The organism is Streptomyces sp. NPDC087215, assembly GCF_044744885.1.
Lineage (GTDB): Bacteria > Actinomycetota > Actinomycetes > Streptomycetales > Streptomycetaceae > Streptomyces.
In genome coordinates, this window is record NZ_JBIUZD010000001.1 from 1 (window position 1) to 115,343 (window position 115,343).

Consider the following 115,343-nt stretch of genomic DNA (forward strand, 5'->3'; position numbering starts at 1 on the left):
CACCTCAACCCCACACCCCCCGGCACCACCGGCGAGCTCTACCTCACCGGACACGGCCTCGCCCACGGCTACCACCACCAACCCACCACCACCGCAACCCACTTCACCCCCAACCCCTACGGACCCCCCGGCACCCGCCTCTACCGCACCGGAGACCTGGTCAGACGCAGGCCCGACGGAGCACTCGACTACCTCGGGCGCGCCGACGAACAGGTCAAGATCCGTGGCTTCCGGGTCGAACCCGCCGAGGTCGAGGCGGCCCTGCTGAGCGACGACTCGGTCGCCCAGGCGACGGTCCTGGTCCGCACGGACGGTGACCCCGGCCGGCCCGAGGAGGGCGGCGAGAAGATCCTCGTCGGATACGTCGTGGCCGACCCGGCGGGCCCCGCCGCCGACCCGGCCGCGCTGCGGGACCGTCTGCGCGGTCTGCTCCCCGAGCATCTGGTGCCCGCCAGGATCGCCGTCCTGGACCGGCTGCCGCTGACCGCCAACGGGAAGATCGACAAGCGGGCCCTGCCCCGGGTCGACGCGCCCACCCGTACCACCGGCGGCGGACGTCCGCCGCGCACCCCCGTCGAGCGGACCCTGTGCGCGCTGTTCGCCGACGTGCTCGGCGCGAGCGGACCCGTGGGCGTCGACGACGACTTCTTCGACCTCGGCGGCCACTCCCTGCTCGCCGCCCGCCTCACCGGACGCGTCGCCACCGCGCTCGGCTCCGCCCTCCCCGCCCGGCTCACCACCCGCGACGTCTTCCTGCATCCCACCCCGGCCGCCCTCGCCGCCCATGTGGCGGCCCAGGAGACGGCCCCGGCCAAGCGGGCCAGGCCCGCGCTGCGCCGCCGTACCGCCGACGACACCCACACCGATCGGAGAAGTTCATGACCCACGACCCGCGCCCCGCGCCCGAGGACGTCGTCTGGGACCTGCCCGGCAGCGGGCCGCACCGGCTCTCGCTCCTGGTCCTCCCGCACGCGGGCGGCAACGCCCACGCCTACGCCGAGTGGCGGGAGCACCTGCCGTCGGACGTACGGCTGCTGATCGGCCAGTACCCGGGCCGGGGGGCACGCTTCTCGGAGGACCTTCCGGAGTCCGTGGACGATCTGTCCGGGCCTGTCGTGGAGGCGCTCCCGGCCGACGCGGGCGAACTGGTGGTCCTCGGGCACAGCATGGGCTCCCTGGTCGCCTTCGAGGTCGTCCGTGCCCTCCAGACGGCCGGGCGCACCCCGCGCGCCCTGATCGCCTCGGCCTGCCGGGCGCCGTTCCTCGCCAACCCGTGCGCCGTACACCCCGAACTCCTCGACGACGACGCCCTGGTGGCGGCGATCAAGGAGCGGGGCGGCACCGACGACTCGATCCTGGACGAGCCGGAGCTGCGGGAGATCGTCCTGCCGTCGATCCGTGCGGACTTCGCCATCGACGACGTCTACCAGTGCGCCGACCGGGACGCCCGGGTGGACTGCCCGGTCACCGTCATCGGCGGCGACGCCGACCCGGTGGCACCGGCGGAGAACCTGCGCCACTGGGCCGGGGTCACCGAGCACGCCTTCACCACCGAGGTGCTGCCCGGCGGTCACTTCTACTTCCAGCAGCGGCTCGACGCGTTCTTCGCGCTGGTCAACCCGGTGCTCGACGCCGCCGTGGCGCCCGCCCCGACCCCGAGCGCGGTCTGACCCCCACCCGTCTCCCCTCCTCACCGACGGGATCGGGATCACCGGCGGCCCGGCCCCCGGCCGCACCCCGAAGGCCGCCCCCTCGCCCCACCGCCTCCCCCGCTTCCTCTTCTTCCTCCGCTTCCTCTTCTTCTCCTTCCGCTGTCCCTTCCGCACCGACCGATCCGAGGACTTCCCATGACCACGTACGCCGAACCGACCACGGCGACCGCGCTCGACATCGTCCGCGAGCCCGGCAAGCCCGTCGTCGTCCGCACCCCGGCCTTCGACTCCATGGCCGAGGCCGCCGCCTGGCTGGACGGGCAGCGGGACGCCGTCCGGGCCGAGCTGCACCGCTCCGGCGCGGTCCTCCTGCGGGGCCTCCCGGTCACCGACGCGGCCGACTTCGCCCGCGCCCGGGACTCCCTCATCCGGGAGCGCGCCGGATACAAGGAGAAGGCCACCCCGCGCACCGACTTCGGCGAGGGCGTGTTCTCCTCCACCGACCTGCCGGCCGTGCAGCCGATCCGGCTGCACAACGAGAACAGCTACACCCTGGACTTCCCCGGCGTGCTGCTCTTCGGCTGCGTCACCGCGCCCGCCGTGGGCGGCGCCACCACCGTCGGCGACATGCGCGAGGCCCTGCGGCTGCTGCCGCCCGAGCTCGCCGAGCGCTTCGCGCGGGCCGGCTGGCTCCTGGTGCGCAACTACTCCGAGCTGGCGGGCCTGCCCTGGTACAAGACCTTCGCCACCGAGGACAAGTCCGTCGCCGAGGCCTACTGCCGGGAGAACACCGTCGGCTACGAGTGGCTCGACGACGACTCGATGCGGACCACCCAGCGCCGCTCGGCGATCGTCACCCACCCGGTGACCGGCGAGAAGGTCTGGTTCAACCACTTCGCGTTCTGGAACAGCCGCACCCTCGACGAGGACGTCCGCGAGGTCCTCCTGGAGACGTACGGCGAGGACGGCCTGCCGTTCTCCACCTATCTGGGCGACGGAACGGCCCTCACCGACGCCGAGGTGGACATCGTCAACGAGGTCTACGACCGGGTCACCGTCCGCGAGACCTGGCAGCGGGGCGACCTGATGCTCGTCGACAACGTCCTGTGCGCCCACGGCCGCGAGGCGTACGCGGGCGACCGGAAGATCCTCGTCGCCATGGGCGAGCCGGTCGCCCTGGCCGACTGCGCCCCCGAGACCGCCCCTTCGACCGCCCGCCACGGGGAGTGAACCCGAGATGACCGCCGTCCTGCCCGAGCGCGCCACCGCGCCCGCCCCCCGTACCACCGTCCCGTCCGCCGCGCCCGCCGACCTGATGGAGCGGCTCGCCCGGGTCCCCGGCGGCCGTACCGCCGTGGTCGCCGCCGACCGCACCCTCGACTTCGCGGAGCTGCGCGCCGAGGCGGCCCGGATCGCCGCCCGCCTCGCCGGTCTCGGGATCGGCCGCGAGAGCGTCGTCGCGCTCTGCCTGCCGCGCGGCGCGGACCTCGTCGCCGCCCTCGTCGGCACCCTCACCGCCGGTGCCGCCTATCTGCCCGTCGACCCGAACCTGCCCGCCGACCGGCGCCGCTATCTCGTGGAGGACGCCCGCGCCGACCTGGTCGTGACGTCCGGGGCCGGGGCGGAGCCGCTCACCGGGGGCGTGCCGCACCTGACCGCCGCCGAGCTGAGCGCGCCCGGTCCGGACGCGGGTGGGTTCCGGCCGCTGCCGGTGTCCGCCGACACGCTCGCCTACGTCATCTACACCTCCGGGTCCACCGGCCGCCCCAAGGGCGTGGAGATCGGCCGGGCGTCCGCCGCCGCGCTGCTCGACGAGCTGGAGGGGGCGGGCATCGCCGTCACCGACGGCGGACGGGTCGGCTGGAACGCCTCCCCCTCCTTCGACGCCTCCGTCCAGCAGTGGGTACGGCTCTGCCGGGGCGACACCCTGGTGATGGTCGACGAGGAGACCAGGCGGGACCCCGCGCTGCTCGCCGCCTTCGTGGACGCGCACGCCCTCACCGATCTCGATCTGACGCCCTCGCACGCCGATCCGCTGCTCGACCTGCTGTCGGCCGACGGCGGGCCGCGCCCGCTGACCCTCCTGGTGGGCGGTGAGGCGGTGTCGCCCGCGCTGTGGGAGCGGATCGCGGCCCGCGCCGCCGCCGGGACGGTCCGTGCGGTGAACCTGTACGGGCCCACCGAGTGCACGGTCGACTCCACCGCCGGGTGGATCGAGGGGCCGGACACGGAACCGCACATCGGCACCGCGCTCCCGGGACTGCGGACGCGGCTCCTGGACGAGAGGCTGCGGCCGGTCCCCGAGGGCGCGACCGGCGAGCTGTACCTCGCCGGGCCCCGGGTCGGACGCGGATACCGGCGTCGCCCCGCCCTGACGGCGGACCGGTTCGTACCGGACGTCGAGGACCCGGCGGGCGGCGGCCGGATGTACCGGACCGGTGACCTGTGCCGGATGCGCCCGGACGGCCGGCTGGTCTCCCTGGGCCGCACCGACGGACAGGTGAAGCTGCGCGGCCACCGCATCGAACTGCCGGAGATCGAGGCCGCGCTGACCCGCCTCCCGGGCGTCGCCGAAGCCGCGGTGCTCGTACGGGAGGACCAGGGCGGCACGCCGGGACTCGCCGCCTACTACCGGGTGGCGACCGGCGCCGGGGTGACGGCGGAGGAGCTGCGCACCCTGCTCGCGGCCGAGCTGCCCTCGTACATGGTGCCGTCCTCGTTCACCGCGCTGGAGCGCTTCCCCACCACCACGAACGGCAAGCTGGACCGGGCCGCGCTGCCCGCGCCCGCCGCGCGGGAGTCGGCGGGCGCCGTCGACACCGGTGAACTCTCCGGCGAGGTCGAGCGGTTGATCGGCGGTGTGTGGGCCACGGTGCTCGGCGCCTCCCGGATCGGCCCCGAGGACAACTTCTTCAAACTGGGCGGCCACTCGCTGCTCGCGATCAAGCTGGTCTCGCGGGTGCGGGCCGAGCTGAAGGTGGCGCTGCCGGTGAAGGCGGTCTACTCGCACCCGCGCCTGCGTGATCTGGCCCGGCACATCGAGGAGTTGCTCGCCGCCCCGAAGCCCTGACCTCCGCACTCCGCGCCCCCGCCCTTACGGCCCCGCTCCACTCGCCCCCGATCACCCCGAGGATGACCGTGATCCCCCTGTCCTTCGCCCAGCGCCGTCTGTGGTTCCTGAACCGGCTCGACGGCCCGTCCTCGACGTACAACGCGCCGGTCGTGCTGCGGCTCGACGGGGTCCCGGACCTTCCGGCCCTCCGGGCGGCGCTCGGGGACCTGGTCCGGCGGCACGAGGTGCTGCGCACGGTGTTCCCCGCCGGGCCGGACGGGGAGCCGTACCAGGACGTCGCCCCGGAAACCGGCATCACCCTGTCGGTACGGGAGTGCCCGGCGTCCGAGCTGGACGAGCGGGTCGCCCTCCTCGGCCGGGAGACCTTCGACATCGGCTCCCAACTGCCCTTCCGCGCGACCCTTCTCCTTCCCGTGAACGGCCCCGGCTCGGTGCTCGTCCTGCTGCTCCACCACGTGGCCACCGACGGCTGGTCGCTCGGCCCGCTGCTGCGTGACCTCACGGAGGCGTACGCGGCGAGGCTCGCCGGGAAGGCACCCGACCGGCCCGGACTCCCCGTCCGCTACACCGACTACACCCTGTGGCAGCACGAGCTGCTCGGCGATCCGGCCGACCCCGGCAGCCTGGCCCGCGAGCAGCTGGACCACTGGACGGAGGCCCTGGCGGGGCTGCCGCCGGTGACGGCGCTGCCCGCGGACCGGCCCCGGCCGGCCGAGCCCAGCCACCGGGGCGGTACGGTCACCGCGCGGATCGGCCCGGAGGCCCACCGGGGGCTGCTCACGCTGTCGCGGAAGGCGGGCGCGAGCCTGTTCATGGTGGTGCGGGCGGCGCTCGCGACGGCGCTCTCGGCCGCCGGGGCGGGCGAGGACCTGGCGATCGGGACGCCGGTCGCGGGTCGTCCCGAGGAGGACCTGTACGAGCTGGTCGGGTTCTTCGTGAACTCGCTCGCGCTGCGCACCGATCTGTCGGGCGACCCCACGGTCATGGAGCTGGTGGACCGGGTGCGGGCCGCCGACCTCGCCGCGTACGCCCACGAGGAGCTGCCGTTCGACCTCCTCGTGGAGCATCTCAACCCCGACCGTTCGCTCTCCCACCACCCCTTCTTCCAGGTGATGCTGAGCCTCCAGGACGCCGGGGCGCCCGAGCGGATCGCGTTCGGTCCGGTCGCCGCGACCCTGGAGACCTCGGACCTGGCGGCGGCGAAGTTCGACCTGACGGTGGTGTGCGCCGAACGGCAGGGCGCTTCGGGCGGACCCGACGGACTGGAGGTAGCCGTCCAGTACGCGACGGACCTGTTCGACGAGGGGACCGCGCGCCTCCTCCTCGACCTGTACGTCCGGTCGCTCCTGGCCTTCGCCGAGCGGCCCGGCGCCCGGCTCGGGAAACTCGCCCTGGTCGGGGAGGAGGAGCGCGCCGCGCTCGCGGACCGGCACGAGCGGCTGGCCGTCGCCGCGGCCGAGCGGCACGCGGCGGAGCGGGAGGCGGGCTCGGCGGAGGGGACGGACGCGGGGCCGCTCGCGGAGATCCTCTGCGGGCTCTTCGCCGAGGTGCTCGGCCTCGGACGGGTCGGCGCGGAGGACAACTTCTTCCGTTCGGGCGGGCATTCACTGCTCGCCGGGAAGCTGATGAACCGGGTGCGGACGGTGGTGGGCCGGGAGGCGGGCATCCGCGACCTGTTCCTCGCGCCGACCCCGGCCGGGCTCGCCCGGCGCATCGGGGAACGGGGCGGCGACGGCGGGACGCGCCCGGCGCTGCGTCCGGTGCCTCCGGCCGAGCGGCCCGAGCGGCTGCCGCTGTCGTACGCGCAGCGGAGCCTGTGGTTCGTGGGGCAGTTGGAGGGGCGCAGCGCCACGTACAACATTCCGCTGGTGCGGCGGCTCGACCGGCCGCTGCTCGCGGGGCCGTTCGCGCGGGCGCTCGCGGACGTGGCGGAGCGGCACGAGGTGCTGCGGACCGTGTACCCCTCGCTCGCGGGCGAGCCGTACCAGGAGATCCGGTCCGGTGTCCGGCCCGCGCTCGCGCTGGTGCGGGTCGCGGACGCGGCGGGGATCGCGGCGGCGGTGGACACGGCTGCGGGGTACGTCTTCGACCTGGCGACGGAGATCCCCTTCCGGGCCACCCTGATCGACTGCGCGGCGGACGGCGGTCAGGTGCTCGTCCTGCTGGTGCACCACATCGCCGGGGACGGCTGGTCCACCGAGCATCTGCTCGCCGACCTGGCCGAGGCGTACACGGCACGGCTCGCGGGGCGGGAACCGGGGCGGGAACCGCTGCCGGTCCAGTACGCCGACTACACCCTGTGGCAGCGGGAGCTGCTCGGGGACGCCGAACGGGCGGACAGCCTGATGAGTCGTCAGCTGGGTTACTGGAAGGAGAATCTGGCGGGTCTTCCGCCGCTGATCGGACTGCCCACCGACCGTCCGCGTCCGGCCGAGCCCTCCCACCGGGGCGCCCTGGCCCCCTTCTCCCTGGACGCGGAGACCCACCGGGCCCTGGTGCGTACCGCGCACGCCACCGGTACGACCCTGTTCATGGTGGTGCAGGCGGCGCTGCTCGCGCTGCTGAGCCGTCACGGGGCCGGGTCCGAGCCCGTGGTGGGCACCACGGTGGCGGGGCGCGGCGACGACGCCCTGCACCGGCTCGCCGGGTTCTTCGTGAACACCCTGGTCCTGCGGACGTCCACGGACGGCGACCCGCGCTTCACGGAGCTGCTCGGCCGGGTCAGGGAGACCGACCTCGGGGCCTTCGGGCACCAGGACGTGCCCTTCGACCGGCTCGTGGAGCACCTCAACCCGCGCCGGTCCTCGGCCCATCACCCGCTGGTGCAGGTGATGCTCCAGGTGCACACCTCCGCCGGCGGGGCGGCGCCCTCGGCCCTGTCGGGGACGCCGGTGCCGTTCGGGACGGACAGCGCCAAGACCGATCTGACCTTCGCCCTGACGGCGGGCCGGGACGCCGCCGGGGAGCCGGGCGGGCTGACGGGCGTACTGGAGTACGCGACGGACCTCTTCACCCCGGCGACCGCCGCGCTGCTCACGGCGCGTCTGGTGGCCACGCTGCGGGCGGTCGCCGCCGACCCGGAGCAGCGGGTGGAGGACCTGGTGTACGCGGATGTCACGGCCGGTGCGGCGGCGGACGGTGAGGAGGTCGTCCTGGACGGGCGGGGACGCCCGGTGCCGGTGGGCGTACCGGGTGAGGTGCACCGGCGCGGGGGCGCGGCGGGCGCGGCGCCGGTGCGGACCGGGCGGCGGGCGGTGCGGGGCGCCGACGGGGTGCTGCGGACGCTCGGGGACAGCGCTGTCGGCGGGTACGTGGTGGAGCCCGGCCGGGTGGAAGCGGCGCTCACCGCGCATCCGGCGGTCGCGGAGGCGGCCACGACGGTCCGCGCGGACCGGCTGCTCGCCTATGTGGTGCGGCGGCCCGGCGCGGCGGCGGCGGAGGTGGCGGAGCTGCGGTCCTGGGCGGCCGGGCGGCTGCCCGAGTATCTGGTGCCCGCGGTGGTGGTGGTCCTGTCCGGGCTGCCGAGGGACGCGGACGGCGCCGTCGACGCGGCGGCCCTGCCGGAGCCGGGGCAGGAGCCGCCGGTGGAGGCGGCCACGCCGTGGGAGGAGCGGGTCGGCGCCCTGTTCACGGAGCTGCTCGGCGGTCGTGCGGTCGGCCGGGACGACAACTTCTTCCGGGTGGGCGGGCATTCGCTGCTCGCGGTGCAGTTGGTGAACCGGGTGCGGGCGGACCTCGGCCGGGAGATCACCCTGCGGGAGGTGTTCCGCCATCCGACGGTCGCCACCCTCGCCGCGCGGCTCGCCGAGCCCGCCGCGCAGAGCCCGGCGAAGGCGCCCGCCCTGCGCCGCCGCACCCGGGCGGGGACGCGGGTGCCGACGAGCTGACGGCCGGGACGGGGCACCCGGGGCGTGCACGCCGCGCGTGGGCCCCACCGGGGCGGACGGCTCCGCCGGGGAGCGGCTTCACCGGGGAGCGGCTTCACCGGGGGACGACCGGTGCGGGGTGGTCCGGGGCGAGACGGTCCGATGCGAGACGGTCCGGTCGGCCGGGGCCTGACGGCTGCTCCCGCTCCTGCCCGCCCGCACGCCTGCGGGGACCGCCTCCCCTGCGGGACGGGCGCCCGCACGGCGTCCGTCTCCGGGGAGGCGGCTCCCGGCGGTGCGGCCCGCACCACGGCTCCCCCGGCGGTAGCCCCTGGCGGCAGTATCGCCGGGGATTCTGCCGGAGGGACTGCCCGCCGGGCCGGTGGGGCGCGCCTAGCGTGGGGGCACGGAGGCGAGCGGCACCGACGCCCCCGGCCCTCACCCCCGTTCCCGTTGGAGGACCCACGATGCCCGCACCCGAGCCGATGCTCCTCGACGGCGGCCCCGCGGTGCGGCCCGCGCCGCGCGTGCTGGACCGGATCGACGCCCGGGTCGCCGCGGGCCCCGGGCGGCTCGCGCTGGTCCACGGGGACGAGCGGATGACGTACGGCGAGCTGGCCGGGGCCGTCGCCGCGCGGGCCGCCGAACTGGCCGCGCTCGGGGCGGGCCCCGGGCGGCTGGTCGCGGTGCACCGGCCTCGTGGTGTGCGGGCGATCGTGGGGCTGCTGGCCGTGCTGCGGACCGGCGCCGCGTATCTGCCGCTGGACATCCAGGCGCCGGACGCCCGCAACGCGGCGATCCTCGCCGACGCCTGCGGGGACGCCGCGCCCGAGCCGGCCGAGGTCGCCGCGCGGGGCGAGCTGGTGCTCGGCGGCCCCGGGGCTCCCGAGGACGCCGCCTACGTCATCTACACGTCCGGTTCGACGGGAACGCCCAACGGCGTGGTCGTCGGGCACGGTTCGCTCGCCCACTTCGTGGCCGGGGCGACCCCGGCGTACGGCATCGGCGCCGGGGACCGGGTGCTGCAGTTCAGCCCGCTGCACTTCGACGCCAGTGTGCAGGAGATCTTCTGCACGCTCGGCGCGGGCGGTGTCCTGGTGCTCCGCACCGACGACATGCTGGACGTGCGGGACCTCCTCGCGGGCTGTGCGGCCCACGGGGTGAGCGTGCTCGATCTGCCCGCCGCGTACTGGCACGAGCTGGTCTACGCGCTGGCCGCCGGTCTCGTCGCGCTCCCGGACCGCCTGCGCACGGTCCTCATCTACGGCGAGGCCGCGCTGCCCGAGCGGGTGGCGCAGTGGTGCCGTCTGGTGGAGGGCCGGGTGCGGCTCCTCAACGTGTACGGTCCGACGGAGACGACCGTCGTCGCCACCGTCGCGGACCTGTCCGGCTACGGGGACGGTCCCGTGCCCATCGGTCGTCCGCTGCCGGGGGTGCGCGGTGCGCTCGTGGACGGTGAACTGTGGCTCCTGGGCGGCGGTCTGACGCTGGGTTACCTCGGACGTCCGGAGCTGAACGCGCGCCGGTTCACATCGCTGGGCGGCGAGCGCGCCTACCGGACCGGGGACGTGGCGAGCTTCCGGACCGACGGGCAGATCGACTACCACGGCCGGATCGACGACGAGGTGAAGATCGGCGGCCAGCGGATCGATCCGGCTTCCGTGGAGTCGGTGCTCTCCGGCCACCCCGGGGTCCGCGAGGTGGCCGTGGTCGCCCAGGAGGCGGAGGCCGGGGTCAAGCGGCTGGTCGCCTTCGCCGTGGTCGAGCCGGGTGTCGGGGCGGAGGAACTCCGGCACGCCGTACGGGAGTCGATGCCCGCCGCAGCCGTGCCGAGCGTGGTCGCGCTGGTCCCGGAGCTGCCCCGGACGAGTTCGGGGAAGATCGCCCGGAAGGTCCTGCGGACCACCGACCCGTGCCCGCCGCTGGTGCTCCTCGACGAGGCCGACCGGGTGCCGCTGTCGGCCGCGCAGCGCAGGCTGTGGCTCATCGGCCGGATGGAGGGGCCCTCGGCGACGTACAACATGCCCGTCGTGGTGGAGCTGGACGGGCTGCCCGACCGGGTCGCGCTGGCCGCCGCCCTGACGGACCTGGTGGAGCGCCACGAGGTGCTGCGGACGGTGTTCCCGGCCGCCGGGGGCGAGCCGTACCAGCACGTCCTGGACACGGCGGCGCCGCTCTTCACCGTCGAGAGGTGCGCCCCCGGGGAGCTGGCCGCGCGGGTCGCCGCGCGGACCGCCGAGCCCTTCGACCTCACCCGTGAGCGGCCCTTCCGGGCCCGTCTCATCGACACCGGGGACGGCGGGTCCACGCTCGTCCTGCTGCTGCACCACGTGGCCGGTGACGGCTGGTCGGTCGATCCGCTGCTCCGGGACCTGGCCACCGCCTACGAAGCCCGGCTCGCGGGCCGCGCGCCCGGCCGGGAGCCGCTGCCGGTGCAGTACGCCGACTACACCCTCTGGCAGCACGAGCTGCTCGGCGAGGTGACAGATCCCGAGAGCCTGGCGCACCGTCAGCTCACCTACTGGAAGGCCACGTTGGCGGGGATGCCGGGGGCGGCGCCGCTCCCGGTGGACCGGCCGCGGCCCGCCGATCCCTCGCACCGGGGCGCCACGGTCACCGCCCGGCTCGACGCGGACGTCCAGGGCCGGCTGGCCCGGCTCGCCGACGAGCGCGGCGCGAGCATGATGATGGTGCTCCAGGCGGCGCTCGCGGTCACCCTGGCCGCCACCGGTACCGGCACCGACGTCCCCCTGGGCACCCCGGTGGCGGGGCGCTCCGACGAGGCGCTGGGCGATCTGGTCGGCTTCTTCGTGAACACGCTGGTCCTGCGCACCGACACCTCGGGCGCGCCGACCTTCGGGGAGCTGGTGGAGCGCGTGCGGGACGCCGACCTCGCCGCCTACGCCCACCAGGAGCTGCCCTTCGACCTGCTCGTGGAGCAGCTCAACCCGGAGCGCGTCCTGGGCCGTCACCCGCTGTTCCAGGTGATGCTGACCGTGCAGGGCGAGGCGCCGGGCGGTGAGCGGACGACGGAACTCGGCGGGCTGCGGGGGCGTTTCGCGGACAGTGGGCTGCGGGTCGCCAAGTTCGACCTGATGGCGTCCTGCTTCGACGGCCGGGACGAGGCGGGGAACGCCACCGGGCTCGACATCTGGCTTCAGTACGCCACGGATCTCTTCGACGGGTCGACCGCGCGGCTGCTCCTGGACGTCTTCGAGCGGGTGCTGCGGGCGTGCGCCGCCGACCCGGAGCTGCGGCCCTCCTCGCTCGCCCTGGTGGCGCCGGAGGAGCGGGAAGGGCTCGCGGCGCGCCGTACGGCCGTCGCCGGGCTGGCCGCCCGAGCGGCGGAGGCGGAGCGGTCGGCCGGGAGCGGCGCCGGGCAGGGCGCGGCCCCGCACCAGGAGGCCCTCCAGGCCTTGTTCGCCGAGGTGCTGGGGGTCGAACGGGTCGGCGCCGACGAGGACTTCTTCTCCATCGGCGGGCACTCCATGTCGGGGGTGCGGCTCTGCAACCGGGTCCGCGCGCTCCTCGGCGTCGAGGTCCGCATCCGGGACCTCTTCCTGGCGCCGAGCCCCGCCCGGCTCGCCCGCCGGATCGCGGAGCGCCCGGCGGACGGGGACGCCCAGGGCGCGGACGGCCGGGCGACCGGGGACGGAGCGGCCGGGGAGGGACCGGCCGGGCGGGGGCGTTCGCGGCGGGAGCCGCTGGTCAGGGCCGCCCGGCGGCCGGAGCGGCTGCCGCTGTCGTACGCCCAGCGCAGGCTGTGGTTCGTGAACGAGCTGGAGGGCGCCGGTCCCTCGTACAACATTCCGATCGTGCTGCGGCCCGCGCGGGCCCTGGACGCTCCGGCGCTGACCGCCGCGCTCGCGGACGTCGCCGCCCGGCACGAGGTGCTGCGGACGGTGTACCCGGCGGTCGAGGGCGAGCCGTACCAGCGGATCCTGGACGGCGCGCGGCCGGTGCTCGAAGTGGCGGAGGTGCCCGCCGGGGAGCTGGACCGCGCCCTGGCCTCGGCCGCCGGGCATGTGTTCGACCTGGCGCGGGACGTGCCCCTGCGGGCCTGGCTGATCACCCCGGACGACGGCAGCGGTCAGGTGCTGGTGCTGCTCCTGCACCACATCGCGGGCGACGGCTGGTCCACGGGCCCGCTGCTCGCGGACCTCTCGGCCGCCTACGGTGCCCGGCTCGCGGGACGGGCCCCCGACCGGGAGCCGCTGCCGGTGCAGTACGCCGACTACACCCTGTGGCAGCTCGGCGCGGCCCATGACGGACGCGCGGACAGCGATCTCGCCTTCTGGGAGCGGGAGTTGGCGGACCTGCCGCCGGTCCTGGAGCTTCCGGTGGCCCGCACCAGGCCCGCCGAGGCCACCCACCGGGGCGCCCGGGTCCCGCTGGACGTGACCCCCTCGACGCACACGGCGCTGGCCCGGCTGGCCCGGGAGACCGGCACCACCCTGTTCATGGTGGTGCAGGCGGCCCTCGCCGCGACCCTGACCCGGCACGGCGCGGGCACGGACCTGCCGCTCGGCACGATGGCGGCGGGCCGCGACGACGACGCCCTCGGCGGGCTCGTCGGCTTCTTCGTCAACACGCTGGTGCTGCGGACGGACACCTCGGGCGACCCGTCGTTCCGGGAGCTGCTCGGCCGGGTCCGGGAGACCGCTCTGGCGGCCTACGCCCACCAGGAACTCCCCTTCGACCGGCTCGTCGAGCACCTCAACCCGCGCCGTTCCACCGCCCATCACCCGCTGGTGCAGGTGATCGTGCAGCTCCACCAGGACTACACGGCCGGACTCGGTGACGCGGCCCTCGCCGGGACTCCGGTGGCGGTGGAGAACGGCTCGACCAAGTTCGACATGACGCTCGCGCTGTGGGAGGCCCACGGCCCGGACGGCGTGCCCGCCGGGCTCTCCGGCGGTCTGGAGTACGCCACCGACCTGTACGACGCGGCCACCGCCGGGCTGCTGGCCGGCCGGATCGCCACGACCCTGGAGGCGGTGGCGGCCGATCCGGGCCTGCGGATAGGGGAGTTGGGGCGGCTGACGCCCGAGGAGCACGCGCTGCTCGTGCGGGAGCACGACGACACCGTCCACGACGCCGCCGCCGAGGGGCCGTTCGCCCCGGGCCCGGTGCACGTCCTGCTCGCGGAGCGGGCCCGCCGGACGCCCGACGCGCCCGCCGTGACCTTCGGCGCCGAGACCCTCTCGTACGCCGAACTCGACTCCCGGGCCAACGTCCTGGCGCACCGGCTGCTCGCCGCCGCGCCCGCCCCGCGCCCCGCTGTCGGCGTCCTCCTGGAGCGCGGTCCGCTGCTCGTGGTGGCGGCGCTCGCGGCCCTCAAGTGCGGCGCGGCCTATCTGCCGCTGGACCCGGCGCTGCCGGAGGCGCGCCTGGCGATGATGCTGGCGGACGCGGGGGCGGGCGCCCTGGTCACGGACGGCTCCCTGGCGGACGCGGCGGCCGTGACGGCGGCGCGGGAGGCCGGTCTTCCGGTGCTCGTCGCGGACGCGGCGGACGGCGACACGGGAGGCGGCGGCACGACGGACGGTGCGGCGCCGGACCCGGGCGATCCCGGGGTCCCGGTCGCCGCCGACGACCTCATGTACGTGATGTTCACCTCGGGCTCCACCGGCCGCCCCAAGGGCGTCGGGGTCACCCACGCCAACGTGGCGGCGCTGGCCGCGGACCGCGAGTGGGACGTCGCCCACCACGCCCGGATGCTGGTGCACTCGGCGATCGGCTTCGACGCCTCCACGTACGAGCTGTGGGTGCCGCTGCTGCACGGCGGGGAGCTGGTGATCGCCCCCGGGGACGGCGCCGACCTGGCGGAACTGGACCGGACGGTCCGGGCCCACGGGGTCACCGCCGCCTACTTCACGATGGGCCTCTTCCATGTGATGGCCGACGAGGGTCTCGACACGCTGCGGCTCCTCAAGGAGGTGTGGACGGGCGGCGACACGGCCTCCCCGAGCGCCCTGCGCCGGGTCCTCGCGCACTGCCCGGACACCGTGGTCGTCCACTCCTACGGTCCCACCGAGACCACCTTCGCCTCGCACAACCAGCGGTTCGCCGTCCACGAGCGGACGCTGCCCGGGGTGTTCCTGGGGCGGCCGATGGACAACACCCGGGGCTACGTCCTCGACGAGCGGCTGCGGCCCGTGCCGCCGGGGGTGCCGGGAGAGCTGTACGTGGCGGGCTCGCACGTCGCCCGGGGGTACGTGGGGCGGCCGGCGCTGACGTCGGAACGGTTCGTGCCGGACGCGTACGGCGACGGCGGGCGGATGTACCGCACCGGTGACCTGGTGTGCCGGACACCCGAGGGCGAACTGCGGTTCCTCGGCCGGGCCGACGGCCAGGTGAAGCTGCGCGGCTTCCGCATCGAGCCCGGCGAGGCCGAGGAGGCCCTGTCCCGGCACCCCGCCGTCGGACAGGCCGTGGTCGTCGTCCGGGAGGACCGGCCGGGCGAGAAGGAACTCGTCGGGTACGTGGTCCCCCGCGCGGGTACCTCGGTCACCGGGGCCGAGGTCCTGGCGACGGCCGCCGCCGAGCTGCCCGCGCATCTGGTGCCCGCCGCCGTGGTCGTCCTGGACGCCGTCCCGCTGACCGTCAACGGGAAGCCCGACCGCCGGGCCCTGCCCGCCCCCGAGCGGCCCGCCGCGACGGCTTCGGGCCGACGCCCCCGCAGCGCCCGCGAGGAGGTGCTGTGCGGCCTCTTCGCCGAGATCCTCAAGGTGCCGGAGGTCGGCATCGACGACAACTTCTTCACCCTGGGCGGCCATTCGCTCCTCGGCGTCCGGCTCGTGAGCCGGATGCGGACGGTCCTGGGCGTGGAGCGCGGGGTCCGTGACCTCTTCCGCACCCCGACCGTCGCCGGGCTGCTCCGGGCGCACGAGCAGGACGGCGCCGACGGCGGCGCCATGGGGGTGCTGCTGCCGCTGAGCACCCGGGGCCGCCGACGCCCGCTGTTCTGCGTGCACCCCGGGACGGGGGTCGGCTGGTCGTACGCCGGGCTCGCCCGGCACCTCGGCGAGGACCAGCCGCTGTACGCCCTCCAGGCCCGCGCCCTGAGCGAACCTGGGTACGCCCCGGGCAGCGTGGAGGAGATGGCCGAGGAGTATCTGGAGCGGGTCCGGCTCGTGCAGCCGTGGGGCCCCTACCGGCTGCTCGGCTGGTCCTTCGGCGGCACCGTGGCGCACGCCATGGCCGTACGGCTCGCGGAGCTCGGGGAGCGGGTGGAGCTGCTGGCCCTGATGGACGTGCACCGGACCGGTCCCGGCAGCCCCGCGCACGCCGGTGCCGCCGCGGCGGCGGCCGACGGCCCCGACTCCTCCGACCCGGCGGCGGTGGCCGCCGCGGTCGAGGCGGCGCGCCGGGACGATCCGGTGCTCGCCGGGTTCACCGACGCGGAACTGCGGGCCGTGGCGGGCGCCTCCCGCACCCACGCCGAACTGATGGCCCGGTACGTGCCCGGACGTGCCGCAGCGGACACGGTGTTCTTCACGGCCCGACGGCCGGGCGAGGAACCGGGGGCGCTCGCCGCCTCGTGGCGTCCCTTCCTCGACGGGAACCTGGAGAACCACACGGTCGACTCCACCCACCTGGGCATGACCGAACCCGCGCCCCTCCGGGAGATCGGCCGGATCGTCGCCGGGAAGCTCGACTCCTTCAGCAACACGCACACCCACTGAACAGAATTCCGCAGACGGACTCCACACCAGCCCCATGCATCGACTCCATACATCGACTCCATAAACAAACCCCCGTACATCAAGTCCGCGCATCGATCCGCACCTCCATTCCGCACACGAATGCACCGAACGAATTCGGTGCATCAATTCCGCACCCCGAGGAGACAGTGATGACGAACCCCTTCGACGACGCCGACGGCACCTTCCACGTCGTGGTGAACGACGAGGGCCAGCACGCCCTGTGGCCGACCTTCGCGGACGTCCCCGCAGGCTGGGAGGTCGTCCTGGAGGCGGCCGGCCGCTCCGACGCCCTCGCCTACGTGGAGCTGAACTGGACGGACATCCGCCCGAAGAGCCTGCTCGCGCAGTACGCCTGACACACCTCCGCCCCGCACCACCCCGAGGGCCGGGCCCCGCAGACCACTGCGGGGCCCGGCCCTTTTCCCCCTTCCCCCGGAAGGCGCGCACTGCCGTCCGATCTGCCGCTCCAACTTCCCCCGGACGCCTTTTCCGAATTCTAGGGTGAAGCCATGAAGATTCTGCTGACCGGCACCGCATCCGATTCCCACACATGGAATCTGGTCTATCTGCAGCTCCTCCTCGAGGAGCTGGGACACCGGGTCGTCAACATCGGCCCGTGTGTGACGGACGACCTCCTGGCCGCCGCGTGCCACACGCACACGCCCGGTCTGGTGGTCATCAGCAGTGTCAACGGGCACGGCTACCGCGACGGCCTCTCGGCCGTGCGGCGGCTGCGTGCCGAGCCCGGTCTCGGCACGACGCCCGTCGTCATCGGCGGCAAGCTCGGGGTCGCCGGGGCCCGGGACCACGAGCGGGCCGCCCAGCTCCTCGCGGCGGGCTGCGACGCGGTGTTCGACGACGGTGACGTCGCCGGGCTCCGTACCCTCGTCGCCGGGCTCGACCGCGCCGGGTCCCTCCGGGTCACGGCATGACCGGCGGCACCCTGGCCCCGGCCCCCCGCCGGGGGACGACGGCCACCGCCGAGGCGCCGGGCGCCCCGATCGCCCCTTCGTTCGGGGCGTTCGTAGCCGCCGCCGCGGCCGACGGCCGGCTGGTGGTCCAGCCCCGGATGGGCTTCAGCGACCCGGCGGCCATGCGGACCGGCCTCGAACGCACCCGGGCCGCGGCGGCCACGACCGTGGGCACCCTCACCATCGACAGCTACACCCGCGTCGGCGACGCGTCGGCCGCCCGCGCCTCCCTCGCCGAGGGGATCCAGCTCAACGGCTACCCGATCGCCACCCACTCGGCGGCCCTCACCCGTGAGCTGCTCTCCGGTCTGTCGGGTCCGTCCTTCCCCGTGCAGGTCCGGCACGGTTCGTCCCGCCCCGAGGCCATCATCCGGGCGCTGGCGGCGGCGGGCCTGGACGCCACCGAGGGCGGCCCCGTCTCGTACTGCCTGCCCTACGGCCGCACCCCGCTCGCCGAGTCCGTCGAGAACTGGGCACGGGGCTGCGAACTCCTCGCCTCCCTGGTCCCGGAGCCCCGGACACCGCACGTCGAGACCTTCGGCGGCTGTATGCTCGGCCAGCTCTGCCCGCCGGGCCTGCTGGTGGCGCTCAGCCTCCTGGAGGGCCTGTTCTTCGTCCGGCACGGCATCCGCAGCGTCTCGCTGAGCTACGCCCAGCAGACCGACCCGGTCCAGGACGAGGAGGCGGTACGGGCGCTGCGCAGGCTCGCCGCCGAGTTCCTGCCGCCCGAGGTGGACCGGCACGTGGTGCTGTACACGTACATGGGGGTCTTCCCCCGGACCGCGCACGGCGCGACCCGGCTCCTGGAGGCGTCCGCCCGGATCGCCGTGCGCGCCGGGGCGCACCGGCTGATCGTGAAGACGGCCGCCGAGGCGCACCGCATCCCGACGGTCGACGAGAACGTGCGCGCCCTGGAGACGGCCGCCTCGACGGCGGTCCTGACGGAACGTCCGCCCGGCGGCGCCGGACCTGACAGGCCCGAGGGCCTTCACGGGTCCGACAGCGAGGTGTACGCGGAGGCCCGCGCCCTCGTGGAGGCCGTCCTCGACCTGGACGGCGACCCGGGCCGGGCGCTGCGGACCGCGTTCGCCCGCGGCCATCTCGACGTCCCCTTCTGTCTGCACCCCGACAACGCGGGCCGGTCCCGCAGCTTCGTCGACGACCGGGGGCGGCTGCGCTGGTCGGACGCGGGGCGGATGCCGGTGGCTCCGTCCCTGGTCGCCGGTGCCCGCTCGGCGCTCACCTCGGACGGGCTGCTCTCGGCCCTCCACGGTGTCGCCGGCCGCTTCGACGACGGTCTCGACGGCCCGGACACCCCATGAGCCCGGCCCCTCCCCCGCACTCCGTTCCTCCCCCGCACTGCGCTCCTCCCCCGTGCTCCGCCCCTCATTCGGGCTCCGCCCCGACCGCCTCCCCCCGCCCGTGTCCCCATCCGTATCCGTATCCGTCCGAACGGAGTCGTCCCATGGTCCAGTCCGTGCCCACCCCGCAGTTGCCGCCGCCCCTCGGTGAACACCTGCGCTCCGCCCAGCTGCGCGCCGCGATGCTGGTGCAGCAGGAAGCCCTGTACGCGGCACGTGAGTTCCTTCGCGGTGAGGGCTTCACCGAACTCCTGCCGCCGCTCGTCGGCCCGGTCACCGACCCGGGCGGGCGCGGCGCGAAGGCCCTCGACGTGGACTACTACGGGCACCCGTACAAGCTGATGACCAGCGCGATCCTCTACAAGCAGGCCTCGTTGCGGGGCTTCCCCCGGCTCTTCTACATCGCCCCCAACGTGCGGGTGGAGCCGGAGGAGACCGCCTCGACCGGACGGCACCTCGTCGAGTTCCACCAGATCGACGTGGAGATCGCCGGGGCGAGCCGCCAGGACGCCCAGGACGTGGCGGCGGGGATGCTGACCCACATCGTGGAGCACGTGTGGACCGCCGTCCCCGACGTCCTCGCCGAACTGGGACGGGAGGAGCGGGACTTCGCCGAACTGCGCACCGGGAAGTTCGACACCCGTACCCACGAGGAAGCGGTCGCCCGGCTGATCTCCGGCGGGCACCCGCAGAGCCCGGACGCCGAGATCGACTGGACGGGCGAGCGCATCCTCTCCCTGGAGGCCGACCGGCCGTTCTTCGTCGACGACTATCCGAAGGGCTCGCGCGGCTTCTACGACCGCGAGGACCCCGAGAGGCCGGGCGTGCTGCGGAACTTCGACCTGCTGGCGCACGGCGGCTACGGCGAGCTGGTCAGCGGCAGCGAGCGCGAGTCCGACTACGCCACGATCGTCACCCGGATGCGGGAGAGCGGCGAGAACCCCGCCAAGTACGCCTGGTACCTGGACCTGGCGCGGGAGGGCATCCCGGCCAGCGCCGGATTCGGCATGGGCCTCCAGCGGCTGGTCCGCTTCCTCACCGGGCTGGACTCGCTCTGGCAGGTCAGCGCCTACCCGAAGCTCCCCGGGGTGGTGGCTCCGTGAGCGGGCTGCGGGCGGCGGGCTTCCCCGAGGACGCGGTACGCGCCCGAGCCCGCCGGGGCACGGCCGAGGTGTTCCCCCCGGCGGACGGCTACGGCACGGAACTGTACGGTCAGAGCGGCGGCGCCTCCCCGGACGCCCGGGAGGCCCCGGCCCCGGCCCTGTCGCCGTACCCGTCCCCGGACGAGCTGGACCGGGCCCGGATCGCCCCGCCGGTGTTCATGCCCCGGCGTCTGGAGAAGCTGATCGAACTGGGCCGGGAACCGGGCCACGACGATGTGGATCTCCGCACGCGGGTGGGCGGCTTCACCAGTGAACTCCCTTTGTTCCTCTCGGCGTTCGGGTCCACCCGGGTGGGCAGCGGCGATCTGGGCGTGGCCGCGGGCGAACAGGCGGCGCGGCTCGGCATCCCGATGGTCGTCGGGGAGAACATGGTGCCGGTGCACGGCTACCGGCGCGGCGCCGGGGACGGGATGCGTTCGGCGCTGCTCGCGCGGATCGCGGCGTACACCGAGAACGTCGCCGACGGGGTCGGCGGGGTGGTCGTCCAGCAGTCCACCGAGGACGCCGACTCCGAGGTGTGGAACCTGGTCTACAGCGACCCGGGGACCCGTCCGCTGCTCGAATCGGGGCGTCTGGCCTTCGAGTTGAAGACCGGGCAGGGCGCCAAGCCGGGCCTGGGCGGGATGACGGTGGTGGGCCGGGCCGACGCCGAGCGGCTCGCGGGCCGGTTCACCGTACGGGACGTGCTCGGCGGCGACGGGGCGGGCGGGGCCGAGGACGAGGGGCACCGGCTGCGGTGCGCCACGCCCGGCACGTTCACCGAGGAGATCGTCCGCCAGCAGCTGCGGTTCATGCGGAACAACTTCCCCAAGGCCCGTACCTGGGTGAAGTTCCACCCCGGACGTGATGTGGCGCGGGCGGCGGCGACCGCCTGGGGGGCCGGTGCGGACGCCGTCACCGTCGACGGCGCCGAGGGCGGTACGGGCTGGGCGCCCCGGGTCTTCCTCGACCAGGTCGGGCTGAGCCTGGCGGACTGCCTGCGGCTGATCGCCGCGTCGGGCGGGCGCCCGGCCGGTGCCCGGGGCTGTCTGCTCGCCACCGGACGCATGTGGGAGGGCGGCCGGGCGGTGCGCGCCCTCGCCCTCGGCGCCCGAGCGGTGGGGCTCGGCAGGGCGGCGCTGATCGCGGTGGACGAGGACCCGGAGCACGGCCTGGTCCGGCTGGCCGAGGCCCTCGCCCTGGAGACCCGTCTCCTGGTGAGCGCCCTCGGCAAGTACGCGGCGGACGCGCTCGCGCCGGAGGACCTGTGGTGGCCCGGCGGCGGGCCCGCCGGAGGTGCGCGCATGCCGGTCCCGGCCGCGCTGGACGCGGGCGGCCCGTCATGACCGCGCCGTGTCCCGCGCGGGCCGGGCGCGGGCCGGGCGGGCCCCGTCCCGGCGGTCGCCCCGGCGCCACCGGGGCGGTCCGGAGCGCGGGTCCCCACACCGTGCGCGCCCGGTTCGCGCTCACCGAGCTGCCCGTGATCACCGTGTGCCCGGAGAACGCGGGGGCGGCGGGCGCGGCTGCGGGGCGGGCGCTCCGCGCTGCGGGACGGGGCCAGTTGGGGGGCAGGCTGGAGCTCCGTACCGGTGGGCCCGCCCCCCGGACGGCCCGGCAGGCAGCCGCCGTGGAGGCCGTCGAGCGGCGGGTGGCGGCCCTGGCGGTCGCCTCGGCCCTGCGCGGTGGACCCGGTACGGCGTCGCTGCGGGTCCGCCCGGCGGACTGAGGGACACCGGCCCCGCCCTCCGGGAGACCACCAGGAGACCGCCGGGAGACCACGGGGCGCTCTTCGGACCCGGAGGACGACCAGCCTCTCCGTCCCCGCTCCTCCCCGGCCCCAGGCGGACCACCACAACCGGTCCGGCGCCCGCGTCGGCCCCCGAGCGGCGACCCGAACCACATGGGCGGGTGCCCTCCCGGACACCTCTGACACCGGGACCCCGGCACGGGCGCCTCCGACAGCGGCACCGGCACCGGCACCGGCACTCCCGACTCCGACACCTCCGACACCTCCGGCACCTCCGACACCGAACACCCCTGACACCGAGAGAAAGAGCACCCATGGCCACGACATCCCCGGCGACCGTGCACTGGGGCAAGGTGGGCGCCCTCGTGGGCGGCCAGGCCGCGGTCCAGGGCGGCAGTTTCGCCCTCCTCATCGCCATGAACTGGACCGCCGTGCAGCTCGGCGGCACCCGGGCCGTGACGCTCCTGATGCTGGCGGCGACCGTCCCGCGCGCCCTCATGCTGATCTTCGGGGGCGCCGTCTCGGACATCCTCGGCCCCCGGATCGTGCTGCTGCGGGCCACCTCCGCGCGGGTCGTCGTCCTGGCGGCCGGGGCGCTGGTGGTGGCCGGGACCGACCGGCTGTGGCCGCTCGCCCTGGTCGCCGTCGTCGAGGGCTCGCTGCTCGGTCTGACCGGACCGGCGTCCGGGGTGCTCCTGCCGCGCTTCGCCGCCCGCGAGCACCTGGCCCGCGCCAACTCGCTGTACGCGATGGTGCTCCGGGTCGCGCCGATCGCGGGCGCGCCCGCCGGGGCGTGGCTGATCACCGTGGGGCACCTGTGGGTGGCGCTCGCGGTGGCGGCGGGGAGCTGCGCGGTGTGGCTGGTGTGCGCCGCGTACGTCACCCGTGGGTTCGCCAGGCCCCGGCGCGAGCCGGGGGTGTCCCTGGTGAAGCGCTCCGGCGACGGCATCCGGCTGCTGAGGGCGCGGCCCCGGTTGCGGTGGATGTTCCTGGCGGCCTTCACCATGGACCTGGCGTTCAGCTGGCCGGCCGAGGTGGCGCTGCCGCTGCTCGTGACGGAGCGCGGCTGGGGCGTGGGCGCGGTCGGGGTGGTCCTCGCCTGTTTCGGTGCGGGGGCGCTCGGTTCGAGTGCGCTCGGGGCGGCCTTCGCGCACCGCGTGCCGCTGTTCGTGCGGCTGGTGCTGGGCGGTGTCGGTCTCGCGGCGGGCATCGTGGCGATGGCGCTGATGCCGTCGGTGGCGACGCTGGCCGCGGTGGCCGCCGGGGTCGGTGTGCTGTCGGGGATCAACGGTCCCGCGATCGTGACGTTCTATCAGCAGGCAGCTCCCGAGGGGCAGATGGGAGCGGCGATGTCCACCCTCGCGCTGGCGGGCATCGGTACGGCTCCGGTGTCCATCGCCCTGTTCAGCACGGTGTCGCTGGGCCTCGGGGTGGAGCGGACCTGGCTGCTCTGCGGTGCGGTGGCCGTGCTGTCCCCGGTGTTCGCGCTGTGTGCGCTGCGTGCCCCGGCGGCGGCGCCCCGGACCCAGGCCGTGTCCCTGCCCGACGACTCCCCCGCCACGGTGTGAGGATGCCATGACCGAACTGATCGTTCCGCGTACGTCCCCGGGCGCGCCCCTGGTCCCGGCCGCGCTGGCCGCCGTGTACGTGGCTCCGCCGCCGACCGGCGAGCTGTCGCCCGGTGCGCCGCGGGTGTGGCTGGTCGACACGGTCACCCATCGGGTGGCGGCGGCCCGGTACGCCCCGTCCGTGCTGGACCGTCAGGAGCTGGCGCGGGCGGCGGAGTTCCTGCGCGAGGCCGACCGGGACTCGTATCTCTGCGCCCATGTGGGGCTGCGGCGGCTGCTCGGCTCGTACCTCGGGCTGCCGCCTCTGGAGGTGGAGGTCTCACGGGCGCCGTGCCCGGGGTGCGGGGAGCCGCACGGGCGGCCGGTGCTGCCCGGGGACCGGCTGCACTTCTCGCTCTCCCACTGCGAGGGCCTGAGCCTGCTGGCCTTCGCCACGAGTCCGGTGGGGGTGGACGTGGAGGCGGTGCCGCCGCCCGCCACGATCGCGGAGACCGCCGATGTGCTGCACCCCCGGGAGGCGGCCGAGCTGGCCGCGCTCCCGGAGGCCGAGCGGGCCCTCGCCTTCACCCGGGTGTGGACGCGCAAGGAGGCGTACCTGAAGGGTCTCGGGGTGGGTCTGTCCGAGGATCCGGCGGCCGACTACGTCGGTTCGGGGCCGGTCCCGGCGCCGCTGCCCGGCTGGTCCCTGACCGATGTCAGGGTTCCGCGGGGGCACTGGGCGGCGGTGGCCCTGAGCGTCCCGCCCGCGGACGGGTGACGGCGGGTCGCGGCGCCCGTCCCGGCCGGTCGGCGGGGAGGAGGGCGGCCACCGCGCCGAGCATCAGTTCCAGGGCGAAGGGGTAGCCGCTGCCGCTCATGTCGGCGGCGAGCAGCGGGAAGGTCGCGGCGATGTGCGGGTGCGTGTCGGGCGCGAGCCTGCCGTAGACGGCGTGCCAGACGGCGTCGTCGGCCTCCCGGGCGGCCTCGGGCAGGGCGAGCGCGGCGGCGTCCTGGGCGGCGAAGGCGAGGGCCTGGTCGACGAAGGCGTGGTAGGCGCGCACGGCGAGGGCGTCGGGGAATCCGGCGGTACGGAGGATGCCGAGGATGCGTTCGACGGCCCGGGTCTCGTGGGGCCGTCCGGTGGTGCGGTGGGCGGCGAGGACGGCTGCCTGCGGGTACGCGAGATAGCCGGCGTGGATCCGCAGGCCCATGGAGCGCAGGTCCTCGCGCCAGTCGCCGGTGGCCGTCCAGCCCTCCTGGGCCCGGCCGATCAGCTCGTCCGCGAGGGCGAGGAGGAGGGCGTCGGTGTTGCGGAAGTAGCGGTAGAGGGCACTGGGGTCGGCGCCGAGGGCGGCGCCGAGCCTGCGGACCGAGAGCGCTTCGGCGCCGTGCCGGGCGACCAGCCGGAGCGCGGTGTCCACGATGAGCTGTTCGGAGAGGACGGCGCCCTGCTTGGTGGGTCTGCGGCGCTGCCGCCGGTCTTCGGGAACGACGCGTTCGGACATGGCCGGGACCTTACGTCAACACCATTGACGTGTAAACGCCCTTGCGGCTTCCATGGCGGCCACCACCCGTCGCCTCACGTTCTGGAGCACGCGCATGGCCAAGGCCGATCTGGTCTTCACCCGGGGTCCCGTCTTCACGGCCGACCCGGCCCGTACCCGGGCGTCCTCGCTCGCCGTCGTCGGCGACCGGATCACGGCCGTGGGCCACGACGAGGTGCGGGAGCTCGTCGGGCCCGGCACCGAGGTGGTGGACCTGACCGGGAAGCTGCTGCTCCCCGGTTTCCAGGACGCGCACGTGCACGCCGTGTTCGCCGGGATGGAGCTGGCCGAGTGCGATCTGACGGGGACCGTCGGCGTCGGCGACTATCTGGAGCTGATCCGGGCGTACGCGGACGCGCACCCGGACCGGGCGTGGATCACCGGCGGCGGCTGGTCGATGGAGAGCTTCGACGGCGGGCTGCCGACCCGGCAGCTCCTCGACGCGGTCGTCCCGGACCGTCCGGTGCTGCTGTCCAACCGTGACCACCACGGTGCGTGGGCCAACACCCGGGCCCTCGAACTGGCGGGGGTCACGGCCGGCACCCCGGACCCCGCCGACGGCCGGATCGAGCGCGAGGCGGACGGCACCCCCAGCGGAATGCTCCAGGAGGGGGCGACGGCGCTGGTCGCACACCTGGTCCCGGCGAGCACCCCGGCGGACCGGCTCGCCGGACTGCTGCGGGCCCAGCGGCTGCTGCACTCGCTGGGGATCACGGCCTGGCAGGACGCCATGCTGGGCAGCCTCGACGGCCGTCCGGACCCTTCGGACGCCTATGTGACGGCCGCGCGGGACGGTTCGCTGACCGCCCGGGTCGTCGGGGCGCTGTGGTGGGACCGGGCGCGGGGCGCCGAGCAGATCCCGGAGCTGGTGGCGCGGCGCGAGTCGCTGAGCACGGGCCGGTTCCGCGCGGGCTCGGTGAAGATCATGCAGGACGGGGTGGCGGAGAACTTCACCGCCGCGATGACCGCGCCCTACCTGGACGGCTGCGGCTGCGCCACGGGCAACTCGGGGCTGAGCTTCGTGGACCCGGCGACCCTGCGCGGCCATGTCACGGAGCTGGACGCGCTGGACTTCCAGGTGCACTTCCACGCGCTGGGCGACCGGGCGGTGCGGGAGGCCCTGGACGCGGTGGAGGCGGCGGTGGCGGCCAACGGACGGCGGGGGAACCGTCACCATCTGGCCCACCTCCAGGTGGTGCACCCCGAGGACCTCGGCCGGTTCGCCGCGCTCGGCGCGATCGCCAACATCCAGCCGCTGTGGGCGGCCCACGAGCCGCAGATGGACGAGCTGACGATCCCGTTCCTGGGCCCGGAGCGGTCGGCCTGGCAGTACCCGTTCGGCGATCTGCTGCGGGCGGGCGCCACGCTCGCGGCGGGCAGCGACTGGCCGGTCAGCAGCCCGGACCCGCTCGCGGGCGTCCACGTGGCGGTGAACCGGCGCGAGCCGGGCTCCTCCGACGGCCGGGTCTTCTATCCCGAGCAGCGGCTCGACCTGACGACGGCGCTGGCCGCCTACACCGCGGGGACCGCCCATGTGAACGGTCTCGACGACACCGGCAGCCTGCGCGTGGGCAACCTCGCCGACCTGGTCGTCCTGGACCGCGACATCCTCACGGCGCCGCCGGAGGAGATCGCGGAGGCCAGGGTCGAGCGGACCTATGTCGGCGGGCGGCTCGTGCACTCCGTCTGACCGGTCCTGAGCGATGACGCCCGTACGTCGAGCCGGGTCGGGACGAGCGCCCCCGGAAGCTCCCGCCGCCCGTCCTCCAGGACCGCCACCAGATGGGCGACGCCCGCCTCCGCGACCGCCTCGGGCCGCAGGCTGAGCGTGGTCACCGGCGGTTCGGTGTGTCCCGCGGTGACGTCCTCGCTCACACAGACGAGGAGCAGGTCGCCGGGGACCTCGTAGCCGTGGCGGAGGGCCGCCGCCAGGACCAGGGGCGGACTCGCCTCGGCCACGACCAGGAGGGCGTCGGGGCGTTCGTCCCCGGTGGCCGCCAGGGCGGTCTCGACGGCCCGGACGACCGGGCCGTTGCCCGGTGCGCCGACCCGTACGACCCGCTCCGGCAGGCCGTGGGCGGCGCACCAGGCCCGGTGGGCGGCGCACACCTCGGTGTGGAAGCGGGTCGTGCTGTCGGGGACGACGAGCACGGGCCGTGCGGCGCCCTGTTCCGCGAGGTGGTCGAGGGCTCCGCGCACGGCGGCGCCCGCGTCGACGTCGACCCAGTAGGTGCCGGGCCGTCCTTCGACGGAGCGGTCGCTGAAGACGGGGATGCGGGCGGCGACCAGGTCGTCCACGACCGCGTCGTCGGCGACGGGGTCGGCGACGATCACCGCGTCGAGGGACAGGTCGGCCCATTCGCTCTGCAGGGACCCGGCGGGCAGCAGCACCACGGCGTAGCCGCGTCGCAGCGCGGTCGCCGAGGTGGCGGCGGTCAGCCGGGCGAAGTACGGCGACTCCAGGAAGGTCCAGGGGGCGTCGGCGAACTCCCCGATCACGTATCCGATCAACCGGGCCCGTCCCGCGCGCAGATGGCGTGCGGTGGCGTTGGGCCGGTAGCCCATTTCGCGCGCGGTCCCGCGGGCCCTCTCCCGGACTTCGGGGGAGAGCCTCCCGGTGCCGTTGAGCGCCGCCGAGACGGTCGTCTTGGACAGGCCCGCCTCGCGGGCCACGTCGATCAGGCGGACGCGCGGAAGGGGCCCCGAGGGCTGTCCGCCGTTCCGTGGGACTTCGGTCATGGAAACGATGCTGCCACCCTCACGACCTGCGGAGAACCGTTCCCGCAAAGCCTTGTGCGGGAACGTTCCCGCATCAATACTCGCTCCATCCCCCCAGCGCCCGTCACTACACCCGTAAAGGGGTGGGTCCCCATGCGCGTGCCCCGCGTCATCGCCCTTCTCTCCTGTACCGCCGCCCTCGCGGCCACCACCGCCTGCTCCGGCGCCACCGTCCCGCAGGCCGGCGCGGGGGGGCCCGGTGGCCCCGGATCGGCGGTCACCCCGCTCTCCCCGCCCGCGCGGGGCCCCCTGGACTCGTTCACCTGGTCCCTGTACGCGGAGCCGTACACCCTCGACTACGCCCTCGCGTACGACTACCCGCCGAACACGGTCCTCGCCAACGTCTGCGAGCAGCTCTTCCGCGTCACCCCCGACATGCGGATCGAGCCCGGACTCGCCCTCAAGTACACCCGGCCCGACCCGCGCACCCTCGTCTACACCCTGCGCCCCGGGGTGCGGTTCCACGACGGCACCACCATGACCGCCGACGACGTCGTCGCCTCCCTGAAGCGGCACACGGACCCGGAGACCGGCTCCCCCTGGGGCTCCGTCTTCAAGAACGTCGACGCGATCGAGAAGACCGGCCCGCTGGAGGTGACGCTCCGGCTCGGCAAGGCCGACATCCTGCTGAACGAACTGATGGCCGCCTCCCCCGGCACCGTCGAGAGCGCCGCGTTCCTCGCCAAGGCGGGCAAGGACTACGGCACCCCCAAGGGCGGGGTGAACTGCACCGGGCCGTACGCCCTCGACTCCTGGTCGCAGGGGGCCGCCATCACCCTGAAGAAGCACGACGCCTACTGGGACCCGAAGCTGTCCCCGAAGTCCGCCGCCGTGAAGTTCACCTTCATCGAGGACGTCGCCGCCCGCACCAACGCCTTCCGCTCCGGCACCGCCGACGGCGGCTACATGGTCCCCGCCTCCTCCCTCGGCCAGCTGCGCGCCGGAGGCAGGGGCGCGGTCCTCTTCGGCCCCAACACGGCCGCCTCGAACCTCGCCGTCCTCGACTTCCACGGTCCGCTGCGCGACCTCCGGGTCCGCAGGGCGCTCTCCCTCGCCCTCGACCGGAAGAACATCATCAAGGCCGCCGCCGGTGGCGTCGGCGTCCCCGCCAAGGCGCCCGCCGCGCGCGGCGCCTGGGCCCTGGCCCCCGAGAAGACCGCCGCGCTCTTCGACACCCTGCCCGAGCCGGTGTACGACATCGAGGCCGCGAAGAAGCTGGTCCAGGAGGCGGGCGTCGCCGGACGCACGGTCACGATCGCCACCAGCACCCTCTCGCCGGAGATCAGCGTCGTCGCCAACGCGGTGCAGGCCGCCGGACGCCGGATCGGCCTCGACGTCCAGCTCAAGTCCGTCGCTCCGGAGGCGTACAGCAACATCTTCGTCGACCCGAACGCCCGCGCCGGACTCGACCTCGTCATCACCAGCGGCTACGACAACACGCCGGACCCGCTGGAGTTCTACCAGTACCTGCGCACCGGCGACTTCGGGAACTACGGCCGCTGGTCCAACGCCGAGTTCGACGTGGCCTTCGACCGCGCCAACGCCGAGCCCGACCCCGCCGCCCGCGCCGAGCGGACCGCCGAACTCCAGCGGATCGCGATGGCCGAACTGCCGATCATCCCCGTGTACGAGGCCCCCTACTCGGTCTTCCTCGGCGAGCGGATCACCGGTGCGCCCACCGGCATCGCCCAGCTGTACTACCCGTGGGCCGCGACGATCGGGGCGGCGAAGCGATGACCCGCTATCTCGTCGGACGGCTCATCGGCCTGGTGTCGGTGCTGTTCGTGACCTCGCTCGTGGTCTTCGGCAGCGTCCATCTGGCCCCCGGCGACCCGGTGTCGTTCCTGCTCCACGGCCGCCCCGCGAGCCCCGAGACGGTGGCCGCCCTGCGCTCCCAGTACCACCTGGACGACCCGCTGCCCACCCAGTACGTACGGTGGCTCGGCGGCGTCCTGAGCGGCGACTTCGGCACCTCCGCCCAGTTCCACCAGGACGTCGCAGGACTCATCGGCTCCCGGCTGCCCGGTACGGCCCTGCTCGTCGGGTACGCGGCGCTGCTCGTCGCGGTCCTCGGCGTGGCCTCGGGCGTCCTCGCCGCACTGCGGCCGGGACCGCTGGACCGGGCGGTGCTCATGGGCACCGGTGTCGCCACCGCGACCCCGTCGTTCGTGACCGCCATCGTCCTGGTCTCCGTGTTCTCCGTGCGACTGGGCTGGTTCCCCGGGCCAGGCGGCACCCCCACCGGCTTCACCGAGCGCCTCCACCACCTGACCCTGCCCGCCCTCGCCCTCGCCCTGACCTTCGCCGGACTGCTGGCCCGGGTGACCCGCTCGGCCATGCTCGACGAACTCGGCCGGGAACACGTCGAGGTGGCGCGGGCCCGGGGCGTCCCCGGCCGGACCGTCGTCCGCAAGCACGTGCTGCGCAACGCGCTGGGCCCGGTCGTCACCGTCGGCGGCACCATGCTCGCCGGACTCCTCATCAGCACCTCCATCGTCGAGACCGCCTTCGACGTGCCGGGCCTCGGCTCACTGCTCGTCAAGGCGGTCACCGCGAAGGACTTCGCCGTCGTCCAGGCGATCACCCTGCTCAGCGTGGCCGCGTTCGTCCTGGTCAACCTGGCCGTCGATCTCCTCGCTCCCCTCATCGACCCCCGGCTCTCGCTCCACGGGGAAGGCTCCTCATGACCACCACCACCGCCCCGCCGGTGCCGTACCGCAGACCGGGTCTGCGCGGACTGCGCCCGCTCTCCCAGGGGCCCCTGTTCACCCTGTCGGTCGCGGTGCTCGCCGCGCTCGTCCTGGTCGCCCTGCTCGCACCGGTCCTCTCCCCGTACGACCCCGAGGCCCTCGACCTGTCGGCCAGCCTCACCGGGACCAGCGGCGCCCATCTCCTCGGCACCGACCAGTCCGGCCGCGACATCCTGTCCCGGCTGCTGCACGGCGCCCGCACCGGGCTCCTCGGTCCGCTGCTCGTCGTCGCGGTGTCCACCCTGCTCGGCACCCTCCTCGGGGTCGTCGCGGCCTGGCGCGGCGGCTGGGCGGACTCCGTCCTGTCCCGCTCGATGGACATGGTCTTCGCCATCCCCGGGCTGCTCCTGGCGATCCTCCTCGTCTCCGTCGTCGGCTCCGGCATGACCGCCCCGGTGATCGCGATGGCCGTGGCCTACACCCCGTACGTGGGCCGGCTCGTCCGGGGCATCGCCCGGCAGGAGAAGGCCCGCCCGTACATCGAGTCGTACCGGGTGCAGGGCTGGTCCGGCTGGACCGTGTGCGTCCGGCACCTGCTGCCGAACATCGCACCGACCGTCTTCGCCCAGTCCGCGATGAACTTCGGCTACGCCCTGATGGACCTGGCCGCCCTCTCCTACCTGGGCTTCGGCGTGCAGCCGCCGACCGCCGACTGGGGCGCCATGATCAACGAGGGCCAGTCGGCCGTCCAGCAGGGGGCGATGCTGCCCGCCCTCGCCCCCTCGGTGTGCATCGTGCTCGCCGTGGTGGCGTTCGGCATCGTCGGCGAGGGGCTCGCCGACCGGATAGCGCGGCGGGAACGGTGAGCACCATGACAGAACGCACGGACCGGGCACCGGTCCTGGAGATCGAGGACCTCGGGGTCCGCCTCGACGGCGACCGGGCCGCCCGGCCGATCCTGGACGGCGTCACGCTGACCGTCCGGCCCGGGGAGACCGTCGGCCTGGTCGGCGAGTCCGGCTCCGGCAAGTCCGTGGCCTGCCGGAGCGTCCTGGGCCTGCTGCCCTCCGGCGCCCACGTCTCCGGACGGATACGGGTCGCGGGACGGGACGTCCTCTCCATGGACCGCGCCGCGCTGGCCGCGCTGCGGACCCGGCAGGTCGCCATGGTCTTCCAGGACCCGCGCGCCTCCGTCAACCCGCTGCGCCGCATCGGGGACTTCCTCACCGAGGGCCTGCGGGCCGCCGGGACACCCGCCGCCGACGCCACCGCCCGCGCGGTGGAACTCCTCGGAGCGGTCGGCATCCGCGACCCCCGGGGCGCCCTGCGCCGCCGCCCGCACGAGTTCTCCGGCGGGATGCTCCAGCGGGTCGTCATCGCCGCCGCGCTCGCCGCCGAACCGGCGCTGCTCGTCGCCGACGAACCCACCACCGCCCTCGACGTCACGACCCAGGCCGAGATCGTCTCGCTCCTCACCCGGCTGCGCGCCGAACGCGGCACCGGCCTCCTCTTCGTCACCCACGACCTCGAACTGGCCGCCGCGATCTGCGACCGGGTGTACGTGATGTACGCGGGCCGGATCGTCGAGGCCCGGGGCGCCGACGAACTGTTCGACCGGCCCCGCCACCCGTACACGGCCGGTCTCCTCGCCTGCGCGCCGAGCCCGGAGGCGGGCGCGCCGCCGCCCCGGCCGATCCCGGGGCGGCCGGTGTCCCTGGCCGAACGGGCGCCCGGCTGCGCGTTCGCCGCGCGCTGCGCCCACGCGGTGCCGCGCTGCACCGCCGAAGTGCCCGTCCTGGCCCGCCACGGCGACGGCCTCGCCGCCTGCCACCGCGCCGACGAAGGGATCACCCCGTGACCGACCGGACGAAGGAGGGCCTGGCCGTCACCGGTCTGCGCAAGCGGTACGGCGACCACCTGGCCGTCGACGACGTGTCCTTCACGCTCGCACCGGGCGCCTCGCTCGCCCTCGTCGGGGAGTCCGGCAGCGGCAAGACGACGACCGTGCGGATGCTGGTGGGCCTGGAACGTCCGGACGGCGGGACGGTCCGGCTGGACGGCCGGGACCGTTCGGCCCGGCCGCGCGGCCGGGCCGAACGCCTGGCGCGGGCCCGCGAGATCCAGATGGTGTTCCAGGACCCTTACCTCTCGCTCGACCCCCGGGTGAGCGTCTCCGGCTGCCTGGACGAGGTGCTCCGGCTGCACACCGGCCTCGACGCGCCCGCCCGGCGCGCCCGGGTCACGGAGCTGCTGGACCAGGTGGGCCTCGGGGCCCGCGAGGCGACGGCCCTGCCCCGGGGCCTGTCCGGCGGGCAGCGGCAGCGCGTCGCCATCGCGCGGGCCCTCGCCGTGGAGCCCCGGGTGCTGGTCCTCGACGAGGCGGTCGCCGCGCTCGACGTGTCGATCCAGGCGCAGATCCTGGACCTGCTCGCCACGATCCGGCGGGAGGCGGGCATCTCGTACCTCTTCGTCACCCACGATCTGGCGGTGGTCCGGCACATCGCGGACGAGGTGATGGTCCTGAAGTCCGGTCAGGTCGTGGAGGCGGGCCCGGCGGACCGGGTGCTGGACGCCCCGGAGCACCCGTACACCCGGCTCCTCCTGGCCTCGGTCCCCCGCCGGGGCTGGTCCCCGGCGGGCCGCTGAGGGGGGCGGGGCGGCCGTACCGGACCCGACGGGGGTGGGTCAGGTGCGGCTCAGTCCGCGAGCCGGGCCAGGACGGCCCGCATCGCCCGTTCCACGGCGGCGCGGGACTCGTCGGTGCGGTCGACGAGTTCGAAGGAGTGGTGGCCGTCCGGCACGTCCACGATCTCGACCTCGGTGCCGCTCGACGCGGCGGCGGCCAGGTACTCCTCGACCGTCGCCGCGAACGCCGGGTGCTCGCGCCCGGCCCGGGTCAGGACGAGCGGCGGCCCGGCCGCCGTGCCCGGCGCGGCGGCCGGACGGAACCGGTCGTGCACGGCCCGCCAGCCGGTGAGCGGCGCGAGGACGGGGTAGTTCGCGGCCAGGCAGCGCAGCCACGGCGGGGGCGCGGCGAGCCAGTCGGCCATCAGGAGTCCGCCGCCGGAGAAGAACCAGAGCGCGATCCGGTCGGCGTCCACCCGGGGGTCGGCGCGGACGGCCTCGACGGTCGCGGCGACGTCCTCGGCGGCCCGGGGGTAGTCGCCGAGGCCGTGCAGCCGGTGGTCCAGGGTCACCCCGATCGCGCCGAGTTCCGCCGCGTAGCGGCCGTACCCGAGGTAGAACGGGGTGTCGCGCGGAGTGGGCCGCCGGTCGGCCTCGACGGGGCCGCCGTGGACGAAGACGATCGCGGGCCGGGGCCGGTCGCCGGGCCGCGCCCCGGTGGGCAGGTGCAGGTCGTGGCGGCCCACGCGTTCGCGCGGCCCCTCGGCCACGTCCAGGAGGAACGGCAGGTCGTACGGGTCGGTGCCGGGGTCGGTGCCGGTGGGGCGCTCCGGCGCGGTGACCCGTTCGCCCTCCCCGGCCGCCGCCCGCAGCAGCGCCCCGGCGAGCGCGGTGGGGTCGGAGAGCATCGGCCAGTGCCCGGTGGGCAGTTCGAGGAAGCGCATCCGCTCGTCGGCGAACGCCCGGAACTGCGGGGGTCCGGACGCGACGAGCATCCGGAGCAGGTCGAGGTTCGATCCGTTGCCGCCGCACAGGAGGCCGGTGACCGGCAGCGCCCCGGCGGCCCCGGCCGGAGGGAACGGCCGGGTGAGGGTGTCCGCCGGGTGCGGGACGGCCTCGCGCTCCAGCCGTTCGAGGGCCTCGGCGGGGAGGTCCGCCGTGCTGCCCCAGCGCTCCCAGCCGCCCGGCTCCGGCGGCGGTACGGCCGCGGCGCCGCCGGTGACCAGGTCGCGGACCCCGGGGTCGGGCAGGGCGTCCACGGCGGCCTGCCCGTCCCGGGGCAGGAGCGTGTCGACGGCGACGATCCGGGCGACGCGCCCCGGGCGCGCTCCGGCGGCGGCGTACGCCGGGTGGAGCCCGTACCCGTGTCCGACGAGGACGACCTCGGGGGCGTCGAGCCGGTCGAGGAGCCGCACGAGGAAGTCGGTGTGCTCCTCGGGGCCGACGCGCCGGGGGCCGGCGGGGGCGGTGTCTCCGGTACGGGGGACGGCGGCTCCGGTGCCGGGGGCGTCGGCCCCGGTACGAGAGGTGCTGGCTCCGGTACGGGGGACGGCGGTCCCCGTACCCGTGTCCCCGTCCGCCACACCCACGACCGCGCCCGCGCCATCGCTCCCCGACCGGGCGTCGCCGTCCCCCCGCTCGGGGCCGTCCCCCGGCTCGGCGCCGAGGCCCGGCAGGGTCACCGGGTGGGCCTCCGCGCCCTCGGCCCTCAGGGCGGCGGCCGTCGCGTCCCACACCCGGCCGTCGGTGAAGGCACCCGGCACCAGTACGAAAGCGGTCATGTCCGTCTCCTCGTCTCTCACGGGCCCCTCAACGGCGGGGCCGTCTCCCCGGAGCCGTCGGGCGGCCCCGGGGCGGCCACCGTAGGAACTCCCCCTGCGGGAGATTCAAGGCCGGAGCGGTGGCGCACACTGGAGCCGACCGACAGAGGTGTACGCGGGGCCCCGGGCCCTGAGGGGGGATCACGTCGTGCCGATCGACGGGCTGTGGAGCATCGGTGAGCTGGCCGAGCGCGCCGGGGCCACCGTGAAGACCGTGCGCCACTACTCCGACCGGGGGCTGCTGCCGGAGGCCGGGCGCAGCTCGGGCGGGCACCGCAGATACGGGCCGGAGGCGCTCGACCGGCTCCTCCTCATCCGCTCGCTGCGCGCCCTCGATCTGCCGGTGCCCGAGGTGGGGCGGGCCCTGGACGGCCCCGAGGCCCTGGAGGAGGCCGTGTCGGAGCAGTTGCGCGAGGTGGGCGACCGGCTGACGGAGCTGCGCTGGCGGGAGGCGTCGCTGCGGCTGGTGCGGGATGCTCCGGAGGGACGGCGGAGCGAGCGGCTGCGGCTGCTCGGCGCGATGTCCGTGCCGCCCGACACGACGGTGCTCGCCCGGTTCTGGCGCCGTGTCCTGCCGGTGCGGCTGCCGGGCCGGGTGGTGTCGTCGGTCCTCGACGCGGTGGTGCCGGGCACGCCCGCGGAGCCGACGCCCGAGCAGGTCCTGGCCTTCGCCCGGCTGCACGCGCTGGTGTCCGGGGCGGGCCTGGACCGGGCGGAGCTGCGGACGGCCCGGCCGCTGCCGGACGGGGAGTACCGGCCCACCGTGCTGTACGAGGGTCTCGCCGAGGTGTACGGGGCGGCCTGGGGCGCGGTGCGGGCCGGGCGGGACGCGGCGGGGGCGGGTGTGCTCGACGGGTTCGTCGGCGCCTACGCGCGGGCGCTCGGGGTCCGTGACACCCCGGCGTTCCGGGTCCGGCTGACGGAGCTGCTCGCCGCGCACGAGGGGCCCCTGATGGTCCGTTACTGGAAGCTGGCGCCCGCGCTGTTCGGCCCCGACGAGCCGGTCCTCGGTCTGCTGCACCACCGGCTCTGCGCCTCGCTGCGGGTCCAGGTCGGTGAGCGGACCGCCTGAGGTCTCCCCGGCCCCGGGGGCAACGGCGGTCGGCGTGCGGGCGGATCTCCTCGGGCAGCCCGTGGCGTGGTCGGCGGGTCGTGGCCGTGCGGATGCCCGGGGCGGGCGCGGCCGACGGCATGTGCGCTCGCGCGTACGGACCTACCCGGGCCTCGGTGTCCAGGTGGGTGGCGAGCCAGGCACGCGGGTGCGGGGCCCCGTGGTGACGTACGAGGGCTTCGGTGTCCTCCGGTGTCCAGGGGCGCGGCAGGAGGGGCGGGGCGGACGGGTCCGTGCCGGTCGTGGGGGCTTCCCTGGGGGTGGGCCGGGGGCTGCTCATGGCCGGACGGTGTCCGTCGGGTCATGGGCGGTCGCACCCGGGCGTGTGGTGATCGGCGGCAGTCGGGGGAACGGGCGTGTGCGGGGCGGCGGGGAGGGGAAGAGGCGCACGGCGCACGCAGCGCGCTGGACGACGAGGAGGTGGTGCCGGTGTCGGGGCCGACGACCGGGAAGACGGTGGGAGCACCGTGCTGGCTGGGTCTGACCGCACGCGATCTGGAGGCGGCGGAGCGGTTCTACGGGGCGGTGCTGGGCTGGACGTTCCGGCGGGGCGAAGGGGAGCGCGCGTACGCGGTGGGTGAGCGGGACGGGGTGCCGGTGGCCGGGATCGCGGGGGTGGCGGCGGAGCTGTCGGTGCCGGTGGCGTGGACGGTGTTCTTCGCCGTGGCCGACGTCGACCTGGCGGTGGCGCGCGTGCGGGAGCGGGGCGGCACGGTGGGGGTGGGCCCGGTGCCCTTCCCGCCGCACGGGCGGGCGGCGCTGGCGACGGACCGGGAGGGGGCGTCGTTCGGGGTGTGGGAGGGGCGGGCGGAGACCCCCTGGCATCTGGGTGAGCGGACCGCGCCCGCGTGGCTGGAACTGCACACCCGGGACGCCTTCGAGGCGGCCGTGTTCTACGGGGAGGTGCTCCGCTGGTCGGACGGCGGGCCGGGGGGCTTCGAGGTGTCGTACGAGGAGGACAAGGTGGTGCTGCGGCGCGACGGCGAGGCCGTCGCGCGGTTGAACAGCGGTCCCGTGGAGGCCACCGCGCCACAGCCGCAGTTGCGTCCGCGCTGGCTCGTACGGTTCCGGGTGCCCGATCCGGAGGCGGCGCGGGAGGCGGTCGTGGCGCACGGCGGTTCGGTGGTGCCGGGCGGGGACTGGGGCGGGGTGCGCGGGCCCGCCGGGCGCGGGCCGGTGGCGGTGCGCGATCCGGAGGGCGCGCTCTTCACCCTTGAGGCGGCCGGGCCGCGCTCCTGAGGCGCCCGGTCGCCCGGTGGGCCGCGCCTCCCGGCGATGGCCGGACGGTGCGGGGCCGGACCGGCGGGAGCGGGCGGGGCCGGTGGGCGACGGCCCGTCCGGCTGTTCGGCCCGTGCCGAACGGTGTCCGTGTCCCGCGGCGACCGGGGGCGCGAACGGGCCGGTGCCGGTCGGCGTCCGGCACCGGGCGCGTCAGCTCGTGACGCCCGTCGGTCGGGGCGGTGGGCGCCGAAGCGGCCGGGCTCCGTCTCGGGCGTCCGGCTCAGTGCCGGCGTACGACGGGTGTCTCCGCGCAGCCTCGGCGCCGGGCGTCCTTGTGTGCCCGGCCCGGTGTTCTCCCGCTGCCCACCGCCCGGCCGTCGACGACCGCGAGCCAGTCGCCGGGGGACGGCGCGGTCGGCAGGGCGTCCAGGCCGGTCGGTTCCAGGGCCAGGAGGAGTGCCGGGTCGGGGCCGGTGGGGGCGTCGGCCGCGGCCGGGCGCGCCGCTCCGGCGTGCCACTCGGCGGTCGTCCGCTCGCCGGACCTGGCCCGTGACCACAGTACGTGCTGGAGCACGATCAGCGGTCCGAGGGCCGTCAGGAGCGGGAAGGCGCCGGTCAGCACGCCCAGGCCGAACAGCAGGCTGACGCTCGCGGACACCGCGAGTCCGACCGCGGCGGCGAGCAGGGCGGCGGCCCGTCCGAACGCCTTGAGCGCCACCAGCGGGAAGAGCGTCAGGAGCAGCAGGTCGCCGAGGCCGAGCGCGACCGGCGGTCTGCCCTGGGTGACGGCGAGGAGCGGGGCGAACGGCAGCCCCATGACCTGGGCGGCGAACCGGTCCATGACGGAGGTGAGTCCGGTCGCCACCAGGTCGTAGCAGCAGAGCGTGCCCGCGAACCAGGCGGCGTGGGCGGAGCGCATCCCGCTCTGCGCCCACATGTTGGCCACGCCCACCACCGCGACGGCGAGCAGGACGTCGGTCAGCGCGGTCACCGCGACCGGCAGGTCCGCGAGGGCGCACCCGGCGGTGACGGCCACCAGGGCGACCGCCGCCGCCCAGGCCCGTCCGGCGCCGGTCAGCGGCGCGAGGGTGAACTGGAGCGCCACGCAGAGGACCAGACCGAAGACGACGGCCACGGCGGCCCGGGGCGCCGCCAGATAGACCAGGGGGGCCGCCACCACGACGGCGCCCATCACGGCGACGTCGGGCAGTTCGTACCGGCCGACCGGGGGACGGGGCATCCGGACCCGTGTGAAGTAGACGGCGCCCGCCGCAGTGACGGCGGCGACGGCGGCGTTGAGGCCCACCAGGGCGGGGGCGGTGCTCATGTCCGGCTCCCCGCCCGTACGGCGGTGGGGCGGACCGACTCGAAGGTGTGCTCGCGCAGATCGGCGCGGACCGGGCCGGTCGGCGGCATCGTCGCCGGGTCGTCGTGGAGCACGATGTCGTCCAGCGCGAGGCCCGCCGTCGTGGCCCGCTCCCGCAGTCTGCCGAGCAGGGTCGTGGCGGGCGTCCGGCGGACCAGGACGTGGAGGACGGGGCCCCCGGGCCGGTCCTCCAGCGCGTGGCGGGCGGGCAGGGGTACGTCCGGTTCGGCCTCCAGCAGGTCGAGGACCGATCGGGTGGGGACCGCGAGGCTCGACGGGCCCGACCAGCGGCCGAGTACGGGCGAGGTCGCGGGCAGGTGGGCCAGTTCGCAGGCGGGTTCGGCCATCGGGCGGCGGACCAGGTCGCCGGTCGCGTAGCGCAGCAGCAGGGTGCAGTCGCGGTAGGGGACGTACGGGGTCTGCACGATGACGCCGACGGCGCCGGGGGGTGTCGGCTCGTGCGTCACGGGATCGAGCGTCTCCATGTGTCCGAACTCGGTGGTGTGGTGCAGATGTCCCTCGGTGCAGGTCGTGCCGCCCGAGGGAACGGCCTCGGTCATCATGTACGCGGTGGAGATCCGGCCGCCGAGGGCTGCCTCGGCCCGTTCCCGCAGCGGGTCCGAGAGCACTTCGCCGCCGACGCCGATGGATTCCAGGCCGAAGTCCGCAGGCCGCCAGTCGTTGCGCTCCGCTTCCTCGACGAGGGCGGAGAGGTAGGAAGCGGAGACCGTCAGATGGGTGATCTGCGGGGCCTTGCCGCGCAGGCCGAGCGGGGTGGCCAGCCGGTCGAGGGCCACGGCGGGGTCCACGGTGCCGATCTGGACGAACGAGGCGCCGATCCGGGTCACCGACTCCTCCACGTTGAGCAGGGGGAGGGTGGCGCGGGAGCAGCCCGCGTACGCCATGGTGTGGTGGGCTCGCAGGCCCTGGCCGAGTACGGCGGAGACGGTGCTCATGGCGACCGAGATCTCCACCTCCGCCCGGGAGAACCAGACGGTGGTGGGGGTGCCGCTGGTGCCCGTGGTGAGGGCCATCAGGGCGGGGGCGGAGGCGGCGGAGACGAAGGCGGCGGGCAGCGCGCGCAGTGCCTCCTTGGGCGTGACCGGTACGCGGTGCCAGGTCTCCGGGGTGAGGGTGTCCGGGTCGAGCCCCAGGGCGCCGAAGGTCCGCCGGTAATGAGCGGTGTGCCGGGCGGCGGCCCGTGCGGTGGCGCGCAGGCTGCGTTCGGTGACGGTCCTGCGCACGGCGGGGTCGACGGCCCCCGCCTGGCCGGGCAGCAGGGCCGAGTCGGCGCCGGGTTCGCCGAACTCGGCCAGGGTGGCGACGAGGTCGCGGGCGATGCGTTCCAGGTCCTGCGGGCGGATGCGGCGGTTGCGCAGGATCGCCATTCCGTAGCGGAGTTGACTGAGGGCGGTACCGAACAAGGGGGCTCCTGACGCCTGGACCGGTTGTCCTCCCGGTCCAGGCCGGGGCCGAGCGTCAGACCATGCTGGCGAACATCGCCGCGGTGAGGGTGCTGAAGGCGTACTTGACGTAGTGCCTGACCATGACGGGTCTCCCTTGTTCCGCGCCGCCCGGAGGCGGCTGGGCTCCTGATGGTGCACGCGCGGCCGGAAACGGCCGTTCGGTGAACGCGACCTTAGGGGAAGGGAATTGGGCGATCAATGGTCTTGCCGAGATCGGCCGGGAGGACGGGCGGCCCCGCCCCGGGAGGACCGGAGGGGGACGCTCGGGGGTGGGGCGCCGCCCGCCGGGGCGGCCGCTCAGGCGGTGGCCTCCGTGGCGGTGAGCGGCGCGGCCCCGGGGTCCGTGCCGGTACGGGCGTCGGCGGGACCGGCCGTCGTACGGGTGGGGATGAGCGCGGCGACGGCGGCGGCCACCAGGCCGACTCCGCAGCCGATGAGCACGGCGACGCGGAAGCCGTTCTCGGAGGGCAGGGCGTGGCCGCCGAGGGTGGTGGTCATCTGGGCGAGGACCACGCCGATGACGGCGGCGGAGACGGAGGTGCCGATGGAGCGCATCAGGGTGTTGAAGCTGTTCGCGGAGGCGGTCTCCTCCTGGGGGACGGCGCCCATGATGAGGGCGGGCATGGCCCCGTAGGCGAGTCCGACGCCGGTGTTGCAGACGAGGGTGACGAGCAGCAGGCCCCAGGTGCTGCCCATGAGGACGAAGGCGGAACCGTATCCGGCGGCGATGACGAGGGCTCCGAGGGAGAGCGTGACCTTGGGGCCGCGGGCGGCGGAGAGCTTGGCGCCGAGCGGGGCGAGGGCCATCATCATCAGGCCCGCGGGGGCCATCCACAGCCCCATGGCCATCATCGACTGGCCGAGGCCGTAGCCGGTGGCCTCGGGGAGCTGGAACAGCTGGGGGACGACCAGGGACTGGGCGTACATGGCGAATCCGACGAGGATCGACGCCAGGTTGGTCATGAGGACGACCGGGCGGACGGTGACGCGGAGGTCGACGAGGGGTTCGGCGATGCGCAGTTCCCGGACGCCCCAGCCGAACAGGACGACGACGGCGACGGCGAAGAGGCCGAGGGTGGTTCCGCTGCCCCAGCCCCAGTTCGCGCCCTTGGAGACGGCGAGCAGCAGGGCGACGAGGCCGACGCCGAGACCGAGCGCGCCGAGGAGGTCGAAGCGCCCGGCGGCGGGAGTGCGGCGCCCGGCGGGGGCGACGCGCCAGATGAGGACGCCGACGAGGGCGCTGAGTCCGGCGGCGACCCAGAAGAGCACCCGCCAGCTGGCGTTCTCGGCGACGGCGGCGGAGAAGGGCAGGCCGAGGGCGCCGCCGACGCCCATGGAGGCGCTCATGAGGGCGATGGAGCCGCCGAGCTTCGCGGGCGGGAGGATGTCGCGGAGCAGGCTGATGCCGAGCGGGACGACGCCCATGCCGAGGCCCTGGAGTCCGCGTCCGACGATCATCGGGACGAGGGAGGAGGCGAGGGCGCAGACCACGGAGCCGACGACGAGCGGGATCACGGAGACGAGCAGGACGCGCCGCTTGCCGAGGGTGTCGCCGAGGCGTCCGGCGACGGGGGTGGCGACGGCGCCCGCGAGGAGGGTGGCGGTGATCACCCAGGAGGCGTCGGACGCGGTGGTGCCGAGCAACCGGGGGAGGTCGCCGATGAGCGGTACGACCAGGGTCTGCATGAGCGCGGCCACGATGCCCGCGAGCGCGAGGACGCCGACGACGCCTCCTGGTCGGGCGTCGGGCTTGGTGACGTCCACGTGTTCTCCCTCTTGATTCTTCACTGCCGGCTTTCACTGCCGTCTTCCACGGCCGCTTCCCGACTGTCCCGGGGCTTCCCGGGGCTGCTCCCGAGCCGCTTCCGGGCCCCTTCCGAGCGACCCCCGGAAGCTTTCTATGCATGATGCACATTAATTGCCACATGCACAAGTTATGTATGATGCACACGTCGTCGCCTCAGGAGAGAATGTGCCCATGGACAAGCCCGTGGACAAGCCCACCCGTCTGGTCGAGTTCGAGACCATGCTGCTCGGGCGGCACGCCCATCTCTACGCACCCCGCTCCCGGGCCGGCGGCGGCAATCTCGACCGCAGCGCCTACGTCCTGCTGAGCCGCATCCACATCCACGGACCGATGTCCATCGGGCAGCTCACCGAGGCCTTCGGGCTCGACGCCTCGACCCTCAACCGGCAGACGGCCGCGATGCTCCGCGCCGGGGTCGTGGAACGCATCCCCGACCCGGACGGCGGCATCGCCCGCAAGTTCCGCATCACCGAGGAGGGCGAGCGGCGCCTCGAAGGCGACCGCACCGCCAACATCGCGGGCCTCGAACGGGTCATGGAGCACTGGGCGCCCGAGGACGTGGCCCGGTTCGCCGAATTCCTCGAACGCTTCAACCGGGACATCGAGCGGCTCGAAGGCCGCCCCTGGCCGCGCCCCTGAGGAACCCCCGCCCCACGACGACCCCCGGCCCGCCCGCCCGCTCAGGCCGTCGCCCGGCCCCCGCGGTCCCCCGCGACGAAGCCCGTGTCCACCACCGCGACGACGGCGAAGGCCACGGCCGGGCCGGGGTGCCCCAGCGCGTGGAGGACGAACACGGCGGCCCCGAACACCAGCGCCTTCACGGCCAGGACACCCGCGAGGGGCAGCCGCACCCGCGCCTTCGGGCCGCGAAGAGCCCCCGGAGGAGCGCCGTCGCGCCCGGCGCCGCCACCGCGGGCAGCACGCGCGCGGCCACCGCGTCCGCACTCCGCCATCCCCACCCGGCGAGCACCGCGAGCGCCGCCGGTTCAGCAGGAACGCGCGCTCCACGCTGAGCACGCGCAGGGCGCGGGCAGGGCGCGGGCAGGGCGCGGGCAGCTCCATCGGGCGGGCCCTCCTTCATTCCGGACGTCGATCACCGAAGCGCATCACATCGCCCCCGAACCCTTTACGCCAGGATCCGGCGGCGGTAACTTCCGGCCGATGCAAGATGTTTCCGCAACTTTCCGAGTGCGTTTCCAACAGTGTCGTCCCCTGCCCGGGGAGAGCGCTGTCCGGTGACGCTCGGCCCTGTCTGGAGATCCGGATGACACCCACCCGCAGACGGCTTCCGGGCCGCGCGGCGACCGCCCTGGCGGTCGCCGCAGGCGTCCTCGGCCTGATGACCGCGCCCGGCGGGGGAGCCCCCTCCCCCCGTACGGCGCCGGTCGCCGCGAGCGCCGACGCCACGGCCACGGTCTTCTACTGGACGAAGACGAAGAACTGGGCGCGGTACAACCTGCACTACGCGCCCGACGGCGGTTCCTGGACCACCGTCCCCGGCGTGGCCATGGAGGCCGCCTGCGCGGACTGGGTGAAGAAGACCGTCCCCCTCGGCACGGCCGCCGGACTCCGGGCCACCTTCAACGACGGCGGCGGCACCTGGGACAACAACGGCGGCCGGAACTACGCCCTGGGCACCGGGAGCGTCACCGTCAAGGACGGGGTCGTCGCCCACTCCGACCCGTGCGGCGACACCGGACCGACCCCGGGGCCGGGCGCGAGGGCCACCGTCTACTACTCGACCGAGGCGCTCGGCTGGTCCACGGCCAACATCCACTACCAGCCGGCCGGCGGCGCCTGGACGAGCGTGCCCGGCGTCGGGATGCCGGCCGCCTGTCCCGGCTGGTGGAAGCGGGAGATCGACCTCGGCACCGCCACCGGGCTCAGGGCCGCCTTCAACAACGGCAACGGCACCTGGGACAACAACCGGGGCTCCGACTACGCGCTGGGCACCGGCGTCAGCACCGTACGGAACAACGTGGTGACGGCGGGCGCGAGCGACCCGTGCGCCGCCGAGACGCCCGACACCCGGCCGCCGACCGCGCCCGCGCGGCTCAGCGCCCGGCCCGACGGCACCTCCGTCCTGCTCGGCTGGGACCCCGCCACCGACGACAGGGGCGTGACGAAGTACCAGGTCACCCGGGTCGGCGGCAGCGGCACGGTCGTGACCGACGTCTCCTCCACCGTCCACTCGGACACGGGACTCGCCGAACGGACCGCGTACACCTACACCGTGCGGGCCGTGGACGCGGCGGGGAACGTCTCCGCCGCGTCCGCCCCGGCGACCGCCACCACCGGCGACGCCCCCACGACTCCCACCACGGGCAGACCGCTCGGAACCGACCCCCGCAAGGACCCGATCTACTTCGTCCTCACCGCCCGCTTCAACGACGGCGACCCGGCCAACAACCGGGGCGGCGGGCAGCACGTGAAGTCGGGCAACGCGGCCAACGACGACCCCATGTTCCGGGGCGACTTCAAGGGCCTCATCCAGAAACTCGACTACGTCAAGGGGCTGGGCTTCTCCGCGCTCTGGGTGACCCCGGTCGTCCTCAACCGCTCGGACTACGACTACCACGGCTACCACGGCTGGGACTTCTACCGGGTGGACCCGCGCCTGGAGTCCGCCGGAGCGTCCTACCAGGACCTGATCGACGCGGCCCACGCCAAGGGCATGAAGATCTACCAGGACGTCGTCTACAACCACTCATCCCGCTGGGGCGCCAAGGGCCTGTTCACACCCACCGTGTACGGCGTCCGGGACACCCAGTGGAGCTGGTACTACGACGAGAGGCAGCCCGGCTTCGAGTACGACGGCCTGACGGTCGACCCGAAGTCCGGCAAGTCGTACTACAACGGGGACCTGTGGTCGACGGCCGAGCCGACCGGGAACACCTGCGTGAACTGGGGGAAGCCGACCGGCGGGAAGAGCGCCGAGGGCTACACCGTCCACAACTGCCAGTGGCCGAGCCCGACGTCCGGCATGTTCCCCGCGTCGCTCTACCACCAGTGCTGGATCGGCAACTGGGAGGGTGAGGACTCCCGTTCCTGCTGGCTCCACGAGGACCTTGCGGACTTCAACACGGAGAACCCGGCCGTCCAGAACTATCTGATCGGCGCGTACGACAAGTACATCGACATGGGCGTGGACGGCTTCCGCGTCGACACCGCCGTCCACATCCCGCGCACCACCTGGAACCGGCGCTTCCTGCCCGCGATCCAGGAGCGGGTGACACAGCGTCACGGGGCGGAGGCGGCGAAGAACTTCTTCGTCTTCGGCGAGGTCGCGGCCTTCGTCAACGACAAGTGGAACCGGGGCTCGGTGAACCACTCGGCGCAGTTCTACACCTGGAAGGAGCGCAAGGAGTACGACGCCGACGACACCAGGGCGGCCCTGGAGATGTACGAGTACGAGCAGCGGCAGGGCACCGGGAACCAGCCCACCTCCACCAACGCCTTCCTCGCCGGGAACAGTTACCACACTCCCGACCGCAGCCGGTTCTCGGGCATGAACGTCATCGACATGCGGATGCACATGAACTTCGGCGACGCGCAGAACGCCTTCTCCAACGGCAAGGACTCCGACGACAGTTACCACGACGCCACCTACAACGTCGTCTATGTCGACAGCCACGACTACGGCCCCAACAAGTCCAGCGAGCGGTACGCGGGCGGCACCGACGCCTGGGCCGAGAACATGTCCCTGATGTGGACCTTCCGCGGCATCCCGACGCTGTACTACGGCTCCGAGATCGAGTTCCAGAAGGGGAAGAAGATCGACTGCGGGCCCGGCTGTCCGCTCGCCACCACCGGCCGCGCCTACTTCGGCGACCATGTCGCGGGCTCCGTCACCGCCAGTGACTTCTCCCAGGTGTCCGCCGCCTCCGGGGCGGTCGCCACCACCCTCCGGCAGCCCCTGGTGAAACACCTGCAACGGCTCAACCAGATCCGCCGGGCCGTCCCCGCGCTCCAACTGGGCCAGTACTCCACCGAGGGCGTCTCCGGCGCGATGGCGTTCAAGCGCCGCTACACCGCGGCCGGTACGGACAGCTTCGCGCTGGTCACGATCTCGGGCGGGGCCACCTTCACCGGAATCCCCAACGGCACGTACGCGGACGCCGTCACCGGCGACGTCCGTACCGTCACCGACGGCACCCTCACGATCACCGCGCCCGGCAAGGGCAACCTGCGGGTGTACGTGCTCGGCGGCCCCGGCCGGATCGGCGACCCCGGCCCGTACCTCAAGTAGCCCTCGGTGAGCGGTGGATGGCGGCACCGAGGGGCCGCCGTCCACCGTCACCGGTCGCGCCGCGCCGACCCGCGTCACCCTGCGTGCGGTCAACAGTGCGTAACGCGAACAGACTTCTCGGGCAGAACCCTTCCCTCCGGTCCGTGATTCTGGGATCTTGCGTCCACCCCACACATCACAGGACCCGGCGGGCGCCACCCGCGCCACCGGGTCATCGGAGGACGCATTGTTTTCCCACATATCCAGCCGGTTGAGAACGTCGGCCGTCGCCGTCGCCGCCCTCGGGACGGCCGTGGCCCTCGCCGCCCCCGTCGGACTCGCCCAGGCCGCCCCCACGGACACCGCGCCCGTAGCGCCCCGTTCCGCGACGGCGGCGCAGCCCGCCCCGGCGGCGAAGGCGGCGGCACCCGCCGCCTGGGCCGCGGGCACCCGCGCCTACCTGGTGATCACGGCACCCGGCGGCACCGCCGCGGTGAGCGGCGCCGTGGCGACCAGCGGCGGTTCGGTCTTCGCCACGTACGACGCGATCGGCGTGATCGTGGCGCACTCGACGTCCACGACGTTCGCCTCCTCGATGCGCGCCGTCGGCGGTGTCCAGCAGGTCGGGGCGACCCGGACCTCGGACGTCCCGGCCGACGCCTACAACCCGGCGCTCCCGGCGAACCCGGCGCAGTCGACGACGACGCTGACCGAGTCCAACCGCTGGGACATGACGCAGATCAAGGCCGAGCAGGCCTGGGCGGTCACCACCGGTTCGGCCTCGGTGAAGGTCGGCATCCTCGACACCGGCGTGGACGACCAGCACCAGGACATCGCGCCCAACTTCAACGCCGCCGACTCGGCCTCCTGCGCCTACGGCAAGGCGGACACCCGCGCCGGCGCCTGGCGGGACGTCGGCACCCACGGCACGCACGTCGCGGGCACGGTCGCGGCGGCGAAGAACGGCAAGGGCGTCATCGGCGTCGCGCCCGGCGTGAAGATATCCTCGGTCCGCATCGCGGAGCCGACCAGCAGCCTGTTCTTCGCGGAGAACACGATCTGCGGCTTCATATGGGCCGGTGACCACGGCTTCAAGGTCACCAACAACAGCTACTACACGGACCCGTGGCAGTTCAACTGCCCGGACAACGTGGACCAGGCCGCCATCATCGAGGGCGTCCGCCGGGCGCAGGAGTACGCCGAGGGCAAGGGTTCGCTCCAGGTGGCCGCCGCGGGCAACTCCAACTACGACCTGGCGAACAAGACGACCGACTCCGAGAGCCCCAACGACTCGACGCCGGTCACCCGCACCATCACCAACGCGTGCATCGACATCCCGACGGAGCTGCCGGGCGTGGTGACGGTCGCCGCGCAGGGCAGCGGCGGCGCCAAGTCCTCGTACTCGAACCTCGGCAACGGCGTGATCGACATAGCGGCTCCGGGCGGTGACGGCGCCACCGGTGTCTACTCGACGCTCCCCGGCGGCAAGTACGGCACGATGAGCGGGACGTCGATGGCGTCCCCGCACGTCGCGGGTGTCGCCGCGCTGATCGCGAGCGTGAACCCGACGTTCACCCCGGCGCAGATCCGCGACCAGCTGGGCACGCAGGCCACGGACCGGGCGTGCCCCTCGGACACCCGCTGCAAGGGCACCACGGCGAAGAACGGGTTCTTCGGCGAGGGAGCGGTCGACGCCCTGAAGGCCGTCGGCGGTACGACCCCGCAGCCCGGGGCGTACTTCGAGAACCTCGCGGACGTCACGATCCTCGACAACGCGACGGTCGAGAGCGCGATCACGGTCAGCGGTGTGACGGGCAGCGCCCCGGCCGCCCTGAAGGTGGGCGTGGACGTCAAGCACACCTACATCGGTGACCTGAAGGTCGATCTGGTGGCGCCGGACGGCACCGTGTACGTCCTGCACAACCGGACGGGCAGCGGGACGGACAACATCCTCCAGACCTACACCGTCAACGCCTCGTCCGAGGTGGCGAACGGGGTGTGGAAGCTGCGCGTGAACGACAACGCGGCACAGGACTCGGGCAAGATCGACGCCTGGAACCTCACCTTCTAGCTGCGTGTGACCCCCGGACGGGGCCGGAGCCGACAGGCTCCGGCCCCGTCCGCGTGTCCGGCCGGTGTCGCCGCCGAACTCCCTTCGGAGAACTGGACCTTACCGAGGGGTAGGCCCGTACGGGATCCTTGTTATACGTTCCATCTAACAAGCTTGTTAGACATCATGTCTCACAAGAGTCCGGACCGGCGCACCCGTGACCCGAGGAGCCGCACCATGGCAAGGAGCACCGCCCGCACCGGCGGCCCCGACCAGGAGGACGACGTCGCCGAGCGACTGCTCGGATCGGCCGCCGCGCTCTCGTACGACCCCGCCGTCGAGGTCGACTGGGACACCCCGCTCGACAAGGACCTCCACGGCCAGAGCCCCGAGTGGAACAGCCTCTACGGCACCGCGTACTGGCAGGAGATGACCGAGCAGCAGCGCAAGGAGCTGACCCGGCAGGAGTCCGCCTCCGTCGCCAGCACCGGCATCTGGTTCGAGATGATCCTCCAGCAGATGATGCTCCGCGACATCTACCTCATGGACCACACCGACCCCCGGTTCCAGTGGGCCCTCACCGAGATCGCCGACGAGTGCCGGCACTCCATCATGTTCGCGCGCGGCTCCCAGAAGCTCGGGGCGCCGCCCTACCGGCCCCGCCGCACGGTCCTCGAACTCGGCCGCCTCATCAAGACCGTCGGCTTCGGCGAGGCCGCCTACGCGGGCATCCTGGTCGCCGAGGAGGTCCTCGACGTCATGCAGCGCGACTGGATGCGCGACGAGCGGGTGGTCCCCTTCGTCCGCACGATCAACAACATCCATGTCGTCGAGGAGTCCCGGCACATGAGGTTCGCCCGGGACGAGACCCGCCGCCGCCTCGCCCGTGCGAGCCGCGCCCGCCGCCACTTCCAGGCACTCGTGGTCGCCGTCGCCGCGTACTTCATCATCACCAGCCTGGTGAACCCCGAGGTGTACGAGCGCGCCGGGCTCGACCCGGGGCGCGCGCGCCGCGAGGCCGCCGCGAACGAGCACTACAGGTCGCGGCTCCGCGCCAGTTGCGCCGGGCTGATGCAGTTCCTCTCCGACGTCGGCATGTTGACCCGCCCCGCGCTCTTCTTCTACCGGCGCGCCCACCTCCTCTGAGCCGCCCCGCGGCACGACGGACCGACGAGCAGCCCCGACGAGCGGAGCGGAGCCGACACCATGACCTACGCCATCACCCAGACCTGCTGCAACGACGCCACCTGCGTCGCCGTCTGCCCGGTCAACTGCATCCACCCGACGCCCGGGGAACCCGGCTTCGGCACCACGGAGATGCTGTACGTGGACCCCCGGGCCTGCATCGACTGCGGTGCCTGCGCCGACGCCTGCCCGGTGGACGCGATCTTCCCCGTGGACCGGCTGACCGGACCGCTCGCCGCGTACGAGGGGATCAACGCCGCCTACTACGCCGACCGGCCGCCCGCCCCGCCCGCCGCCCCGCCGACCTTCCACCCCTGGGGGGAGCCCTCCTTCCGCCGCTCGCTGCCCTCCGACTTCGGACCGCTGCGCGTCGCCGTCGTCGGCACCGGGCCCGCGGGCATGTACGCCGCCGAGGACCTGCTCCTCCACACCTCGTCCGAGGTGACGCTGATCGACCGGCTGCCGGTGGCCGGAGGGCTCCTCCGCCACGGCGTGGCGCCCGATCACCCCGCCACCAAGGGCGCCGGGGAGGCCCTCGCCCGTTTCCACTCCCATCCCCGGGTACGGCTGCGGCTCGGCGTCCAGGTCGGCCGGGACGTGACCGCCGGGGAACTCTCCGCGCACCACGACGCCGTGGTGTACGCGGTCGGCGCGCCCGCCGACCGGCGGCTCGGCATCCCGGGCGAGGACCTGCCGGGCAGCGTCTCCGCGACCTCCCTGGTGTCCTGGTACAACGCGCACCCCGAGACCGGCCCGGACGCCGTCCGGCTCCCCTCCCCCGCCGCACGGGTCCTCGTCGTCGGCAACGGCAACGTGGCCCTCGACGTCGCCCGCGTCCTCCTCTCCGACCCGGCGGCCCTCGCCCGCACCGACATCGCCGACCACGCCCTGGCCGCCCTGCGCGCCGACCCGGTCCGCGAGGTCGTCCTGCTGGCCCGCCGGGGCCCCGGCGGGGCGGCGTACACGAGGTCCGAGCTCCTCGCCCTGCGACACCTGCCGGGTGTCGACCTGGTCGTCGACGACCACGACCCGCGCACCGGTGCGGCCGTGGACGCCGCCGGAACCGGGGAGAAGGCGGCGCTGCTGCGCGGGGTCGTCCGCGAGGCGGTGGACTGGGCGCGGCCCCCCGTGCCCGGCCGCCGCCGGATCGTCCTCCGCTTCCACTCGGCTCCCGTCGAGGTGCTCGGCGGGGACTCGGTCCGTGCGGTCCGGGTCACCGGCGGAAGCTCCCCCTCGGGTACGGAGATCGGGGCGGGGCTCCTCGTCCGCGCCATCGGCCACCGGGGCGTCCCGCTGCCGGGGCTGCCCCTCGACGAGGCCACCGGAACGGTGCCGCACACCGCCGGGCGCGTCACCGGGCTGCCCGGGAGCTACGTCGTCGGCTGGATCAAACGCGGTCCCACCGGAGGCATCGGGGCCAACCGCAGCTGCGCCGGGGAGACCGTCGGGACCCTCCTGGCGGACGCGGTCGGCGGCGCGCTGCCGACGCCCACGGGCACCGAGAGGGAGTTCCGCGGGCTGCTCAGGCGCCGCGGTGGGCAGGTGGTCGACGCGCGGGGCCTCGCGGCCATCGAGCGGACCGAACGGGCGAGGGGCCGGGCGGCGGGGCGTCCCCGGGTCAAGCTGGCCACGGTCCCGGAGCTGCTCGCGGCGGCGCGGCGCGGCCGGTGGCGGCCCGGGGGCTGATCACCGGACGTGCGGGGGCCCGGCCCGGGACGGCGGGCCGGCCGCACGGTGCGGCGGGGGGAGGTCAGGCCGCGAGGCCCAGGGGACCGCGGAGCACGATCGCGTTCAGCCGTACGGCGAACGGCACCACGTCCGTCAGCTCCAGGGCGACGGCACGGGCCTTCGGCAGCTCGATCGTCACGTCGACGCAGAACGCCAGGGCGTACAGGTGCTCCCCGGTCTCCTCGTCCTGGAGGGCGAAGAACAGGTCCTGGTGGAACCGGGTCCGCTCCGCCGACTCCTCGTGGAAGGAGAGACCCGGCCGTCCCTCCTGGGCGGCTAGGTCCGTGAACGCCCCGACGAGCTCACGCTCCACGGTGGCCCAGAAACCGGCCTCGGCGCACTCCGGCGGCAGCGCCTGCCGGACGGCCTCCTTGAGGGAGAGGACCATGACGAGGACGGGGGCGTGCTCCTGGAGGCGCCAGCCCCGCACCGTCCTCACCACGGTGCGGTCCGGGACGGCCTCGGCGGCCTCCCGGATCGCGTCGAAGCCGAAGTCGACGGTCGCCGGGGCGATCGCCTCCTGGAAGACCCGGTCGATGGACCGGGCCTGGTCGAGGTGGTCCGGTGCGACCTCGACGACGGTCCTGAAACTGGCGGCCGAAGCTCCTCCTGCGGGCTCTCGGTGATCAGGAGGAGCCAGTATGCCGATCACACCGGGAGCGTCGAGGGGTGTGTCCGCCGTACGGACCGCGAGCCGTCGTACGCCCCGGGGCGGCCGGGCCGTGTACGGCGTACGGGCGCGGGCCGTGTCCCACGTACGTCCAGGTCCGCGTACGGGCGGGCCGTTCAGGACTTCCGGCGCGGCTTGCCGCTGGTGCGGCCCTTCCCGGAGCCGCCGGTGCCGCCGCCCTTGCGGGCCGCGGGCCGCCCGGCCGTCCGGGAGCCCCCGCCGGGCTTCCCCGACCGGGCGGGATCGGCCTGCTTCCGGCCGCCGCCCTTCCGCTCCTTCGGCTGCTTCTGGCCCTTCAGGGCCTCGGCGCGACGCCCCCGGGTGCTGTTCACGGTGCGGCCCCGCACGATCCCGATGAACTCCTCCACCAGGTCGGGCGCCTCGTCGGCGGCGGGCCAGGCGAGACCCACCCGCGACTGGGCGACGTCCACGAGCGTCCGGTAGGTGAGGTCCTTGCGGTGGTGGAGCCGGGCCACGGACTGCGGGACGGCGAGCACGCCCACGCCCGCCGCGACCAGCTCGATCGCGTCGGCGGTGGTCGCCGGGCGCTCGTTCGCCGCGAGGCCCGGCGGCCGCTCCCAGCCCAGGGTGTCGTCGAGGGGGTGCAGCACCAGTTCCCCGGCGAGGTCGTCCGCCGTGAGCTCCTCGGCGGCGGTGAACGCGTGGTCCTTGGGGACGACCACGACCGTGGTCTCCGTGTAGAGCGGGATCGCGCTGAGGTCGTCGCCGTCGACGGGGAGCCGGACCAGACCGGCGTCGGCCGTGCCGTCCCGGAGCGCCCCGAAGGCCTCGGCGGGCGTCACGGGGAGCAGCCCGAGGGACACGTCGGGCAGCCGCTCGTGCCAGACCCGCACCCACTTCGAGGGGGTCACTCCGGGGACGTACGCCAGCCGGAAGGAGGGGGCGCCGGAGGGGGAATCCGAAGCGAGGTCTGAGGGGGAAGCGTCCGAGCCTGTCACTCCGCCAGGTTACCGGTAGCAGCCGTGGTCGGAGTTCGTCCGGGCGCTCGATACCCTTGACCCATGACGTCGCACCAGAGCACCCAGACGATGAAGCCCGCCACCGCGGCGAAGAAGCTGGGTGTGTACCTCGAGGCCACCCCCGCCGATTTCCAGGAGGGTGTCGTCTCGCGCTCCGAGCTGAACGAGCTCCAGTCGAACCCGCCCGCCTGGCTCCAGGAGCTCCGCAAGAACGGCCCGCACCCCCGTCCGGTGGTCGCGCAGAAGCTGGGCGTCTCCATCGCCGGTCTCGCGCGCGGAGGCATCACCGAGCCCCTCACCACCGAGCAGATCGAAGCCCTCAAGCAGGAGTTCCCCGGGTGGCTGCGCAAGGAGCGCAACACTCAGCTGGAGGTCCGCAAGGAGACCGTCCGCATCAAGGAGCGCGACGCGGAGCGGGCCACCCGCGAGCAGGAGGCCTGACCCTCTCCCCCGGGACCGGTCACGGCCGGTCCTGACCGGTGTGGCGGACGGGCGCGCGCGGGAGGCATTCCCGCATGAGTGACACGAGCACCGCGCCCGAGCCGCCGGTCGTCGTCGGCGTGGACGGTTCCGCGCACAGTCTGCGGGCCCTGGAATGGGCCCTGGGTCACGCCGAGAGCCTGGGATCGCCGCTGGTCGTGGCCCATGTCCGGTCCGGCACGGTCCGCACCCCCTCCCCGGGCAGTGTCCCGGAGCCGCCGGACACCGTCCTGCGCGCCGTGCGGACCGTCGTGGAGGAACGCGGGCACCGCGTTCCCGTGCGGTACGCGCCCCTGGACGGGACCGTGACCGAGGCCCTCACGGCGGCGTCCCGGGACGCCCGGCTCCTGGTGACCGGCTCCCGGGGGCACGGTGGTTTCGCCACCCTGCTGCTCGGCTCGGCCGGTCGCACCCTCGCCGCCACCGCGCCCTGTCCGCTCGTCGTCGTCCCGCACGAGGCGCGCACGGCGGCCCTGGAGAGCGGGGCGGGCGCGGGCCGGGTGCTGCTGGGGCTGGCGGCCGACGAGACTCCGGACGCGGTGGTGGCCTTCGCCTTCGGGACGGCGCAGCACCGGGGCGTACCGCTGGAGGTGGTGACCGCCTTCCGGATCCCGCCGCAGCCGGGCGCGCTCCTGGCGGCCCCCTCCCCCGCGCTCCAGGTGCCGCCGCCGTTGCCGTTCGAGGACGACACGGAGGAGATCCTGCGGGAGGCGGAGCGGGAGCAGACCGCGCTGCTCGCGCCGTTCGCGGAGCGGTGGCCGGGAGTCGGGCTCACGGCCTCGGTGGTGCCCGGGGACGCGACGGGGCGGCTGGTGGAGGGCTCGCGGGACGCCGGGCTCGTCGTGGTGGGACGCCATCACCGGCATCGTTTCGGTTCCCTCCTCCTCGGTTCGGTCACTCACGCGGTGCTCCAGCACGCGTACTGCCCGGTAGCCGTGGTTCCTCCGGGGCCGTCCGTCTGATTCCCTCATATTCGATCGCCAGTTCGATTGCCGTGACCGTGTGCCACCGCGCGCTCCCGGGCGAGCGTGACTAGCGTGGCTCACAGGAACACGTCATCGAATCGGAAGTGGGAGTCACCGTCATGGCCGCACGACCTGAAGGCACACCGGTCTGGACCGACGCGATGTTCACCGACCTGGAGGGCGCCAAGACCTTCTACGGGGACGTGCTCGGCTGGACGTTCGGCGAGTCTTCCTCCGAATACGGCAACTACACCCAGGCGTACAAGAACGGCAAGGCCGTCGCGGCGGTCGTCCCGCCCATGCCCGGCCAGGACGGCGGGGCCCAGTCGGCCTGGTGTCTGTATCTGGCCTCGCCGGACGCCGCCGCGACGGCGGAGAAGATCCGGAGCGCGGGCGGCACCGTCCTGATGGAACCGATGCAGGTCGGCGACTTCGGCTCGATGTGCCTCGCGCAGGACCCGGCGGGCGTCACGTTCGGTGTCTGGCAGGCCGACCGGCACGAGGGCTTCGAGCTGGAGGGCGAGACCGGCTCGTACACCTGGGCGGAGATCTTCACCCGGGAGCCCGCGAAGTCCGACGCGTTCTTCACGGAGGTCTTCGGCTACGGCAGCAAGAAGATCAAGGACGAGCACATGGACTACCGGCTCTTCGACCTCGGCGGCCCCCGGCCGGTCCTCGGACGGATGGTGATGTCGGCGGAGGACTTCCCGCCGGAGGTCCCCTCGTACGTCCAGCTGTACTTCGCCGTCGACAACTGCGACAAGGCCGTCGAGGCCGCCGAACGGCTCGGCGGGCGGAAGGTGTTCGGGCCGATGGACAGCCCGTTCGGCCGGTTCGCGGCGGTCCTCGACCCGCAGGGCGCCCCGTTCGCCGTGATCGACGCGAAGACCACCGTCGGCGAGATGCCCGAGCTGGTCTGAACCCCGCACGGCGACCGACCCGGGACACGAGGTCCCGGGGCGGTCGCCGTGTGTGCCGTGCGGGGATCAGGCGGTGTCGCGGACGGCCACGATGCCGTTGAAGACCCCCACGTAGGCGGTGCCGTCGGGGCCGAGGGTGATCGGCGCCCAGTTGTTGTCGTACGAGAGTCCGGTGCCGGTGAAGCGGCTGAAGGCCCGGCGGCCGGTGCGGAAGTCGACGGCGGTGAGGTACCAGGCGTCGATGCCCCAGGAGCTGGGGCGCTTCTCGTAGAAGTAGAGCAGTCCGTTGGCGGTGGAGAGCTTCGGCACGGTCGAGGGCGAGCGGACGTCGCTCTCCCAGACGGTGTCGCAGCCGCTGCCGTCGGCGCGGACGTCGATCCGGGTGGCGCCGCCGACGACACTGCGGCCGAGGAGGAGGGTGCTCGGGTTCTCGTAGCCGTAGTTGTTCTCGACGACGAGGCTGTCGCCCCAGCTGATCAGCGAGTTGTCGGTGGTGGAGGCGCCGCGCCCGAAGACCGGGACCTTGCAGACGAGCCGTCCGCCCTCGGGCGCGTCGGCGCCCCTGCGGTAGACGAGGACGTTCATCCGCTCGTCGGCGTTGTCGGTGATGGCGACGTACTCGTCGTGGACGCCGAACAGATCGGGGGTGGTGCCCGAACCCTGGTTCACCGAGCCGGGCTTGGTGCCGGTGCCCCGGTCGTACACCTCCCGCCACCGCACGCGCGGGACGCCGTCGGCATCGGCCTCGAAGGAGTACAGGGCGTGGTCGGTGACGAGCGAGACGCCGTCCTCGGCGACGGAGAAGGAGTTCTGGATCTCCTCGCCCGCGAGGCGGACCGCGCGCAGCCTCCCGGTGGCCGGATCGACGGTGCCGACCCGGCCGAGGCGGGTCACCCACCAGATGCGGCCCTCCCAGTCCGGCATGACGGAGGTGACGGGATCACAGACGCCGCTGGGGAACAGGTTCGTCCAGGTGACGCAGTCGTGCGGCACGAGCGAGGTCAGGTCCCAGTCGTCCTCGACGACGAACTCCCATGATCCGTCGGACTTCTGACGGTGCGACAGGCGCTGGATGTGCTGCCTGGAGTCGGCGACGACGACCCGGTCCCGCTCGTCGAGGTAGAAGTAGGCACCCCCCGAGGTGTCCTTGAAGATCTTCTCGAAGTCGAGGCGGGTGATCGCCTCGACCGTGGAGGAGCGCTGCGGCAGCTTGTACTCGGCGAGGGTGTCCAGGGTGCGCGGGTCCAGCAGCTTCAGGAGGAAGCCGCTGAAGGTGCCGCAGACGGTGACGAGCCTGCCGCCGGAGTCGAAGGTGACGGTGGCGCACTCGCCGCCGACCGGGGCGATCTTCTCGCTGGTGACGCCCGGGGCGCGGCCGAGCGGCCCGGGGTAGGGGTGGGTGCCGCTGCCCGCTCCGTCGGCGTGCATCCCGCTGCGCCCGTTGGGGGCGAGGTACGGGTGCTGGGCGGGGCCCTTACCCGGCACCGGGAGCGCGGTCGCGGGGGCGCCCTCGTAGTGCTCCACGAGGCGGTGACCGGGGGCGAGGGGGATCTCCTCGGCCTGGGCCACGGGCGCGGCACCGGTCAGGAGGATCGCGCCGAGCGCGGTGGCGAGCACCAGGATGCGCGCTCGTCCTCGGGGTGGGTGGGGGCTCACGGTGGCTCCTCGGGTTGCCTGCGCCTGTCGCGCCGACGACCGACGCTAGGTCCGAGGATCTGAGATGTACATGGCATCAGCCCGGGTTTCACGGGCGGTTCACGGTGCCGCAACGCTCAGGGCCGGATGCTGGAGACCAGGTCGGCGGTGGCGGCGACCCCGTGGTGGATGGTGGGTGCCATACCGGTCCCGGCGAGGAAGAAGCCGAGCAGCGCGCAGACGAGGGCATGGCTGACCTTGAGCCCGCCGCCCCGCAGGAAGACCGTGGCCAGGATCAGCAGCAGCACCACGACGGAAAGGGAAACGACCATCGGCCTCACGTCCTCCTTCTGCCGCACCTGAATTGCGGCGTTCGGCGGACATTGTGGCGGAACGAGAGGTTCGTTCGGGCGCAAGGCGGGGCGGCCATACGGGTGGAAAGCGGGTGCTATCGGTCGCCGGGGGCTTCGAGGGCCGCGAAGGTCTCCGCGACGGTCGGTCCGCGGACGGCGTCGAGTCCGGGGTCGGCGAGCAGCGCCTCGATCAGCGCGGTGTCCCCGAAGACCTGGGTGGCGCTCAGATCGTGGTCGGTCACGACCAGCCAGTGCCCGTCGGCGGCCCACCAGGTGGCGGGGAAGTAGAAGTCGGGCGCGGCGTCGTGGTGGGCGAGGGTGTCCCCGAGCCTGCCGCGCCGCGCCAGGAGCGTCTCGTCCGGCGACATCGCTCCGGGCGGCGCCGCGACGGGCGCCCGCGCCGCGCCGACGCGCGAGTCGGCGCCTCCTGGCGACCGCCGGACGAGGTGCTCGACGAGCCGGGCCAGCGAGACGCGGTCCAGCTCCGCCGGGTCGGGCCCGTCGAGTTCGTCCGCGCCCGTCACGTCCTCGAAGACCAGGTGCGAGAGGGTGCCGGGCCAGTCGGTGAGGCGTCGGTCCTCCCGGGACAGGACCTCGTCCCAGCGGAGTCGTACCGGACCGTCGTGGATGCCGTGGAGGAGCCAGCAGTGGTCCTCGTAGCCCTGCGCGGGCTCGTAACCGCAGGGGGCTTCGAGGAGCGCGGCCCGCAGCCCGTCGAGAGGGTCGTCCTCGGTGGCGCGGGGCCAGGGGTCAGGCGTCCCCCCGGTCACGGGGTCTCCTCGGCGGGCAGGCAGTCGGCCCAGTCCACCGTACGGTCGCACCAGCGGCGCAGCAGCACGCGGTCGTGGCCGACGGCGAGGAGCCCGGCGCCGGTCTCGGCCCGGTACCCCTCGACGGCGGCGACGAGCGCCGCCGTGGTGGAGGCGTCGAGCATGGCGGTCATCTCGTCGCAGATCAGCCAGCGGGGACGCAGGGCCAGGGCCCGCCCGAGGCAGGCCCGCTGGAGCTGTCCGTCGCTGACCTCGTGCGGGCGGCGGACCAGCAGGTCGGGGGTGAGGCCGACCGCCGGGGCGAGTTCCGCGAGGCGCCCGGCGGCCTCGGCTCGGCGGCCGGTCGCGCGGAGCGGCTCGACGAGCAGGTCGGCGAGGGTCAGCCGGGGGTCGGCGGCGGTCCTGGGCTGCTGGAAGACCACGCCGACGGAGGTCCGCAGGGCGCGCGGGGCGCGGTGCCGCCAGGCCCGGACCTCGGTGCCGTCGAGGACGAGACGGCCCGCGTCGGGGCGGTGCAGCAGGGCGGCGACCCGGGCGAGGGTGGACTTGCCGCAGCCGCTGGGGCCGAGGAGCCCGACGGACTCGCCGGGGGCGACGGTGAGCGAGGCGCCCCGGAAGACGGGGGCCCGGCGCTCGTATCCGGCGGTGACGGAGTCGAGTTCAAGCACGGGGGCGCTCCGGGTGGTGGCAGGCGACGCCCGCGGTGGACTCCGGCCGGACGGCGCAGGCGTCCCCGGCGCGGGGGCAGCGGGCGGCGAAGGCGCAGCCGTCGGGCAGGTCCGACAGCTCCGGGGGCATCCCGGGGATCGGGGTGAACGCCCGGTCGGGCAGGGCGTCGAGGAGGCCCCGGGCGTAGGGGTGGCGGGGGCCCGCCGTGCCGAAGAAGCGGTGGGCGGGGGCGATCTCCACGATGCGGCCCGCGTACATGACGGCGACGCGGTCGGCGATCCGCGCGGCGGCGGTCAGGTCGTGGGTGATGAGGAGCAGGGCGCGGCCGTCGTCGGCGTGGCGGCGCAGTTCGTCCGCGGTGCGCTCGACGAGGTCGCGGTCGAGTCCGGTGGTGGGTTCGTCGGCGATGAGCAGCGGCGCGCCGCCGATGAGGGCGAGGGCGGTGGCGGCGCGCTGGGCGAGTCCGCCGGAGAGCTCGTGCGGGTAGCGGTCCAGGTGCCCGGCGGGGAAGGCGGCGCGGTCGGCGGCGTCCTCGGCCGCCTCGCGGCGGGCCCTGCGGGCGGTGCCGGTGAGGGCGCGGACGGTCTCCTCCAGTTGGGAGCGGACCGTGCGGACGGGGGTGAGGTGGGCGGCGGGGCTCTGCGGTACGAGGCCGACGCGGCGGCCCCGTACCGTGCGGGCGAGGGTCTTCTCGTCGGCGGTGAGCAGATCGACGCCGTCCCGGCCCCCGGCGCCCGCCAGCAGGGCGGAGCCCGAGATCTCGGCGTTGCCGGGCAGCAGGCCGAGGAGGGCGGAGGCCAGGACGGACTTGCCGCAGCCGCTCTCGCCGACGAGGGCCAGGCACTCGCCCGCGCCGAGGTCGAAGTCGGCGCCGGTGACGGCGGCGACGGTCCGGCCGCCGCGCAGCCGGAAGCGGACGGTGAGGTCACGGACGCTGAGGACGGCGTCCCCGGCACGCTCGGCGGAGACCGCGTCGAGGGCGCGGAGGAGATCGCCTCCGGCGCGGCGGGCGGGGGTGGTGGGGGCCGGGTGCCCAGTGGGGGCCAGGTGCCCGGTGGGGTCTGCGGGGTCTGCGGGACCAGAGTGCCTGGTGGGACCAGAGCGCCTGGTGAGGGCAGCGTTCCCGGTGAGGGCAGCGTTCCCGGTCAGACCCGTCGAGTCGGTGAGATCTGTGAGACCGGCGGGGTCGGTGTGAGTGGTGGCGCCCCGGGGGGTGGTGGAGTCCTCGGGGGTGGTGGGGCCGTTCACAGCATCAGCTCCGATCGGCGGCGCGGGTTGAGCCGGTCGCGCCACACTCCGGCGAGTCCGGCGATGGCGAGGGTCGGCACGATGAGCAGCAGGCCGGGGAAGAGGGTGGGCCAGCCGTACCCGGCGAGGAGCGAGGAGCGCGCGTTCTGCACCAGGTTGCCGAGGCTGGCCTGGTGGCTCGGCAGTCCGAGGCCGAGGAAGGACAGCGCGGACTCGTGCCACATGGCGTGCGGGACCATCAGGACGGCGGCGAGCCCCGCCTGCGGCAGCACGGCGGGCAGCAGGTGCCGGACGGCGACCCGCCACCGTCCGGCGCCGCCGGAGACCGCCGCGTCCACGAACGGCCGGGTGCGCAGGGAGAGCACCTCGGAGCGCACGATGCGGGCGGTGGAGAGCCAGTGGGTGACGGCGACGGAGGCGATCACGGGCCAGACCCCGGGCCGGAAGAGGGCGACCACGAAGATGCCGAGGAGCAGGTGCGGCACGGACGAGAAGGCGTCGACGAGCCGCATCAGACAGCGGTCGGTCCAGCCGCCGAGCGCCCCGGCGGCGGCTCCGACGGCCGTGCCGACGACGGTCGCGACGAGGGCCGCGACCAGTCCGACGAGCAGGGAGATCCGCAGGCCGTAGACACAGCGCAGGAGGAGGTCGCGCCCGAGGTCGTCGGTGCCGAAGGGGTGCTCCCAGGACGGCGGGAGGAGCTTGCGGGAGAGGTCGACGGCCTGTTCGTCGAGCTGGACCAGCGGGGGGACCAGCAGGACGGCGAGGAGGACGGCGCCGACGACGACGGCGGAGCTCCACAGTCGCAGGCGGTGGGTGCGCTGGTCAGCCATCGAAGCCCACCCTCGGGTCCGCGAGTCCGTACAGGAGGTCGGAGAGCAGGTTCCCGGCGAGGACGGCGGCGGTGGCGAGCACGGTGAGCGCGGCGAGCAGCGGGAAGTCGACGGAGGTCGCCGCCTGGACGGTGGCGGCGGCGATCCCGGGCCAGCTGAAGACGGTCTCCACGAGGAGGGCTCCGGTGATGAGTTCGGGGACGCGGGAGCCGACGAGGGTGAGCATGGGCAGCATCCCGGAGCGCAGCGCGTGGCCGGTGAGGACGGTGCGTTCGCTCAGGCCCCTGGCGCGGGCGCCGCGCACGGGGTCCTCGTCGAGGGCGTCGCCGACGCCCTGGCGCACGTACAGGAAGAACCAGGGCAGCTGCGAGACGCCGAGGACGAGCGCGGGCAGCACCAGGTGCCGGGCGACCTGGTCGAAGGTGACGGTGTCGCTGGCGGTGTCGGTGAGGCCGCCGGCGGGCAGCACGCCCAGTCGCAGGGCGAAGAACCAGATGGCGAGGAGGCCCAGCCAGAAGGCGGGGGCCGCTTCCAGGGTGTACGCGACGGAGCTGACGGTCCGGTCGACCGGACCGCCCCTGCGGCGTCCGGCGAGGACCCCGAGGAAGGTGCCGAGCGCGATGGCGACGAGGAAGGCGGTGACGGCGAGGAGGACGGACCAGCCGAGCCGTTCGCCGACGACCTCGGCGACCGGGCGGCGCATCACGGAGGAGTCGCCGAGGTCGCCGGTGAGGGCGGAGGTGAGCCATTCCCACCAGCGGGTGAGGAGGGGCCGGTCCACGCCGAGGTTGGCGCGGAGCTGGTCGAGGTTCTCCTGCGAGGCGGTGAGGCCCGCGGTTCCCGCGTACGCCTTGACGGGGTCGAAGGGGGACGCCTCGGCGACGGCGAACACCGCGAGGGTGACGCCGAGGAGGACGGGGACGGCGGCCAGGGCGCGCCGTCCCGTCATCCGGGCCATGGCCCCCCAGGGGAGGCGGCGGTTCACTTCGCGGTCGTCCCGGTGTTCTTCGGCTTCCAGTTCTCGATGTTCCACCAGGGGCCGGAGGCGAGACCGTGGTCGTGGGGCTCGGTCTGGGTGCTGAGTCCGTCCCAGGCGTCGTTCACGACGTAGAGGTGGTCGATGTGGGTGAGGAAGGTGTAGCCGGGGTTCTTGACCAGTTCGCGCTGGATCGTGTCGTACGCGGCGCGGCGCAGGGCGGGGTCGTCGGTGCGGCGGCCGTCCTCCAGTGCGCGGTCGACGGTCCCGTCGGCGTACCAGGCCATGTTGTTGAAGCCGTCCCCGGCGAGGCTGGACTTCAGCAGGAGGTACTGGTCGAAGTCGGGGTCGCCGGGGGAGCCGCCGCCCGCGAGGACGGCGTCGGTCTTCATCCGGGGCTCGATGACCTCCCAGGTGCCGGCCTGGGCGGTGATGTCGATGCCCGCCTTCTTGGCGTCGGAGGCGTAGGCGAGGGCGTGGTCCTGGCGGAGCTTGTCGCCGGAGAGGTACCAGAGCGGGAAGGCCGCGCGGACGCCGTCCTTGACGCGGACGCCGTCGGGGCCGGGCTTCCAGCCCGCCTCGTCGAGGATCTTCTGCGCCCCGGCGAGGTCGTGGCGGCGTTCGGTGCCCTTGGCGAACCAGGGGCTGTCGGTGGGGACGGGCCCGTAGGCGGGCTTCCCGGCTCCTTCGAGGATCTTGTCGACCATGGTCCGGCGGTCCACGGCGAGGTCGAGGGCGCGCCGGACGGCGGTGTCGCCGGTGACCCGGTGGTGGGTGGGGAGGGTGACCGTGCGGTAGTCGTAGGTCTTCGCGGTCCAGGTCTTCCTGGCCTTGTCGTCCTTGAACCCGGCGGCGAGGTTGGGCGGCAGGATGGCGCCGTCGAGGTCCCCGGCGCGCAGCCGGGTGGCGCGGACGTCGTCGTCCTTGATGATCGCCATGGTGAACTTCTTCACCGCGGGCGCGCCGTTCCAGTACGTCGGGTTGGCCTTGAAGGTGAGCTTCTCGCCCTTGGACCAGCCGGTGAGGACGTACGGGCCGGTGCCGATCGGCTTGCTGGAGAAGGCTCCGGTGTTGACGTCCTGCTTCGCGGCGACGTGCTCGGGCGCGATGGCCTGGACGGTGCGCTGCGCGAAGGGCGCGTAGGGGTACTTGAGCCGGAAGACGACGGTGCCGTCACCGACCGCGTCGACGCTCTTGAGGGCGTCGAGTTCGGTGCGGGAGGCGTTGTTCGTCTTCGGGTCGAGGATCGTCCGGTAGGTGTAGACGACGTCCTTCGCGGTGAAGGGGACGCCGTCGCTGAAGGTGACCCCCTTGCGGAGGGTGTACGTGTACGTGAGGCCGTCGTCGCTGATCCGGGGCAGCGCGGTGGCGAGCGCCGGGGTGAGCTTCATTCCGGCGTCGAGGGCGAGGAGCCCGTCGAAGATCTTGGAGTTGCCGTCCTTGCCGTAGCCGAGGAGCGGGCTGAGGCTCTCGGGCTCGTAGGCGATGCCGACGACCGCGGAATCCTTGGGTCCGGTGGCGCCTCCGGCGGCGCCGGGGTTCGAGCAGGCCGCCACGGTGAGTGCGACGGCCGCCGCGGGTATCGCGGTGGCGGCACGCCGGAAGGATCGGGCGGTCATCGTGGCCACACCTCTTCTTGGAGATCGACAGTTGTTGCGAGCAGCTTGCAATTAAACAGTATGTAAGGAAAAGGGGACACGGAGGCCCCTTACGTACGGAGGTTCCGGCCACTCGCGGGACTCCGCGCCGTGTACCGCCGGTGGGCCCGTCCTCGACTCCGAAGGCTCCGGGCCCTGGGGCTCCGGGCCCTGGGGCTCCGGGCCCTGGGGCTCCGGGCTCCGGGGCTCCGGGCTCCCTGTGGTCCCGCCCCGCGTACTTGCGCGGGTTCCCCCCGCCGTTCCGTACGATGATCCGTCCGCCGACGCACCGGGAGCCCCCCTCGTGAACCGTCCCACCGCCCTGTACCGCGCCACCGCCCGGACGCAGCTCGCCGCCCTGCGCCGCCGCGCGGTGACCGCGCGGGAACTCCTCGACCAGGTCCTGGCCCATCACGCCGAGGTGAACCCCGGCGTCAACGCCCTGGTGACCCTCGACGCCGAGGGGGCGCGCGCCGCCGCCGACCGGGCCGACCGGCACCTGGCGGACACCGGCCGCACCCTGGGGCGGCTGCACGGGCTGCCGATGACGGTCAAGGACTCCCTGGAGACCGCCGGGCTGCGGACCACGTGCGGCAGCCCGGACCTGGCGGAGCACGTACCGGAGCGGGACGCGGACTCCGTGGCGCTGCTGCGGGCGGCCGGGGCGGTCGTCCTCGGCAAGTCGAACGTCCCGCCGATGTGCCAGGACCTCCAGACCTCCAACGAGCTCGTCGGGACGACGGTCAACCCCCACTCCCCCGCCCACACGGCGGGCGGCTCCTCGGGCGGCGCGGCGGCGGCCGTCGCCATCGGCGTCAGCGCCCTGGAGGTCGGCTCCGACCTCGCCGGATCGCTCCGGCTCCCGGCCGCGTACTGCGGTGTGCTGGCGCTGCGCACCTCGCGGGGCGCGGCGCCGGTCGTCCCGGTCCGGGGGCACGTCCCGCGCCCGCCGGGCTGGCTCACCGGTTCGGACATGCTCACTCTCGGGCCGGTCGCCCGGGACGCCGACGACCTCGCCCTGCTGCTCGGCGTGCTCGCCGCGCCCGCGCCCGCCGACCGGGCCGCGTGGCGCGTCGACCTGCCGGGGCCGACCAGGACGACGCTGCGCGGGCAGCGCGTCGGGGTGTGGGCCGACGACGCGTACTGCCGGGTGGACGCGGCGACCCGGGACCTCCTGGAACGCGTGGTCCACGCGGTGCGCGGGGCGGGTGCCGAGGTGGACGGGACGTCCCGGCCGGTCGGCTTCGCCGCGAGCGACGCCCTGTTCCGGCGTCTGATGTTCGCGGCCTCGGCCGCGTCCGCTCCGGACGACGTGTTCGCGGCGGAGGTCGAGGCCGCCGCCTCGGTTCCCGACGGCTCCCCCGCCGCCGCCTATCTGAGGTCGCGCACCGTGCGGCACCGTGACTGGGCGCGCGCCGACGAGGAGCGGCACGGCCTCCGGGCCGTGTGGGAGGCGTACTTCGAGACGCATGACCTGCTGATCACCCCGGCCGCGCCGACCGCCGCCGTGCCGGACCAGACGTCCGTCGCCGCGCAGGACCGGCACATCACCGTGGACGGGGTGCGGCGCGGTTACTACGAGCAGACGAGCTGGCTGAATCTCGCCTCGTTGGTGGGCCTGCCGTCCCTGGTGCTGCCGACCGGACGGACCGCCGAGGGGCTGCCGCTGGCCGTCCAGATCATCGGCCCGTACCTCGCCGACCGCGAGGTCGTGGCCGCCGCGAAGGCGCTCGCCCGAATCGTTCCACCCGCGCCCCGGGCCCCCGCGCTGCTCGGGTGAGGGCCCGGCCCTCGGCGGGCGCCGGACCACCGGCTTCCCCGGCGCCCGCCGTGGCGGGCGGGACGTGGGGCACGGCGGCCGTACGGCGGTGGGGCGTCCGCCACGAGTGCCTAGCCGCGGAAGACCGTTCGGCGTCGAGGGCCGTACGGCGACGGGTCACTCCGGCGGTGTCAGGTTCATCAGGGTGGCGACGGTGTCCTGGTGGCGGCCCGGTGAACCCAGGGCGATGGATGCCGACTTGGCTCTCTTGAGGGCCAGATGGGCGGGGTGTTCCCAGGTCATGCCGATCCCGCCGTGCAGTTGTACGCACTCCTCGGCGGCCCGTACCGCCGTCTTCGAGCAGTACGCCTGCGCCACCGCCACCAGGAGCGGGGCGTCCGGGTGTCCGCCCGCGAGGGCGTCGGCGGCGGCGCGGGCCGCCGCGCGGGCCCCGACGAGGTCCAGCCAGAGCTGGGCCATGCGGTGCTTGAGCGCCTGGAAGGAGCCGACCGGCCGGTTGAACTGATGGCGCTCGCGGGTGTGGCGGACGGTCTCGGCCAGGCACCGCTCGGCGAGCCCGAGCTGTTCGGAAGCGAGGAGTCCGGCCCCGGCCAGGAGTCCGCGCCGGACGGCGGCGCGGCCCGCGTCGGCCCCGGCCAGCCGGATGCCGCCGTCCCCCGGGGTCACCACGGCGAGCGGACGCGTGAGGTCCAGCGGGACCTGCGGCTCGATCCCGGCCTCCCCCGCCGGTACGGCGTACAGGCCGTCGGCGCGCGGCACCAGGAACACCTCGGCGGCGACCGCGTCGGCGACCCCGGCGACCGAGGGTGCGGGCACCGGGTCCTGGCCCGGCGCCGTCCCCAGCGGAACGGCGAGGACCGCGACCGTGCGGCCGGACGCGAGGTCCGCGAGCAGTCCGGTGACGGCCTCCCCCTCCGTCACCAGCGCGAGCAGGGTCTCGGTGGCCACCACCGCGCTGGTCAGGTACGGCAGCGGGGTCACCGCGCGGCCCAGTTCCTCCAGGACGACGGCGGCCTCGCGGTGGCTCGCGCCCTGGCCGCCGAGCCGCTCGGGGACCAGCAGGCCCGCCGCGCCGATGCCGGTGGCGAGGGCCTTCCACAGACCGGGGACGTACGGGCTCCCCGTCCCGGTCCGCCCCAGGACCTCCCGGTGACCGGCCTTGTCCGTGAGCAGGGCGCGGACCGCCGCCCGCAGCTCCTCCTCGGTCTCGGAGTGCAGGAGGTCCAGCGGCTGCTCGTCCGGTTCCGTCCGTCCGGTCATCGGGCGAGGTCCTTCCACGGGACGTCCTTGTCGGTGCGGGGCTCCGGGGGCAGGCCGAGGACCCGCTCGGCGACGATGTTGAGCAGCACCTCGCTGGTGCCGCCCTCGATGGAGTTGCCCTTGGAGCGCAGATAGCGGTAGCCCGCGTCGCGGCCGGTGAAGTCGACGAGTTCGGGGCGGCGCATCTCCCACTCCCCGTACAGCAGCCCCTCGTCGCCGAGGAGTTCGACCTCCAGGCCGCTGATCTCCTGGTTGAGGCGGGCGAAGGAGAGTTTCGCCGCGCTGCCCTCCGGGCCGGGCCTGCCCTCGACGAGCTGCTGGCGGAGGCGTTCGGCGGCGAGCCGGGCCACCTCGGCGTCGACCCAGAGTCCGAGGAGGCGCCGGTGCAGGTCGTGGGTGCGCAGTTCGGGGCGGGCGCGCCAGGTGGCGGCGGCCTTTCCGATCATGCCGCCCTCGCGCGGGAGGGCGGCGCCGCCGATGGAGACCCGCTCGTTCATGAGGGTGGTCCCGGCCACTCGCCAGCCGTCGCCCTCCGCGCCGAGGCGGTGGGTGTCGGGGATGCGGACGCCGGTGAGGAAGACCTCGTTGAACTCGGCCTCGCCGGTGATCTGGCGCAGCGGCCGGACCTCGACGCCGGGGTCGGTCATGTCGAGGACGAAGTAGGTGATGCCCCGGTGCTTGGGCGCGTCCGGGTCGGTGCGGGCGATCAGGATGGCCCAGCGGGCGAGGTGGGCGCTGGAGGTCCACACCTTCTGGCCGTTCACCACCCAGTGGTCGCCGTCGCGGACGGCCCGGGTGGCGAGGGCGGCGAGGTCGGAGCCCGCGCCGGGCTCGCTGAAGAGCTGGCACCACACCTCCTCGCCCACCCAGAGCGGCCGGAGGAAGCGTTTTCTGGTCTCGTCGGTGCCGTGGGCGAGGAGGGTGGGGGCGGCCATGCCGAGTCCGATGCCGATCCTGCGCGGGTCGTTGTCGGGGGCGTCCGCCGCCGCCAGTTCGGCGTCGACGACGTGCTGGAGCGCACGGGGCGCGTCGAGTCCGCCGAGGCCCACGGGGTAGTGGACCCAGGCGAGTCCGGCGTCGAAGCGGGCGCGCAGGAAGTCGGTGCGGTCGGTTCCGGCGGGCGGGTGCGCGGCCAGGAAGTCCCTTGTCCGGGTGCGGAGTTCTTCGGCGCCGGTCATGTGCGGGCTCCGTCCGGGAGGACGACGAGACGGCCGGTGGTGGTGCCGTCGGCGACGCGCTGGACGGCGTCGGCCGCCCCGGCGAAGGGGACGCGTTCGGCGACGAGCGGTCGGATCAGGCCCTCGGCCGCGTAGGCGGTGAGGGTCTCGTGGCAGCGGGCGACCGATGCGGGGTCCTTCACCGCGTACAGGCCCCAGTGGAGTCCGAGGATCGCGTAGTTCTTGACCAGGGCGTGGTCGAGGGTGGGCGCGGGGACGGTGCCGCCGGCGAATCCGACGACCACGATCCGGCCCTCGAAGGCGACGCACTTCGCGGACTGCCGGTGGGCCTCGCCGCCGACCGGGTCGTAGATCACGTCGGCGCCGCGTCCGCCGGTGGCGGCCTTGACGGCGGCGACGACGTCCTCGGCGCGGCGGTCGATCACGGCGTCGCAGCCGAGGGCGCGGGCGACGGCCGCCTTCCCGGGGCCGCCGACGACCCCGATGACGGTGGCCCCGGCGGCCTTGCCCAGTTGGACGGCGGCACTGCCGACCCCTCCGGCCGCCGCGTGGACGAGGAGGGTCTCGCCGGGCTGGAGGGCGGCGCGGCGGTGCAGGCCGAACCAGCCGGTCTGGTAGCCGATGTGGAGGGCGGCGGCCTCGGCGTCGTCCAGTGCCTCGGGGGCGGGGAGGAGTCCGGCGGCGTCGGCGAGGACGTGGTCGGCGAAGCCGCCGTGCGGGAGGGCCGCGGTGGTGACGACCCGGCGTCCGTCGTCGGTCTCGGCGCAGACCTCCACGCCGGGGGTGAAGGGCAGTGGGGGCCGCACCTGGTAGTGGCCCCGGCAGAGCAGCGCGTCGGGGAAGTTGACGTTGGCGGCGCGGACCTTCAGGAGGACCTGGCCCTCGCCGGGCGTGGGCGGGTCGACCTCCTCGCGGCGCATCACCGCGCGGGGTTCCCCGTTCTCGTACACACGCCATGCCCGCATCCGGGAGCCTCCTCCGTACCGCCGATCGGTCGAGGGCATACTAAGCGGTCGCTTGCCTCTGGGGGAACGGCTCGGCCGGACTTCTTCGGACGGGCCGGATCGCACCCCCGGCTGCGCCGGGTACCCGCTCCGGCCGGGCATCGGCGGTTGTCCCCGCGCAGCTCCCGCCCACCTCAGGGGCGCTTCACCCATCCCGTAGGGGGCACGCCCCCGATCCCGTACGGGCGCTCTCCCCGTCCCGTACGGGTACCCGCCCACCCCCTACGGGCCCACTCGCCCCGTGCGGGACCCGTGCGGGACCCGTGCGGGACCCGTGCGGGACCCGTGCGGGACCCGTGCGGGACCCGTCACCCCGACTTCTTCGGGCGGGCCCGCACGTGCATCCGCTCGCCCTGGGGGCCGAAGAGGCTCAGGAACTCCACCGGCCCCTCGTCCGTCGGGCCGAACCAGTGCGGCACCCGGGTGTCGAACTCCGCCGCCTCGCCCGCGCCGAGGATCACGTCGTGGTCGCCGAGGACGAGCCGGAGCCTGCCGGAGAGCACGTACAGCCACTCGTAGCCCTCGTGGACCCGGGGGTCCGGCTCCCCCTGCGCCACCTCCTGGATCACCTTGTACGCCTGGAGGCCGCCGGGCTGCCGGGTGAGCGGGAACATCGTGCGGCCGTGGCGCACGATCGGCTTGGCCCGGACCCTCGGGTCGCCGGTGGCGGGCGCGCCGACCAGTTCGTCCAGCGGGACCTGATGGGCGCGGGCGAGCGGCAGGAGCAGTTCGAGGCTGGGCCTGCGCTGCCCGGACTCCAGCCGGGAGAGGGTGCTCACGGAGATCCCGGTGGCGGCGGACAGTTCGGCGAGGGTGACCCCCCGGTCGCGGCGGACCCGGCGGAGGCGGGGGCCGACCTCCTGGAGGACGGAGTCGATGCGGTCGTCTTCGGTCATGCCTCCCAGTCTTGCAGAAACGGCAAGATTGCTTGCCGGTACCGCCGCCCCGGGGCACGCTCGCCCCATGAACGCACACCTTGACGGCACACACGGAACCCGCACGCGCGGAGACGAAGCACCCGGACCCACCACGTACGCGTTCGACGCCGTGGTGGTCGGCGGCGGGGCCGCCGGGCTCAGCGCCGCCCTGGTCCTGGGCCGGTCGCTGCGCCGGACCCTGGTCGTCGACGCGGGCCGCCCGCGCAACGCCCCCGCCGCCCACATGCAGGGCGTCCTCGGCCGGGACGGCATGAGCCCCGGGGAGTACCTGGCGGCCGGACGCGCCGAGGTCGCCGGATACGGGGTCGAGGTCAGGGACGGCGAGGTGACGGGCGCGGCGCCCGACGGGGACGGCGGCTTCCTCGTCACCCTGGCGGACGGCGGCCCGGTCCGCGCCCGACGGCTGATCGTCACCACCGGGCTCGTCGACGAACTGCCCGCCGTCGAAGGGCTCGCCGCCCGGTGGGGACGTGATGTGCTGCACTGCCCTTACTGCCACGGCTGGGAGGTCCGCGACGGGGCCTTCGGGGTGATCGCCCACCCGGAGATGCCCGCGCACCAGGCGCTGATGGTGGCGCACTGGTCGAAGGACGTCACCCTCTTCACCCACACCGCGCGGGAGCTGTCCGGGCACGAGGAGGCGCTGCTCGGCGCGGCGGGCGTCCGGATCGAGCGGGGCGAGGTGGCGGGGCTCGCGGTGGCGGACGACCGGCTGACCGGGGTCCGGCTCGCGGACGGCCGGACCGTGGACCGTACGGTGGTCTTCGCCGCCGCCACCCGGCTCGCGCCCCGGGACGGGCTGCTGCGGCAGCTCGGCGCGGAGCTGCGCGCCACCCCTCTCGGCGAGTTCGTCGCGGTGGACGAGACGGGCCGGACGAGCGTGCCCGGAGTCTGGGCGGCCGGGAACGTCACCGGGCCGCAGGAGCAGGTGGTCAACGCGGTCAGCCGGGGGTACCGGGCGGGCGTGGCGCTCAACAACGAGCTGGTCCTCGGTGGCCTGGAGGAGGCGGTGGCCGGTCGGCCGGTCGGATGAACCCGCGCCGCCGGGCCGTCGGCCACGCCCTTCGGCGGCCGGGGATCGGTGAGGGTGGCCGGACACACACGACACGGACCCGGGGCACGGGCCGGGACCTCGGCACACGGACCCGGACCGTGGACCGCGCGACACCCGGTACGGCACACGGGCCACGGCTCCCGGCCGGGGAGTCCGGGCCGCGCCCCGGGCCACGGAAGGACGGGACACACCCATGCTCGGTACGCGGTTCACCACGGGCTCGCCCACCTGGATCGACCTCGGCACCCCCGACACGGCGGCTGCCGCCGCCTTCTACGGGGCCGTCCTCGGCTGGGAGTTCCGCTCCGCGGGGCCCGGGAGCGGGGGCTACGGCTTCTTCCAGCAGGACGGCAGGACCGTCGCCGCGCTCGGTCCGCTCACCGAGGAGGGCGCGGAGAGCGCCTGGACGGTGTACTTCGGCACGCCGGACGCCGACGCGACGCAGCGGGCCGCCGAGTCGGCGGGCGGCGAGGTGCGCCTGCCCGCCTCCGACGTCATGGAGGCGGGCCGGATGGCCGCCCTCACCGACCCCGCCGGAGCGCGGTTCGCGGTCTGGCAGCCGGGCACCACCCTGGGGCTCGACCGGACCTCGGAGACGAACACCCTGGTCTGGGTGGAGCTGCACACCGGGGACCCGGAGGCGGCGCTCGGCTTCTACCGGACCCTGTTCGGCTGGCGGTGGGCGGAGATGGCCGTCCCCGGCATGACGTACCGGGTGGTCTCCACGGCCGAGGGCGATCAGCAGGACGCCTCCTTCGGCGGGGTCGCCGAACTCCGGGACGCGGCCGAACCCGCCCGCTGGGTACCGTACTTCGCGGTCGAGGACGCCGACGCGTCGGCGCGGTCGGTCCAGGGCAACGGGGGTTCGGTCGTGATGCCCGCGGCGGACGTACCGGACGTCGGCCGCATCGCCTGGCTGGCCGATCCGTCCGGCGCGACGTTCGCGGTCCTCAAGCCCGTGCCGATGGACTGAGCCGAACGGGTGGGCCGGGGGTCCCGGCTCCCCGGCGGCGGCCGGTCCGTCAGCGGCTGAAGAGCTCGAAGGTGACCGCGGGCCGGCCGCCGAAGCGGTCGGCGGCGCGGGCCGTCGTGGCCGTGAGGAACGACCGGACGTACTCCTCCGGGTCCTCGTCCGTGAGGGCCTCGATGTAGGTGCGGTGGCAGAGCAGCGAGCGGACGGCGCGCTCCAGGCCCGGGGTCGCGTCGACGGCGTGGGTGGGACGGTTCGACCCGGCGACGGCGACCCACCGGACCCCGTCCCAGGGGGCCGGGCCCCGGTCGGCGAGCTCGGGGAAGATCCAGCGGTTGCCCGCGTCGGCCGCCGCGTCGAGCACGGCGCGGCCCACGGCGCGGTGGTCCGGGGTGTTCCAGGGGGCGCCGGGGCCCTCGCCCCAGGTGTCCCGGTGGTTGAGGGTGACCACGAGGTCGGGGCGGTGGCGGCGGATCGCCGCCGCGATGTCCCGGCGCAGTGCGGGCCCGTACTCGATCACCCCGTCGCGGTGGTCGAGGAACTCGACCGTGTCCACGCCGACGGCGGCGGCGCTCGCCCGCTGCTCGCGTTCCCGCAGGGGGCCGCAGACGTCCGGGGCGAGCGTGTCGATCCCTGCTTCCCCCCGGGTGGCGAGGACGTACCCGACCTCCTTCCCCGCGTCCGTCCAGGCGGCGACGGCGGCCGAGCAGCCGTACTCCAGGTCGTCGGGATGGGCGACGACGGCGAGCGCGCGGCGCCAGTCGCCGGGCAGCTCCGCGAGGTCGGCGACCCCGGTGTCCTCGGTTGCGGTCATGACCGCAGGATACGAGCCGCCTCCGAGACCGTCGCCCGGAACCCTCCGGAGAGGATCACCGACCGGGAGACGTTCCTGGGCCGGTCGGGGTTGAGCCCCCGGCGGGCCGCGAGGGCCACCACGAGCCGCTGGGCGCGTACGAGCGCGGCGACCGGTCGATCGCGTCGGCGGCGAACAGGGCGCCGGTGGACTCCACTTCGTCGCGCGGTCCGGAGGGGGCGGTGCCGAGGCAGCAGACGAGGCCGGACCGGTCGCTGACGCTGACGGGCCCGTGCCGGTACCCCATCGCCGCGTACGACTCCGTCCGGACGCGGGCCACTTCGCGGAGTTCGAGGGCGGCCCCGTCGGCGAGGCCGACGGTCCGGCCGGTGCCGAGGAAGGTGAACCGGCCGCGCCGTTCCCAGGCGGCGGGCAGCCGTTCGTACGGGACGAGTCCGGCGACGGCGACGGAGGGCCCGAGGTCCGGTCCCGGTCCGGCGCGCAGGAGGGGGAGGGCGGTGGTCGGGCACCGGGTCCGGACGACGGGGCGTTCGTCGGCGAAGCCGGGGTCGACGGCCCGGTCGGCGGTCCGTCCGGCCGGGCTGTCCGGTGTGCCGGTGAGGACGAGGGTCGGGACGGTGCCCGCCGCGCGGGCGAGGAGGTCGCCGACCTCCGTGCGGACGCGCCCGCGGACCTCGCCCCCCGGGGGGGGCGCGCCGAGCCGCGTCCCCGGGAGGCCGTGTCAGAGTTCGTCGCGGGAGAGGGCGAGCAGCCGGTCCAGGACACGGGGGCCGCCCGCCCGCAGACCGTCGTGCTCGAACTCGTCCGTCACCCAGGTGCGCAGACCGCGTACGGCGCGGGCGGTCTCCAGGGAGTGGGCGGTGTCCACGTACATGTCGTCGTGGTAGACGGCCGCGGCGACCGGGACCTCGTTGGCGGCGAGCCGCTCGGGGTCGTACAGCGGGGCCCAGTCGGCGCGGGCGGCGAGCAGTTCGGCCGTCTCGCGCAGCGGGGCCAGGGCGGGGTCGGTGGTGAAGTGCCAGGGATGGACGCTCTCGCCGGTGAAGAACGGCGTCCGCCCCTCGGCGAGCGCGGCGCGGGCGTCGAACTCGGGGTGCTCGGCACGGACGCGTTCGGCGGCCCAGTCGGTGGGCCCCTGCCCCTGGGCGTAGATGGCCTCGTGCAGCACCGCGTAGAGGGGGTGGCCCGCGAACGACAACTGCGCCTGGATCTGTTCCAGGAAGGCGTCGGCGAGCCGGGGGCCGCCGGAGGTGGGGACGAACGCGCCTTCGAGGAGCAGATGGAGCTGGTGGGTGCCTTCGCCGGAGCCGAGGAGGATGCCGAGGGACTGGAAGGCCTCGGGGGTGAGGGTTCCGCCGCCGGGGAGGGTCACCTCGCGCTCCAGGAGGTGGGCGAGGATCGCGCGGGTCCGTTCGGCGTCCTGGGGGTAGCGGGTGAAGTGGGCCTCGTTCTTGCGCAGGATCCGGGGGGCCGCGGCGCGGTAGACCTCGTCGGCGGTGGCGTGCAGGGAGGGCAGGCCGCCGGTGACGACGACCCGTTCCAGGCCCTCGGGGGCGGTGGAGAGGTAGTGGGTGGCGCAGAAGCCGCCGAAGCTCTGGCCGAGGACGGTCCAGGGGGCGCCGCCGGTGAGCCTGCGGCGGATCAGTTCGCAGTCCCGCACGATCGAGTCGGCGCGGAAGTGCGCGAGGTAGGCGGCCTGTTCGGCCGGGGTGCCGCGCAGCGGCAGGGTCTGCCGGTTGGCGGGGGTGGAGCGGCCGGTGCCGCGCTGGTCGAGCAGGAGGACGCGGAACTCCTTGACGGCCCGGCCGAGCCAGGCCTGCGGGCCGATGAAGCGGCGGGCGCCGAAGCCGGGGCCGCCCTCCAGGTAGACCAGCCAGGGGAGGCCCTCGCGGTCCGCTCCGGCGTGTCCGCTCGCGACGACCTCGCGGCCGAAGACCTCGATCCGCTCCCCGTCGGGACGGGCGTGGTCGAGGGGGACGGGGAAACGGTGGTCGGTGAGGACGAGTCCCGGCTGTCGGTAGGTGGTCACGCTGTCCATGCTCCTCTTCGGTACGCCCCCGCGAGGACAGTTGATCACACCGCGGGGGCGTACCGGGCCCGGACCGGACGGCCGGGTCGACGGTCCGGACTGCGGTCCCGCACTGCGGTCCGGGGCCGGGGCGTACCGGCCGGAGGACGGGGAGGCCGGTCGGCGGCCGGGACGCCCGTCAGCGGGCAGGCACCCCGGCCGGGTGGGCGGGCGGGCCGGTCAGGAGGTGGGGAAGTCGTCCGCCGTCCTGATCCGGTCGCGGATCCAGGCCCCGGCGGGCTTCAGGGAGCCGGTGCCGGTCCAGGGGCCGCCCCGGTCGCAGGTGCCGGTCTTGAAGACCGCTCCGGTGCGGTGGTCGTCGGAGAAGTTCCAGTTGACCCAGCTGATCTTCTTGGCGGCCATGAGGTCCAGGTACTTCTGCGACATGGTGAAGTCGTCGCTGCCCTCGCCCGCGTAGTTCTGGGTGCCGAACTCGGTGACGAAGACCGGCAGCTTGTCGGCGGCGCGGGAGAGGGTCTGCAGGTACTCGTCCCGGTGCGAGTACGCGTAGAAGTGGAAGGTGTACATGATGTTGGTGGCGTTCACCGGCTTGGACACGACCTCCGACTCGGTCGCCCCCTCCGAGACGCCGAACGAGGACCACGCGCGCGTGCCGACGAGGACCGGCGTGTGGGGGTCCTTGGCCCGGATCACCGGGATGAGCTGCTCGGCGTAGCTCTTGATCTTGGACCAGGAGACCCCGCTGGGCTCGTTGGCGATCTCGTACAGCAGGTTGGTCTTGTTCTTGTGCCGGTTGGCGATCTCCGTGAAGAAGGTCTTCGCACGGGAGAGGTTGTGGTTCGGGTCGCCCGGGTCGAGCATGTGCCAGTCGACGATCACGTACATGCCACGCGCGGTGGCCTGCTCGATGAGCGAGTGGGCGAGGTCGGTGTACTTGCGCGGGTCGGTCTCGTAGCCGTCCTCCTGGACGTACGTGGAGACGCGCAGGACGTCGGCCTTCCAGTCGCCGGCGAGGGCGTCCAGGGAGCCGCCGGTCAGACACTGGCTGTACCACTGGGTGCCGTGCGAGGACATCCCGCGCAGCTGGATCGGCTTGCTGTACTGGTTGCAGAGCTTGGTGCCGCAGACCTTGAGCCGCCCGTTGATCGAGGCGGGGGTGGCGGCGCGGGCGGGGGCCGGGGCGGCCTGCGGGACGGCCTGCGGGGTGACCGGGGCGGGGGCGGCGTTCACGGCCGAGGGGGCGGCGGCGAGGCCGAGGAGCAGGGCGCCGAGCGCGGTGCCCGCGAGGCCGAGGCGACGGGCGGTGGGTCGTACGGTTCGTGCCGAAGTCATGGGGGTCTCCACGGAACGACGAACGAGGGATGTGGACCCGGAGCGGGTCCACTGGATTGGAAGGAAACCTTCCTAACGGATGGATAGCAGGGTTCTGGAGCGCCCCGCAAGAGTCAGAACAGGAGACGTGGTTCAGCGGGTTGACCCTCATGGGTGAGCGGAGGGGGCCTCGAGAAGGCCCTCGGCCCTCAGATAGGCGCGTGCCACGTCCTCCGGGAGACGCCGCCAGCCGTCCACCTGTTCGTTGAGACGCGCCAGGTCCGCCGTGGTCAGGACGGTGTTGAGGCGGGCGAGCGCGCGGGTGACCCCCGGCCCCCCGGCGCGGGCCCGGTTGACCACGGGGACCACATGGTCGGCGTTCTGGAGCCGTTTGTCGTCGGCGAGCAGCACGAGCCCGAACGTGTCGAGCGTGGCGTCGGTCGTGGTGGTCAGCACCATCTGGTCCTGCCCGTTCTGGACCGCCTGCTTGGCCGGAGTGGTGCCGACGCCCTTGGGGTCGACGGCGGTCACGTCGATCCCGTACACCTTCCGCAGCCCCGGGGCGCAGTACGGCCGGACCACGCACTCGTCGCCCGCCGCGAGCCGTACGGGCAGACCGCTGGCGCCCAGGTCGCTGAGGGTCTTCAGCCGGTGCTCGGCGGCGAAGGCGGCGGTCACCGCGAAGGCGTTCTGGTCGACCGCCCTGCCGGGGCCGAGCACGGTGAGGCCGCGCGGAGCGGCGAGCGCGCGGAGCGCGGTCATGGTGGTGGCCAGGTCCGGTGAGCCGACGGTCGGCGCGTCCGGCCCGTGGGTCTTGGCGTTCAGCCAGTCGGCGAAGGTCGCCGCGTACTCCGGCACGACGTCGATCTGGCCGCTTTCGAGCGCCGGTTCGTACAGCTCGCGGTTGGTGACGGAGAGGATCTTCGTACGGTGTCCGGCGTCCTGGAGCAGCAGGGCGTACAGCTGTGCGAGCACATCGCTCTCGGTGAATCCGGCCGAGCCCACGGTCAGCCGGTGGCTGTCCCCCGGCGGGGCCGTCACCGCGCCCCGGTTCTCCAGGGAGGGCCCGGTGCCACAGCCCGCGAGGACGAGCGCGAGGACCGCGCCGAGGGCGGGGCGAGGACGGCGGCGGCGCGGCCCGGGGAGCGTGCGCCGGTACGTCCCCCGGCGTGCGCGCCGGATCATGTGCCGCTCTCCCGCGCCCCGCCGGGGGCGAGCCGCTGGACGCCCTCGAACAGTCCCTCCACGAGCAGGGCGAGCACCGCGACGAGAACGGCGCCCGCGACGACCTGCGGGGTGGAGGCGAGGTTGAATCCGGCGGTGATGATCCGGCCGAGCCCGCCGCCACCCGCCAGGGCCGCGACGGTGGCGGTGGCGACCAGTTGCACGGCGGCGATCCGGACCCCGGTGAGGACCAGGGGCAGCGCGAGCGGCAGCTCGACCCGGGCGAGGGTCTGGGTGCCCGTCATGCCCATGCCCCGGGCGGCCCGCACGACGTCGGCGTCGACGCCCCGCATTCCCACGTACGCGTTGGTGAGCAGCGGCGGCACGGCGAACAGGACGAGGGCGATGATCGTCGGCCCGTCCCCGTACGCCCCGATCGGGCTGAGCAGGAGGAGGACGAGCACGGCGAAGGTGGGCACGGCGCGGCCGATGTTGGAGAGGTTCACGGCGAGCGCCCCGCCCTTGCCGAGGTGGCCGAGGACCAGGGCGACGGGCAGCGCGATCACGCAGCTGGCCACCAGGCAGACGCCGGTGAGGAAGAGGTGCTCGCCGAGCCGGTGCCAGACGCCGTTCTCGCCGGACCAGTGCGCGGAGGTGGTGAGCCAGGACCAGGTGTCGGCGAGGGTCGTCATCCGGTCCTCCCCCGCCGGTTCCACGGGGTGAGCAGCCGTTCGGCGCCGAGGAGCAGCAGATCGGCGGCGACGGCGATGAGGACGCAGAGGACCGAGGCGGTGAGGACCTGTGCCTTGAAGTAGGTGTTCATCCCGGACCAGATGAGGTTGCCGAGACCGCCGTGGCCGACGATCGCGCCGATGGTGACGAGCGAGACGGCGGAGACGGTGGCGATCCGGAGCCCGGCCATCGCGGCGGGCAGCGCGAGCGGCAGTTCGACGGCGAGCAGCAGCCGGAGCCGCCCGTACCCGAGGCCGAGCGCGGCCCGCCGGGTCTCCTCGGGCACGGCCCTGAGCCCGGCGAGGAGGTTGCGGACGAGGAGGGTGAGCGAGTACAGGACGAGCCCGGCGACGACCAGCGTGGCGGAGAGCCCGTAGACCGGCAGGAGCAGCGAGAACATCGCGAGGGCGGGGATCGTGTAGAGGAGGGTCGTGATCCCGAGGAGGGGTCCCGCGACCCGGTTCCAGCGGCGGGCCGCGAGCGCGAGGGGCACCGCGATCAGCAGCCCGAGCGCGACGGAGACGAAGGTCAGCCGTATGTGCTCGACGACGGCGTCGGCCAGGATCTCGCGCCGGGTGGAGAGATAGGCGCCGCAGATCCAGTCGTTGCGGGCGAGACAGTCGTCGGGCGGCGCGGTCACCTTCCCATTCGAGGCGGTACGGGTGGGGGGCGCGCGCGGAGGGGTCCGTTCGGGTGGGGGGCGGCGCGCCGGGCGGGCGCGGGGGCCTCCGGGCGAGCTGCCGGTGGGGAGCGGTGTCGGGCGGGACGGGTGCGGCCCCTCTGTGGCCGGGGTGTACGGGCGCGGGGCCGGGCGTCCCGGGGAAGGCGCGCCGGGGTGCTGTGGGCGGGGGCGGGCCCATGGTGGCCGACCGGCCCTGGACGGATCAGCGGCCCCGGGGCCGGGTCGGTCGGCGCGAGGCCGGGTCAGTCGTTCTGGAGGACCGCCAGGACGTTGCCCGCCGGGTCCTTGAACCAGGCGATGGCCGGGCCGCCGCCACCTCGTACGACGCCCTTCGCGTCGGCCTCGAACACGGGGTAGCGCTCCAGGGTCACCCCGCGCGCGATCAGTTCGTCGACGGCCCGGTCGATGTCGTCGACCTCGAAGTTCAGGACCGTGAAGGTGGCGGGGACGTGGTCGTCCTTGGGGTAGGCGAGGATCCGGGCCCCGCCCGCGAGGGTGAGGAAGAGCATCCGCGTCTCTCCCCCGCCCCGGACCTCCGCCGTCAGGCCGAGGGTGTCGCCGTAGAAGCGCCGGGCCGCGTCGAGGTCGTCGACCGAGAAGCCGCTGAACGCCGGGGTCGCGCCGAACATGACGTACTCCCTTCCGGGGGCCCGTCGTACGGCGCCCCCTTCCAGGATCGGCCCGGAACGCTCAGGGGGCGATCGGCAGCCGCCGCTTGTGCTCGGTCATCCGGTAGCGACGGACGATCGAATCGAACGCCTGCTCGGCGACCGGCTTCCCCTCCAGGAAGTCGTCGATGTCGTCGTACGTGACACCGAGCGCGTCCTCGTCGGGCTTGCCCGGGTCCAGCGTCTCCAGGTCGGCGGTGGGCACCTTCCACACCAGTTCGGTCGGGGCGCCCAGCTCGGCGGCGACCGCCCGGACGCGCCGCTTGGTCAGTCCGGTGAGCGGGACGACGTCGGCGGCGCCGTCGCCGAACTTGGTGAAGAAGCCGGAGACGGCCTCGGCCGCGTGGTCGGTGCCGACGACGAGCCCGCCACGGGCGCCGGCCACCGCGTACTGGGCGATCATCCGCTGCCGGGCCTTGATGTTGCCCTGCACGAAGTCCTGGTGGTGGGCGTCCCGGAAGGTCACGCCACCGGCCAGGCAGGCCGCCAGGGCGGCGTCGCTCGCCGCCTTCACGTCCACGGTGAGCACCTCGTCGGCGCGGATGAAGCCGAGGGCGTTCCGCGCGTCGCCCTCGTCCGCCTGGACGCCGTACGGCAGGCGCATCGCGGAGAAGGTGGCGTCGTGCCCGGCGGCACGGGCGCGCTCGACGGCGAGCTGGCAGAGCCGCCCGGCGGTCGTGGAGTCGACGCCGCCGCTGATCCCGAGGACGAGGGAGCGCAGCCCCGTGGAGGTGAGCCGCTCGGTGAGGAAGGCCACCCGGCGCTCGATCTCCGCCTTCGGGTCGAAGGTCTCGGACACCTGGAGGTCCCGGGCGATCTGCTGCTGGAGGGCGATGGACGCCGGGTCGGTCACGGGAGGTCTCCTCGTCGGGGCGGCCGGTCGGGGGCGGTCGGGCCCGTTCGGGCCCGGAGGACGACTCTACGCACCGGGACCACGGCTCGTCTCCCCGCCCCGGACCGCCCGCGCACGCCCCCGGGGGCCGGTTCCCGTCCTGGTCAGGGGCCCGGTGCCGGTTCCACGGCCTGGCCCGCCGCCCCGGCCCGGCACCGGGCGGCGCTCGCTCTTCCCCGCCGGGGCCGTCTTCAGGGGCTCAGGTGGGCCGGGGCCGCGCAGGGCGCGGTCGAGGCCGTCCTGCGGGGGGCCGGTGAGCGCGCGGCCGAAGATCTCCTCGTAGGCGGGCTCGCCGAGGGTCGCACGGGCGGTGCCGGTGTGCTTCTCGCGCAGCGCCCGCAGTCCCGGCAGGCCGCGCCGGGGCGGCGAGGAGTTCGGTGACGAGCCGGGCGCAGGCTCCGGTGAGGTGCTCGCAGGAGTCGAGGACGAGGAGCAGCGGGCGTCGGCGAGGCCGTGGCGGAGTCCGGCGGCGGTGCCGGTGGTGCGGTCGGCGAGGTCGACGGAGTCGGCGACCAGGGGGGCGAGGAGGCGGTCGCCGTCGAGCTGGCCGAGGTCGGTCCAGCAGGCGCCGTCGGGATGCCGTGCGGCGGCCCGGTGCGCGGGGCGAACCGGGTCTTCCCGACTCCCCCGGCACCGGTCACGGTGACCAGGCGGTGCTCCGCCAACGCGGCGGAGACGTCGTCCAGTTCCGTGCGACGTCCCACGAACCCGGGGCTCTCGTCCGGCAGATGTCCACGCACGGACGGAGTCTTCCTCATGTGGACGGCGGACGGCACCCGTCGGTCACGCGGCTTCGACCGTGACGAGCACGGAGTGCAGGCCCTGCGCCCCGTCGGGCATGGTGTCGGTCCGCTGTTCCGGCTGGATGGTGCCGGTCCCGTCGGTGGCGCGCACGGTGAGGGTGTGCTGTCCGGGTGTGGCCGCCCAGGGGAGGACCCATTGGCGCCAGGTGTCACGGCTGTCCTCGGCGGCGAGCCGGGCGTCCTGCCAGGGGCCGTCGTCGACGCGGACCTGGACCCGGCTGATGCCCCGGTGCTGGGCCCAGGCGACCCCGGCGACCGCGACGGTGCCCGCGCGGGGGCGTGCGAAGGGGCGCGGGGTGTCGATGCGGGACTCGGTCTTGACCGGTGCCCGCGCGGACCAGCCGCGCGGGACCCAGTAGGCGTCGTAGGCGGCGAAGGTGGTGAGTTCGACGGACTCGATCCACTTGCAGGCGGAGACGTAGCCGTAGAGCCCGGGGACGACCATGCGGACGGGGAAGCCGTGGGCGAAGGGGAGGGGTTCCCCGTTCATCCCGAAGGCGAGGAGCGCGTCACGGCCGTCCATGACGGTCTCGACGGGCGTGCCGATGGTCATGCCGTCGACGGAACGGGCGACGAGCTGATCGGCGGGCCCGCCCTCGGAGGGAGGCCGGACACCGGCCTCCCGGAGCAGGTCCGCGAGGGAGACGCCGAGCCAGCGGGCGTTGCCGACGTACGGGCCGCCGACCTCGTTGGAGACACAGGCGAGGGTGATGTCCCGTTCGACGGTCCGACGTTCCGTCAGTTCCCGGAGTGTGTAGGTGACTTCCCGGAGGACGCCGCTGCCGTGGACGCGGAGCCGCCAGGTGTCGGCGTCGACCCGGGGCACGACGAGGGCGGTGTCGACGCGGTAGAAGTCCCGGTTCGGGGTGAGGAAGGGGCTGATACCGGGGACGCGGAGCCGGGCCCCGGCGGGTACGGGCGGCGCGGGGGAAGCGGGCCGGGGCAGGCGCAGTGCTTCGCGGGAGGCGACGGCGTTCTCCTGTACGGGGCTGCCGATCGCGCGGGCGACCGCGGCGGCGCCGGTGGCGAGGAGCCCGGCCGAGGCGGCGACGAGGAGGAAGCCCCGGCGGTCGGCGCGGACGTCCGGGCCGGGTCCCGTGGCCCCGGTGCCGCCCTGGGCGGTGCCCGCCGCCCCGCCGGTGCCCTCCCGCCCGGGGCCCGCGCTCCCGCCGGTGCCGACCCGTTCGCGGGTGACGGCCGAGGCTCCCGCCGGGAGGCGGCCGGCCAGGGCGTACAGCAGGAGGGCTCCGGCGGCGGCGCCGACGAGCGAGGGGACGGCGTCGGTCAGGGACCGCGAGTCGGGGCGGGTGACGGCGGCGACCGCCCCGAGGACGCCGAAGGCACCGACCGCCGCCGGGCCGACGAGCCGGTGGCGCGGCGCGAGGAGCCCCACGGCGGCGGCGAGCACACCGAGGACGGCGAGGATGCCGAGTTGGAGGACGGTCTTGTCGTTCTCTCCGAAGGCACGGATCGCCCAGTCCTTGACGGTCGCCGGGGTCCGGTCGACCAGGGTGCCGCCCACGGCGATCACGGGACCGGCCTCGGGCCGCACCCAGAAGGAGGCGAGGTCCGCGACGGCGAGCGAGACGTACCCGGAGACGAGGCCGCCGACCGCCGCCAGGAGCCGGTCCGTGCGGGTGGGCTCGCGCCGGGGCTGTGAAAGGGTCATGCCTCTCCATTCGGCATCCGCGGCCTCACGGGCGGGCACTTTCACCCGGAAGACGGACGGAGCGCGGGGTGCCTCGGGGCGGCGCCCCGGCGACGGGGCCGCTCCCCGGATCCGGAGTCCCTGCCCCCGGCCCCTCTGACTCCCGGATCACGGGACCGCTGCCCCGAGTCCCGGCCCCGGCCCCCGGACCCTCCGGGTCCCGGGGCAGCGGTCCCGCGATCCGTGGACGCACCGGGCCGGTGCGCGGGCCCGGCGGACACGGGCGGGCACGGGAGCGGCGGGGCACGGCCCAGCCGCGCGGACAGGCCCGAGCACGCGGGGCGGGTGACCGTCCGGGGTGCGGCGGACGTGCGGCGAGCGGGCCGCGGAAGCGGCGTACCGTGGCAGCATGTCCACACCCGCACCCGGTCTCACCAGCGGCGCGGTGGCCCGTAGTCTCGGCGTCGCCCCCACGACCCTGCGCTCCTGGGACCGGCGTTACGGCATCGGTCCCGTCTCCCGGGAGAACGGCAGGCACCGGCGGTGGACGCCGGACGACGTCGCCGTCGTCCGGGAGATGTGCCGTCTGACCGCCTCGGGGGTCCCGCCCGCCGAGGCGGCGCGCGCCGCCCGGCAGGGCGCGTCCGCTGACGGGCTCGTGCCTCCGCCCGTCCGGCCCGCGCCCGTGTCCGCCGGGCCGGTGGAGGACGCGCCGCCGGGCGGGGACGTCCTGCGGGAACGCCGGGGTCTCGGGCGGGCGGCCGTCCGGCTCGACTCACGGGCGCTGGACGCGCTCCTGGAGTCCGCGATCGCGCGGCACGGTCTCGTCACCGCCTGGGAGGAGGTCGTGGCGCCCGCCCTGCACGCGGCGGGCCGGAGCTGGGAGACCTCCGGCGACCGTTACGTGGAGGTGGAGCACCTGCTGTCCTGGCACGTGTCGACGGCGCTGCGCCGGATGGCGCACCGGGGGCCCGGCGGCCCGCTCCCGGCCGCCGCGCCGCACGTCCTGCTCGCCTGCGTGCCGAACGAGCAGCACACGCTCCCGCTGGAGGCGCTGGCCGCCGGACTCGCCGAACTCGGGCTCCCGGCGAGGATGTTCGGTGCCGCCGTGCCGCCCGAGGCGCTCGACCGGGCGGTACGGAGGACGGGTCCCGCCGCCGTCGTGCTGTGGGCGCAGTCCCGGTCGACGGCGAACCATCCGCTGGCCCGGCACGTCGCGGGCACCTCGTGGGGCGTCAGGGGTGCCCGCTCCCGTACGACCGTCCTGCTCGCGGGGCCCGGCTGGGCGGGCCAGACGCCGGGGCCCGGCATGTTGCGCCCCGGCGGGCTACGGGAGGCGCTGGCCGCGCTCAGGGGCCTGTGCGGACCCGGGCCCGCACCGGAGGAGGGGTCCGGAGCGGCGGAGTGACGCGCGGGCCGCCGGGCGGACACGGCTCGTGGCCGTACCCACGCGCTCCCCTCCGCCGTGCCCGTACCCATTCCCTCCCCCGTGCCCGTACCGCGCACTCGCCCGGCTCCGCCCCCGGTCCGGGGCCCGTGTCCGTGCTCCTGCGGTCTCAGTCCAGGTCCCGGGCGCGGCGGAAACGGGCCAGGCCCTCGGAGAGTTCGACGACCGGGTCGGGGTAGGCGTACCGGGCGCGCTCCAGACCGGGCACCTTCCACGGCTCGTGGACGGCGGGCCCTTCGAGGCCCGCGAGTTCCGGCACCCAGCGGCGTACGTAGGTTCCGTCGGGGTCGTAACGCCTGCCCTGGAGCACCGGGTTGAGCACCCGGTTGGGACGGCTGTCGGTGCCCGTGCCCGCCATCCACTGCCAGTTGAGCTGGTTGTTGGCGACGTCGCCGTCCACCAGGAGTTCCATGAAGTGCCGGGCGCCCGCGCGCCAGTCGACGTACAGCGTCTTGGTGAGGAACGAGGCGACGAGGAGCCTTCCCCGGTTGTGCATCCATCCCTCGTGGGCGAGTTGGCGCATGGCGGCGTCCACGACGGGATAGCCGGTGCGGCCCTCGCGCCAGGCCAGGAGGTCGGCCTCGGCCTCCTTCCCGTGGCGCCAGGTGTCGTGCCGGGTGCGGTAGTCGGCGGTGGAGGCGTCCGGGCGGGCCGCGAGCACCTGGTGGTGGAAGTCGCGCCAGCACAGTTGGCGGACGAACGCCTCGGCGCCCGTGCCGCCCCGGGACCTGGCCCGGTGGACGGCCTCGGCCGCCGAGACGGCTCCGAAGTGCAGGAACGGCGAGAGCCGCGAGGTGGCGTCGCCCGGGAGGTCGTCGTGGCGTTCCTCGTAGGCGTCGGCGTCCCGGCCGAGCCAGGCGGCGAGGCGCCGACGGCCCTCCTTCTCGCCCCCGGCGGCCAGGCCCGGTGAGAGGGACCCGGCGTCCTTCCGGGCGGGCAGGTCCTCGGAGCCGAGGTCCCCTGGCACCTGGACCCGGCGCGGTGCGGCGAGCGGTTCGCGCAGCCGTTCGCGCGACCAGCGGCCGAAGTAGGGCGTGAAGACGGCGTAGTGGTCCGATCCCACCGGGGTGACGGCGCCCGCGGGGAGCGCGGTGACGACGCCGTCGTGGACGTACAGCCTGCGTCCGTCCGCCTCCAGGGCCCGGCGCAGCCGGTCCTCCCTTCGCCGCGCGAACGCGCTGTGTCCGGCCGCCATGTGCACCTCGTCGGCGTCGGTCTCGCGGACGACCGCGCAGACCTCGGCCACGGGGTCCCCGGAGCGCACCACGAGCCGTCCGCCGCGCTCGCGCAGTCCGGCGTCGAGGTCGGCGAGACAGTCGGCGAGGAACGCGAGCCGGTTCGGCGAGGCCGGACCGGCGCGGTCCACCGCCGGATCGCGGACGAAGAGGGGGACGACCGGGTTCCCCCGGCCGAGGGCCGCGCGCAGGGGTGGATGGTCGTGGACGCGCAGGTCCGAGGTGTAGAGGACGACCGAGACGTTCATGGCGGGGCTCCTGGGGTCACCGGCGGGCCGTGGTGCGCGGACCGCCGGTGGTCGCGTTCTGTATGTCGCCGGGCATTCCCGGCCCGGGGCCCGGCCGGATGCGGACGGAGGGGGTGACCGCTGCAGGGGTACGGCGTCCGGAGGCCGGAGGCCGGACGCCGGGCGCCGGGCGCCAGAGGCCGGGGTCAGCCCGGCGCGCCCTCCCCGGGCCGGGCCGTCCGTGGAGCCTCCGCGCCTTCGCCGGGTCCGGCCGTCCGTGGGGCCTCCGCCTTTCCTGTCGTCCCTGTCGTCCCTGTCGTCCCTGCTCTCCCTGCCGCCTTCGCTTCCCCTGCCGCCTCCGCCGTGCGCGCGATCTCGCGGGCCATCCCGCCGAACACCACCGCGTGGAACGGCGACACGCTCCACCAGTACGCCTGGCCCGCCAGGCCGTGCGGGTGGAACAGGGCCCGCTGCCGGTAGCGGGACCGGCCGTCGCCGTCCTGTTCCACGTACATCTCCAGCCACGCGAGTCCCGGGAGCCGCATCTCGGCGCGCAACCGCAGCAGTCGGCCGCGTTCGATCTCCTCCACGCGCCAGAAGTCCAGCGAGTCGCCCACCCGCAGGCGGGTGGCGTCGCGGCGGCCCCTGCGCAGCCCGACGCCGCCGACGAGCCGGTCGAGCCGGCCGCGTACCGCCCAGGCGAGCGGGAAGGAGTACCAGCCGTTCTCCCCGCCGATTCCCTCGACGACCCGCCACAGGGCCTCCGGCGGCGCGGCGACGGCCCGTTCCCGCACGTCGGTGTAGAGGCTGCCGCCCGCCCAGTCGGGGTCGGTGGGCAGCGGGTCGCTCGGCGCGCCCGGCACGGAGGCGGAGGACCAGCGGGTGCTGATCCGGGCCTCGCGGACGCGCCGGAGGGCGAGGTCGAGGGCGGTGTCGAAGGCGAGCGGGGTGCCCGGCGGGTCCGGTACGAGGTCGGCGATGTCGTGCTCGTCGCAGACGACCTCGTACCGCAGCGACTCCGCGAGGGGGCGGGCGATGGACCGGGGCACGGGGGTGACCAGGCCGATCCAGTGGCTGGACAGGCGCGGGGTCAGTACGGGGACGGGGACGATGAGCCGCCGGGGCAGTCCGGCGACCTTGGCGTACCGGCGCATCATCCCGAGGTAGGTGAGGACGTCGGGCCCGCCGATGTCGAAGGCGCGGCTGACCTCCGGGGGCATGTCCGCGCTGCCGACGAGGTACCGCAGGACGTCCCGGACGGCGATCGGCTGGATGCGGGTGCGCACCCAGCTCGGGGTGACCATCACGGGGAGGCGTTCGGTGAGGTAGCGGAGCATCTCGAAGGACGCGGAGCCGGACCCGATGATGACGGCGGCGCGGAGCACGGTGGTGGGCACGCCGGAGCGCAGCAGGATCTGTCCGACCTCGGCGCGCGAGCGCAGGTGCGGGGAGAGGGCGTGGTCGGGCACGCCGTGCGGGGTGAGGCCGCCGAGGTAGACGATGCGGCGGACCCCGGCGGCGCGGCTCCGGTCGGCGAAGGTGCGGGCGGCGAGCCGGTCGGTGCGTTCGAAGCCGGGGCCGCCGCCGAGGGCGTGCACCAGGTAGTAGGCGATGTCGACGTCGCGGAGTGCCGGGTCGAGGGACGGTCCGTCGGTGACGTCCCCGCGGACGATCTCCACGTCCCCGGCCCAGGGGTGGTCGCGGAGTTTCGCGGGGGTGCGGGCCAGGCAGCGGACCCGGTACCCGGCCTCGAGGAGTTCGGGGACCAGTCGTCCGCCGATGTAGCCGCTGGCGCCGGTGACGAGGCACAGCGGCCCCGGGGCCGTCCGGCCGCGCGCGTCCGTCCCGTGCGCGTCCGGATCCGTCCCGGGCGCGCCCGTGTCCGGGACGTGCGTGTCAGGGGTGTCCGTGCCGGGCTGGTCCGTCATGGGCTGCTCCGTTCCGCTGCCGGGCCGTCCTGCTCCCGCGCTGTACGGGGCCGGTCGCTCCCCGTCGTACGGGACCCCTCGGACTCCCCCGTCGTACGGGCCCGCCGGACTCGGTGTCCACGACGCGGACCGTGGCGTCGGCGGTGGGAACGTCGCCGCACACGGCCTTCGGTCACGGCGACGGCGGCACGGCGGAAGGTCTGGCTGTTCATGGACGCTCCGGGGTGCTCGGGGCTCAGCGGTCCGTGCCCCACACCCGGTATTCGGTGCCCCGCCGCGTCCGGACGCGGCGATCACCCGGCCGAGTGAGGGGGCCGGTGCGCGAGCGGGCCCGTGGGCTGCTCGCGCACCGGTTCCGTCAACCGCCGGTCTCGCGGACGGCCAGCTCGATCAGGTCGGTGACCTCGACGGGCCGGGAGGCCAGGGAGGCGTGGCTGGCGTCGAGTTCGATGGTCTTGCGCGGGTTCATGCGCGCGGCCATGCGGCGCTCGTTGTCCGGGTGGATCATGTGGTCCTGGGTGGAGACCTGGTAGTAGGTCGGCTTGACCTTCCAGGCGGGGGCGGTGATGTTGTCGCCGAAGGTGGAGGCCAGCGGCGCCTTCTGGGTGACGGCCATGACCAGGGCCTCCGCCTCGCCCAGATCCTGGGCGAAGCTCTGGCGGAAGGCGTCCTGCTTGATCCACAGGTAGCCGTCGGAGTCGGGGACGATGTTGTCGAAGGCCGCGGGCGGGTGCTCCTGGCTGATCTGTCCCGGGCTCTCCCCCGCGTCGGGGGCGAAGGCGGCGATGTAGACGAGGCCGGTCACGTTCGGGAGGTCGCCCGCCTCGGTGATGACGGCGCCGCCGTACGAATGTCCGACGAGGACCACGGGGCCGTCGATCTGGCGGACCATCTTCCGGGTCCGCTCGGCGTCCTCGGCGAGGGAGGTCAGCGGGTTCTCGACGGCGTGGAGCCCCTCGTGTCCGCGCCGGTGGAGTTCGCCGATGACATGGCCCCAGTGGGCGGCGCCGCCCCAGAAGCCGTGCACGAGGACGATGGAGGGCTTGTCTGCCATGGTTCCCTACCGATCTGCGAAGAAGTGGCCCCCTGATCCCGCCCCGTGCCCCCGTCGTCACGCTACGCGCGCGGTGGCGGGCCCGCACGCGGGCCGGGGCTGCCTGGCGGACACTGGGGGTGGGGAGCCGACCGCGCGAGGAGGGTCCGCCATGAGCAGAGCCGCACCCAAGGTCAGCACGTTGCCGCCGGAGCACCGGGAGCGTCTGATGGCCTTCGCCGAGGACGTGTACTTCGAGTCCGGCCACCGGCTCTTCGAGGAGCAGCAGTACGCCGACCGGTTCTGGATCGTGAAGACGGGCGCGGTGACGCTGGACGCGAAGGTGCCGGGTCGTACCGCCCCGGTGATCGAGACGCTGCGCCACGGCGAGCTGGTGGGCCTCTCGTGGATGTTCCCGCCGTTCCTGTGCCAGTCGGGGGCGGAGGCGATGACGCCGGTGCGGGCGCACGAGTTCGACGCCCCCGCCGTCCGCTCGATGTGCCGCTCGGACACGGAGTTCGGCGCGGCGGTGATGTTCTGGGTGGGGTCGATCCTCGCGCACCGGCTCCATGTGACCCGGGTACGGCTCCTCGATCTGTACGCGCCGCACGGGAGCGGGATGCTCGCCTGAGGGCCGTGGGACGACCGGTCTCCGTGGGACGACCGCTCTCCGTGGGGCGGCCGGGATCAGCGGGGTCAGCGGTCCGGCGAGGTCCCGCGAGGTCCGGCGAGGTCCGGCGAGGTCGTCCTACGCGGCGCCGTCGGGCCGCTCTGTGGAGCGGGCTCGGCGGTGGGCGGCGACGCGTTCGCGGGTCGCGCACCGGCGGGAACAGTAGCGGCGCTCCGGGCCGCTGCCCCGGGCGATGAAGACGTCCTGGCAGGCGGATGAGGCGCAGATCCTGCCGGGTGGGCGCTGGCGGTCCCAGACGAGTACGGCCAGGGCCGTGCAGGAGGAGGCGAGGAACCACTCGTCCCAGGGCGCGTCGTCGTCCCGGTCGAGGTGGGGGTGCCAGGGGGCGCCACCGCCGTGCGAGGTCAGACGGAGCTGTCCCGTGTGGTTCCGCAGCAGGCGGTTGAGGACGGCGGCGGCCTCATCGGTGCGCTCGGCGGCGAAGACCTCCCGCAGCAGGGCGGCGGCCTCGCGCATCCCGGCGACGTCCCGGGCGGTGAGGTCCACCGGGTCCGTCTCCCCGTGGGCGCGGAGCGTCTCGGCGACGACGGCCGGATCGGGGTACTCGTCGGCGAGGGCGTTGATCAGGGCGGCGGTGCGCCGGGCGGTGGCGAGGACGGAGTGCCGGGTGGACCAGTCGTCACCGCCGTCGCCGGGAGCACCGCGGCCGTTGTCGCCCTGGGCGCCGCTGGAATCACTGAGGAGGGACACGGAGCCGAATGTAACGCATCTTGCTGACTTCTGAGTTACCTCCGTAACGTCCTGCGCATGTCAGAACGTTACGGACTCCTCCGATACTTCGCCGGGGCGGTGGCGGCCCGCGCCGGGGACGAGATGTCGGGACCGGCGCTGATGCTGGCGGCATTCGCCCTGGCCGGATCGACCGCCGACGCGTCCGCGCTGCTCGCGGGCATCACCGCCTCCGCGGCCCTCGGGGGGCCGGTGCTCGGGGTGCTCCTCGACCGGGCGGAACGGCCGGGCCGGTTGCTGGCCGGGGCCCTCCTCCTCCACGCGACGGGCCTGGGGGCCGTTCTCATGGGCCTCGGCCGGTGGCCGTTCGCCGTCACCGTGCTGGTGGCGGGGGTGACGGGCCTGCTGGGTCCGGCCCTGTCGGGCGGTTGGACGGCCCAGCTCCCGCGGGTGGTCCCGGACGACCGTCTGCCCGGGGCGAACGCGCTCGACGCCATGACGTTCGGCGTGGCGGCGCTGGCCGGACCGGCGCTCGCCGGAGGCGTGGCGGAAGCCCTGGGCGCCTCGACGGCGGTGGTGGTGTCCGTGGCGCTCATCACCCTGGCGCTGCCCGCCGCATGGCTGCTGCCCGCCCGTCCCTCGCCCGCCACCACCCGACCGCCGCCCGCCCGTTCCCCCATGCCGCCGGGGGGCCACGACCCCTGTGGGAAAAGGCGGTTGCCGGTGTCCCGGCCGCACCGGTCGTCCTCGGTGGCCGGTGATCTCCTCGCCGGGGCGCGGATCGTCGCCGGGAGACCGGCCCTGGCGAGGGCGACCCTCGCCTCGGTCGTCTGCTGCGTCGCCCAGGGGATGCTGATGGCCTGCGTCCCGCTCCTGGGCGAGCGGGTCCTCGGCGGGGCCGGTCACGCCGCGGTGCTGCTCTCCTGCGCGGCGCTCTCCGCGCTGGTGGCCGATGCCGCGCTCGCCCGGTCGCCCCGCGCGATCTCCCCCCGCACGCTCCTGTGGTCCGGCGCTCTCGTCCAGGCCGCCGCACTGGGTCTGGCCTCGGCCTCCCAGGGGCGGCCGGTCGTGCTCGTCGTGGCCTTCCTCGTCCTGGGGATCGGCGAAGGACCGCAACTGGCCGCCCTGTTCGCGGTCCGCCACCGGGAGGCCCCCGAGCGTCTGCGGAGCCAGATCTTCACCACCGGCGCCAGCCTGAAGATCACCGGATTCGCCCTCGGGGCGGCGGCGGGCGGACCGCTCGCGGGCCGGTCCCTCTCCGGCACCCTGGCACTCGCGTCCGGTACGGCGGCCCTCGCGGCACTGGTCCTCCTCGCGGTCCCGACGGCCGTCACCGCACCGGCCGGGAGGGACGCGAGGCCGGAATGACTCCACCGAGGACCCGCCCCGGCTCCGGGGCGCCGCCAGGTTCTTCCCTTTCTCTGTACGGGAGTTGTACGGCCGTTGTACGGGGGCTGTACGGGGCGCGGCGAAAGTGGCTGCACGCCGACGCAACGGCGCTCGGCGCACGTCCATCCGATGCAGGAGCCCCCCATGAAGCCCATGTCCCGTACCCGTGCCGCCCTCGCCGGTGGTCTCGCCGTCGTGGCGCTCGGCACCCTCACCGCCGGGGTCGGCGTCGCCCAGGCGGGCGAGAAGGACAACCGGCGCGCCAAGGCCACCGAGCGGGAGATCGCCGGTCTCTTCGACGGCTGGAACACGGCCCTGCGGTCCGGCGACCCCGAGCGGGTCACCGACCGGTACGCCCAGGACGCCGTCCTCCTGCCGACCGCCTCCCCGCGCATCCGCACCAACCACGCCGAGATCACCGACTACTTCGAGCACTTCCTGCTGAAGAAGCCCCGTGGCGAGAAGATCCGCTCCGTGATCACGATCCTGGACGAGAACTCCGCCCTGGACGCCGGTCTGTACCGCTTCCACCTCACCGACCCGGCGACCGGTGTCACCAAGCCGGTCGAGGCCCGCTACACGTACATGTACGAGAAGCGTGGCGGCGAGTGGCTGATAGTCAACCACCACTCCTCGGTGCTGCCGGCCGAGGGCTGATCCACCGGAGCTGCCCCTCGGCCACCGATCGCAGCCCGATCCGCACACACAGTCCGCCGCCGGGCGCGTCCCGGAGGGCCACCCCACCGCCGTCGTCGGTGACGAGCTGCTTGACGATGGCGAGCCCGAGCCCCGAGCCCGAACGGCCGGTCAGTCCCTGACCGCGCCAGAACCGGTCGAAGGCACGGGCCTGCTCGGCGGCGGACATGCCGGGCCCCTGGTCCAGCACTTCGAGGACCGCCTCCTCGGGGCCTCCGGCCTCCAGGCGTACGGTGATCGTCCCCTGGTCCGGGGAGACCTCCAGGGCGTTGGAGAGCACGTTGTCCAGGACCTGGTCGAGGTTTCCGGGCCCGGCGAGGACCCGCAGCCGCGCGTCGGTGTCGCCGGTCAGGACGATGGTCACCCCCCGTTCGTCGGCGGCGGGCCGCCAGACGCTCAGCCGTTCCTCGACGAGTTCGCGCAGGGCGAGCGGCTCCGGCGCGGACACCTTGGCCTCGGCCCGCGCGAGCACGAGGAGCCCGCTGACCAGACGGCTCATCCGGACCACCTCGGCCGTCGCCTGGTCCACGTCCTCACGGACTGACTCGTCGTCCGCGCCGTCCGCGATGTTGTCCAGGGAGAGCCGCAGCGCGGTCAGCGGGGTGCGCAGCTGGTGGGAGGCGTCCGCGACGAAGATGCGCTGCGAGGCGACGAGCTTGTCGAGCCGCTCGGCCCCCTGGTTGAGGGTCCGGGCCAGGGTCTGCGTCTCCTGCGGTCCCGTCACCGGCGAACGGGCCGTGAGGTCGCCGTCGCCGAAGCGGCTGGCCATGTCGTTGAGCTGGCGCAGCGGCTTGGTGAGCAGCCGGGCCACGATCGCGCCGAGTCCCGCCGCGACCGCGAGGACCCCGACCGCGAGGATCGCGCGGAACCCCCAGATCTTCCAGAGCCGGTCGGTCAGATCGGCGGTCTCGTACCGGACGCGCACGGCGCCGACGATCCGGTCCTCCCGTCCGGCGGCCTCCCCCCGCGCGTACACGGGTACGGTGACCACCAGTTGCGGTCCCCACACGATGCTCGAACCCCAGTCGACGGTGGTCCTGCCGTGCGTGAGGGCCGCGTCGAAGGCCGCGTCGCCCGGGTGCTCCGGCAGCGGGAGCGGGGGCATGGAGCTGCGGCCGTCGGCCGCGACCACCTCGACCAGGCCGGGGGTCTCGTCCCCGTACGCCGCCGCCATCCGGGCCAGCGCCTGCCGGGCGGGCGCGTCGCCGTCGCCGAGCAGCAGCGCCATGGTCGTGGCCTCACGGCGTACGGACTCCTCGGTGTCGCCGCGCAGTTGGGCGGTGAGGGTGAGGGCGACGGGCACGGTGAAGGCGGCCAGGGCGACCGCGACCAGCGCCACGTAACTGACGATCAGACGCTTGATCACGGTCGGTCGGACACCTCGGGGGCGTGGGGCGCGCCGGACGCGCCGGAGCCGCCGGTCGGGTCCGCCGGTCCGGTCGGTCCGGTCGGTCCGGTCACCCCCGAATCGTCGGGCTCGTCCGGCTCGTCCCGCTCATCCGGCCCGTCCGGCTCTCCGACGACCAGGCGGAAGCCGACCCCGCGTACCGCCTCGATGGTCACCGCCCCGGCCAGCTTGCGGCGCAGTCCGGCCACGTGCACGTCCAGGGTCTTGGTCGGCCCGAACCAGTTGGCGTCCCAGACCGCCTCCATGATCTGTTCCCGGGACATCAGCGCGCCCGGCTCCTCGGTGAGGAAGGACAGCAGGTCGTACTCCTTGGGCGTCAGGGCGACCTCGGCGCCGTCGAGCCGGACCCGTGCCGCCTTGCGGTCCACGCTCAGCCGGGCGCCGTACCACTGGGGTCCCGAGGGCCGGTCCGCCGGTCGGACCCGTCGCATCACGGCCCTGATCCGGGCGATCACCTCGCGCACCCCGAAGGGTTTGGACACGTAGTCGTCGGCCCCGATCTCCAGACCCACCACCCGGTCCGTCTCGTCGCTGCGGGCGCTGATCACGATGATCGGGACGTCACCGCGCCTCCGCAGTGCCCGGCACACGTCGAGCCCGTCGGTGTCGGGCAGGCCGAGATCGAGCAGGACGAGGTCGTACGGCACGGTGACGGCGAGCCCCGCCGCCCCCGTGGTGACCCATTCCACCTCGAACCCGTAACGCAAAAGTCCGCGCCGCAGGGACTCGGCCACCGGCTCGTCGTCTTCCACCAGAAGTACACGCACGGGGAAACCCTAGTTCGAGTTCCGCCCGCTCGAACCCACTCCTCCGGTCCCCCGGCACCGGGGTCAGCGGCCGGCCCCGGCGGACGGCTCGCGGGTCCCCGGCGGCTCTCCCCGCACCCGGCCGATGTCGGCGGGGCCGTCTCCGCGCAGGTCGGCGGGGTGCCCGCGCCCGGCGGTCCCGTCCGTGCCGCGGTCGTCTCCCCCTCTCCGTACGGCTCAGGGCGCGCCGGTCCCGGACCACGGTGAGCCTCAGATGGAGGGAGCGGTCATCGGGGCAGGACGATCGCGGTGAGGACCAGCCCGTCGCGCGCCAGCCAGCGTCCGGTGAAGCCCTCGTACCGGGTGCCGTCGGCCGTCGGGCCGGGGACCAGCAGCCGGGCACGGAAGGTGCCTTCGTGGGGCGCGGTCCGATCGCCCGGGGTGAACTCCACCTCCGCCTCGTCGAATCCCAGTTCGCGCCGGGTCAGCGGGTACCACGTCTTGAAGACGCTCTCCTTGGCGCTGAACAGCAGCCGGTCCCAGGGCAGTCGGGGGGCGTGGGAGGCGAGGTCCGTGAGATGGCCGCGTTCGCCGGGGAGCGACACGACGTCGAGGACACCGTCGGGCAGGGGGCCCGCGGGCTCCGCGTCGATGCCGATGGACAGGACGTCCGTGGTCCTGGCGAGCGCTGCGGCGCGGTAGCCCTCGCAGTGGGTCATGCTCCCGGCCACGCCTTCCGGCCAGCGCGGTTCCCCGCGCGGGCCGCGGGTCAGCGGGGTCGCGGGCACACCCATCCGGCCCAGTGCCAGGCGGGCGCAGAGGCGTACGGTGGCGAACTCCCGGCGCCGTACCTCCACGGCACGGGTGAGGAGGGCCTCCTCCTCGGGGAAGAGGGTCACCGGTTCGGTGTCGTCGGACCGCCAGGCCGTGGCGACGACGTCGGGGACGAGCAGGTCGATCACCGGTCCCGCCCCGGGCCGTCGAGGTCGATCCGGTAGCGGCGCCTGGTGCCGTACGCGCCGGAGCGGACGTCCTCCAGGACACCGCCGTTGCGTTCGACCGTCCGCGCCGAGCCGGTGTTGTCCTCTTCGCAGGTGAGGAGCGTCCGGTCGAGTCCGAGGGCGCGGGCGCGGGGCAGGAGGGCGGCGAGGGCGCGGGTGGCGACGCCCCGGCGGCGCGCGGAGGGCCGGACGCTGTAGCCGATGTGGCCGCCCGCCTCCAGGAGGAAGCCGTCGAGGGGCCACTCCCTGAACGCCTCCAGCCAGGAGGAGCGCAGGTGAGCGGTGGGTGCGATCAGATCGAGCATGTCGGTGACTCTATCGAGGCACGGGGCCGGGGCCGTATGAGAAGGGGATGGAACCCCTTACGGGAAAGGTCCGGGTCCCGTAAGGGCAGAGGGTCACCCCCTACGGGCGGGCGCCGGGTCCCGTAGAGGCCGGGCCCTGACCCGCCGCCGCGTCCGGCCCGGCCTTCCGTCACAGCCGACGACCCGACGACCCGGCGACCCGACCACCCGACCGTTCGGCCACCGGACCCGGTCCACCGCCGGGGAGTCCGCTCGGCGCGGTCTCCCCGGCGGTGGGCCGGTCGCGTCGGCCGACGCCCTCACCGCCCTGTCCGTCGCGAGGTGAGGGGTGTCGGCCGGAACGGGGTTACGGGACCCAGTGGTTGCCGGAGACCGTGATCATGACCTGGAGCTGGATGCTCGCGGAGAAGTAGCTGCTGGTGTCGATCGGGGTGGCCAGCATCTTGTTCCACAGGGCGTCCAGCCACGCCTGGCTGCCCGGGTCCGTCATCGCCGCGACCGCGAACGGGGCGAAGAAGGCGGCCTCGCTGCCGGAGGAGATCTGGGTGCCGTTGAGCTTGTAGCCGATGGCGATCTTGTCGGGGTCGCCGCCCGTCTTCGTCTTGATCCAGCCGTTCATCTTGCGGGCGGCGGCGAGCGAGGTGGCGTCCCCGCTGGTCACGGCGTCGTCGGCGATGCGCCACGGGGTGCGACAGGCGTTCCACCAGTAGGCGCCGTCGTTCGGGTCCTCCAGGACCTTGCCGGGGGCGGGCTTGGGCGTGGTGTTGGTGTCGACGACGAAGTCGGGCAGCAGACCGGTGCCGGAGGCGTAGGTCGACTGGAGGCGGGAGATCTGGGTCTGGTGCGCGGTGCGCACGGCGTCCCAGGTGGTGTCGCCGGTGGCGGCGCGGAAGGCCCGGAAGTGGTCGACCATCCAGTCCGAGGTGCGGGTGATCCAGTAGTACTGGTCGCCCGAGCTGCTCCAGTCTCCGAGCTTCAGGAGCTTGCTCGTCGGGTTGAGCTCGTCCTTCTTGATCGCGGCGATGTGCTTGAGGGCGAGGTCCTTGTAGTTGTACGTGCCGGTGCTGCCCCACTGCTTGTCGGCGAGGAGCAGGCCGTAGGCGACGTCCATGTCACCGTCGGTGGCTCCGTCGCCGCCGTTGACGCTCTTGCAGGCGGCGTCCTGTTCGGCGGCGAGCAGGTTCGGGTTGACCGAGGACGGGTGGTCGATCTTCCACTTCACCAGTCCGTCGAAGATCTTCTTGGCGTCGGGGTCGGCACCGGCCATCGTGGCGGTGACGACCATGCCGTAGCCCTGGGCCTCGGCGACGTAGGGGTGGTCGGCGTCGGGCGAGATGACCTGGTACCAGCCGTTGCCGCAGTTCTGGCGGACGAAGGCGGACTTCCACCGGTTGTAGTAGTCGACGACCTTCTGGTCGTTCGACGCCTGGGCGCCGGAGGGCTTCAGGGTGCCCGCCGTGTAGGGCTTGAGGTGACTGCCGAAGGGCACGGCCGTCGTCCCGCCGCCGTCGCCACCGCCGCTGGGCGCGCCGTACACCTCGAACTCCCAGAGGGAGTAGCCGTACGCGGTGCCGCGCCCGGTGCCGTACACGCGGACGTACCGGCCGCTGCCGGAGACCGTCAGGTCGTCGACGGCGCCGTCACCGGTGGTGGTGGAGTAGACGTCGGTCCAGGTGGCCCCGTCGGCCGAGGTCTGGACGCGGTACGCCTTGCCGTAGGCGGCCTCCCAGTCGAGCTTCACCCGGGAGACGGTGTGGTTCGCCCCGAGGTCGACGCGGATCCACTGCGGATCGACCCCTTCGAGGCTCGCCCAGCGGGTGCCCGTGCTGCCGTCCACCGCGAGACCGGCTCCGAACGCCGGGCTCTCGACGGACGAGGCGGTCACCGCCTTTCCGGTGGACACCGGGCCGTCGGCGGCCCGCGCCTGCGGCAGGACCGTCAGGGGCACCGCCAGCAGGCCCGCGAGCCCGAGAAGCGAGATGCTTCTTCGACGCATGACAACTCCCTTTCCTCCATGGCCAATGGTTAGGAAATGTTCCTAACCATTGGCGGGAGAGTAGAGAGGGCGACAGCGCCGCGCAATACCCCGGACGACAACGGAGAGGTGAACTCCTTCGGCCACCACCATTTCTGACGATCCCTCAGGATTCGTTCGGAACGGGCGGGACCGACGGCGGTTCCGCCGCCGCGCGCCGGGCGTCCCTCAGCGCAGCATGGACCGACCAGACGACCGAGACCAGCGGTACGGCCACCACGGCGCCCACGATGCCCGCGGCGATCGATCCCGCGACCACCGAGAGCGCGACGACCAGCGGATGGAGCCGGACGGCCCAGCTCATGACGAGCGGATGCAGCAGATGACCCTCGATCTGGCCGATCACCACGATCAGGGCGATCACGATCCCCGCCACCAGCGGCCCCTTCGCGGCGAGCGCCACGACGGCGGCGATCGCGAGGGCGACCGGCGAGCCGATCAGCGGCACGAACGCGGCGAGGAACTCCAGCAGGGCGAGCGGCACCGCGAGCGGCACGCCGAGCAGCCACAGCGCCACCCCGACGAGCACCGCGTTCGTCGCGGCCACCACCACGATGCCGTGGGTGTAGCCGGTGAAGGTGCGCCAGGCGACGCGTCCGGCGATCCCCGTGCGGCCCCGGACCGAGAGGGGCAACTGCTCCTGGAACCAGGCCCATTGGCGGTCCCCGGAGTAGAGGAAGAAAACGGAGCAGAACACCGCGAGGGCCAGCGCGGTGAGCACCGCGACCACCTGGCCCGCCCCGCTCAGCGCCGTGCTCAGCAGGGCGGAGCGATGACTGGAGAGGAACTCCCCCGCCTTGTTCTGGAGCTCGGTGAGCGCCCCGGGGGCGAGCCGGAACGGCGGCCGTTCCAGCCAGTCCTCGATCCGGCCGATCCCCTCCCGGAACTCCCGGACCAGCGTCGTCCGCTCGCCCGCGACCGCCTCGCCCACGAGGGTGAGCACGCCGAGGACGAGGACCGCGCCCCCGAACAGGGTGAAGGCGACGGCCAGGCCGCGCGGCAGCCGCCGGGCGAGCAGATCGGCGACGGGCCGCAGGAGCGCGGTGACCACCAGCCCCAGGAAGACGGCGACGCCGATCTCGTGGAAGCGTCCGAGCACCGCGAACAGGCCGTACACGAACGCGCCGACGACGATGAGGCGCCACGCGTAGGCGGCGGCCGTGCGGAGGAAGGGGCTCACTTTCGGTGCTGTGCCTGGCTGCATGGCCCAGGGCCTACCACCCGTGACACCCGCCTGTCGCAGGGATCACGGGCCGGATGCCCGGATCTCCGCCGATCGGCCGCGTCCCCCCAGCGGAACGGGCGCCCGTCCGGCGTCCTCACCGGGGATACGGCATGTTCAGGATCAGCCGACGGGTCACCGTTCTCGCCGGGACGGCCCCGCTCGCACCGGCCGGCCGCGGCGCACCGCCGCCGGGCCTGGAGTTCGGGTCCGCCCGGCCGCCCGGTCCCGCGCCCACCGCGCACCCCCGGCGGACGGCTCCCCGCCGGTCGGCCCGTGGCCGAACGCCCGCGAGGTGCCGAGCGACCGCGAGATCCGCGCGATCCCGCCGCGGGCGACCGGCTTCACCCGTGGGCCGGTGAAGGTCACCGTGGTGGGGGCGCCCGCCTCCCGCAGCCGTCACGGCCCGAGCGGCCCGAGACCGGCGAGGACCGTCACGGGACCGGTCCCGGCCACGGCGGCCACGGCGGCCCTGCGGTCGTCGGTCCATTCGAGCACCCGGAGGACGGACCGGGAACCGAAGCCGAACGGGTCCGGGCAGTCCGTGGAACCATCGCGGGAGGGCCGGTCCTGACCGCCCGTACGACCGTCCCCGGCGGACCGGAGGGGTCCACTCGGGGAACCGCCTCCGGCGGACCGGTCCGGGCCGACCGTGCGGCCACGCCCGACGAGCCCGTCCCGGCTTCCCGCGGAACCGCCCCCGGCGGACCGGTCCCGGCCGTCCCCGGCACCGCCCCCGGTGGTTCCGGACGGGCTCACGTCGGCGCCCGCCTTGAACAGGGCCTCCCTGCGGACCCACAGCCGGAGCAGTTCCGGGCCGGGGTCCGGCAGGGCGGTCGCCGCGCGCAGTTCGGCCTCCGGCAGCAACCGCCGCAGCACCCGTACGGAACCCGGCCGCCGGGCCGCCGGTTCCACGTCGACACCGATCGGCCCCGGCCCGACGGCGGCGGCGACCACCCCGTCGGCGTGGCTCAGACTGACGCCGGTTCCGGGACGACCGGGCAGATAGGGGCGTCCGTGGCCGTGCCGTGCGCAGTCGGGACACCACTGGGCCGGGGCCGCCCCGGTGACCGGAAGCCCGGTGAACCGCGCGGCGCAGAGCCGTACGAGCAGCCGGGCGGCCAGCGCGTCGGCCCGGCGTTCCGGCAGCCGGGCGGCGGCCAGTCGGCGCAGTTCCCAGGCTTCGAGGAGCCCTTCGTGCAGTTCCGGCAGGGCGAGGACCTCCCGGGTGGTCGCCACGGCGGCGACGGCCGGGCGCGGGCCCGGGACCGGAGAGGCGTACGCCCGGGGCGAGGGCTCCGGCGGTACGGGCCCCGGCAACCGTCCCCGTAGGGGTTCCGGTCCCGGGTCGCGCCCGGACCCCGGCCGCGAGGCGCGTCCCGCCCCGGGGTCCCGCGCGAACTCCGTCCCGGAGACCCGTGCGGTCCCCGGCAGCGGTGCTCGTACGGCCCCCGGTCCCCGTCCCGCCACGGGTCCCGCGTTCACGGACGGCGGCTCATCCGGTGGTGCTCAGGAAGCGCTCCTGCACCCGGCCCAGGGTGCGGAAGTCGTCGATGGTGACGTCCTGGAGGTCGATGCTGGTGCCGGAGAGCTCCTCCAGCAGGTCGATGAACTCCAGGAAGTCCATCGAGTCGATGAGCCGGGCCTCGATGAGGTCCTCGTCGGTGTCGATCGGGCCGTCGAGGCCGGGGTTCTTCTCGTGCAGCCACTCGGCGATGCGGACGTCCATGGGAAAAGATCTCTCCTCGGGTGTCGAGTCTGTCAGGTCGTGTCGGGTGCGGGCGGGCGCGGCGGGGCCGCGCGGGCGCCTCAGGAGCGGGCTTCGCGGAGCCGGTCGAGGGCCAGCTCGGGGCTTCCGTGGGTGAGGATCATGGTGTGGACCCAGCGTTCGAGACCGAAGGCGACGCAGGCGCTGTAGGCGGGTCCGGCCGAACCGGCCCGGATGTCGAGGCGCTCCCCGAAGAAGTTCCGGTGGCGGTTCACGGAGGCGATGGCGGTGCCGTCGGGCGCGCAGAACTCGTGCTTGACCGGGTCGAGGGCCATCAGCCGGGCGCGGGAGCCGCCCTTGTCGTAGAACGGGTCGTCGGCGACGGCCCGCTTCAGCTCCAGGCCCAGGAGACCGGCGGCCTCCTGGATGAACTCGGCTCCCCGGTCGAGGTGGTCGAGGGAACCCTGCTTGGTGCCGATGTAGACGACCTCGCGCATGTGGAAGCCCCACAGGCGGCGCAGTCCGTCGTAGTGGGTCTCGTTGCGGAAGCAGCGCCCGGCGGCGGACAGCCGGAGGCCGTCCTCGCCCACGTCCCGGCCCTCCAGGGAGAGCAGCAGCCCGTAGCAGGTGGCGGAGGGCAGCAGATAGCCGGTGGGGCTGAGGGGCAGTTCCCCCGGGGCCTCTCCGGTGGCGAGGCCGTCGAGCGCCTCGGGGGCGAACCGTCCCGCGGACACCCCGAGATGGGGGAAGTTGCGGAAGAAGTCGAGCCGGGCGAGGCTCTCGACGGACAGCAGCGGGGGGCCGACGACCTCGGGCGCGGAGAGGCGCGCGGCCAGTCCGGTGAGCAGGTCGTCCAGACCGTGCAGGAGGGCGGTGTGGACGGGGTCCAGCGTGATCAGCCCCGGGCCGGGGCTCTTCAGGCCACTGTCCGGCAGGACCGTGGTGCTGGGTGTGCTCATGGAAAACCGCTCCCTCTGGGGACGTGTGAACAGTCAGGGGTGTCGGCCGGTGGGCGGAACGAAAGCGCTGCGGCCACGGTGATCCGGGGCCACTGGTGCGCTGCCACGGGTCCGCGGGGTCAGGGCGGGCGTCCGTGCGCATGGTCGTCGTTGACCGCGGGGCGCGGCGAAGAAGGCCGGCTGATTCCCCCTAGGAACCGGACCGCGCACCGGGGACACTAGGCGAGTTCCGCAGCTGTTGTCTAGACCAAAGGTGTCGACCCGCCGGGCAACTCCGCATATTGAGATGACACTTGACAACCGCTATGGTCTAAACCAATTCTGCTGAATGACCAGGTCGGGGCACCCGTGCGTCCCCCGCCCGCCTTCCGTCCCGCCGTCTGCCACCGGCCCCGCGCCGAGGGCCGCCGCGTGCTGCTCCGGGCGACCGTACCCGACGAGCCGGACCACCTCCCCCGACTCCCGTTCTGGAGGGACCCCATGACGTCACCCGCTCCCCGCCGCCCCCGTCCGCGCCTTCACCGGGCGCCCTCGGACCGGCCCTACTTCAGCGCGGACGGCGAGTCCTACCTCGCCCAGACCACCCTGCGGGAGCTGAAGAAGACCCGCCCGCTGCGGGTGCTGTCCGAAGAGGACTTCGCCCACTGGCAGACGTACGGCTACGTCATCGTCCGTGAGGCGATACCCGCGGCGGACGCCCGCCGCCTCCTCGACTTCACCTGGGAGTTCCAGGGCCTCGACCCGGAGCGCCCGGACAGCTGGTACGAGGACCGTCCGTTCCGCTCCGAGCTCGACCAGCAGCTGCACGTCTACGGCTTCGTCGAGGCGTACCACCACCAGCTGCTCTGGGACAACCGCCAGTCCCAGCGGGTCTACGACGCCTTCGTGGACGTCTGGGACTGCGAAGAGCTGTGGGTGACCCTCGACCGGCTCAACCTCAACCCGCCCAACAGGGGCAACCGCGACCGCGCCCTCATCGAGGCCACCGACCGGGGCTTCGACATCGAACTCCACTGGGACATCGACACCACCCTCGGCGTCCCGCCGCAGCGGGTCCAGGGGATCATCGCGCTGAACGACACCCGGCCGGAGTCCGGCGGCTTCCAGTGCGACCCCGAGCTGTTCCGCCGCTTCGAGGAGTGGAAGATCGCCCAGCCGGCCGACCGCGACCCGCTCCGCCCCGACATCGACCGCGACGAGTACCCCGTCGTCCGCCCCGATCTGCACCCCGGGGACCTGCTGATCTGGAACGGTCTCCTCGCCCACGGCGTGGCCCGCAACACCTCCGACGACCAGGTCCGGGCGGTCCAGTACCTCTCGATGATGCCCGCCCTGGAGGAGCACGAGCGGCTCCGGCGCTCCCGCGTCGACTCCTGGCGCCATCTGCGCACCCCGCGCTGGAACCGGACCCTCGTCGGCGACCCGGTCCTGCACGAGTCCAAGCGCTACCCGACGGCCACCCTCGACGGACTGGGCAGCCGCCTCCTCGGCCTGACCTCGTGGCACGACACCGACGAGGTCACGGTCCCGGACGACACGGCGACCGCCACCGCCGCCCCGGCCGCCGGGAGCACCCCGGCCGCTCCCGGCGACGCGCCCGTCACGGCCGGGCAGGGCGGGGAGCCGTCGTGCGCCGCGTCTGCCTGACCCTCCCCACCAACCGCGCCTGCGCCGAGACGATCCGGGCCGTCGCCGAGGAAGCGGCCCACGGGGCCCGCCACTTCGGCGTCGAGGTACGGCTGCTGATCCTGGACTCCTCCGACGCCCCCGTGCTCGCCGAGCACCGGGCCGCCGTCGCCGCGCTCCCCCCGGCCCCCGGCGTGGTCATCCACCACTTCGACGAGGCCGAACAGCGGGACTTCCTGCGGGAGGTGATCACCGCCTCCGGTGTCAGCGCGCCGGACCGGGTCCTCGGCCTGATGCTGCCGGACGACGTCTCCTACGGGGCCTGCACCAACCGCGCCTTCCTCATCGCCGAGGCCCTGGGATGCTCATCGGTCCACCGCAGGGACTCGGACAGCCGCTACCAACACCTCGACGGGGCACCGGTGTTCCCCCTCCACCACGAGCTGGCGGCGCTCGGGCGGCGCGCCGGGGAACTGACCGGACACGTCACCCGGAGCAGGCTCGACCCCGCCCTCGCGGACCGGCCCGTGGCCATGGTCGGCGGCTCCTTCGTGGGCGAGATGTCGGTGGACGTCGAGGAGATCCGCCGGATCGACCCCGCCGTGTACGAGGAGGTCGTCGGCCTGTCGCTGCCCGAGGGATATCCGGAGATCTGGCGCAGGAACCTCGTCGCGGAGTCCTTCAGGGGGGCCGGGACCGCCAGGTTCACCGACGACCTCACCACCCTCACCACCGTCAGTCCGATGCGCGTCGACATGTGCAACATCGCCTTCGACCGCGCGGTGTACGCCCGGGTGCCGCTGCCTCCCGCCACCGACACCATCGGCAGCGACTACTTCCTCATCCACCTGGTCCACGACGCCCGTCTCCCCGGCGTCCTGCACAACCGGCACATCGTCAACTTCCATACGGGTGAGCGCCGTTCGGACGAGGGTTTCCTCGCCTACCATGTGCGCTTCGCCAAGTTCCTGCTGGCCGCCCCGCACCTCAACGCCGTCTACGCGGCGCTGAAGGAGTCCGGTGACGCCCTGCTCGACGGTGCCGGGCACGTCCGCGCCCCCGCCGTAGCGAGAGCCGTACGGGACGGTGTCCGCACCGACCCCACGGAGAACATCCGGCGGCTCGACGTCCTCGACCGCGCCTACCGCACCCTGGGCGGGCGCTACGTCACCGCCGCCGACACGCTCCGCGACCGCCGCGAGCGGCTCCTCGACGAAGCCGTCCGGGACATGGCGGACTTCGCCCTCCTGATCGACGCCTGGGAGGCCGTGACCCGCGCCGGACGCGAGCGCCCGCTCGCCGCCCCGCCGTCGCCGGCCCGGCCGGCCGACGCGCCGGGGACCCGAGAACCCGCAGCAGCCCTCCGCTCCCCGAAAGGCATCGCATGAGCGAGCGAGCACCCTCGCTCCCGAGGACCAGCCGCACCCTCACCGTCCGGTACACGGGCGGCGAGGAGCGCCGCGGCCCCGTCACCATGGGGCAGGCCAACATGATCCGCTGCATGGTGCGGGACGAACCCGCGCACATCAACATCCATGACGTGTGGCCGGTCCCCGGGGGCACCCGGACGGAGGAGGCGGTGGACGCCCTGCGGGCACTCGTGGTCCGCCACGAGGCCCTGCGCACCACCTTCCCGCACCGGGCGGAAGGCGCGCCCACCGAGCAGGTCGTGGCCGCCGCGGGCGAGTTCACCGTCACCGTCCTCGACCACACCGAACTTCCCGCCGAACCCGCCGCCTATGCCGAGGAGTTGGCCCGCGAGGCCCGCGCCGACCGCTTCCGGCTCGACCGGGACCCCGCCCTCCGGGTCTCCCTCGTCGCCCTGGACGGCGCGCCCGTCTTCGTCTCCCTCGCGGCGAGTCACGCCCTCACCGACGTCAGCGCCCTCGCCGTCCTCAAGGAGGAGTGGCTGGCCCTGCTCTCCGGCGAGGAGCTGCCGCCGCCGTCCTCGCTCGCCCCGCTCGACCTGGCCGCCGAGGAGTCGACCCCGGCCGGACTGCGCAAGTCCCAGGCGTCGCTGCGCCATTGGGAGCGGATCATCCGCACCGGGCCGCAGGCCATGTTCGCGGAGCCGGGCGCCGAGGGCACCGAGATCCGGACGCCCCGGCTCGTGCTGCGCTCCGCGCGGGCCGCGCGCGCCCTGGCGGGCGTCGCCGAACGGACCGGCGGCCTGCCCGCCACCGTCCTGCTGACCGCCTGGTGCGCCCTGGTCGCCCACCGGGCCGGACAGAGCGAGTGCGTCGCGGCCGTCCCCACCTCCAACCGCTACCACCCCCGGCTCGCCCGCGCGGTGAACACCGTCTCGCAGGACGCGCTGCTCTCCCTCGACCTGCGGGTCGACGGCTTCGACACCCTGCTGCGCAAGGCGTGGGGAGCGGCGCTCGGTGCCTACCGGCACAGCCAGTTCGACGCGCTCGCGCTGTGGGACATGATCGGCCGGACGACCTTCGAGCGGGGCGGCCAGTTCGCCCGTGACGTCGTCTTCAACGACGTCAGCACGCTCCCGGCGACCGTCGCCGAGACCACCGAGGACACCGCCGCCGAGCAGGACGCGGAGCCGCCGGAGCTGGAGCTGAGCTGGGGCCCCGACCAGGTGCTGCCCACCCGGGTCCTCACCTTCGTGTACGCGACCGCGCCCGCCGTGCACCTCGCCACCTGGGCCGACCCGGCCCTGTTCTCCCGCGAGGAGGCCGAGGCCCTCCTCACCGGGCTCGTACGGCTCCTGGAGGCGGCGGCGGACGCCGACGTGCCGCTGGCCTCGCTCACCGAGGTCACCGGGGTCCGTCCGGCCGCGCGCGGCCCCGAGTGGGTCAGGACCGACGGGTCGTGGGTCTCGCCGCCGCTGGTCGCGGAGGCCCTGGGCAAGGCCCTCGGGGGCCTGCCCGTCCATGTCGTCGCGGACACCCCCGGGGACGACGGGAGCGTGCCGGGCCTGACGGCGTTCGTCGCCGCGGGCCTCTCCCCCCTCACCCCGGCGGGGGCGCACACCGCGCTGATGGACGTCCTGCCCGGCCGTCCCGGCGTGCTGGCCCCGCGCCGTTACGTGATCGTCCGGGACGCCCCCGCCGGTACGGCGGACGACGCGTGGCTCCGTCAGCAGATTCTCGTGGAAGGAACCGGCCGGGACCGGGATGTCACATGACCAAGGATGAGATGGCCGCACGACCGGAGCCGAGCGCTCCGCCCAGCCCGTGGCGGTCCAGCCGCTTCCGGCTGTTCTTCATGGCCCGCAGCACCTCGCTGCTGGCCGACGGAATGCTGATGGTCTCGCTGACCACCGCCGTCCTCGGGGCGGGATACGGGGCGGCGGGCGTCGGGTACGCGCTGGCCGCCTGGATGGCGCCGATCGTGCTGCTCGTCCTGTTCGGCGGGGTGCTCGCCGACCGGTTCACCCCGCAGGTGATGATGGTCGGCGCCGACGTGGTCCGTATGGTGGCCATGCTCGTGCTGGCGCTGCTGCTGATCACCACGGACATCCGGCTGTGGCACATCATGGCCCTGCTCGCGCTGAGCGGCGCCGCCACCGCCATGTTCCAGCCGGGTCTCGCGAGCCTGGTGCCCCAGGTCGCCGAGGACATCCAGCGGGCCAACGCGCTGCTGCGGATCGCCGAGGCCATCTGCACCCTGCTGGGCCCCGGCGTCGCCGGACTCCTGGTGGCCTACTGGGACGTGGCCGGATCGTTCGTGGTCATCGCGGCGGCGTACGCGCTCAGCGCACTGGGCCTGGCCCCGCTGCGCAAGCTCGGCACCGTCCGGGACGAGAGCGACGACCCGATGCTGCGGCGGCTGGCCACCGGCTGGCAGGAGTTCCGTTCGCGGCCCTGGCTGTGGGGGGTCATCGCGGTCTGGTCGGTGTACGGGCTCCTCGTCTTCGGCCCGGCCCTGCCGCTGGGCGCGGCGCTGCTCACCGAGCAGCACGGGGCGAGCGGCTACGGCTGGATCGCCTCCGCCGACGGCGCGGGCACGATCGTCGGCGGTCTGCTCGGTATGCGGGTCCGGCCGCGCCGCCCGCTGGTCGCGGGGGCCTGCGCGATGTTCTTCTTCTCCCTCAACCCGCTGGCGCCCGCCCTGGGCTGGTCGTTCACCTGGACGGCGGTCACCGGGGTGATCGCGGGCTGCGGCTTCGCCTTCTGGGGCGTGATGTGGGCGACGAGCGTCCAGTCGCACATCCCGCTGGCCGTCCTCAGCCGGGTCTCGGCCTATGACGTGGCCGGTTCCATCATGGTCATCCCGCTGGGCCGCGCGCTGGCGGGTCCGGCGTCCGAGGCCGTGGGAGGCGCCGACCGGGTGCTGCTGTTCTCCTCGGTCATGGGCCTGGTGTGCATCGGCGTGATGCTGGCGATACCGGCGATCCGCGCCCTGGGCCGGGCGCCGGAGGAGCACGCCGGGGAGGATCCGCCCGGGGGCCTCGAGGCCCCCGACGGGGAGGCGGCCCGTACGGCCTGACCGGCTCCGGCACGGGCCCCGGCGGGGCCCGTGCCGGGTTGTCCTGGGCGCCGACGAGGGCGCCGCGAGTCCCGTTGATCTTCTGTTGATCTTCTGTTGATCACCCACCGGCAGTGTGTCGGCCGTGTATGCCCCCGAGCACGGCCGACGTGCTGTCTCCGGGGCCGGAAGAGAACGGAAGGAAACACTGTGGCCGTACTGCCTGGACGAGGACTCCTGAGACGGAGGACGGGACCCCCGGGGCGGGGCTCCCTGGTGTTCGGCCTGGTGGCGGCGCTGCTCGCGGGGCTCGTCGCCGCCGTCGGGACGACGGCTCCCGCGCAGGCCGCCTCCTCGGACGACTCGTACGGCTGGCCGTACTACAAGAGCCTGGCCACGACGTCGAACCCCGACTGGATGAGACAGGTCCCGGACGAGACGCCGCTGGCGTTCCTGTCGATCCCCGGCAGCCACGACACCATGGCCTACTACGGCGGGGACCTGGCGACCACCCAGGAGTGGTTCTGGGGCGGCGACTCGCGGACCAACCTGACCCAGCAGCTGAACTCCGGCATCCGGGCCCTCGACCTCCGGGTCTATCCCAACGGCCCCGAAGGCGACCGGCTGTGGCTGTACCACGGCATCGCGGGGCAGCACCACGCGCTGGGCGAGGGGGTGCTGGACCCGCTGACGAAGTGGCTCGACACGCATCCCGGCGAGACGGTCCTGGTGAGCTTCGCCAAGGAGGGCGGCGAGTGCGGCGGCCCCGCGGCGGGGCAGATGTCGGAGGAGCTGCGGAAGTACACGGACAGCGCCCGCTACGGCCGGTACTTCTGGAGCCCGTCCGTGCTGCGCCCGTCGGGGACCCCCGCGCCCAAGGCGCCGAAGATCGGGGACGTACGGGGGAAGATCGTCGTCAACACCTTCCGCGGCGCCTGCGGCGGCACGATCAGCGACTGGGGTCTGGCGGACGCGGACAACCCGCGCTACATCGAGAGCGCCTACGACTTCATCGTCACGGACGCCAAGTGGAAGTGGGACCGGGCCCGGACCACGATCGAGATGGCCAGTGAGGACAAGGACCCGACCCACCTCTACTACACGTGGCTGAACGGAGCGGGCGGACCCGGTGACGGCCTGGCGGGCGGCTTCCCGTACCAGATCGCGGGAGGCTGGCGCGGCTACTGGGGCGTCAACCACTGGGCGTACGACTACCTGGAACGGACCGACCTCGCCTTCAACACCGGTGTGGTCATGATGGACTACCCCGGTGGCGGGCTGCTCGCCCGGATCATCAACCGCAACCCCGGCCAGTCGGCGGAGCCGGTCCCGGTGGGCTGGAAGAGCCCGGACCGGCGCAACTTCGCCACCAGCGGCGACCGTACGGTGCGGTCCGGGTTCAGCGGCCGGTGCCTGGAGGTGGACACGGGCGACGGCGGCGGGCGACGGGACGGCGGGCGCGTCCGGCAGTGGACCTGCGGCCAGGGCGCCCAGCAGCAGTGGTCGTTCGACGAACAGCGGCGGCTGGCGAACGTCCACAGCGGCATGTGCCTCGACGCCGACGTGACCGGCGGGCGCGTCCGGCAGGGGACCTGCGGCACCGGCGACAACCAGCGGTGGACGCTCTCGGGAAGCTGGCTCAGGAACCAGGCGGCCGGCCGCTGCCTGGCCGTCACCGACGCCGACAACGGTTCGGAACCCACCCTGAGCGCCTGCGAGGGCAACGACACCGACCTTCCCGGCACCCCCGCCAACCCGGTCACACCACCGCCCGGCAAGGACCCGGCGGCGGCCGGTGACCCGGTGGACACCTCGCCCGACGACCGGGGGGTCAAGCCCGCCGCCGGTGGCGACTGCCGCCCTGACGGCCTCACCCCCGTTCCCGGCACCAGCCCCCGTTACTGCGACGTGTACGACGGCGCGGGCCGCGAGTGGCTCGGCAACGGGCGCACCCGGCGGGTCGTGGGCTACTTCACCGGCTGGCGCACCGGCGGCAACGGCGAGGCGCGCTATCTGGTGAAGAACATTCCGTGGAGCAAGGTCAGCCACATCAACTACGCCTTCGCGCGGGTGGATCCGGGCAACCGGATCGCGGTCGGCCCGGAGGCCACCTCGCTCGCCTGGCCGGGCGTCGCCGGGGCCGAGATGGACACCTCGCTGCCGTACCGGGGCCACTTCAACCTGCTCACCCGCTACAAGCGGGCACATCCCGCGGTGAAGACCCTCATCTCGGTGGGCGGTTGGGCCGAGACGACCGGCTTCTACCGGATGACCACGAACGCCGACGGTTCGGTGAACCAGGGAGGAATCGACACCTTCGCCGACTCGGTGGTCGCCTTCCTCGACCGGTACGGCTTCAACGGGGTGGACATCGACTACGAGTACCCGTCGAAGCTGCCGCAGACCGGCAATCCGATGGACTGGTCGGGAATCGGCGAGGCCCAGCGCAAGGGCCTCCCGGACGGCTACAACGCGCTGATGCGGACGCTGCGGGCGAAGCTCGACGGGGCGGGCGCGGCCCAGGGCCGGTACTACCTGCTGACGTCGGCGGCCTCCGGCTCCGGCTACCTCGTGCGCGGTTCGGACGCCCAACCGGCTCTCCAGTACCAGGACTTCGTCAATGTGATGACGTACGACCTGCACGGCTCCTGGAACAGCCACGTCGGTCCGCAGGCCCCGCTGTACGACGACGGCCGGGACGCCGAGCTGATCGCCGCCAAGGGCGGCAGCGTCTACCAGACACCCGAGTTCGGCAAGACCGGCTACTTCAACACGGACTGGGCCTACCACTACTACCGGGGCGCGCTCCAGCCGGGCCGGATCAACCTCGGCCTGCCCTACTACACCCGTGGCTGGCGGAACGTCAGCGGTGGTGTCGGCGCCGGTCTGTGGGGCGAGGCCAAGGCGGACCGGTCGACGTGCCAGCCCGGGACCGGGCTCAACGGCCAGGCGTGCGGGGACGGCGCCACCGGGGTGGACAACCTCTGGCACGACCGCGACCCGTCCGGCCGGGAGATAGCCGCCGGGTCGAACCCGATGTGGCACGCGAAGAACCTCCAGGACGGCAGGACCCCGCGCTATCTGTGGAACTACGGCATCGACCCGGCGGCTCCGCTCTCCGGCTCCTACCAGCGGCAGTACGACGACACCCTCAAGGCGCCGTGGCTGTGGAACGGGACGACCAGGACGTTCCTGTCCACCGAGGACGAGCAGTCCGTGGACGCCAAGGCCCGGTACGTGGCCGACAAGGGCATCGGCGGCGTCATGGTGTGGGAGCTGGCCGGTGACTACACCCGCCGTGACAACGGCGAATGGGGCATCGGGCACGATCTGACGACCCGGCTCGACACGGCCCTGCGGGGCGCGGCCCCGTACGGCTCCGAGCGGGCGGGCCGGGCGCTGCCGAAGCAGGTCGTGGACGTGACGGCCGAGCTGGTCGACTACGGCACGGACCTGTATCCGCTCCGGCCGAAGCTGCGGATCACCAACAGGTCCCGGGTGCCGCTGGCCCAGGGCACCGAGATCGCGTTCGACCTGCCGACCTCCACGTCGGCGCTGGTCAAGGACGGCGACTGGAAGGAGCTGCCGGGCCTGACCGCCGGTCACCAAGGCTCCAACGTGGGCGGTTTGAAGGGTGACTTCCACCGGCTGACGCTCAAGCTCGGCTACTGCGAGGACGTCCCGGCGGGCAAGTCGAAGGACATCGACCTCACGTACTACCTGCCGATCACCGGCCCCTCGAACATCACGTTCCGGATCGGCGGGCAGGAGTACGGCTCCACGAGCGACGCCCGGCGCGGGGTGACCGTGACGGACCCGCCCGCGCCCACCGCGGGCAACACCTGCGAGGCCGCTCCCTGGGGCAGGCACGCCTACAACCCGAACCCGTCGTTCTCGTTCTGGCAGACCGGCGAGCAGTGGATCATCGAGGACCGCAACAGCGGCAATGTGCTGGACCACCCCGGCGGTTGGGGCGACGCGCACCTGGTGGACAAGCAGGACGGCAACCGGAACCAGATGTGGACCGTCGCGGAGGACGGCGGCTCCGGGTGGTACCGGATCAAGTCCGCCAGCAGCGGACACGGCCAGTGCCTCGGGGCCACCACGGCGGGCGGCACCCTGACCGTACGGGACTGCGACGGCGCGGTGCCCCAGTGGTGGCGACTGGCCCCGCTCGACGCGGACGGGAGACCACAGCTCGACCGGACGGTCTCCGGCCGGCCGACGCACGGCGGCTCGTACGCCCTGGCCGCCTACGCCGACGGGGAGAACTGGTGGACGGCACCGGCCCACCTCGCCGCCCCGCGGGACTCCGGCACCGCCCCCGGCACCAAGATCGTCGCCGGGGACGTCCGGGGCGCCCGCGCCTCCACGGTGTCGTGGAACGGTTTCCGCTGGCGCGCCAAGTGGTGGAACAAGGCGGGTGACGAACCGGGAGTGAGCGACTCCTGGCAGAAGCTCGGCCCGACTCCCTGACACCGGCTCCGCCCCCGGGTCCGGCCCGCCGTACGACACGGCGGGCCGGACCTGGACCGGACGCGGACCCGGACCGGACGCGGACCCGGACCGGACGCGGACCCGGACCGGGGCCGGACCCGGGGTGGACCCGGGGTGGACCCGGGGTGGACCCGGGGTGGACCCTGACACCGTGTGAGGGCGTTGACTGGGTCCACCGGCCCCGGCATCCGTGGGGGCCTGGCCTCGTCTCCGTCTCCACGAAGGACTCCCGTGCTCGACTACCTCGGCTCCGGCCCCTACTGCTACACGAACTCGCTCGCCATGGTGCTGGGCGAGGACGTCCCCTCCACCGCCGTCGTCGAGACGCTGACCGGCTCACCGTTCGGCGCCCAGCTCCTCGGCGGTTCCCTGCCGTTCTTCGACCCCTACGGCTGGCACCCCGAGATCGGCCTCGACTCCGCGATCGAGCTGCTGGGCCGGAGCTGCGAGCGCACCGACGGCGGCACTCCCGCCGAGGCGCTGGAGCGGCTGCGGGCCGCCTGCTCGCGGGGCCCGGTCCTGGTCGGACCGGTGGACATGGGCCTGCTGCTGTACCAGCCCGGCACGCCGAACGCCGACGGCGGCGACCACTACGTGGTGGTGCTCGCCGCCGACCGGGACGAGGTGGAACTGCACGACCCCCACGGCCACCCGTACGCGACCCTGCCCACGGGAGCGTTCCTCGCCGCGTGGGAGGCTCGATCGATCGCGTACGTCGACGCCCCCTTCGTCCTGCGGACCGGCTTCACGCGCCTGCGCCGGGTCTCGCCCGCCGACGCGCTGCGGCAGTCGCTGCCGGGAGCCGTGGGGTGGCTGGCCGGACGTGACGACCTGCCGATGCCGCCCGGCTCGCTGGGCGGGGAAGCCGCCGTGGAGGCGCTCGCCGACCTGGTCGCCGGGGGCACGCCCCCCGGCGTCCGCGGCCTGCTCACCGGGTTCGGCGTACAGGTGGGGGCGCGGCGTCTCAGCGACGCCGGGGCCTGTCTGGAGGAGCTGGGGCTCCTCGACGCGGCCGCCCTCGCACGGCACCAGGCCAGGCTCCTGGGCGGTCTGCAGTACCCCCTGGTGCAGGGCGACGACCGGACGGCGGCGGAGCGGCTGCGCCGACTGGCCCCCACGTACGGGCGACTGCGCACGGTGCTGGAAGCGGCCCTGGAAGACGGCGTCTGAGCCGAGGTGCGGGCGGGCCGTCCGGGCGGGCGGACAGCCGGAGGGACCGGCCGGCTTCGGACTCCTGTGACAACTGGGCTGGAGGGCAAGCCCTGTTCACCGTGGGAATCCGGCCGTACGATTCAACTGCCCGGCCGGTCCGGGCACACAACTGAATGGTCGTGTGACCTGGGGGAAGCCGGTGGGAATCCGGCGCTGACCTGCAACCGTGTGGGGCGCTCGCGCGCCCCGAGCCGGGAAGCCCAGCACACCGCCGTACCGCTTCCCCCTGTCATGGTCTGCAGCGCGGAGCCTCGAGCCGTCATCCCGTCGGCAGCCCGTTCCGGCTGCCGCGGCGGAGACGACGGCGGACAGGGCCGTCCGCGCGCCCGCCCCGTCCGAAAGGCATCACATGCGCCCGCACCTCGTCCGTCACGCCCTCGCCGCCACGGCAGCCCTGGGGCTCGCCCTCACCACCGCGCCCGCCATGGCGCACACCCCGCCCACCACGCACACGAACGCGGCGGTCAAGGTCACCCTGACCGTGCAGGGTCCGAACGGGCTGCTGTTCAAGGGCAAGATCAGAACCAAGGGTCATGACGTGACCACGGCCACCGGCGGGACCCACAAGTGCGACGGCACCAACGGTTCGGCCCATCCGGCGGCCGTGCCCACACCCACCGCCGCCCTTGACGACGCCGCCAGGAAGAACGGCTTCACCTGGGACGGCACCTGGTACGCCTCGTTCGACGACTTCTCCGTGGACACCATCAAGAACGTCAGCGGCGGCGGTGCGGCCTACTGGAACATCGCGGTCAACGGCACGCCCACTCCGGTCGGCGGCTGCCAGTTCAAGCTGAACGCCGGTGACGAAGTCGCCTTCACCTGGACCGCGTTCTAGCGGACTCCGGACTCCGGACTCCGTCAGGGCCGGGGGCGGGGGCCCGGCGCCATGGGCCCCCGCCCCCGGGGAGATCAGGCTCCCCAGCGGAGCGCGATCGTGTCGCCCACGTTCACCGTCTTCTCCCTGAGGGCTCCGGCGAAGGCCGAGCCGTCGACGCCGACCTTCCAGGTGTTCGCACCGCTGTCGGCCTTGCCGTTGAGCGTGGTGATCGCGCCGGTGCCCGAGGAGGGGGTGACGCCGGTGACGCAGCCGGACGGGGTCGAGGCGGTCGTCGCGGCGGCGAGGACCTCTCCGAGGGTGGTGGTCGTCGCCGTGGGCGTGAAGGACACCGAGCAGACCTTCAGGTTCCCGCTGCCGTCGTCGACGCTCAGCGCCAGCTTCGTGGCGGTGCCCGGGGTGAAGGCGGACTGGGCCGCCCACCGGGTCGCGCCCGGGGTGACCGGGACCGGCGGAGCCGTGGTGAAGCCGCCTCCGGCGACGGCGCGCAGCGCGTCGATCGAGGCGTAGGCGGAGGGAGCGGTGTCGGCGGGCTTGTACTTGAAGCCGCCCGCCGGGGAGAACTGGTTGACGATGAGGAAGTCGACCGGCGTCTTGGTGCTGACGGTGGTGAACTCCGCCGACTGCGGGTTGATCCCACAGGCGTTGAGGCCCGCGACGCCCCAGCCGTTGGAGCTGGTGTTGACCCCGTAGAGGGAGTTGAAGGCTCCCGAGGCGCTGACCAGCTTGCCCTTCAGGAAGTTCTTGGCCTGGACGACGTCCGTGTCCGTGCCGGGCACCCCGGAGGCGCACAGGGCGGCCATCGCGGCGCCGGTCATGTCGATGTCGCTCGCGGAGTTGATGCCGGTCGGGTTGCCCTCGACCTTCTGGTAGGTCCATCCGCCGTCGTTGTGCTGGTTGGCGCGCAGCTTGGCCACGAGCGCGTCGCTGAGCGCCTGCGGGACGCGGGCGGTGCCCGCCTGGGTCTTCGCGCCGCCCAGCGCGAGCGCGGCGAAGACGGTGCCGTTGAAGTTCGCGGACGGCCCGAAGTAGCCCGGCTCGGCCGTCTGCCAGTACGCGTAGACGTCCGCGACGAGGTTGCGGGAGGCGGAGACACGGGCCGGGTCGATGCCCGCGGCGTACGCGTTGAGCGTGCCGCGCTCGTAGTCGGTGACCACCGGGGTCGCCGACGGCCAGGCGGTCGTGGACAGCAGGTTGCGGTAGACGGTCCTGGCGTTCTTGGTGGTGTCGCCGCCCGGGGCGACGTCGACGACCGCCGTCCCGGACGCGGCGAAGGCGCTGAACGCCCACTCGTTGGAGAGACCCGATCCGGCGTAGGAACCGTCCGCCGCCTGGAGGGACTTGAGGTAGGCGACGCCGTTGGTCCTGGACGTGGCGATCTGCGCGGGGGTGGAGGTCGCGAGGGCGAGCGGCGCGGTGAGGGCGAGGGCGCCGAGCGCGGCGGGCACCGCGAGCGCGAGGCGGCGGGAGGTGCGGGGACGGGACATGGCCTGCTCCTGGAGATCGGCGGACGCCGACCGCTCCGGGGTCATGCCGCGTGCCGCCGTGGGGGAGCACGGCCGGGCATGGCCGGGGGCCGCCGTCCGGAACGCGTGGTACGGCTTCCTGCACTGCATCGCCGTATGGGCATTCGGGCTCGGGAGCGGCCCCCGCCGTCCCATACCGCTGCGCGTCAGCTCCGGCCTCGCACCGGATTCCCCCATGTGGCAGCCCAGGACGCTACCCGAGTGGTCGAGGGACCGCCAGCCGTGGCGGGTTCTGTCGCGGCAGCTCACGGTCCGGCGCCGGGGACCGGGCGCGGACCGTCTTGACGGCCTGAACTGATCCGTGTTGCACTCCGGCTGACATTCATTCAGCACCAGGGGAAGCCGGTCGAACTCCGGCACTGACCCGCAACCGTAGGCCCGGCCCCGCCGGGCGAGTCGGAATGCCTGGGGCTGGGACATCGGTACGAAGAGCGCCGTCGCGGACTACGGCGTGGTCATCAGCGCCTCCCCGTGGCACCACGCCGTGTGGGGGCGCGTCGCCACGCACGCAGCCGCCCGGCAGAGACGAGGGGCCGCGGTGGGGACCGAACAGCAGGCGAAACGCCGGCCGGGAGCGGGACGGCGACCGCTGTCCCTCCTGACCGCCACCTTCCTGACGCTCGGCGCCGGAGTGGTGTTCCTCACGCAGGCCCCGTCGGCCGGGGCCGCTCCGGTCGAGAAGTGCACCCGCACGAAGGGCGCCGTCGTCGCCGTGGACTTCGGGCACTGGGGCGGCCCGGTGGTCCGCGGCTGCGACACCACCCCCACCA

At 74.3% G+C, this 115,343-nt stretch carries 89 protein-coding genes, 1 pseudogene and 3 riboswitches (1 of these 93 running past the window's edge); of the genes and pseudogenes, 45 read left to right on the top strand and 45 right to left on the bottom strand.

Annotated elements, in window-relative coordinates; translation table 11 throughout:
- The 14 genes from ACIO92_RS00005 to ACIO92_RS00070 all read left to right on the top strand — a co-directional run.
- On the top strand, positions 1-882 hold an 882-nt coding region (locus ACIO92_RS00005), incomplete at its 5' end, for a phosphopantetheine-binding protein (RefSeq protein WP_366440948.1).
- Positions 879-1,670 (top strand): thioesterase II family protein, encoded by a 792-nt coding sequence (locus ACIO92_RS00010; RefSeq protein WP_402280711.1) that lies wholly within the window; start codon positions 879-881, stop codon positions 1,668-1,670. The genes ACIO92_RS00005 and ACIO92_RS00010, both read left to right, overlap by 4 nt.
- 177 nt (positions 1,671-1,847) lie before the next feature.
- A complete protein-coding gene (locus ACIO92_RS00015) occupies positions 1,848-2,882 on the top strand; it encodes a TauD/TfdA family dioxygenase (RefSeq protein WP_402055732.1) in 1,035 nt (344 codons plus the stop codon).
- A 7-nt stretch (positions 2,883-2,889) separates the two neighbouring features.
- Positions 2,890-4,722: an amino acid adenylation domain-containing protein gene (locus tag ACIO92_RS00020; protein WP_401235961.1), complete on the top strand. Its 1,833-nt coding sequence runs from the start codon at positions 2,890-2,892 to the stop codon at positions 4,720-4,722.
- 62 nt (positions 4,723-4,784) lie between these two features.
- Positions 4,785-8,612 (top strand): condensation domain-containing protein, encoded by a 3,828-nt coding sequence (locus tag ACIO92_RS00025; protein ID WP_402280709.1) that lies wholly within the window; start codon positions 4,785-4,787, stop codon positions 8,610-8,612.
- Between the two features lie 446 nt (positions 8,613-9,058).
- Complete coding sequence (locus ACIO92_RS00030; RefSeq protein WP_402280707.1) at positions 9,059-16,279, top strand: amino acid adenylation domain-containing protein; 7,221 nt, start codon at positions 9,059-9,061, stop codon at positions 16,277-16,279.
- A 170-nt stretch (positions 16,280-16,449) separates the two neighbouring features.
- Positions 16,450-16,656 carry an MbtH family protein gene (locus ACIO92_RS00035; protein WP_366440942.1) on the top strand — a complete coding sequence of 69 codons (207 nt, stop codon included), beginning with the start codon at positions 16,450-16,452 and terminating at the stop codon, positions 16,654-16,656.
- 153 nt (positions 16,657-16,809) lie between these two features.
- Complete coding sequence (locus ACIO92_RS00040; protein WP_351784384.1) at positions 16,810-17,232, top strand: cobalamin-dependent protein; 423 nt, start codon at positions 16,810-16,812, stop codon at positions 17,230-17,232.
- On the top strand, positions 17,229-18,593 hold the full coding sequence (locus ACIO92_RS00045) for a methylaspartate mutase (protein ID WP_402055742.1): 1,365 nt from the start codon (positions 17,229-17,231) through the stop codon (positions 18,591-18,593). Before ACIO92_RS00040 ends, ACIO92_RS00045 begins: the two co-directional genes overlap by 4 nt.
- A gap of 143 nt (positions 18,594-18,736) precedes the next feature.
- Positions 18,737-19,735 (top strand): asparagine synthetase A, encoded by a 999-nt coding sequence (locus ACIO92_RS00050; RefSeq protein WP_366440940.1) that lies wholly within the window; start codon positions 18,737-18,739, stop codon positions 19,733-19,735.
- The gene (locus tag ACIO92_RS00055) at positions 19,732-21,120 is read left to right on the top strand and encodes a glutamate synthase-related protein (RefSeq protein ID WP_402055745.1); all 1,389 of its coding nucleotides are present in this window, start codon (positions 19,732-19,734) and stop codon (positions 21,118-21,120) included. Before ACIO92_RS00050 ends, ACIO92_RS00055 begins: the two co-directional genes overlap by 4 nt.
- A 101-nt stretch (positions 21,121-21,221) precedes the next feature.
- Entirely contained in the window at positions 21,222-21,500 is a 279-nt protein-coding gene (locus ACIO92_RS00060) for a hypothetical protein (RefSeq protein WP_366440938.1), read from the top strand.
- A 335-nt stretch (positions 21,501-21,835) separates the two neighbouring features.
- On the top strand, positions 21,836-23,089 hold the full coding sequence (locus tag ACIO92_RS00065; RefSeq protein WP_366440937.1) for an MFS transporter: 1,254 nt from the start codon (positions 21,836-21,838) through the stop codon (positions 23,087-23,089).
- A gap of 7 nt (positions 23,090-23,096) precedes the next feature.
- Complete coding sequence (locus ACIO92_RS00070) at positions 23,097-23,846, top strand: 4'-phosphopantetheinyl transferase superfamily protein (protein ID WP_366440936.1); 750 nt, start codon at positions 23,097-23,099, stop codon at positions 23,844-23,846.
- On the opposite strand, the gene ACIO92_RS00075 is transcribed toward ACIO92_RS00070, so the two are convergent.
- Positions 23,785-24,573, bottom strand: a complete 789-nt coding sequence (locus tag ACIO92_RS00075; protein WP_366440935.1) for a TetR/AcrR family transcriptional regulator — start codon at positions 24,571-24,573, stop codon at positions 23,785-23,787. The two genes, ACIO92_RS00070 and ACIO92_RS00075, sit on opposite strands and share 62 nt — an antisense overlap.
- Positions 24,574-24,667: 94 nt before the next feature.
- Between ACIO92_RS00075 and ACIO92_RS00080 the strand changes: the two genes are divergently transcribed.
- The gene (locus ACIO92_RS00080; RefSeq protein WP_366440934.1) at positions 24,668-26,302 is read left to right on the top strand and encodes an amidohydrolase; all 1,635 of its coding nucleotides are present in this window, start codon (positions 24,668-24,670) and stop codon (positions 26,300-26,302) included.
- Here ACIO92_RS00080 and ACIO92_RS00085 read toward each other — a convergent pair.
- The gene (locus tag ACIO92_RS00085; RefSeq protein ID WP_366440933.1) at positions 26,269-27,351 is read right to left on the bottom strand and encodes a LacI family DNA-binding transcriptional regulator; all 1,083 of its coding nucleotides are present in this window, start codon (positions 27,349-27,351) and stop codon (positions 26,269-26,271) included. The genes ACIO92_RS00080 and ACIO92_RS00085 overlap by 34 nt on opposite strands.
- 132 nt (positions 27,352-27,483) lie before the next feature.
- Here ACIO92_RS00085 and ACIO92_RS00090 point away from each other — a divergent pair, with 132 nt between their 5' ends.
- The 5 genes from ACIO92_RS00090 to ACIO92_RS00110 are packed head-to-tail and all read left to right on the top strand — an operon-like array spanning position 27,484 to position 32,726.
- Complete coding sequence (locus ACIO92_RS00090) at positions 27,484-29,127, top strand: ABC transporter substrate-binding protein (protein ID WP_366440932.1); 1,644 nt, start codon at positions 27,484-27,486, stop codon at positions 29,125-29,127.
- The gene (locus ACIO92_RS00095; protein WP_402280702.1) at positions 29,124-30,077 is read left to right on the top strand and encodes an ABC transporter permease; all 954 of its coding nucleotides are present in this window, start codon (positions 29,124-29,126) and stop codon (positions 30,075-30,077) included. The genes ACIO92_RS00090 and ACIO92_RS00095 overlap by 4 nt, the downstream gene beginning before the upstream one ends.
- Complete coding sequence (locus ACIO92_RS00100; protein WP_366440930.1) at positions 30,074-30,946, top strand: ABC transporter permease; 873 nt, start codon at positions 30,074-30,076, stop codon at positions 30,944-30,946. Before ACIO92_RS00095 ends, ACIO92_RS00100 begins: the two co-directional genes overlap by 4 nt.
- A 5-nt stretch (positions 30,947-30,951) precedes the next feature.
- On the top strand, positions 30,952-31,938 hold the full coding sequence (locus tag ACIO92_RS00105) for an ABC transporter ATP-binding protein (RefSeq protein WP_366440929.1): 987 nt from the start codon (positions 30,952-30,954) through the stop codon (positions 31,936-31,938).
- Positions 31,935-32,726, top strand: a complete 792-nt coding sequence (locus ACIO92_RS00110) for an ABC transporter ATP-binding protein (protein WP_401235987.1) — start codon at positions 31,935-31,937, stop codon at positions 32,724-32,726. Before ACIO92_RS00105 ends, ACIO92_RS00110 begins: the two co-directional genes overlap by 4 nt.
- 50 nt (positions 32,727-32,776) lie before the next feature.
- Here the strand turns inward: ACIO92_RS00110 and ACIO92_RS00115 are convergent, their stop codons facing one another.
- The gene (locus tag ACIO92_RS00115; RefSeq protein ID WP_402280699.1) at positions 32,777-34,486 is read right to left on the bottom strand and encodes an alpha/beta hydrolase; all 1,710 of its coding nucleotides are present in this window, start codon (positions 34,484-34,486) and stop codon (positions 32,777-32,779) included.
- Positions 34,487-34,673: 187 nt separating this feature from the next.
- On the opposite strand from ACIO92_RS00115, the gene ACIO92_RS00120 reads away from it, so the two are divergent.
- Together ACIO92_RS00120 and ACIO92_RS00125 are read left to right on the top strand one after the other, a co-directional pair.
- Entirely contained in the window at positions 34,674-35,597 is a 924-nt protein-coding gene (locus tag ACIO92_RS00120) for a MerR family transcriptional regulator (protein ID WP_401235990.1), read from the top strand.
- 459 nt (positions 35,598-36,056) lie between these two features.
- Positions 36,057-36,875 (top strand): VOC family protein, encoded by an 819-nt coding sequence (locus ACIO92_RS00125; protein WP_401235992.1) that lies wholly within the window; start codon positions 36,057-36,059, stop codon positions 36,873-36,875.
- A gap of 262 nt (positions 36,876-37,137) precedes the next feature.
- On the opposite strand, the gene ACIO92_RS00130 is transcribed toward ACIO92_RS00125, so the two are convergent.
- The 3 genes from ACIO92_RS00130 to ACIO92_RS00140 all read right to left on the bottom strand — a co-directional run bounded on the left by ACIO92_RS00130 (position 37,138) and on the right by ACIO92_RS00140 (position 41,453).
- A complete protein-coding gene (locus ACIO92_RS00130) occupies positions 37,138-38,184 on the bottom strand; it encodes a hypothetical protein (RefSeq protein WP_366440925.1) in 1,047 nt (348 codons plus the stop codon).
- On the bottom strand, positions 38,181-39,647 hold the full coding sequence (locus ACIO92_RS00135) for a phenylacetate--CoA ligase family protein (protein WP_366440924.1): 1,467 nt from the start codon (positions 39,645-39,647) through the stop codon (positions 38,181-38,183). The genes ACIO92_RS00130 and ACIO92_RS00135 overlap by 4 nt, the downstream gene beginning before the upstream one ends.
- 339 nt (positions 39,648-39,986) lie before the next feature.
- The gene (locus ACIO92_RS00140) at positions 39,987-41,453 is read right to left on the bottom strand and encodes an MFS transporter (RefSeq protein ID WP_402280697.1); all 1,467 of its coding nucleotides are present in this window, start codon (positions 41,451-41,453) and stop codon (positions 39,987-39,989) included.
- A 214-nt stretch (positions 41,454-41,667) separates the two neighbouring features.
- Between ACIO92_RS00140 and ACIO92_RS00145 the strand changes: the two genes are divergently transcribed.
- A complete protein-coding gene (locus tag ACIO92_RS00145; protein ID WP_402280695.1) occupies positions 41,668-42,135 on the top strand; it encodes a MarR family winged helix-turn-helix transcriptional regulator in 468 nt (155 codons plus the stop codon).
- 41 nt (positions 42,136-42,176) lie between these two features.
- Here ACIO92_RS00145 and ACIO92_RS00150 read toward each other — a convergent pair.
- A pseudogene (locus ACIO92_RS00150) lies at positions 42,177-42,577 on the bottom strand (YrdB family protein).
- A 183-nt stretch (positions 42,578-42,760) separates the two neighbouring features.
- Here ACIO92_RS00150 and ACIO92_RS00155 point away from each other — a divergent pair.
- From ACIO92_RS00155 to ACIO92_RS00170, 4 genes are all read left to right on the top strand, one after another.
- Complete coding sequence (locus ACIO92_RS00155; RefSeq protein ID WP_402280693.1) at positions 42,761-45,745, top strand: carbohydrate binding domain-containing protein; 2,985 nt, start codon at positions 42,761-42,763, stop codon at positions 45,743-45,745.
- 226 nt (positions 45,746-45,971) lie between these two features.
- Positions 45,972-47,795, top strand: coding sequence for a S8 family serine peptidase (locus tag ACIO92_RS00160; protein WP_402280691.1), 1,824 nt, complete (start codon positions 45,972-45,974; stop codon positions 47,793-47,795).
- Positions 47,796-48,011: 216 nt separating this feature from the next.
- Complete coding sequence (locus tag ACIO92_RS00165) at positions 48,012-48,920, top strand: diiron oxygenase (RefSeq protein WP_401236003.1); 909 nt, start codon at positions 48,012-48,014, stop codon at positions 48,918-48,920.
- Between the two features lie 60 nt (positions 48,921-48,980).
- The gene (locus ACIO92_RS00170) at positions 48,981-50,645 is read left to right on the top strand and encodes an FAD-dependent oxidoreductase (RefSeq protein WP_402280688.1); all 1,665 of its coding nucleotides are present in this window, start codon (positions 48,981-48,983) and stop codon (positions 50,643-50,645) included.
- A 64-nt stretch (positions 50,646-50,709) separates the two neighbouring features.
- On the opposite strand, the gene ACIO92_RS00175 is transcribed toward ACIO92_RS00170, so the two are convergent.
- Positions 50,710-51,339: a Type-2Aa cytolytic delta-endotoxin gene (locus tag ACIO92_RS00175; RefSeq protein ID WP_402280686.1), complete on the bottom strand. Its 630-nt coding sequence runs from the start codon at positions 51,337-51,339 to the stop codon at positions 50,710-50,712.
- Positions 51,340-51,473: 134 nt separating this feature from the next.
- Positions 51,474-52,316 (bottom strand): LysR family substrate-binding domain-containing protein, encoded by an 843-nt coding sequence (locus ACIO92_RS00180; RefSeq protein ID WP_402280684.1) that lies wholly within the window; start codon positions 52,314-52,316, stop codon positions 51,474-51,476.
- 63 nt (positions 52,317-52,379) lie between these two features.
- On the opposite strand from ACIO92_RS00180, the gene ACIO92_RS00185 reads away from it, so the two are divergent.
- From ACIO92_RS00185 to ACIO92_RS00195, 3 genes are all read left to right on the top strand, one after another.
- Positions 52,380-52,778, top strand: a complete 399-nt coding sequence (locus tag ACIO92_RS00185) for a DUF5997 family protein (protein ID WP_366440915.1) — start codon at positions 52,380-52,382, stop codon at positions 52,776-52,778.
- A 74-nt stretch (positions 52,779-52,852) separates the two neighbouring features.
- Positions 52,853-53,779: a universal stress protein gene (locus ACIO92_RS00190; RefSeq protein ID WP_401236007.1), complete on the top strand. Its 927-nt coding sequence runs from the start codon at positions 52,853-52,855 to the stop codon at positions 53,777-53,779.
- Positions 53,780-53,901: 122 nt separating this feature from the next.
- A complete protein-coding gene (locus tag ACIO92_RS00195) occupies positions 53,902-54,702 on the top strand; it encodes a VOC family protein (protein ID WP_402280682.1) in 801 nt (266 codons plus the stop codon).
- Positions 54,703-54,768: 66 nt separating this feature from the next.
- On the opposite strand, the gene ACIO92_RS00200 is transcribed toward ACIO92_RS00195, so the two are convergent.
- From ACIO92_RS00200 to ACIO92_RS00235, 8 genes are all read right to left on the bottom strand, one after another.
- Positions 54,769-56,358: a hypothetical protein gene (locus ACIO92_RS00200; protein ID WP_402280680.1), complete on the bottom strand. Its 1,590-nt coding sequence runs from the start codon at positions 56,356-56,358 to the stop codon at positions 54,769-54,771.
- 116 nt (positions 56,359-56,474) lie between these two features.
- Entirely contained in the window at positions 56,475-56,669 is a 195-nt protein-coding gene (locus ACIO92_RS00205; protein ID WP_366440912.1) for a hypothetical protein, read from the bottom strand.
- A gap of 116 nt (positions 56,670-56,785) precedes the next feature.
- On the bottom strand, positions 56,786-57,460 hold the full coding sequence (locus tag ACIO92_RS00210; RefSeq protein WP_366440911.1) for a hypothetical protein: 675 nt from the start codon (positions 57,458-57,460) through the stop codon (positions 56,786-56,788).
- Positions 57,457-58,128 carry an ATP-binding cassette domain-containing protein gene (locus ACIO92_RS00215; RefSeq protein ID WP_366440910.1) on the bottom strand — a complete coding sequence of 224 codons (672 nt, stop codon included), beginning with the start codon at positions 58,126-58,128 and terminating at the stop codon, positions 57,457-57,459. The genes ACIO92_RS00210 and ACIO92_RS00215 overlap by 4 nt, the downstream gene beginning before the upstream one ends.
- Complete coding sequence (locus tag ACIO92_RS00220) at positions 58,121-59,035, bottom strand: ABC transporter ATP-binding protein (RefSeq protein ID WP_366440961.1); 915 nt, start codon at positions 59,033-59,035, stop codon at positions 58,121-58,123. Before ACIO92_RS00220 ends, ACIO92_RS00215 begins: the two co-directional genes overlap by 8 nt.
- A 338-nt stretch (positions 59,036-59,373) precedes the next feature.
- Positions 59,374-60,210: an ABC transporter permease gene (locus ACIO92_RS00225; RefSeq protein WP_401236011.1), complete on the bottom strand. Its 837-nt coding sequence runs from the start codon at positions 60,208-60,210 to the stop codon at positions 59,374-59,376.
- Positions 60,203-61,195 carry an ABC transporter permease gene (locus ACIO92_RS00230; RefSeq protein WP_366440908.1) on the bottom strand — a complete coding sequence of 331 codons (993 nt, stop codon included), beginning with the start codon at positions 61,193-61,195 and terminating at the stop codon, positions 60,203-60,205. The genes ACIO92_RS00225 and ACIO92_RS00230 overlap by 8 nt, the downstream gene beginning before the upstream one ends.
- On the bottom strand, positions 61,192-62,805 hold the full coding sequence (locus ACIO92_RS00235) for an ABC transporter substrate-binding protein (RefSeq protein ID WP_402280676.1): 1,614 nt from the start codon (positions 62,803-62,805) through the stop codon (positions 61,192-61,194). Before ACIO92_RS00235 ends, ACIO92_RS00230 begins: the two co-directional genes overlap by 4 nt.
- A 322-nt stretch (positions 62,806-63,127) precedes the next feature.
- Between ACIO92_RS00235 and ACIO92_RS00240 the strand changes: the two genes are divergently transcribed.
- The gene (locus ACIO92_RS00240) at positions 63,128-64,603 is read left to right on the top strand and encodes an amidase family protein (protein ID WP_366440906.1); all 1,476 of its coding nucleotides are present in this window, start codon (positions 63,128-63,130) and stop codon (positions 64,601-64,603) included.
- Between the two features lie 156 nt (positions 64,604-64,759).
- On the opposite strand, the gene ACIO92_RS00245 is transcribed toward ACIO92_RS00240, so the two are convergent.
- From ACIO92_RS00245 to ACIO92_RS00260, 4 genes are all read right to left on the bottom strand, one after another.
- On the bottom strand, positions 64,760-65,863 hold the full coding sequence (locus tag ACIO92_RS00245) for an acyl-CoA dehydrogenase family protein (RefSeq protein ID WP_366440905.1): 1,104 nt from the start codon (positions 65,861-65,863) through the stop codon (positions 64,760-64,762).
- Positions 65,860-67,041 carry an acyl-CoA dehydrogenase family protein gene (locus ACIO92_RS00250; RefSeq protein ID WP_366440904.1) on the bottom strand — a complete coding sequence of 394 codons (1,182 nt, stop codon included), beginning with the start codon at positions 67,039-67,041 and terminating at the stop codon, positions 65,860-65,862. Before ACIO92_RS00250 ends, ACIO92_RS00245 begins: the two co-directional genes overlap by 4 nt.
- Positions 67,038-68,006 carry an NADPH:quinone oxidoreductase family protein gene (locus ACIO92_RS00255; RefSeq protein WP_401236018.1) on the bottom strand — a complete coding sequence of 323 codons (969 nt, stop codon included), beginning with the start codon at positions 68,004-68,006 and terminating at the stop codon, positions 67,038-67,040. Before ACIO92_RS00255 ends, ACIO92_RS00250 begins: the two co-directional genes overlap by 4 nt.
- Positions 68,007-68,353: 347 nt before the next feature.
- A complete protein-coding gene (locus tag ACIO92_RS00260; RefSeq protein WP_366440902.1) occupies positions 68,354-68,941 on the bottom strand; it encodes an XRE family transcriptional regulator in 588 nt (195 codons plus the stop codon).
- Between the two features lie 67 nt (positions 68,942-69,008).
- Between ACIO92_RS00260 and ACIO92_RS00265 the strand changes: the two genes are divergently transcribed.
- Both ACIO92_RS00265 and ACIO92_RS00270 read left to right on the top strand, forming a co-directional pair.
- On the top strand, positions 69,009-70,016 hold the full coding sequence (locus tag ACIO92_RS00265) for an NAD(P)/FAD-dependent oxidoreductase (RefSeq protein ID WP_366440901.1): 1,008 nt from the start codon (positions 69,009-69,011) through the stop codon (positions 70,014-70,016).
- Between the two features lie 214 nt (positions 70,017-70,230).
- Positions 70,231-71,010 carry a VOC family protein gene (locus tag ACIO92_RS00270; RefSeq protein WP_402280672.1) on the top strand — a complete coding sequence of 260 codons (780 nt, stop codon included), beginning with the start codon at positions 70,231-70,233 and terminating at the stop codon, positions 71,008-71,010.
- Between the two features lie 49 nt (positions 71,011-71,059).
- Here ACIO92_RS00270 and ACIO92_RS00275 read toward each other — a convergent pair whose 3' ends face one another.
- From ACIO92_RS00275 to ACIO92_RS00320, 10 genes are all read right to left on the bottom strand, one after another.
- Complete coding sequence (locus ACIO92_RS00275; protein ID WP_366440899.1) at positions 71,060-71,821, bottom strand: PIG-L deacetylase family protein; 762 nt, start codon at positions 71,819-71,821, stop codon at positions 71,060-71,062.
- Between the two features lie 55 nt (positions 71,822-71,876).
- The gene (locus ACIO92_RS00280; protein ID WP_402596670.1) at positions 71,877-72,140 is read right to left on the bottom strand and encodes a hypothetical protein; all 264 of its coding nucleotides are present in this window, start codon (positions 72,138-72,140) and stop codon (positions 71,877-71,879) included.
- A gap of 402 nt (positions 72,141-72,542) precedes the next feature.
- Positions 72,543-73,850, bottom strand: coding sequence for an alpha/beta fold hydrolase (locus tag ACIO92_RS00285; RefSeq protein ID WP_402056388.1), 1,308 nt, complete (start codon positions 73,848-73,850; stop codon positions 72,543-72,545).
- A 219-nt stretch (positions 73,851-74,069) separates the two neighbouring features.
- On the bottom strand, positions 74,070-75,182 hold the full coding sequence (locus ACIO92_RS00290) for a glycoside hydrolase family 5 protein (protein ID WP_366440897.1): 1,113 nt from the start codon (positions 75,180-75,182) through the stop codon (positions 74,070-74,072).
- Between the two features lie 147 nt (positions 75,183-75,329).
- Positions 75,330-76,346: an ABC transporter substrate-binding protein gene (locus tag ACIO92_RS00295; protein WP_402280669.1), complete on the bottom strand. Its 1,017-nt coding sequence runs from the start codon at positions 76,344-76,346 to the stop codon at positions 75,330-75,332.
- Positions 76,343-77,017 carry an ABC transporter permease gene (locus ACIO92_RS00300; protein WP_401236022.1) on the bottom strand — a complete coding sequence of 225 codons (675 nt, stop codon included), beginning with the start codon at positions 77,015-77,017 and terminating at the stop codon, positions 76,343-76,345. Before ACIO92_RS00300 ends, ACIO92_RS00295 begins: the two co-directional genes overlap by 4 nt.
- On the bottom strand, positions 77,014-77,697 hold the full coding sequence (locus ACIO92_RS00305; protein WP_402055802.1) for an ABC transporter permease: 684 nt from the start codon (positions 77,695-77,697) through the stop codon (positions 77,014-77,016). Before ACIO92_RS00305 ends, ACIO92_RS00300 begins: the two co-directional genes overlap by 4 nt.
- Positions 77,698-77,981: 284 nt before the next feature.
- On the bottom strand, positions 77,982-78,368 hold the full coding sequence (locus tag ACIO92_RS00310; protein ID WP_366440893.1) for a VOC family protein: 387 nt from the start codon (positions 78,366-78,368) through the stop codon (positions 77,982-77,984).
- 61 nt (positions 78,369-78,429) lie between these two features.
- The gene (gene nadE / locus ACIO92_RS00315; protein ID WP_402055805.1) at positions 78,430-79,260 is read right to left on the bottom strand and encodes an ammonia-dependent NAD(+) synthetase; all 831 of its coding nucleotides are present in this window, start codon (positions 79,258-79,260) and stop codon (positions 78,430-78,432) included.
- Between the two features lie 822 nt (positions 79,261-80,082).
- Positions 80,083-81,771, bottom strand: coding sequence for a molybdopterin-dependent oxidoreductase (locus ACIO92_RS00320; RefSeq protein WP_402055811.1), 1,689 nt, complete (start codon positions 81,769-81,771; stop codon positions 80,083-80,085).
- 388 nt (positions 81,772-82,159) lie between these two features.
- Here ACIO92_RS00320 and ACIO92_RS00325 point away from each other — a divergent pair, with 388 nt between their 5' ends.
- A complete protein-coding gene (locus tag ACIO92_RS00325; protein ID WP_402280665.1) occupies positions 82,160-83,158 on the top strand; it encodes a MerR family transcriptional regulator in 999 nt (332 codons plus the stop codon).
- 148 nt (positions 83,159-83,306) lie between these two features.
- Here the strand turns inward: ACIO92_RS00325 and ACIO92_RS00330 are convergent, their stop codons facing one another.
- The 3 genes from ACIO92_RS00330 to ACIO92_RS00340 form a co-directional block, all read right to left on the bottom strand.
- The gene (locus ACIO92_RS00330) at positions 83,307-84,680 is read right to left on the bottom strand and encodes a cryptochrome/photolyase family protein (protein WP_402280663.1); all 1,374 of its coding nucleotides are present in this window, start codon (positions 84,678-84,680) and stop codon (positions 83,307-83,309) included.
- 185 nt (positions 84,681-84,865) lie between these two features.
- The gene (locus ACIO92_RS00335; RefSeq protein WP_402280661.1) at positions 84,866-86,587 is read right to left on the bottom strand and encodes an SDR family oxidoreductase; all 1,722 of its coding nucleotides are present in this window, start codon (positions 86,585-86,587) and stop codon (positions 84,866-84,868) included.
- 358 nt (positions 86,588-86,945) lie between these two features.
- Positions 86,946-87,641, bottom strand: coding sequence for an alpha/beta hydrolase (locus ACIO92_RS00340; RefSeq protein WP_401236032.1), 696 nt, complete (start codon positions 87,639-87,641; stop codon positions 86,946-86,948).
- A 151-nt stretch (positions 87,642-87,792) separates the two neighbouring features.
- On the opposite strand from ACIO92_RS00340, the gene ACIO92_RS00345 reads away from it, so the two are divergent.
- Entirely contained in the window at positions 87,793-88,251 is a 459-nt protein-coding gene (locus ACIO92_RS00345; RefSeq protein ID WP_366440885.1) for a cyclic nucleotide-binding domain-containing protein, read from the top strand.
- Between the two features lie 117 nt (positions 88,252-88,368).
- On the opposite strand, the gene ACIO92_RS00350 is transcribed toward ACIO92_RS00345, so the two are convergent.
- Positions 88,369-88,878 (bottom strand): CGNR zinc finger domain-containing protein, encoded by a 510-nt coding sequence (locus ACIO92_RS00350; protein ID WP_366440959.1) that lies wholly within the window; start codon positions 88,876-88,878, stop codon positions 88,369-88,371.
- Between the two features lie 180 nt (positions 88,879-89,058).
- On the opposite strand from ACIO92_RS00350, the gene ACIO92_RS00355 reads away from it, so the two are divergent.
- The gene (locus tag ACIO92_RS00355) at positions 89,059-90,348 is read left to right on the top strand and encodes an MFS transporter (protein WP_402280659.1); all 1,290 of its coding nucleotides are present in this window, start codon (positions 89,059-89,061) and stop codon (positions 90,346-90,348) included.
- A 165-nt stretch (positions 90,349-90,513) separates the two neighbouring features.
- A complete protein-coding gene (locus tag ACIO92_RS00360) occupies positions 90,514-91,026 on the top strand; it encodes an SgcJ/EcaC family oxidoreductase (RefSeq protein ID WP_366440883.1) in 513 nt (170 codons plus the stop codon).
- Here the strand turns inward: ACIO92_RS00360 and ACIO92_RS00365 are convergent.
- From ACIO92_RS00365 to ACIO92_RS00405, 9 genes are all read right to left on the bottom strand, one after another.
- Positions 90,989-92,431, bottom strand: a complete 1,443-nt coding sequence (locus ACIO92_RS00365; RefSeq protein WP_366440882.1) for a HAMP domain-containing sensor histidine kinase — start codon at positions 92,429-92,431, stop codon at positions 90,989-90,991. The two genes, ACIO92_RS00360 and ACIO92_RS00365, sit on opposite strands and share 38 nt — an antisense overlap.
- Positions 92,428-93,240 (bottom strand): response regulator, encoded by an 813-nt coding sequence (locus ACIO92_RS00370; protein WP_402280656.1) that lies wholly within the window; start codon positions 93,238-93,240, stop codon positions 92,428-92,430. The genes ACIO92_RS00365 and ACIO92_RS00370 overlap by 4 nt, the downstream gene beginning before the upstream one ends.
- 266 nt (positions 93,241-93,506) lie before the next feature.
- A complete protein-coding gene (locus ACIO92_RS00375) occupies positions 93,507-94,181 on the bottom strand; it encodes a 4'-phosphopantetheinyl transferase (protein ID WP_402055829.1) in 675 nt (224 codons plus the stop codon).
- On the bottom strand, positions 94,178-94,525 hold the full coding sequence (locus ACIO92_RS00380) for a GNAT family N-acetyltransferase (protein ID WP_366440879.1): 348 nt from the start codon (positions 94,523-94,525) through the stop codon (positions 94,178-94,180). The genes ACIO92_RS00375 and ACIO92_RS00380 overlap by 4 nt, the downstream gene beginning before the upstream one ends.
- A 346-nt stretch (positions 94,526-94,871) precedes the next feature.
- Positions 94,872-96,521: a glycosyl hydrolase family 8 gene (locus ACIO92_RS00385; RefSeq protein ID WP_402280653.1), complete on the bottom strand. Its 1,650-nt coding sequence runs from the start codon at positions 96,519-96,521 to the stop codon at positions 94,872-94,874.
- A gap of 145 nt (positions 96,522-96,666) precedes the next feature.
- Positions 96,667-97,764: an AI-2E family transporter gene (locus tag ACIO92_RS00390; protein ID WP_402055834.1), complete on the bottom strand. Its 1,098-nt coding sequence runs from the start codon at positions 97,762-97,764 to the stop codon at positions 96,667-96,669.
- 417 nt (positions 97,765-98,181) lie between these two features.
- A complete protein-coding gene (locus ACIO92_RS00395; protein WP_402055837.1) occupies positions 98,182-99,021 on the bottom strand; it encodes a 4'-phosphopantetheinyl transferase family protein in 840 nt (279 codons plus the stop codon).
- A 256-nt stretch (positions 99,022-99,277) separates the two neighbouring features.
- Complete coding sequence (locus tag ACIO92_RS00400) at positions 99,278-99,511, bottom strand: acyl carrier protein (protein ID WP_351784513.1); 234 nt, start codon at positions 99,509-99,511, stop codon at positions 99,278-99,280.
- A gap of 80 nt (positions 99,512-99,591) precedes the next feature.
- Positions 99,592-100,449 (bottom strand): hypothetical protein, encoded by an 858-nt coding sequence (locus ACIO92_RS00405; protein WP_366440876.1) that lies wholly within the window; start codon positions 100,447-100,449, stop codon positions 99,592-99,594.
- A 480-nt stretch (positions 100,450-100,929) separates the two neighbouring features.
- On the opposite strand from ACIO92_RS00405, the gene ACIO92_RS00410 reads away from it, so the two are divergent.
- From ACIO92_RS00410 to ACIO92_RS00440, 7 genes are all read left to right on the top strand, one after another.
- On the top strand, positions 100,930-102,096 hold the full coding sequence (locus ACIO92_RS00410) for a phytanoyl-CoA dioxygenase family protein (protein ID WP_401236045.1): 1,167 nt from the start codon (positions 100,930-100,932) through the stop codon (positions 102,094-102,096).
- A complete protein-coding gene (locus tag ACIO92_RS00415; protein ID WP_402280650.1) occupies positions 102,078-103,463 on the top strand; it encodes a DUF6271 family protein in 1,386 nt (461 codons plus the stop codon). The genes ACIO92_RS00410 and ACIO92_RS00415 overlap by 19 nt, the downstream gene beginning before the upstream one ends.
- Entirely contained in the window at positions 103,460-105,217 is a 1,758-nt protein-coding gene (locus ACIO92_RS00420; RefSeq protein ID WP_401236048.1) for a condensation domain-containing protein, read from the top strand. The genes ACIO92_RS00415 and ACIO92_RS00420 overlap by 4 nt, the downstream gene beginning before the upstream one ends.
- Positions 105,214-106,521: an MFS transporter gene (locus tag ACIO92_RS00425; RefSeq protein WP_366440872.1), complete on the top strand. Its 1,308-nt coding sequence runs from the start codon at positions 105,214-105,216 to the stop codon at positions 106,519-106,521. Before ACIO92_RS00420 ends, ACIO92_RS00425 begins: the two co-directional genes overlap by 4 nt.
- 189 nt (positions 106,522-106,710) lie before the next feature.
- Complete coding sequence (locus ACIO92_RS00430; protein ID WP_402280647.1) at positions 106,711-110,976, top strand: glycosyl hydrolase family 18 protein; 4,266 nt, start codon at positions 106,711-106,713, stop codon at positions 110,974-110,976.
- Positions 110,977-111,228: 252 nt separating this feature from the next.
- Positions 111,229-112,167: a hypothetical protein gene (locus tag ACIO92_RS00435; RefSeq protein ID WP_402280646.1), complete on the top strand. Its 939-nt coding sequence runs from the start codon at positions 111,229-111,231 to the stop codon at positions 112,165-112,167.
- 171 nt (positions 112,168-112,338) lie between these two features.
- A riboswitch (cobalamin riboswitch) is annotated at positions 112,339-112,411 on the top strand.
- Between the two features lie 147 nt (positions 112,412-112,558).
- A complete protein-coding gene (locus ACIO92_RS00440; protein WP_402280644.1) occupies positions 112,559-113,047 on the top strand; it encodes a DUF4430 domain-containing protein in 489 nt (162 codons plus the stop codon).
- Between the two features lie 74 nt (positions 113,048-113,121).
- Here ACIO92_RS00440 and ACIO92_RS00445 read toward each other — a convergent pair whose 3' ends face one another.
- On the bottom strand, positions 113,122-114,534 hold the full coding sequence (locus tag ACIO92_RS00445; protein WP_402280642.1) for a hypothetical protein: 1,413 nt from the start codon (positions 114,532-114,534) through the stop codon (positions 113,122-113,124).
- Between the two features lie 137 nt (positions 114,535-114,671).
- Positions 114,672-114,750, bottom strand: a riboswitch (cobalamin riboswitch).
- A 113-nt stretch (positions 114,751-114,863) separates the two neighbouring features.
- A riboswitch (cobalamin riboswitch) is annotated at positions 114,864-115,001 on the top strand.
- Positions 115,002-115,111: 110 nt separating this feature from the next.
- Here ACIO92_RS00445 and ACIO92_RS00450 point away from each other — a divergent pair.
- A protein-coding gene (locus ACIO92_RS00450; RefSeq protein WP_402280640.1) for a prenyltransferase/squalene oxidase repeat-containing protein crosses the window boundary here: on the top strand, positions 115,112-115,343 show its beginning. 2,762 nt of this gene lie beyond the right edge of the window; only the first 232 of its 2,994 coding nucleotides appear in the window; it begins with the start codon at positions 115,112-115,114; the stop codon falls past the right edge of the window.

Coding starts and splice junctions, on each gene's coding strand:
- ACIO92_RS00010 (WP_402280711.1), top strand. CDS start 879: ATGACCCACGACCCGCGCCCCGCGCCCGAGGACGTCGTCTGGGACCTG.
- ACIO92_RS00015 (WP_402055732.1), top strand. CDS start 1,848: ATGACCACGTACGCCGAACCGACCACGGCGACCGCGCTCGACATCGTC.
- ACIO92_RS00020 (WP_401235961.1), top strand. CDS start 2,890: ATGACCGCCGTCCTGCCCGAGCGCGCCACCGCGCCCGCCCCCCGTACC.
- ACIO92_RS00025 (WP_402280709.1), top strand. CDS start 4,785: ATGACCGTGATCCCCCTGTCCTTCGCCCAGCGCCGTCTGTGGTTCCTG.
- ACIO92_RS00030 (WP_402280707.1), top strand. CDS start 9,059: ATGCCCGCACCCGAGCCGATGCTCCTCGACGGCGGCCCCGCGGTGCGG.
- ACIO92_RS00035 (WP_366440942.1), top strand. CDS start 16,450: ATGACGAACCCCTTCGACGACGCCGACGGCACCTTCCACGTCGTGGTG.
- ACIO92_RS00040 (WP_351784384.1), top strand. CDS start 16,810: ATGAAGATTCTGCTGACCGGCACCGCATCCGATTCCCACACATGGAAT.
- ACIO92_RS00045 (WP_402055742.1), top strand. CDS start 17,229: ATGACCGGCGGCACCCTGGCCCCGGCCCCCCGCCGGGGGACGACGGCC.
- ACIO92_RS00050 (WP_366440940.1), top strand. CDS start 18,737: ATGGTCCAGTCCGTGCCCACCCCGCAGTTGCCGCCGCCCCTCGGTGAA.
- ACIO92_RS00065 (WP_366440937.1), top strand. CDS start 21,836: ATGGCCACGACATCCCCGGCGACCGTGCACTGGGGCAAGGTGGGCGCC.
- ACIO92_RS00070 (WP_366440936.1), top strand. CDS start 23,097: ATGACCGAACTGATCGTTCCGCGTACGTCCCCGGGCGCGCCCCTGGTC.
- ACIO92_RS00075 (WP_366440935.1), bottom strand. CDS start 24,573: ATGTCCGAACGCGTCGTTCCCGAAGACCGGCGGCAGCGCCGCAGACCC.
- ACIO92_RS00080 (WP_366440934.1), top strand. CDS start 24,668: ATGGCCAAGGCCGATCTGGTCTTCACCCGGGGTCCCGTCTTCACGGCC.
- ACIO92_RS00085 (WP_366440933.1), bottom strand. CDS start 27,351: ATGACCGAAGTCCCACGGAACGGCGGACAGCCCTCGGGGCCCCTTCCG.
- ACIO92_RS00090 (WP_366440932.1), top strand. CDS start 27,484: ATGCGCGTGCCCCGCGTCATCGCCCTTCTCTCCTGTACCGCCGCCCTC.
- ACIO92_RS00095 (WP_402280702.1), top strand. CDS start 29,124: ATGACCCGCTATCTCGTCGGACGGCTCATCGGCCTGGTGTCGGTGCTG.
- ACIO92_RS00100 (WP_366440930.1), top strand. CDS start 30,074: ATGACCACCACCACCGCCCCGCCGGTGCCGTACCGCAGACCGGGTCTG.
- ACIO92_RS00105 (WP_366440929.1), top strand. CDS start 30,952: ATGACAGAACGCACGGACCGGGCACCGGTCCTGGAGATCGAGGACCTC.
- ACIO92_RS00115 (WP_402280699.1), bottom strand. CDS start 34,486: ATGACCGCTTTCGTACTGGTGCCGGGTGCCTTCACCGACGGCCGGGTG.
- ACIO92_RS00130 (WP_366440925.1), bottom strand. CDS start 38,184: ATGAGCACCGCCCCCGCCCTGGTGGGCCTCAACGCCGCCGTCGCCGCC.
- ACIO92_RS00145 (WP_402280695.1), top strand. CDS start 41,668: ATGGACAAGCCCGTGGACAAGCCCACCCGTCTGGTCGAGTTCGAGACC.
- ACIO92_RS00155 (WP_402280693.1), top strand. CDS start 42,761: ATGACACCCACCCGCAGACGGCTTCCGGGCCGCGCGGCGACCGCCCTG.
- ACIO92_RS00165 (WP_401236003.1), top strand. CDS start 48,012: ATGGCAAGGAGCACCGCCCGCACCGGCGGCCCCGACCAGGAGGACGAC.
- ACIO92_RS00170 (WP_402280688.1), top strand. CDS start 48,981: ATGACCTACGCCATCACCCAGACCTGCTGCAACGACGCCACCTGCGTC.
- ACIO92_RS00185 (WP_366440915.1), top strand. CDS start 52,380: ATGACGTCGCACCAGAGCACCCAGACGATGAAGCCCGCCACCGCGGCG.
- ACIO92_RS00190 (WP_401236007.1), top strand. CDS start 52,853: ATGAGTGACACGAGCACCGCGCCCGAGCCGCCGGTCGTCGTCGGCGTG.
- ACIO92_RS00195 (WP_402280682.1), top strand. CDS start 53,902: ATGGCCGCACGACCTGAAGGCACACCGGTCTGGACCGACGCGATGTTC.
- ACIO92_RS00205 (WP_366440912.1), bottom strand. CDS start 56,669: ATGGTCGTTTCCCTTTCCGTCGTGGTGCTGCTGCTGATCCTGGCCACG.
- ACIO92_RS00225 (WP_401236011.1), bottom strand. CDS start 60,210: ATGGCTGACCAGCGCACCCACCGCCTGCGACTGTGGAGCTCCGCCGTC.
- ACIO92_RS00235 (WP_402280676.1), bottom strand. CDS start 62,805: ATGACCGCCCGATCCTTCCGGCGTGCCGCCACCGCGATACCCGCGGCG.
- ACIO92_RS00245 (WP_366440905.1), bottom strand. CDS start 65,863: ATGACCGGACGGACGGAACCGGACGAGCAGCCGCTGGACCTCCTGCAC.
- ACIO92_RS00250 (WP_366440904.1), bottom strand. CDS start 67,041: ATGACCGGCGCCGAAGAACTCCGCACCCGGACAAGGGACTTCCTGGCC.
- ACIO92_RS00255 (WP_401236018.1), bottom strand. CDS start 68,006: ATGCGGGCATGGCGTGTGTACGAGAACGGGGAACCCCGCGCGGTGATG.
- ACIO92_RS00260 (WP_366440902.1), bottom strand. CDS start 68,941: ATGACCGAAGACGACCGCATCGACTCCGTCCTCCAGGAGGTCGGCCCC.
- ACIO92_RS00265 (WP_366440901.1), top strand. CDS start 69,009: ATGAACGCACACCTTGACGGCACACACGGAACCCGCACGCGCGGAGAC.
- ACIO92_RS00270 (WP_402280672.1), top strand. CDS start 70,231: ATGCTCGGTACGCGGTTCACCACGGGCTCGCCCACCTGGATCGACCTC.
- ACIO92_RS00275 (WP_366440899.1), bottom strand. CDS start 71,821: ATGACCGCAACCGAGGACACCGGGGTCGCCGACCTCGCGGAGCTGCCC.
- ACIO92_RS00290 (WP_366440897.1), bottom strand. CDS start 75,182: ATGACTTCGGCACGAACCGTACGACCCACCGCCCGTCGCCTCGGCCTC.
- ACIO92_RS00295 (WP_402280669.1), bottom strand. CDS start 76,346: ATGATCCGGCGCGCACGCCGGGGGACGTACCGGCGCACGCTCCCCGGG.
- ACIO92_RS00300 (WP_401236022.1), bottom strand. CDS start 77,017: ATGACGACCCTCGCCGACACCTGGTCCTGGCTCACCACCTCCGCGCAC.
- ACIO92_RS00310 (WP_366440893.1), bottom strand. CDS start 78,368: ATGTTCGGCGCGACCCCGGCGTTCAGCGGCTTCTCGGTCGACGACCTC.
- ACIO92_RS00320 (WP_402055811.1), bottom strand. CDS start 81,771: ATGACCCTTTCACAGCCCCGGCGCGAGCCCACCCGCACGGACCGGCTC.
- ACIO92_RS00325 (WP_402280665.1), top strand. CDS start 82,160: ATGTCCACACCCGCACCCGGTCTCACCAGCGGCGCGGTGGCCCGTAGT.
- ACIO92_RS00330 (WP_402280663.1), bottom strand. CDS start 84,680: ATGAACGTCTCGGTCGTCCTCTACACCTCGGACCTGCGCGTCCACGAC.
- ACIO92_RS00335 (WP_402280661.1), bottom strand. CDS start 86,587: ATGACGGACCAGCCCGGCACGGACACCCCTGACACGCACGTCCCGGAC.
- ACIO92_RS00340 (WP_401236032.1), bottom strand. CDS start 87,641: ATGGCAGACAAGCCCTCCATCGTCCTCGTGCACGGCTTCTGGGGCGGC.
- ACIO92_RS00345 (WP_366440885.1), top strand. CDS start 87,793: ATGAGCAGAGCCGCACCCAAGGTCAGCACGTTGCCGCCGGAGCACCGG.
- ACIO92_RS00355 (WP_402280659.1), top strand. CDS start 89,059: ATGTCAGAACGTTACGGACTCCTCCGATACTTCGCCGGGGCGGTGGCG.
- ACIO92_RS00360 (WP_366440883.1), top strand. CDS start 90,514: ATGAAGCCCATGTCCCGTACCCGTGCCGCCCTCGCCGGTGGTCTCGCC.
- ACIO92_RS00380 (WP_366440879.1), bottom strand. CDS start 94,525: ATGCTCGATCTGATCGCACCCACCGCTCACCTGCGCTCCTCCTGGCTG.
- ACIO92_RS00385 (WP_402280653.1), bottom strand. CDS start 96,521: ATGCGTCGAAGAAGCATCTCGCTTCTCGGGCTCGCGGGCCTGCTGGCG.
- ACIO92_RS00390 (WP_402055834.1), bottom strand. CDS start 97,764: ATGCAGCCAGGCACAGCACCGAAAGTGAGCCCCTTCCTCCGCACGGCC.
- ACIO92_RS00400 (WP_351784513.1), bottom strand. CDS start 99,511: ATGGACGTCCGCATCGCCGAGTGGCTGCACGAGAAGAACCCCGGCCTC.
- ACIO92_RS00405 (WP_366440876.1), bottom strand. CDS start 100,449: ATGAGCACACCCAGCACCACGGTCCTGCCGGACAGTGGCCTGAAGAGC.
- ACIO92_RS00410 (WP_401236045.1), top strand. CDS start 100,930: ATGACGTCACCCGCTCCCCGCCGCCCCCGTCCGCGCCTTCACCGGGCG.
- ACIO92_RS00420 (WP_401236048.1), top strand. CDS start 103,460: ATGAGCGAGCGAGCACCCTCGCTCCCGAGGACCAGCCGCACCCTCACC.
- ACIO92_RS00425 (WP_366440872.1), top strand. CDS start 105,214: ATGACCAAGGATGAGATGGCCGCACGACCGGAGCCGAGCGCTCCGCCC.
- ACIO92_RS00440 (WP_402280644.1), top strand. CDS start 112,559: ATGCGCCCGCACCTCGTCCGTCACGCCCTCGCCGCCACGGCAGCCCTG.
- ACIO92_RS00445 (WP_402280642.1), bottom strand. CDS start 114,534: ATGTCCCGTCCCCGCACCTCCCGCCGCCTCGCGCTCGCGGTGCCCGCC.